Annotated in this window: 76 protein-coding genes and 1 tRNA gene; 28 read left to right on the top strand and 49 right to left on the bottom strand. The window is 51.3% G+C overall.

Features of this window, described 5'->3' with window-relative positions; genetic code table 11:
• Nucleotides 1-208 precede the first annotated feature (208 nt).
• The 5 genes from H6F91_RS13670 to murF all read right to left on the bottom strand — a co-directional run bounded on the left by H6F91_RS13670 (nucleotide 209) and on the right by murF (nucleotide 6,346).
• Complete coding sequence (locus H6F91_RS13670) at nucleotides 209-1,012, bottom strand: RMD1 family protein (protein ID WP_190775602.1); 804 nt, start codon at nucleotides 1,010-1,012, stop codon at nucleotides 209-211.
• 392 nt (nucleotides 1,013-1,404) lie between these two features.
• Nucleotides 1,405-1,593, bottom strand: a complete 189-nt coding sequence (locus H6F91_RS13665) for a hypothetical protein (RefSeq protein ID WP_190775603.1) — start codon at nucleotides 1,591-1,593, stop codon at nucleotides 1,405-1,407.
• A gap of 232 nt (nucleotides 1,594-1,825) precedes the next feature.
• Nucleotides 1,826-3,328, bottom strand: coding sequence for a family 10 glycosylhydrolase (locus H6F91_RS13660; RefSeq protein ID WP_190775604.1), 1,503 nt, complete (start codon nucleotides 3,326-3,328; stop codon nucleotides 1,826-1,828).
• Nucleotides 3,329-3,762: 434 nt separating this feature from the next.
• Nucleotides 3,763-4,959, bottom strand: coding sequence for a lipid-A-disaccharide synthase-related protein (locus H6F91_RS13655; protein ID WP_190775605.1), 1,197 nt, complete (start codon nucleotides 4,957-4,959; stop codon nucleotides 3,763-3,765).
• Between the two features lie 19 nt (nucleotides 4,960-4,978).
• A complete protein-coding gene (murF, locus tag H6F91_RS13650) occupies nucleotides 4,979-6,346 on the bottom strand; it encodes a UDP-N-acetylmuramoyl-tripeptide--D-alanyl-D-alanine ligase (RefSeq protein WP_190775606.1) in 1,368 nt (455 codons plus the stop codon).
• A gap of 1,209 nt (nucleotides 6,347-7,555) precedes the next feature.
• Between murF and H6F91_RS13645 the strand changes: the two genes are divergently transcribed.
• The 4 genes from H6F91_RS13645 (at nucleotide 7,556) to H6F91_RS13630 (ending at nucleotide 11,910) form a co-directional block, all read left to right on the top strand.
• Nucleotides 7,556-8,845, top strand: a complete 1,290-nt coding sequence (locus H6F91_RS13645; RefSeq protein WP_190775607.1) for a hypothetical protein — start codon at nucleotides 7,556-7,558, stop codon at nucleotides 8,843-8,845.
• Between the two features lie 406 nt (nucleotides 8,846-9,251).
• A complete protein-coding gene (gene rpsU / locus H6F91_RS13640) occupies nucleotides 9,252-9,431 on the top strand; it encodes a 30S ribosomal protein S21 (protein WP_190775608.1) in 180 nt (59 codons plus the stop codon).
• Between the two features lie 480 nt (nucleotides 9,432-9,911).
• The gene (locus H6F91_RS13635) at nucleotides 9,912-11,432 is read left to right on the top strand and encodes a DUF697 domain-containing protein (protein WP_190775619.1); all 1,521 of its coding nucleotides are present in this window, start codon (nucleotides 9,912-9,914) and stop codon (nucleotides 11,430-11,432) included.
• 13 nt (nucleotides 11,433-11,445) lie between these two features.
• Complete coding sequence (locus tag H6F91_RS13630) at nucleotides 11,446-11,910, top strand: SRPBCC family protein (protein ID WP_190775609.1); 465 nt, start codon at nucleotides 11,446-11,448, stop codon at nucleotides 11,908-11,910.
• Between the two features lie 88 nt (nucleotides 11,911-11,998).
• On the opposite strand, the gene map is transcribed toward H6F91_RS13630, so the two are convergent.
• Both map and H6F91_RS13620 read right to left on the bottom strand, forming a co-directional pair.
• Nucleotides 11,999-12,826 (bottom strand): type I methionyl aminopeptidase, encoded by an 828-nt coding sequence (gene map, locus H6F91_RS13625; RefSeq protein ID WP_190789384.1) that lies wholly within the window; start codon nucleotides 12,824-12,826, stop codon nucleotides 11,999-12,001.
• A 168-nt stretch (nucleotides 12,827-12,994) separates the two neighbouring features.
• Nucleotides 12,995-13,459, bottom strand: coding sequence for a cupredoxin domain-containing protein (locus H6F91_RS13620; protein ID WP_190775611.1), 465 nt, complete (start codon nucleotides 13,457-13,459; stop codon nucleotides 12,995-12,997).
• A 272-nt stretch (nucleotides 13,460-13,731) separates the two neighbouring features.
• Here H6F91_RS13620 and H6F91_RS13615 point away from each other — a divergent pair, with 272 nt between their 5' ends.
• The 4 genes from H6F91_RS13615 (at nucleotide 13,732) to H6F91_RS13600 (ending at nucleotide 17,254) form a co-directional block, all read left to right on the top strand.
• The gene (locus tag H6F91_RS13615) at nucleotides 13,732-14,163 is read left to right on the top strand and encodes a DUF309 domain-containing protein (protein ID WP_190775612.1); all 432 of its coding nucleotides are present in this window, start codon (nucleotides 13,732-13,734) and stop codon (nucleotides 14,161-14,163) included.
• Between the two features lie 463 nt (nucleotides 14,164-14,626).
• On the top strand, nucleotides 14,627-15,172 hold the full coding sequence (locus H6F91_RS13610) for an LptA/OstA family protein (protein ID WP_242035779.1): 546 nt from the start codon (nucleotides 14,627-14,629) through the stop codon (nucleotides 15,170-15,172).
• A gap of 144 nt (nucleotides 15,173-15,316) precedes the next feature.
• A complete protein-coding gene (lptB, locus tag H6F91_RS13605) occupies nucleotides 15,317-16,045 on the top strand; it encodes an LPS export ABC transporter ATP-binding protein (RefSeq protein ID WP_190774704.1) in 729 nt (242 codons plus the stop codon).
• A 27-nt stretch (nucleotides 16,046-16,072) separates the two neighbouring features.
• Entirely contained in the window at nucleotides 16,073-17,254 is a 1,182-nt protein-coding gene (locus H6F91_RS13600) for an LptF/LptG family permease (RefSeq protein ID WP_190774703.1), read from the top strand.
• A 165-nt stretch (nucleotides 17,255-17,419) separates the two neighbouring features.
• Here H6F91_RS13600 and H6F91_RS13595 read toward each other — a convergent pair whose 3' ends face one another.
• The 3 genes from H6F91_RS13595 to H6F91_RS13585 all read right to left on the bottom strand — a co-directional run bounded on the left by H6F91_RS13595 (nucleotide 17,420) and on the right by H6F91_RS13585 (nucleotide 20,907).
• Nucleotides 17,420-18,598: an endo-1,4-beta-xylanase gene (locus tag H6F91_RS13595; RefSeq protein ID WP_190774702.1), complete on the bottom strand. Its 1,179-nt coding sequence runs from the start codon at nucleotides 18,596-18,598 to the stop codon at nucleotides 17,420-17,422.
• Nucleotides 18,599-18,759: 161 nt separating this feature from the next.
• Entirely contained in the window at nucleotides 18,760-19,125 is a 366-nt protein-coding gene (locus tag H6F91_RS13590; protein ID WP_190774701.1) for a hypothetical protein, read from the bottom strand.
• 360 nt (nucleotides 19,126-19,485) lie between these two features.
• Entirely contained in the window at nucleotides 19,486-20,907 is a 1,422-nt protein-coding gene (locus H6F91_RS13585; protein WP_190774700.1) for an NADP-dependent isocitrate dehydrogenase, read from the bottom strand.
• Between the two features lie 719 nt (nucleotides 20,908-21,626).
• On the opposite strand from H6F91_RS13585, the gene H6F91_RS13580 reads away from it, so the two are divergent.
• Together H6F91_RS13580 and H6F91_RS13575 are read left to right on the top strand one after the other, a co-directional pair.
• Nucleotides 21,627-22,301 (top strand): response regulator transcription factor, encoded by a 675-nt coding sequence (locus H6F91_RS13580; protein ID WP_190774699.1) that lies wholly within the window; start codon nucleotides 21,627-21,629, stop codon nucleotides 22,299-22,301.
• Nucleotides 22,302-22,546: 245 nt separating this feature from the next.
• Nucleotides 22,547-23,221 (top strand): GUN4 domain-containing protein, encoded by a 675-nt coding sequence (locus tag H6F91_RS13575; protein WP_190774705.1) that lies wholly within the window; start codon nucleotides 22,547-22,549, stop codon nucleotides 23,219-23,221.
• A gap of 329 nt (nucleotides 23,222-23,550) precedes the next feature.
• Here the strand turns inward: H6F91_RS13575 and H6F91_RS13570 are convergent, their stop codons facing one another.
• The 5 genes from H6F91_RS13570 to rpaB all read right to left on the bottom strand — a co-directional run bounded on the left by H6F91_RS13570 (nucleotide 23,551) and on the right by rpaB (nucleotide 28,291).
• On the bottom strand, nucleotides 23,551-24,225 hold the full coding sequence (locus H6F91_RS13570; protein ID WP_190772472.1) for a lysophospholipid acyltransferase family protein: 675 nt from the start codon (nucleotides 24,223-24,225) through the stop codon (nucleotides 23,551-23,553).
• A 32-nt stretch (nucleotides 24,226-24,257) separates the two neighbouring features.
• The gene (fabD, locus tag H6F91_RS13565) at nucleotides 24,258-25,148 is read right to left on the bottom strand and encodes an ACP S-malonyltransferase (protein WP_190772471.1); all 891 of its coding nucleotides are present in this window, start codon (nucleotides 25,146-25,148) and stop codon (nucleotides 24,258-24,260) included.
• 238 nt (nucleotides 25,149-25,386) lie between these two features.
• On the bottom strand, nucleotides 25,387-26,391 hold the full coding sequence (locus H6F91_RS13560; RefSeq protein WP_190772470.1) for a beta-ketoacyl-ACP synthase 3: 1,005 nt from the start codon (nucleotides 26,389-26,391) through the stop codon (nucleotides 25,387-25,389).
• On the bottom strand, nucleotides 26,391-27,461 hold the full coding sequence (gene plsX / locus H6F91_RS13555; protein WP_190772469.1) for a phosphate acyltransferase PlsX: 1,071 nt from the start codon (nucleotides 27,459-27,461) through the stop codon (nucleotides 26,391-26,393). Before plsX ends, H6F91_RS13560 begins: the two co-directional genes overlap by 1 nt.
• Nucleotides 27,462-27,538: 77 nt before the next feature.
• Nucleotides 27,539-28,291: a response regulator transcription factor RpaB gene (gene rpaB, locus H6F91_RS13550; protein ID WP_190772468.1), complete on the bottom strand. Its 753-nt coding sequence runs from the start codon at nucleotides 28,289-28,291 to the stop codon at nucleotides 27,539-27,541.
• A 236-nt stretch (nucleotides 28,292-28,527) separates the two neighbouring features.
• Here rpaB and radA point away from each other — a divergent pair, with 236 nt between their 5' ends.
• Nucleotides 28,528-30,039 carry a DNA repair protein RadA gene (gene radA, locus H6F91_RS13545; protein WP_190772467.1) on the top strand — a complete coding sequence of 504 codons (1,512 nt, stop codon included), beginning with the start codon at nucleotides 28,528-28,530 and terminating at the stop codon, nucleotides 30,037-30,039.
• A gap of 542 nt (nucleotides 30,040-30,581) precedes the next feature.
• On the opposite strand, the gene H6F91_RS13540 is transcribed toward radA, so the two are convergent.
• Both H6F91_RS13540 and H6F91_RS13535 read right to left on the bottom strand, forming a co-directional pair.
• Complete coding sequence (locus tag H6F91_RS13540; RefSeq protein WP_190772466.1) at nucleotides 30,582-31,553, bottom strand: glycoside hydrolase family 19 protein; 972 nt, start codon at nucleotides 31,551-31,553, stop codon at nucleotides 30,582-30,584.
• Between the two features lie 538 nt (nucleotides 31,554-32,091).
• On the bottom strand, nucleotides 32,092-32,592 hold the full coding sequence (locus H6F91_RS13535) for a GNAT family N-acetyltransferase (RefSeq protein ID WP_190772465.1): 501 nt from the start codon (nucleotides 32,590-32,592) through the stop codon (nucleotides 32,092-32,094).
• A 538-nt stretch (nucleotides 32,593-33,130) separates the two neighbouring features.
• On the opposite strand from H6F91_RS13535, the gene H6F91_RS13530 reads away from it, so the two are divergent.
• Nucleotides 33,131-33,643 carry a cytochrome C gene (locus H6F91_RS13530; protein WP_190789383.1) on the top strand — a complete coding sequence of 171 codons (513 nt, stop codon included), beginning with the start codon at nucleotides 33,131-33,133 and terminating at the stop codon, nucleotides 33,641-33,643.
• A 167-nt stretch (nucleotides 33,644-33,810) separates the two neighbouring features.
• On the opposite strand, the gene rppB is transcribed toward H6F91_RS13530, so the two are convergent.
• The 3 genes from rppB to rfbG form a co-directional block, all read right to left on the bottom strand.
• Nucleotides 33,811-35,181, bottom strand: a complete 1,371-nt coding sequence (rppB, locus tag H6F91_RS13525) for a two-component system sensor histidine kinase RppB (RefSeq protein ID WP_190772463.1) — start codon at nucleotides 35,179-35,181, stop codon at nucleotides 33,811-33,813.
• A complete protein-coding gene (gene rppA / locus H6F91_RS13520) occupies nucleotides 35,171-35,875 on the bottom strand; it encodes a two-component system response regulator RppA (protein WP_190772462.1) in 705 nt (234 codons plus the stop codon). The genes rppB and rppA overlap by 11 nt, the downstream gene beginning before the upstream one ends.
• A 496-nt stretch (nucleotides 35,876-36,371) precedes the next feature.
• On the bottom strand, nucleotides 36,372-37,550 hold the full coding sequence (rfbG, locus tag H6F91_RS13515) for a CDP-glucose 4,6-dehydratase (protein ID WP_199307810.1): 1,179 nt from the start codon (nucleotides 37,548-37,550) through the stop codon (nucleotides 36,372-36,374).
• Between the two features lie 684 nt (nucleotides 37,551-38,234).
• Here rfbG and H6F91_RS13510 point away from each other — a divergent pair.
• From H6F91_RS13510 to H6F91_RS13500, 3 genes are all read left to right on the top strand, one after another.
• On the top strand, nucleotides 38,235-38,939 hold the full coding sequence (locus H6F91_RS13510) for a cytochrome b/b6 domain-containing protein (RefSeq protein ID WP_190772461.1): 705 nt from the start codon (nucleotides 38,235-38,237) through the stop codon (nucleotides 38,937-38,939).
• 578 nt (nucleotides 38,940-39,517) lie between these two features.
• Complete coding sequence (secA, locus tag H6F91_RS13505) at nucleotides 39,518-42,313, top strand: preprotein translocase subunit SecA (RefSeq protein ID WP_190772478.1); 2,796 nt, start codon at nucleotides 39,518-39,520, stop codon at nucleotides 42,311-42,313.
• A 309-nt stretch (nucleotides 42,314-42,622) separates the two neighbouring features.
• Complete coding sequence (locus H6F91_RS13500) at nucleotides 42,623-43,231, top strand: nucleoside triphosphate pyrophosphatase (protein WP_190772477.1); 609 nt, start codon at nucleotides 42,623-42,625, stop codon at nucleotides 43,229-43,231.
• A 175-nt stretch (nucleotides 43,232-43,406) separates the two neighbouring features.
• Here H6F91_RS13500 and H6F91_RS13495 read toward each other — a convergent pair whose 3' ends face one another.
• The gene (locus H6F91_RS13495) at nucleotides 43,407-43,604 is read right to left on the bottom strand and encodes a hypothetical protein (protein WP_190772460.1); all 198 of its coding nucleotides are present in this window, start codon (nucleotides 43,602-43,604) and stop codon (nucleotides 43,407-43,409) included.
• Between H6F91_RS13495 and H6F91_RS13490 the strand changes: the two genes are divergently transcribed.
• Complete coding sequence (locus H6F91_RS13490; RefSeq protein WP_190772459.1) at nucleotides 43,585-44,682, top strand: serine/threonine-protein kinase; 1,098 nt, start codon at nucleotides 43,585-43,587, stop codon at nucleotides 44,680-44,682. The two genes, H6F91_RS13495 and H6F91_RS13490, sit on opposite strands and share 20 nt — an antisense overlap.
• A gap of 404 nt (nucleotides 44,683-45,086) precedes the next feature.
• On the opposite strand, the gene psbP is transcribed toward H6F91_RS13490, so the two are convergent.
• The 4 genes from psbP to rpmF all read right to left on the bottom strand — a co-directional run bounded on the left by psbP (nucleotide 45,087) and on the right by rpmF (nucleotide 47,393).
• Nucleotides 45,087-45,623, bottom strand: a complete 537-nt coding sequence (gene psbP, locus H6F91_RS13485; RefSeq protein ID WP_190772458.1) for a photosystem II reaction center PsbP — start codon at nucleotides 45,621-45,623, stop codon at nucleotides 45,087-45,089.
• A gap of 223 nt (nucleotides 45,624-45,846) precedes the next feature.
• Nucleotides 45,847-46,125 carry a hypothetical protein gene (locus H6F91_RS13480; RefSeq protein WP_199307809.1) on the bottom strand — a complete coding sequence of 93 codons (279 nt, stop codon included), beginning with the start codon at nucleotides 46,123-46,125 and terminating at the stop codon, nucleotides 45,847-45,849.
• Between the two features lie 435 nt (nucleotides 46,126-46,560).
• The gene (locus H6F91_RS13475) at nucleotides 46,561-47,154 is read right to left on the bottom strand and encodes a sulfite oxidase-like oxidoreductase (RefSeq protein ID WP_190772457.1); all 594 of its coding nucleotides are present in this window, start codon (nucleotides 47,152-47,154) and stop codon (nucleotides 46,561-46,563) included.
• A 65-nt stretch (nucleotides 47,155-47,219) separates the two neighbouring features.
• The gene (gene rpmF / locus H6F91_RS13470) at nucleotides 47,220-47,393 is read right to left on the bottom strand and encodes a 50S ribosomal protein L32 (protein ID WP_190772456.1); all 174 of its coding nucleotides are present in this window, start codon (nucleotides 47,391-47,393) and stop codon (nucleotides 47,220-47,222) included.
• Nucleotides 47,394-47,666: 273 nt separating this feature from the next.
• Between rpmF and H6F91_RS13465 the strand changes: the two genes are divergently transcribed.
• Nucleotides 47,667-49,406 carry a caspase family protein gene (locus H6F91_RS13465; RefSeq protein ID WP_190772455.1) on the top strand — a complete coding sequence of 580 codons (1,740 nt, stop codon included), beginning with the start codon at nucleotides 47,667-47,669 and terminating at the stop codon, nucleotides 49,404-49,406.
• Nucleotides 49,407-49,492: 86 nt separating this feature from the next.
• On the opposite strand, the gene H6F91_RS13460 is transcribed toward H6F91_RS13465, so the two are convergent.
• Both H6F91_RS13460 and H6F91_RS13455 read right to left on the bottom strand, forming a co-directional pair.
• The gene (locus H6F91_RS13460) at nucleotides 49,493-50,656 is read right to left on the bottom strand and encodes an ABC transporter permease (protein ID WP_190772454.1); all 1,164 of its coding nucleotides are present in this window, start codon (nucleotides 50,654-50,656) and stop codon (nucleotides 49,493-49,495) included.
• Between the two features lie 7 nt (nucleotides 50,657-50,663).
• Nucleotides 50,664-51,041 (bottom strand): DUF1823 family protein, encoded by a 378-nt coding sequence (locus tag H6F91_RS13455; RefSeq protein WP_190772453.1) that lies wholly within the window; start codon nucleotides 51,039-51,041, stop codon nucleotides 50,664-50,666.
• Between the two features lie 185 nt (nucleotides 51,042-51,226).
• Here H6F91_RS13455 and H6F91_RS13450 point away from each other — a divergent pair, with 185 nt between their 5' ends.
• Complete coding sequence (locus H6F91_RS13450; protein WP_190789382.1) at nucleotides 51,227-51,691, top strand: hypothetical protein; 465 nt, start codon at nucleotides 51,227-51,229, stop codon at nucleotides 51,689-51,691.
• Between the two features lie 64 nt (nucleotides 51,692-51,755).
• Here H6F91_RS13450 and H6F91_RS13445 read toward each other — a convergent pair whose 3' ends face one another.
• From H6F91_RS13445 to H6F91_RS13400, 10 genes are all read right to left on the bottom strand, one after another.
• Nucleotides 51,756-52,979, bottom strand: coding sequence for a glycosyltransferase (locus H6F91_RS13445; protein ID WP_199307807.1), 1,224 nt, complete (start codon nucleotides 52,977-52,979; stop codon nucleotides 51,756-51,758).
• A gap of 217 nt (nucleotides 52,980-53,196) precedes the next feature.
• Nucleotides 53,197-54,288 (bottom strand): dTDP-glucose 4,6-dehydratase, encoded by a 1,092-nt coding sequence (rfbB, locus tag H6F91_RS13440; RefSeq protein ID WP_190772451.1) that lies wholly within the window; start codon nucleotides 54,286-54,288, stop codon nucleotides 53,197-53,199.
• Between the two features lie 94 nt (nucleotides 54,289-54,382).
• Complete coding sequence (locus H6F91_RS13435; protein ID WP_190772450.1) at nucleotides 54,383-55,456, bottom strand: glucose-1-phosphate thymidylyltransferase; 1,074 nt, start codon at nucleotides 55,454-55,456, stop codon at nucleotides 54,383-54,385.
• Nucleotides 55,457-55,574: 118 nt separating this feature from the next.
• Nucleotides 55,575-56,615: a glycosyltransferase family 61 protein gene (locus H6F91_RS13430; protein WP_190772449.1), complete on the bottom strand. Its 1,041-nt coding sequence runs from the start codon at nucleotides 56,613-56,615 to the stop codon at nucleotides 55,575-55,577.
• Nucleotides 56,616-57,026: 411 nt separating this feature from the next.
• A complete protein-coding gene (locus H6F91_RS13425; RefSeq protein ID WP_190772448.1) occupies nucleotides 57,027-59,219 on the bottom strand; it encodes a hypothetical protein in 2,193 nt (730 codons plus the stop codon).
• Between the two features lie 1,162 nt (nucleotides 59,220-60,381).
• Complete coding sequence (rfbD, locus tag H6F91_RS13420; protein ID WP_190772447.1) at nucleotides 60,382-61,266, bottom strand: dTDP-4-dehydrorhamnose reductase; 885 nt, start codon at nucleotides 61,264-61,266, stop codon at nucleotides 60,382-60,384.
• A complete protein-coding gene (gene rfbC, locus H6F91_RS13415; protein ID WP_190772446.1) occupies nucleotides 61,263-61,808 on the bottom strand; it encodes a dTDP-4-dehydrorhamnose 3,5-epimerase in 546 nt (181 codons plus the stop codon). Before rfbC ends, rfbD begins: the two co-directional genes overlap by 4 nt.
• Before the next feature lie 342 nt (nucleotides 61,809-62,150).
• Nucleotides 62,151-62,678: a hypothetical protein gene (locus H6F91_RS13410; RefSeq protein WP_199307806.1), complete on the bottom strand. Its 528-nt coding sequence runs from the start codon at nucleotides 62,676-62,678 to the stop codon at nucleotides 62,151-62,153.
• Between the two features lie 285 nt (nucleotides 62,679-62,963).
• Complete coding sequence (locus H6F91_RS13405; RefSeq protein WP_190772445.1) at nucleotides 62,964-63,518, bottom strand: serine O-acetyltransferase; 555 nt, start codon at nucleotides 63,516-63,518, stop codon at nucleotides 62,964-62,966.
• A gap of 189 nt (nucleotides 63,519-63,707) precedes the next feature.
• The gene (locus H6F91_RS13400; RefSeq protein ID WP_190772444.1) at nucleotides 63,708-64,718 is read right to left on the bottom strand and encodes a glycosyltransferase family 2 protein; all 1,011 of its coding nucleotides are present in this window, start codon (nucleotides 64,716-64,718) and stop codon (nucleotides 63,708-63,710) included.
• Nucleotides 64,719-65,508: 790 nt separating this feature from the next.
• On the opposite strand from H6F91_RS13400, the gene H6F91_RS13395 reads away from it, so the two are divergent.
• Nucleotides 65,509-66,345 (top strand): slipin family protein, encoded by an 837-nt coding sequence (locus H6F91_RS13395; RefSeq protein ID WP_190772443.1) that lies wholly within the window; start codon nucleotides 65,509-65,511, stop codon nucleotides 66,343-66,345.
• Between the two features lie 109 nt (nucleotides 66,346-66,454).
• On the opposite strand, the gene H6F91_RS13390 is transcribed toward H6F91_RS13395, so the two are convergent.
• The 5 genes from H6F91_RS13390 to H6F91_RS13370 form a co-directional block, all read right to left on the bottom strand.
• The gene (locus H6F91_RS13390; protein ID WP_190772442.1) at nucleotides 66,455-67,240 is read right to left on the bottom strand and encodes an ATP-binding cassette domain-containing protein; all 786 of its coding nucleotides are present in this window, start codon (nucleotides 67,238-67,240) and stop codon (nucleotides 66,455-66,457) included.
• 128 nt (nucleotides 67,241-67,368) lie between these two features.
• Complete coding sequence (gene cbiQ / locus H6F91_RS13385; RefSeq protein ID WP_190772441.1) at nucleotides 67,369-68,157, bottom strand: cobalt ECF transporter T component CbiQ; 789 nt, start codon at nucleotides 68,155-68,157, stop codon at nucleotides 67,369-67,371.
• Nucleotides 68,158-68,166: 9 nt separating this feature from the next.
• Entirely contained in the window at nucleotides 68,167-68,511 is a 345-nt protein-coding gene (locus tag H6F91_RS13380) for a PDGLE domain-containing protein (RefSeq protein ID WP_190772440.1), read from the bottom strand.
• 68 nt (nucleotides 68,512-68,579) lie between these two features.
• The gene (gene cbiM / locus H6F91_RS13375; RefSeq protein ID WP_190789381.1) at nucleotides 68,580-69,326 is read right to left on the bottom strand and encodes a cobalt transporter CbiM; all 747 of its coding nucleotides are present in this window, start codon (nucleotides 69,324-69,326) and stop codon (nucleotides 68,580-68,582) included.
• Nucleotides 69,327-70,212: 886 nt separating this feature from the next.
• Nucleotides 70,213-70,989 carry a peptidoglycan-binding domain-containing protein gene (locus H6F91_RS13370; protein ID WP_190772438.1) on the bottom strand — a complete coding sequence of 259 codons (777 nt, stop codon included), beginning with the start codon at nucleotides 70,987-70,989 and terminating at the stop codon, nucleotides 70,213-70,215.
• A gap of 248 nt (nucleotides 70,990-71,237) precedes the next feature.
• On the opposite strand from H6F91_RS13370, the gene H6F91_RS13365 reads away from it, so the two are divergent.
• Both H6F91_RS13365 and cofG read left to right on the top strand, forming a co-directional pair.
• The gene (locus H6F91_RS13365; RefSeq protein WP_190772437.1) at nucleotides 71,238-73,178 is read left to right on the top strand and encodes an FAD-dependent oxidoreductase; all 1,941 of its coding nucleotides are present in this window, start codon (nucleotides 71,238-71,240) and stop codon (nucleotides 73,176-73,178) included.
• A gap of 160 nt (nucleotides 73,179-73,338) precedes the next feature.
• Nucleotides 73,339-74,307 carry a 7,8-didemethyl-8-hydroxy-5-deazariboflavin synthase subunit CofG gene (gene cofG / locus H6F91_RS13360; RefSeq protein WP_190772436.1) on the top strand — a complete coding sequence of 323 codons (969 nt, stop codon included), beginning with the start codon at nucleotides 73,339-73,341 and terminating at the stop codon, nucleotides 74,305-74,307.
• A 171-nt stretch (nucleotides 74,308-74,478) separates the two neighbouring features.
• Here cofG and H6F91_RS13355 read toward each other — a convergent pair whose 3' ends face one another.
• On the bottom strand, nucleotides 74,479-75,576 hold the full coding sequence (locus H6F91_RS13355; protein ID WP_190772435.1) for a calcium/sodium antiporter: 1,098 nt from the start codon (nucleotides 75,574-75,576) through the stop codon (nucleotides 74,479-74,481).
• 319 nt (nucleotides 75,577-75,895) lie between these two features.
• On the opposite strand from H6F91_RS13355, the gene H6F91_RS13350 reads away from it, so the two are divergent.
• Together H6F91_RS13350 and H6F91_RS13345 are read left to right on the top strand one after the other, a co-directional pair.
• Nucleotides 75,896-76,243, top strand: a complete 348-nt coding sequence (locus H6F91_RS13350) for a hypothetical protein (protein WP_190772434.1) — start codon at nucleotides 75,896-75,898, stop codon at nucleotides 76,241-76,243.
• 243 nt (nucleotides 76,244-76,486) lie between these two features.
• A complete protein-coding gene (locus H6F91_RS13345; protein WP_190772433.1) occupies nucleotides 76,487-76,864 on the top strand; it encodes a hypothetical protein in 378 nt (125 codons plus the stop codon).
• A 50-nt stretch (nucleotides 76,865-76,914) separates the two neighbouring features.
• On the opposite strand, the gene H6F91_RS13340 is transcribed toward H6F91_RS13345, so the two are convergent.
• Nucleotides 76,915-77,136, bottom strand: a complete 222-nt coding sequence (locus H6F91_RS13340) for a DUF4327 family protein (RefSeq protein ID WP_190772432.1) — start codon at nucleotides 77,134-77,136, stop codon at nucleotides 76,915-76,917.
• A 191-nt stretch (nucleotides 77,137-77,327) separates the two neighbouring features.
• Nucleotides 77,328-78,443, bottom strand: a complete 1,116-nt coding sequence (pdxA, locus tag H6F91_RS13335; RefSeq protein ID WP_190772431.1) for a 4-hydroxythreonine-4-phosphate dehydrogenase PdxA — start codon at nucleotides 78,441-78,443, stop codon at nucleotides 77,328-77,330.
• A gap of 119 nt (nucleotides 78,444-78,562) precedes the next feature.
• On the opposite strand from pdxA, the gene H6F91_RS13330 reads away from it, so the two are divergent.
• Nucleotides 78,563-78,664, top strand: a complete 102-nt coding sequence (locus H6F91_RS13330) for a PetM family cytochrome b6-f complex subunit 7 (RefSeq protein WP_190772473.1) — start codon at nucleotides 78,563-78,565, stop codon at nucleotides 78,662-78,664.
• A 405-nt stretch (nucleotides 78,665-79,069) separates the two neighbouring features.
• The gene (locus H6F91_RS13325; RefSeq protein WP_190772430.1) at nucleotides 79,070-80,056 is read left to right on the top strand and encodes an SDR family oxidoreductase; all 987 of its coding nucleotides are present in this window, start codon (nucleotides 79,070-79,072) and stop codon (nucleotides 80,054-80,056) included.
• Nucleotides 80,057-80,247: 191 nt separating this feature from the next.
• On the opposite strand, the gene H6F91_RS13320 is transcribed toward H6F91_RS13325, so the two are convergent.
• Both H6F91_RS13320 and H6F91_RS13315 read right to left on the bottom strand, forming a co-directional pair.
• On the bottom strand, nucleotides 80,248-80,496 hold the full coding sequence (locus H6F91_RS13320) for a hypothetical protein (protein ID WP_190772429.1): 249 nt from the start codon (nucleotides 80,494-80,496) through the stop codon (nucleotides 80,248-80,250).
• A 463-nt stretch (nucleotides 80,497-80,959) separates the two neighbouring features.
• Nucleotides 80,960-81,032, bottom strand: a tRNA-His gene (locus tag H6F91_RS13315).
• A 138-nt stretch (nucleotides 81,033-81,170) separates the two neighbouring features.
• Between H6F91_RS13315 and H6F91_RS13310 the strand changes: the two genes are divergently transcribed.
• Entirely contained in the window at nucleotides 81,171-81,593 is a 423-nt protein-coding gene (locus tag H6F91_RS13310) for a DUF4359 domain-containing protein (RefSeq protein WP_190772428.1), read from the top strand.
• A 317-nt stretch (nucleotides 81,594-81,910) separates the two neighbouring features.
• Here the strand turns inward: H6F91_RS13310 and lnt are convergent, their stop codons facing one another.
• Nucleotides 81,911-83,518, bottom strand: a complete 1,608-nt coding sequence (gene lnt, locus H6F91_RS13305; RefSeq protein WP_190772427.1) for an apolipoprotein N-acyltransferase — start codon at nucleotides 83,516-83,518, stop codon at nucleotides 81,911-81,913.
• 300 nt (nucleotides 83,519-83,818) lie between these two features.
• Between lnt and H6F91_RS13300 the strand changes: the two genes are divergently transcribed.
• Together H6F91_RS13300 and H6F91_RS13295 are read left to right on the top strand one after the other, a co-directional pair.
• Nucleotides 83,819-84,985 carry a HAMP domain-containing sensor histidine kinase gene (locus H6F91_RS13300; protein ID WP_206754938.1) on the top strand — a complete coding sequence of 389 codons (1,167 nt, stop codon included), beginning with the start codon at nucleotides 83,819-83,821 and terminating at the stop codon, nucleotides 84,983-84,985.
• 774 nt (nucleotides 84,986-85,759) lie between these two features.
• Entirely contained in the window at nucleotides 85,760-87,976 is a 2,217-nt protein-coding gene (locus tag H6F91_RS13295; RefSeq protein ID WP_190772425.1) for a GAF domain-containing sensor histidine kinase, read from the top strand.
• Between the two features lie 457 nt (nucleotides 87,977-88,433).
• On the opposite strand, the gene H6F91_RS13290 is transcribed toward H6F91_RS13295, so the two are convergent.
• A complete protein-coding gene (locus H6F91_RS13290) occupies nucleotides 88,434-89,627 on the bottom strand; it encodes a glycosyltransferase family 2 protein (RefSeq protein ID WP_190789379.1) in 1,194 nt (397 codons plus the stop codon).
• Between the last annotated feature and the right edge of the window lie 480 nt (nucleotides 89,628-90,107).

Raw genomic sequence — 90,107 nt, 5'->3', positions numbered from 1 at the left:
TCAGATCACGCAGGGGATGTTTTTGGCGACGGGTCATAGCAGGGCACCCAAGGGTTCCCTACTATCTTGACAGCCGCCTATAAAAAATGGCGATATTCGAGTCAAATGACCCACTAGTAGGCTGCGGCCTAAGTTCGCAACCTATGTTTTGTGTGGGGTGCGAAGCACCCCACACAAAACATAGGTGATGGATTTCCGCCTCAGCGTACTAGGAAACTTGAAGGAATAGATCAAATAGCGACAGCATAATTTCAATCACGATGAGGGTTACGACATACCACTCAACACGTAGGCTGCTGTTGTGTTGCAGGAGGTCTAGCACGGTTTCAGCAGTGGTTGAAATGAGTTGGAGTTTCCGCTCCAAAGTCGTATGTCGTTCACGGATTTCATACTCATCTTCCAAACGGCGGTGTAACCGATCTAGCTCAGGAGAATCCCAGAGGAGATCGGGTTTATCGATAATCTCAACACGGCCTACAATCTTGTGTTGAATGGCAAGGGTAGTTCCCAATTGCCGCAAGAGTTCTTTGCCCCAACGCTCTGTTTTAGTAGAGAAGGCAAGTTCGTTCGCAACAGGCTCAACTTTGTCGAAGACTTTGGCAGTACCTTCTTCGTATTGGGCTAAAACGACGCTTTTGGCTAGCACATCTGCCACAATTTGTAGAGATTCAATGGAAAGACTCTGCAGGTAAATGACGCCGTTGTCAGCCTGTCCTGCTCCAGCAGCCACTAACTTCAATGTAACTTCTTCCGTTTCAGGCGTCTTAAACGGGCTTACAATTAAGGGCCGTAAATGGGTAAGGAATGAGGCTTCCTGAATGGGTTCAAGCCCAAACATAACCACAGCCCCGTAGTCAAAAAGAACGGCATATCCCTGTTGCCCAGCAGATACAACTAACGGCTTTTTGGCTAGATATTCCGTTTGCGCTAGGGAATGAAGATCAAGCTTTTCCCCAAGAAAAATTGCTTGAGCGCGAATAGTCTCGCGGTCTTCGAATAATAACTTTTCCATACCATCCGCCTAAATTTTTGCTGATAAAACAGGAGCTTATGAAGCAGATAACCTTTAAGATTTGGGCCATTTTCTATTAACAGCTTCGAGCGCCCAACATCTTCATTAACAGGTATTAAAACCGCTTCACTACTCGCTCTCCTGCTTCTGGGCTAGCAAAAACCACTGGTTATTCAGCAGAACTACGAATTTTTGCAATTCTGATATGGAACATGTAGGGATCATAAACGGTTAAGGCGGCGATCGCTTCTCAGGAAACAATGCCGTGTCCTAAATGAACGACTGATCAATAGACGTTTTCTTATATAAAGTTTACCGCGCCCTCGCCTCTAGTTCTGGCTTAGGGATTACAGTAAATTTCGCCAACGAATAACTGGCTTTGCTTTCAGAATTTAGAGAGCCGTATTACCAGTTCCTTTATTGATACAACCGTTTTTTTGAGTATGGCGACAAACCCGTTGCCACAATACATCCCGCGTACTGGGCGCCCCGAAGGCAAACTCAACGCGATCGCCCATGACACCGCAGGGCACGATTTTAACTTGGCACACCGGGCACGTTTGAGTGACTGTTTCTGCCATACGCAATCTCTCCCTTCGAAACCAATGAAGCGCAATACCTATCTAAGGTAGGGTGTTTAGAGGAAATGCTCCTAAATTCTCCACCCAGAGACGGACCTTTGCTCTTCAGTTTAGGTCGCAACTTGGGGTTCAGCATCCTCCTTTTGGCGGCACCAGCCTCGGCCATACAGAATCCTCCTGAGAAACGAGTTAATTAACTCTTTTTAGAGATGCTGAAGTTAATTCTAGAAACTCAGCGTAGCTGACAGAATTTCCGTTCCCGATCCAGTTGGGGTTCTTGCCAGGAAAAAGCGAAGTGGCTGACAGTTTGGATCTGAGGAGCCGCCTGGCGAATAGCTAGCATTTGTGCTTCCAAAGACGGCCGGCCGCTCATGGATTGTCCCCAGTTTCCAGCGAGGACAGGCTTGACCTGAGACGAGCTAGATGCCTGGGCAACAACCCGTTGCACCTGGCTCACAATGCAGGTTGTATTGCCACAGGTGGCATAGGACATGGGATGCAATTCTAGGGATTGTGGAAACCGATCCCAGGGTTGGAGCCTTGAATCCAGGCCGTTTTGTCCTACAACTTGATTGCCTTCCGGGAAAAATACCGCACCGGCTGGAATACCCCGTTGTTGGGCTGGAGCAGCAGCTTGCGTGAGAAAGTCGATCACACCTTGATAGGCGTGGGCGATCGCCAACCGCCACAAACCCTGTTGTAAGTAAGGACTCCGCTCCTCAGGAGAAGCCAGAGCAAAGGCGGGATCGGGGTTAAGACTTTGCCATAGGGGCTGAGGTTCTTGGGGATAAATAGCTTGCAGATCGATAGCATCCTGCAAGGTAATGTAACCCTGCTGAAGAAATCGGCGCATAGCATCCTGGCCACTCTGGTTCATCGCTCGCTGCAAGAAGGATTGCTGGGCGGATGGGCCATAAATCCACAAATCCTGTACTCGGCTGGCTACGGACGACGCTCCGGATCCTCGTAAGTAGCGAATGTAATCGAACAAGATACCGTCGGGCTGGCGGCGTAGGACAGCTTGCACGAGTGTTGCGTAATCTGTTCGAGCTTGAGCACTGTAAGGGTCGACAAAAACTTCTTCGCTATGGATGCTGCCATCCGTGTTGACACCGGCTGAGCGAGCAGCTTCCAAACTCGTCTGGCCGTAGCCGTTATAAGCTAAAGCCTGGGATGCGCCTGGCCGTTGCAAGTAGGAATAACCAAAATTCATGCTGAACATCCAGGCGTAAACCTTGAGCCCTCGTTCATGACCTTTGGCGATCGCCTCTGCCATCAAATCCCGCCGCTCATAGCCTGATTCGCGTAATACCGCAGGCCACACGGTTGGATTATCGCCGCTTGGCAACAACACTTGTCCAGATCCGAAGACTTCAATGTAAACCTGGTTATAGCCTTTGCTCACAATACGATCCAGAACGCGTTCCATCTCCCCAGGACGAGCATCGCAGGGGTAGAGCCGCAACCACACCGCTTGGTTTTGGGGCCAGGTTTCGTCTCGACAATCTTCCAATTGTTCGGCATGTTGGCGAACAAGACGTCGGTATTGGTTAAGACTGTCGCGATCGCCCTCTAGACCTCGTTGTCGTAGCTGATCCTTCTGGGTTACTTGTTGGCTTGTGAGCTGGCAGAAGGAGGTACGTTGGGCCTGGGCCTTGGGCGGTGAAACAACCCATCCCAGTAGGGTCAGGGTTAACGCCAGGCTTAAGCTGTGAAAACGCTGGATTACGTGCATGGGTGTTGGCAGTACAGGGGTAGCGAATGATGATTTTGCAGGGTTGAAGCCGCTAGAGGCGTTCGACGCCCAATGTTAACTCAAGTGTTTTTTTCTATTACCAAAAATGTGGCTTTGGGGGTTTGTTTTGAGCATTTCAGGTGTGCTTGCAGCGAGTGTTAAGCGTTAGCGGAGATTTAGTTAGAGAGCAAATTATCCTACTTCCAGTTGGGGCGATCGCCACCAACTCGCCTTGACCCAGGAATTTTGTAGCAGCCATATTGGGCTACTCCGCGTCTACGGGGTTTGAAGTAGATTGAAGTACTGCTAAAGGTTAGATTTTCAGATTGTTAGCCAGATTGGACAGTTCTTCTTTCATTCTCAAGTTCTGCGATCCGGGTATTGCTTGACCAACTGGACAGGGGCATAGCTTTTCCACGCCCTTCTTGAACTGGTTAGAGCAAGTCGAGTAAGCAAGCAGCAATGCGGGCAGCGGCTCCCGGAGTACCCATACGGCGACGGCCATTTAAGGCAATTTGGTGACGATAGTTCTTGTCGTGCCGTAGGGTGCGAATGGTTTCTGTCAGGGATGTAGAACCCTGTAAATAAAGGATGGAGGAACCCAGGAGGCGAGTCTGGGCTTCTGCAAAGGCAGGAGTGAATTGCGGACCTTGGCCCGGAAAAGTAATCACAGGTTTTCCAAGACCAACAGCTTGTTCAGTGGCGGTACCGGCCATTGCGATCGCCAGGTGTGCCCGCTGTAAGGTGTCTGCAAATTCGGTCTGGGTTAATCGTAGGGAGTGGTGTTTCTGGGTAAAGGTTTGGGGAGCAGTCTTCTGCCAGCCTTGCTGGAGTAGAGCCATAACCAGGGGTTCGAGCGAAAGACTGGGGGCGATCGCTCCCACGAACTCTATCGGCTCCGCTTCCTCCACCAAGCTCTGGATCTTCTGAAGTATCAGCTTCCAGTTTTCATAGGCTTCGGGATGGCGGGATCCAGGCAATAACGCAATCGTGATCGGCTCCGTTTCCCAGGATGGCTGAGGGCTATCGGTGTCCAGACCATCCATCATTGGGTTGCCTAAATCAAATACGGGCATGGACCAGCGTTTTAGGGTATCGGCAGTCAGATGATCGCGAGGGAAAACAGCCCGACACCGAGAATGGGCCATAAACCATCGATCCCAAGGTAAATAGACAGATCCTGACCAGCTTTCCATCTGCTCAAACCAGGTGCGCCGCGTTAGCACTCCCGATTCATCCCGGAGATAATATTCCGACTTTGCCGTGCCTATAAAGCTATAAGATGCCCCACTGGCCCAGGCAAACATGAGAGGGACAATATCGCCCACCGCCAAAATATGCCCCCCATCGGCAGCCCATTGGCGCACAGTACGGATTTGGGCCAGAGTCAATTGTACGAGTCCACCCCTTAGATCTCGGGCTAGTTGCCGCCCATCCATATAAACAAAGCCACCAGAGGGCATTGCTTTGACGGTCCCGACAATCGGAATACCAGCTCGCTCGTAGGTACTTCCCTCCCCTACGATCGGCAGCGCTACGAGTTCCTTTTGCCCAAGAGCCTGAAGAGCTTGCAAGACTCGCACGGCGATCGCATCCTCGCCATGGCCATTACTCAAACACAGTAGTCTCATTCCAGGAGCATCCTTTACATCAGGCTGGGGCATCCCCCAAGCGAGCCACAACCTGAGACACCACCTTATCCAATTCCATCGAACGGGATGCCTTAAAAAGGAGGCGATCACCAGGCTGCACCAACGCGCTGAGCCGTTGTGCCAGAGTTTCATGACTTTCAAATGCTTCTGCAGGCACTGGAGCGGCCCCAGACATTAAAGCTTCCTGCTCAGCGGGGTCAGCCAGGACCAGCAAACGATCGAGCTTCAGCTGGCGTACAGCAGCACCGACGCGGTGGTGGAGTTCGGGCGATCGCTCTCCCAGTTCTTTCATCGTGCCCAATACTGCAATGCGTCGCTGACCTGGCGTTTCTGCCAGCAAATGGAGAGCAGCCAACATGGATTCCACTCCCGCGTTGTAGGTTTCATCCAAAATCACCACATCCCCGGGAAGACTGTATCGCTGAGCACGCCCTTTCGGTAATTCCACGGTTATTCCCTGGGTAAGAGGTTCCCAATCAATGCCCACAATGCGAGCTACGGTTAGGCCTGCCAGGAAGTTAAGCGCATTATGTCGCCCGGGCAGAGGCAAAGGAAACGTCAAGCCTTCAACTTGAAGGGTTTGAGCATTGAGCAGGTGGCCCTGAATGTCACCGCCTTCCAAGCCATAGGTAAGGGTTTTTCCGCTCCAAACCTTGGCTGCCGTACTGATCAACCGGGCATTGTCATGGTTCAAAACCGCAATCCCTGTTTCAGGAAGCTGCTCCAGCAGTTCGCACTTGGCCTGAGCGATCGCCTGCTCTGAGCCCAGACGGCCAATATGGGCCGTACCGACATTGGTAATGACCGCAATGTCAGGACGGGCAATCTGGGTCAAGAGAGCAATTTCTCCACTGGCCCGCATTCCCATTTCCACCACAGCAAATTGATGAACCTCAGGATCTAGCTCCAGCAAGGTTTTGGGAACACCAATTTCGTTGTTGAAATTGGCCTGTGTTTTAAGGACAGAGCCGCAAGTTCCCAAAACTGCCGCAATCATTTCCTTGGTCGTGGTTTTGCCAACAGAACCTGTAACTGCAATCACAGGGCCGGGAAATTGCTCCCGCCACCAACGCCCCAGAGTTTGATAAGCCACCAGAGTATCGGGAACCTGCAGGACAGGCAGATCTTCAATGCCCGGAACGGGTTCTGAAACAACAGCAGCGATCGCTCCTTGCTCTAGAGCCGTCCGAACAAAGGCATGGCCGTCAAAGCGATCGCCCCGCAATGCCACGAACAGTGACCCAGGAGGTACAACACGACTATCCGTTGTCACCCCCTGAATAGTTTGTTCGCGGGGCAATCCCCCCTCGCTCACCCGTGCCGCCAGAACATTCACGACTTGCGAAAGCAAACACCGACAACCCATGTTCAAGATTCGCCCATTAGATCAGCAGTCATCATACCGTTTTGCATGGCGCTCCTGTGCTCTCTACCTAAATTGGCAGCAATTCTCATTTTGATATCCAACCCGAAAATAGCCCGTCGAAGGCGGGCTATTTTCGGGTTTCAAAGCTAAGAGTTCGTGCCCGACGGGCACGAACTCTTAGCTTTGAAACCCATACTGAGAATTGCTGCTCAATTGAGTTCATTGGCGAGGAATGGAAAGCGCATCTTCCTCGAAAACATTTTTAGTCGGGATAACCGACTGCAAGTTTGAGGAAATATTGCATTCCTGTGCAGCTCTTAAAATGTTTTTGAAGGTTGAAATGAGTACGGTTTATTTCAACTTTCAAAAACATTCAGGGTTACTATCAATAGCCCAACTCATTAATCATAAAATCCCTAGAAGCTGTGCCGTCTGCCAACTGAGTAGCAAAGCTTTTGGGGATTTTATGATTAATTAAACCTACCATTTTAATAGGCTTTCTAAATGTTCAACCTCTATCGTTGCATCACGTTTCAACCCAGATTTTGCTGCCCCTTCCATCCTTCTCAAGCCTTATACAGGGGAGTTATGAGTATGTTCAGTTTTGCTGTGCCGCAGGAACGCAAAGGGTTGAGCCCTAACTCCCTGAAGTGGCAACAAAACTGAATGAACTACCAAGATAGAGGGTTTCGCCCATCACGCCTAATTTCAATTCACCCGGCATAGTAGATTGGCATCAGCCCTGTTCCTTACAAAATGATTGAGGTATCTACCTGAGTTTCAGTGTAGGTACGGGGTATGCAAAGGGTGCCGAAAGTCAGCAGAATTACCGGATACAACCGTAGGGGAACGATGTAGGTTTAAGTCGTTGCTCCACAACGGTTATTTTGCCAACTTCATCAAAAATTTAAGGGCCTGGTGACTTTGATCACATGGGCTTGATCGGAGCTCACGTACTATTGGATACATAACAGATTCAGCAATGTGCCCTACCATCACAGTTGTGTGTTGGCGGTGGCTCCTTTATTCATTTTCGGTGTCACAAAAAGCCTTGTGTAAAGAGGTGAACTATGAGATGGTGTGAAGTCGAAATTGAATTTAGGAGCGATCGCGAGGAAAACCACACGGCATAGAGCAAGGTTGATGTGATCTATCAGTTGGTTAACGGATAAAGAAGGTTACTCATTTAGGACAGAGGGGAGTGCTGAGGTGACAGCAGCAGTAAGTGGAAGACTACATCGACACATAACTCCCGATGAGCAGCGGATCTACGACCATCTGCTCCACTGGATTGATAAGGAAACGCCCGAGGAAATGCTGGAGCGATTCCGCTCTCTCTTCATTGAGGGAACAAACTATCCTGATCCTGAGATCATGGCGTCTCTGGAACGGGTTGTAGGATCGCGTGCAGCCGCCGACGAGTTTCGCTTCGTACTCAATCGTTGCTGCCACATTTTAGTGAACCGTTGGCAGGCCAATCACTCGCACCAGATGGCCATTCCTAAGCTAATGGAACTGTTTGAGGTGAGTTCTACCTCAGCTTATGTCAGCACCCGGACTCGCGCCAGATCCTTTAAACGTCAGCGCGATTTAATTCGACAATTCACCGAAACTGAACAGTATCATACGCTCCATCGTCTAGCCGAGGTGCTCTCTCAGGCTGCCGAAGCAACCCCTACGAATCGTACCCTGGGTACTCTGATTCGCCGCTACCCTTACCTCTATGAGCACTGTCTGCTCAGCGAGGATGCCACCTCTGAGCATCAGAGTACAGTGCGGCAAATTCAGGTTGAGATGCAGCGGAAATTCGAAATTGACTTGTCCCAATACGTCACTTATCAGGTGCGCCGGGCTCAGTCTGAAGCCGTTTCTCGCGTTCTAACCACTCCTTCTCCCCGGATCATTCAGCCAGTCGCAAACCCGACATTACTGAGTGAGCAAGAGTTTAAGCAGGCTATCAAGCATTATGTAGGCCGGGTAGACGGTTCCCGCTCCTACAAAGACATTGCCCATAGTTTCCTGGTGCAGAGTACGCACAATCAGACCTTCCGCAACTTCAAAGATGATTTGTACGACTACATCACTGTTTCGGTGGGAGGGGATTACGGGCGCCGCAAGTTTAACAAGCAACTGAGCACACATCTGGATTCCATTCTGCCCGACAGCAATAACCAGAAGCTGAATGATTTCCTCATGGTGCGAACCTGTAGTCAGCTTTTTAACTTCCTGGTGGTAGAAAGCTTCCAGTCCCCTAATCACTTTGTGTTTGTGGATTTGCTGACAAACCTTGGCCCTATCCTTACCACAGGAATTCTGCTCAAGATCGTCCTGCTGTGCCGCAAGGTGAAGCCCGTTTTAGAGCGGCGTTTCTCGATTCTATTCTCCCATTACGAAGAGCACACGCGGGATATGGTGCAGTGGCTCGTGATGGCTATGGAGAATTTGCATCTCGCTCTAAGTGCAAACTTTGGTTCCATCGATTTGTCTTTTATTCGTTAAGTATTGAAAGCTTGTTTACTGAGAAATCCGAGGAAGGCTTTGTGCTTTTCTCGGATTTTTATTAGTACTCTGTCAAGGAATTTTTGAGAGGCCTACAACCCCCCAAAAACTCCTTAAATTTCCTAAATTTAATGTTGAAGTGAGGGGTAACCTCACACTTAAACATTGACAGATCACTAGGCAGGCTGAACTTATAAAGACCTACAGCAAAATCTATTGCAGGCGCGACATTCAGGGTCGTTTGAACCGGATGAGATCCGGTAAAATGTGTAAGGTTATTCTGGTTCGATGTGTTTCTGTCGATAGAGCAGCGGGGTGTTGACGGAAAATCGTTATTTTAGGTTTTGTATCCGCTATTCTGAAAAAAGTCCACAATCTTAGAGTCCATTGTCAAGGAGTGTTTCGCATGACCCAAGTGGTCTTAGGAGAAAACGAGGGGATCGAATCTGCATTGCGTCGGTTTAAGCGTCAGGTTTCCAAGGCTGGAATCCTGGCCGATGTAAAGAGCCATCGTCATTTTGAAACGCCGCTCGAAAAGCGTAAGCGTAAAGCGGTAATGGCTCGTCGCAAGCGTCGTTATCGTTAATCTCTAGCTGCTTGTTCTCGGTGCCCCTCATCAGCCCATGGTCTACCTGGATGAGATCTGCTTTTAGGCGATCGCACTCCTCCGTAGCCCTCCAGATTGATGGGGGGCATTGTCTTATTACTAGAGGCTGTTTTAAAGTCATTTTTCGTGCGCTTGGCGCACAAAAAATGACCCTTTTAGTCAGTTTTAAAACATGCTCTAGTGTCGCATTTAGTTAGGAAATTTGGGGAGCAAGTGAGAGCAGTTCTCCCACTTGCCCCTAATGCCCTAATTAAATGCGACAAAGGCTAGATATAGGGACCGGATGATCGGCGTTTCTCTGCTTTACAACCTAATTCTGTACGGGTTCTACGACCCCAGAAGCAATGCATTAGACGATAGGCTTAAAGAGTGGGTTCTACGGTTAATGTGTGCTGATAGAAACCACTCTTTGAGTGTTCACGTCGCCGGGAGGATAGGGTTGTGAGTTTTTCGGCATCGATACCCGAGCCAGAGAAGCAGACTGGGCGCTTTAACTCTCCCCCTGATGCCACAGCGATCGATCGGGACCTGGAGTCGATCCTTGGCGATTTCCGCGATATTCAATCGAACCTGCACTACGAACGCGCTCGTAATGCTCTACGAGATCTGGTCAATAATTTAGATTTGACGGCACGCGAGCGTAGCGGCCTGGAGCCAGACATCCATAGCCTACAAAACCTGTTGGAGAAACTAGAACACCAGGTTGTGAATATTGCCGTCTTTGGGATGGTAGGGCGGGGTAAATCCTCCCTGCTCAACGCCTTGATTGGACAGCCCGTCTTTAGAACAGGGCCAATTCATGGAGTAACCCAAGGCGTAGAAACGGCGAACTGGACGGTGCAGAAGGAAGCGCTTGCAGGAAGCGATCGCCCCATCGTGCGTGTCTCTTTAACGGGTGCAGGCGGCTCTCAGATCCAGGTTATCGACACCCCCGGTATTGATGAGGTGGATGGAGAGACCCGAGAGTTTTTGGCCCATCAGGTAGCCCGTCAAGCCGATCTCATTCTGTTTGTGGTGTCGGGCGATATGACCCGAGTGGAATACGAGGCACTGTCACAGTTACGGCAGGCTAGTAAACCGATGCTATTGGTATTCAACAAAATTGACCAGTACCCCGATGCCGATCGGCTGGCGATTTACGAGAAGATTCGGGATGAGCGGGTGCGAGAACTGCTGTCTCCTGATGAGATCGTCATGGCCTCGGCGGCCCCCATGGTCGCGACAGGCGTACGTCGGCCCGACGGCACCCTGGCAATGCAGATGCAGCGGGGAGAGGCTCAAGTAGATACCGTCAAGCTCAAAATTTTGGAGGTTCTCCATCGAGAAGGAAAATCCCTGGTAGCGTTGAACTCGATGTTGTTTGCAAACGATGTGAACGACCGTCTGGTACAGCGCAAATTGGAGATTCGCGATCGCAGTGCTAACCAGGTGATCTGGAACAGCGTTATGGCAAAGGCGGTAGCGATCGCCCTCAACCCCATCATGCTGGTTGATGTCGTGAGTAGTGCCGTTATCGACGTAGCGATGATTCTGGCACTATCGAACCTCTATGGGTTACCCATGACTCAAAGAGGTGCCACTTCGCTGTTGAAAACCATCGCCATTGGCCTGGGGGGTGTCACATTCAGTGAACTGTTCGTTACCCTGGGATTAGGATCCCTGAAGAGTTTACTGGGAGCAGCAGCTCCTGCCACAGGCGGGCTGTCTCTAGCTCCCTATGTCTCAGTGGCCTTAACGCAGGCCGCAGTAGCTGGGGTTTCGACCTACGCTATTGGCCAAGTAGCCAAGGTTTACCTGGGAAACGGTGCATCTTGGGGACCTGAAGGCCCTAAAACGGTGGTCAAGACCATCCTGGATTCTCTGGACGAAGCCTCCATTCTCAGTCGGATTAAAGATGAACTACGGACAAAGCTGGATTTACAACGTCGGCATCCCTCGGACGCGCCGCTGGAAAACGAGCCGCGCCAAGGTCGGCAGTAGGAGTCGTAAGCGGATGGCCAGCTATCAGGTGTTTGAGCAGTCCATTCAAGTCAATGCGAGTGCGACGTCAGTGGAGCAGTGCTTTACCGATCTGACATTGATGCACCGCTGGTTAAATCCTGCGCTGCGGTGTGAAGCTCTGGGAACCTGGTCTACCGAACTGGACAGCAAAAGCCGCTTTGTGATTCAGGTGCCGCTAGTGCATCCGGCACTGATCAGCACGGTGGTGGAACGGGAACCAGGTCTGGTGGTGTGGCAGTTTTCAGGATTCTTTGAAGGGCGCGATCGCTGGGAGTGTCAGCCTAATGAGCAGGGAACTCGGCTGGTCAACCGCTTCGAGTTCAAAATTCCGAACCCCGTTGTTCGCTTCGGTTTCAATACCTTTGCAGCTCGATGGACACAGCAAGATATGCACGCGCAATTGCGGCGCTTAAAGCGAGTCGCTGAAGAGGTGTATCGGCTGACAGGCCGACTGTAAGAGAACTTACATATTTGTGCCGGGTGTGGTGTACTTCGTACACCACACCCGGCACAAATGCTCTCAGTATTTTGTATGAATAGAACGACTATAGCTGAGTGCGATCGGTCAGAATTTCATAACCCGTTGCGGTCACCAGAACCGTATGTTCAAACTGGGCTGAGAGGGAGCGATCGACCGTTACCACGGTCCAGCGATCGCTCAAGGTCTTGGTAAACTTACTGCCCACATTGACAATCGGCTCAATCGCCAGAGTCATGCCCGGTTTCAGCTTCACATTGGGCAGCTCCTTGGTGCGGTAATTGAACACCGAAGGTTCTTCGTGCAGATTGCGCCCAACACCATGTCCGGTGTAGTCCTCCACGATATGGAGACCTGTGGGTTTGACATAATCCTCGATCGCCCCAGCAATATCCATCAGGGTATTACCGGGCTTCACCTGCTCAATGCCTTTGTATAAGGCTTCTTCCGCTACCTTAATCAGTTCTGCCGCTGGCTTTGAAACTTCACCGACTGCAATCGTGATGCAAGAATCACCATGAAAGCCCTGGAAGTAAGCGCCGGTATCGACCTTGAGCACATCCCCTTTGCGAATTACCTTGCGGCGGTTGGGAATACCATGCACGACTTCATTGTTAATACTGGAACAAATAGACCCCGGAAAGCCATGATATCCCTTGAAACTTGGGGTTGCTCCCATCTCGCGAATGCGATGCTCAGCATGAGCATCCAGATCTGCTGTGGTCATACCCGGCTCCACCATCGCCGCGATCTCGTTTAACACAGTCGCAACGATGCGGCCTGACTGCCGCATGATAGCGATTTCCTCAGCATTTTTAATTTCGATACGGCGGCCCTGGTTGGTAACACGGGGCGGTGGTGTGGGCAGGGAAAGCAGATTGGTGAGGAAATTCATGGGTAATAGCAGACAGGGGGTGGAGTGTCAGTACAGGTAGGGTGGGCAATTTTTGGTGGGATGGCAAAGTTAAACCGGCCCATTTTTAAAGTAACGCAAGTTATTCCGAATCCGCTGACGATCAGCAAGAGTGGCGCTACGCAGCGTACAGAACCACCCCTTGCAAGATTAGGGGGCGATCGCAAGCTCGCCCACCATGCCACCTTCAGCGTGTCCTGCAACGGTACACTTCAGCTGATAGGTGCCAGCTTTCAAGGGCACAAACACCCATTCTGCCACGGCACCTGGCTTCAGTTCCAGTTCATGGATTGCCCCTTTCACTTCTACGTTGCCTGCTTCGACTTTCTGGGTCCAGATACCGTCAGCAAAGTCCTTCGAGGTGAAATAGTGCTTCAGAGAACTGGGGTTATCGAGGGTCAGGCGATAACGCTTACCTGCTGAAAACTCCAGGTGGTCGGGTACAAATTTGAGGTCTCCAGCTTCAGTACCCAGGTGAACGGTTACATCAGTCACCATGTTCTGGTTAGCGGGGCTGGCGAGCGCCACTGCCGCTTCAGGTAGGACTCCCCCAATCCATACCAGGGCAACCAACCCCACCAAAAGAATGTTCCAGATCCATTGTGTTTGTCGCATTACGAACCTCCTGGGATAGGGGGAGTAGACCCCATTCTTTTACCGTTAAGATGTTGGAAGCAAACCGATAAAGCACTTCCAGGCTCAAACCTAACCAATTGTCTTTACTCTACATTTCATTGGGGTAGTGTTCTAGAGCTGTGGATAGGGTGTGGTGAAGGGAGCCGTTATGCCCCTTTCACCACACCCTATCCACAGGTTTGAACCATGACACTTTAGATGAACTGAGATAATTGGAAAGCAGAGGTCCATAGTTCTGGAGACATCGCAGCATGGATGACCCCATCCCAGTCGAATTTTGGCAAGGTATCGACGAGTTCAATCAGGGCGAGTATTACGCCTGCCACGATACCCTTGAGGCTATTTGGATGGAAGCGTCAGAACCACACCGCACTTTCTACCAGGGCATTCTACAAATGGCTGTAGCTCTGTATCACCTGGGCAATGGCAATGGCCGGGGGGCAGCCATTCTTCTCGGGGAGGGCATGAAGAGGCTGAGACCCTATCAACCCGATTATGCTGATGTGGATGTAGAAAGCCTTTTGGAGACGGGCTATGGCTTGCTTGTGGTGCTGCAATCCCTGCCGCCGGAGAGCCTACCAGAGTTCTGGCAGAGCCTGCTTGCAGGGAAGCATTCTGAGGTTTCTCTGCCCAGGGTTACCCGAGCAGCTCAGGGTGACACCTCACCTGCCCTAGAACACTAAGGAGATTTCCAGATAAGAACTTCCCCATTATTTGGAAAAAAGGCGCGGCGAAGCCGCGCCTTTTTTCCAAATAATGGGGAAATTGTTTCTCAGAAATCTCCTAAATTCCTTTCAGTCTGTTTCAAACGTATGGATGGGGTGTGGAAGGGACATTTCGTGCCCCTTCCACATCCCATCCACCGTCTAGAACACTTCCCTCCCTTCCGATTTAATTGAAACTCACTTTGGGATAAGCCTAAGTACACATCGAAAAAGCCTTTCACCCAAACTTCGGTTAAAAAGGTTTTTGAGATTTGATATGAGGCCGTGAGCTTCCCTGGAACCCAAGGCCATTGTCTAACGTCCGGGATCTCACCTGTCCGCCTCGTAAAGAGAATCAGTGTATGATGAAAACGCGATTCTGACGGATTCAGAACGCATTTCATCGTCCAATATTCGGTCTGGCTTCTCTTCGAGTTCTTCTATGAAGTCTCCGTTCCCTATGGCTCAACTATTTCGTCGTCGCTGCGCTGCCGGGCTCGCGATAGCTACGCTGACTACCGTTGTGGGAGTTGGGTTCATGCCCGCGAAATTGTCGGAGGCGATCGCCCAGACTGCCCCGGCCGTTGATCCCGAAGCTCGTCAACCCCTGCGCCTGGAATCTGACATCCAGGAAGCGAACTCCATCACAGGGGTCGTCACAGCTCGAGGTAATGTGCGCATCTTCTATCCTGCCCGCCAAATGCAAGCTACCGCTGTGCAGGCACAATACTTCAGCCGAGAGCGTCGCATTGTACTCACAGGCGATGTTTATGTGCTGCAAGCAGGCAACAGTATGCGCGGAGAAGCCATTACATACCTGCTAGATGAAGGGCGATTTGTGGCCTTCCCCGACCAGGGTGAACAGGTCGAAACCATTTACCTGGTGCCAGATAACACCCTGCCGGAGACGGTTCCAGGTGCCGCTGCTCCCCCGGCCGATGGCTTCAATCCAAAACCAGATTTTAAGGGGCCGACGAGCAATCCCTAGCTTCTTTAAAAATCTTGAGAGGTCTTCGGCCCCTCAATATTTTTGAAGTCTAGCGATTGACAAAACACCTGTTCAGGTCGCCGGGGCCAACCTGCTGGTAAAATCACAAAGACAGTCTTGGCACCGTATGACTGGGGTACGCCCTTGAAGATCCAGCTGGAAAATATCCATAAATCCTACGGCAAGCGAGCAGTCGTGAGCCGGGTCAATCTGTCGGTCGCGCAGGGAGAAATCGTTGGGCTATTGGGGCCAAACGGAGCCGGAAAGACCACCACTTTCTATATGGTGACGGGTATCGAAAGGCCGGATACCGGGCGTGTTTCCCTCAACAATCAAGATATTACCTCGCTGCCAATGCCTGAACGGGCTCGTCTAGGCATCGGCTATTTAGCACAAGAACCCAGTGTCTTTCGCAACTTGACCGTGCGAGACAATATCCTACTGGTGTTGCAGCAAACTCAAGTTCCCCGAGATGAGCAGGGCGATCGCCTGTACAAATTGCTCAAAGAATTTCGTTTAGAAAAGGTGGCCGATACCCTCAGTAGCCGTGTTTCCGGTGGAGAGCGTCGCCGTACCGAAATTGCCCGGGCTTTGGCCTCGGGTCCTGACGGTCCCAAATTTTTGCTGCTGGATGAGCCCTTTGCTGGAGTTGATCCGATTGCCGTTGCCGAGATTCAAACGATCATCGCCCGGTTACGCGATCGCCAAATGGGCATTTTGATTACCGACCACAATGTCCGGGAAACCCTGGCGATTACCGATCGTGCTTATATCATGCGCGACGGCCAAATTCTTGCCTACGGTACCACCCAGGAACTCTATCGCAACCCCCTGGTACGACAGTATTACCTGGGAGAGGCGTTTCAAGTTTAACGGTTCGCACATTCAAAACTTTTTGTTATGGCTACCAGCATTTCTAACTCGCCGCAACCGTTGTCCTGGAGCGATCGCCTCTTCCGCATCTCCGTGATGGATCGCTATTTATTTAGCGAATTGCTGGTTCCCTTTCTGTTTGGAGTCGGCATCTTTACTGCTCTTGGAGTCTCCCTCGGTAACCTGTTTTACCTGGTTAACCAGGTCATTGATAAGGGGTTGCCGATTACAGACGCGATGCAGGTAATGTTGCTGAACATTCCCCAGTTCATCGCCTATTCCTTCCCCACATCAGCGCTGCTCTCGGCTCTACTCACCTTCAGCCGCCTCTCCAGCGATAGCGAATTAGTCGCACTTAAAAGCTGTGGTGTAACGGTCTACCGCATGATCATCCCGGTCATGGTGTTTTGCGTGCTGCTGACGGGTCTGTTATTCCTCTTCAACGAAAACCTGGTACCTGCTGCGAATTACCGGGCGAAAACGACCCTCAACCGAGCTTTAGATCGCGCTGATCGCAATTTTCGCGAAGAAGATATTCTTTATCAAGAATTTGATAAAGTGCTGCGTCCCAATGGTCGAGAGGGCGAAATGATGTCTCGCCTCTTTTACGCCAAAGAGTTCGACGGCCAACAGATGAGGGGACTGACAATCCTGGATTTCTCCCGAGGTGAACTCAGCCAGATTATCAGTGCGAAAACGGCCGTTTGGGACCCTGAGACCAGTGTTTGGAATTTTCAGGATGGGACGATCTATGCCGTTTCTCCAGACGGTTCGTTCCGAAACATCATCAAATTTAAGCAGCAAACGCTTCAAATTCCTCGAGGCCCCTTGGATCTGGCGACAGAATCCCGTGATTACGGCGAGATGAACATTGCCCAATCCTTGGATTACCTTGACGTAATGAAACAGAGCGGTGACGTTGACAAAATCCGGGAATTAGAGGTCCGCATCCAACAAAAGTACGCCTTGCCCTTCACCTGCATCGCCTTTGGGCTTGTCGGAGCGGCCCTTGGGGCACAACTGCGTCGTACGGGCCGGGCAACAGCTTTTGCAGTCAGTATTGTGCTGCTCTTCGCCTATTATTTAATTGCATTCTTGACGGGGGCGATCGCCCAGGTTGGAGTCATTCCGCCAAGCTTTGGAGCCTGGTTCCCCAACCTTTTCGCTTTCAGTGCAGGGCTTTTCCTGCTGTACCGTGCATCTCGATAAATGAGGACTGATGCAATGTTGCGTGTGGTGTGCAAATACACCACACGCAACATTGCATCAGTCCTGAAGATATAGCAATGTGCAAGTGCGTTAAGTACAGCAACGGTGGTGTGGGGCACGAAGTGCCCCACACCACCGCACTTAATCAACGTGCACAGCGCTATATTACGACTGGGAGACCTGGCGAGGGGGGGCCTGGGCGATCGCCCGCGCAATGGCATTCCAGGCAAGTTTTGGCCGATGGTTCTGGTCGTAGGGAAGGGGCCGTACCGGGAGACCGTCTCGGCGAGGTTTTTCCCCAGACAACCAGGTGTAGCGATCGCTTAATCCCCAGGTAATCACCCCAATAACAGCTGCTTCCTGTAGCAGGATCGTCAAATAGTCTTCATAGGTAGCCGCGACGTAGCGATCGCGTAAATCAATATCTCGGGGTAACTGCTGGTCAATTACATCCAGCTCTGTCACCATAACTTTCAAGCCTAAACGAGCAATGCGGCCAAAATACTGCCGTAGCTTGCCAGCATGAATTTGCTGCAACTTGGCTGCATTCAAGTGAGCCTGGGTCCCCAAACCATGGATAGGAACTCCCTTATCCAACAAACGTTCGATTAATTGCAGGACTGCAACCCGCTTTTTCTCATCCTTGGGGTTAGCAAAATCTAGATTGAAGTCGTTGTAGAACAGCAAGGCTTTTGGATCAGCCTCATGGGCTAGCCGAAATGCTTTTTCGATATAGCTTTCACCCATTAACCGGAGCCAGGGTGTATTGCGAAGTCCCCGCGCTTGCCCCTGCCCCGGAGCGATCGCCTCATTCACCACATCCCACGAATGCATTTGCCCGGCATATCGTGATACCACGGTCTGGATATGGTCTGCCATAAACCGCTCAGCATTATTGGCATGAACAGTGTCCTTAAACCAGGGCGGTAAACCCTGGTGCCACACCAGGGTATGACCGCGCAGCATCATGTTGTGTTTCTGGGCAAAGTGAATCAGGCGATCGCCCCGCTCATAGTTATAAGTTGTGGGGGTTGGACGTAAAGCCTGCCACTTCAGCTCATTGGCAGGCACCAGCATGGCGCACTCCTGGGCAAACCGCTGGGCATAGACCGCATCTTCCCGGATGGGACGAGCGGTAGTGGATGCACCAAAGATGAGATTCTTGTCCCGAGCTCGGGCCTGAAGTGACTGAGAACCTTCAACGCTAAAATCGCGATCGCGAAGAGAACGTTCCAACCCTGAGGTTGCATCGATAATCTGATCCGTAGAGGCTGTGGCGAGCGCTCCCACCACGACTCCAGCCCCAAACTTCAAAAAACCGCGCCTGTCGAGGTGGTCACCCATGTGTCTTAATCCCTTCTAAAGACCCAAACAGATTGTGCGCGGTACGACGCACCACGCACAATCTGTATTGATCAGTTTTAGTGCTAAGGCGTACTTGAAAGCTACTCAGAAGGGTTGTTTTTCGTACAATTCACGCACGCAAAACAACTCTTGAGGCGGTCCTAATGCTTGCTTGGCATAGGCCTCACTAGATTGGGCAATTTTTGGGGAGGAATAGGAGCATACAGCCCTGGTGTCAGAATTGATGTGTGGCTCTGGGGTGGAATGCCCTGGGCAATACTGCCCTCTGGCAAAATCGAGACATGAGGCACATCCGAGCGGGAGGGGGCAGATGGGGGAAGAAAGGTTGGCAGGGGGGTCTGATGATCGTTGGTGTGAAAGACGGAGCTTCCCAAAATGGTTGTATGGGTTTGAGGTTTGATGCTCGATAACGAGGAATCAATCAGGAGAGATTCCTGCGGCGGCGATAGAAAAGCTTCGACGGGGTTGCTACCTCGAGGGGGAATAATTGAGCCGCTATATTCCATAGTTCTTAGCTCCAGATAAAGGGTGAATCAGGCCCAAATGATGAAGCGCGCGGGCCATGTTTCACTATATCGGCTTTAGTCTTCGTGGGATATGAATAAATACAGCAGACAGCAATTCTCAGTATGGGCATCAAAGCCAAGAGTTCACGCCCTACGGGCGTGAACTCTTGGCTTTGATGCCCGAGAACCGCGCGCCTTTGGCGCGCGGTTCTCGGGCCTGATTTCAAAATGAGAATTGCTGTACAGCAGAAGAGATAGAGTGCTAACCCTTGTCAGGGGAAAGCATTCAGTAGACCATTCCAGCTTCCCGGTAAATTCTACTGAATGCTTCGCGCCTACCCTCCTGGGAAAACGAATGCCCTAGAAGTGACGGATAATAGCTTCAGCGAACTCCGAGCACTTCAATGGTGGCTCAACCGGAGGCTCCATCAGGCGTGCCAGGTCATAGGTGACTTCCCGATTGGAAATAGCTGCGGCAATCCCTTTTTTAATCAGGTCTGCGGCTTCCTGCCAGCCCATGTACTCCAGCATCATTACGCCCGAAAGGATGACCGAACCGGGGTTAATCCGATCTAACCCAGCATGCTTGGGAGCGGTACCGTGGGTCGCCTCGAAAATGGCAGCTTCGTCCCCAATGTTTGCCCCAGGCCCCATACCCAATCCGCCAACGATCGCCGCTGCCGCATCGGACAGGTAGTCCCCATTCAGGTTCATCGTTGCCAGAATGGAGTACTCATCGGGGCGGGTTTGAATTTGCTGGAAGATACTATCGGCGATGCGATCGTTCACCATCACCTTGTTCTTCCACTGGCCATTGCCATGGGTTTCCCAGATGGCATCCAGCACAGATTGCACCTCATCACAGGCCTGGGCTTTCTTCTCAGCAGTCAGGTTGTCATACCCCGGCTCAATCATCCGGGCGTTATCTTCCAGACTGATGTCGGGATTCTTCTCCTTATTGCTGAGAATCCAGGATTCCCGTTCCGTCACACACTCGTTGCGGAATTCCGTCTGGGCTAGCTCATAGCCCCAATCTCGGAACGCCCCCTCCGTGTATTTCATAATGTTGCCCTTGTGCACCAGGGTGACCTGCTGCTTCTCTTGAGGCAACCGCAGGGCATGCATAATGGCACGGCGCACCAGGCGCTGCGACCCTTTTTTACTAATGGGCTTAATACCAATACCAGAATCCAGGGGAATGCGCTTCTTACCGTGTTCCGGAGTGGCAGGGATAAGGTCTTCGTTAAGCAGTTTGATGAGGCGATCGCCCACCTCACTTCCCTGTTTCCACTCAATCCCCAAGTAGATGTCTTCCGTGTTCTCCCGATAAACAATAACATCCAGCTTTTCAGGAGTTTTGTGGGGTGAGGGAGTACCGTCGTAATACTTGCAGGGGCGGACGCAAGCATACAGGTCAAAGATTTGTCTCAGAGCTACATTGAGGGAGCGAATGCCTCCACCAATGGGGGTCGTTAGCGGTCCTTTAATGGCCACTTTAAACTCACGGATGGCCTCTAACGTATCTTCGGGGAGATATTGATAGGTGCCGTAGAGGTCGCAGGCTTCGTCGCCGGCATAGACCTTAAACCAGACGATGTGGCGTTCGCCCCCGTAGGCTTTTTCTACCGCTGCATCAAAGACCCGCTGTGCCGCAGGCCAAATATCTACCCCCGTCCCATCCCCACGAATGAACGGAATAATGGGGTCGTTCGGCACTACAGGTTCATTATTTTCAAAGGTAATGCGAGAGCCCTGCGTGGGAGGCGTAATTTTTTCGTACATAAGCCGAGACGGGAAGAGGTATTAGGATCGTCGAACATGAGGCATGATAGCCCCAAAGGGGTGCCGATTGCAGATGTTCTGCCCTCAATTTAGAGAACCTATCCAATGCAAGCTGTTCATTAACAACAGTCATGAATAGATAACTCGCCGCTAATCTATACCCCTTTTCGAACTGAGCGGGATGCCAGACTTCGTCCCACGCCCCTCAGTTCGAAAAATGCTGTAAGACTGCGTTCAGAAAGATTCCTCTTATAGAGTAGCTGCCACACAGCCTGTACTCCTAGTAGGCTGCGGCCTAACACGACCTATGTTTTTGTGTGGGGTGCTTCGCACCCCACACAAAAACATAGGCAATGGATTTCCAACTCAGCGTACCAGTCAGAAGTGGGAGCCTTACTTCACTCCTTATCATGAGTACAGGCTCTATGGTTATGGGTTAACAGGAAAATGAACGATTGTTCAGCCATTGCGTTATGCTTATGGTTTCAAACAATAACCTGCCTGCGGGGTATGTATTCCAATCGGGTTAGGCATTGTATATCCTTCCCTTTGAAAATATTTAACCTTGAAACCACCCATAGCCATTCCAGACCAACACAATGAAATGTAGGGATAGATGGACATGAGGACGGTTCGCAAGGCGAATCATATTTTTCAAGCCGATTTAACACCCCTTTGTTTTAACTACAGAGTGCGGCAGGAGCCATGCTGATACTCGAATGAAACGGATATTGATTGTTGATGATGACGCAACATTGCGAACAGCCTTAACCCGCTATCTGCAAAATCGTGGATATGTGGTGCAAGAGGCGCGGTCGGGGTTAGAAGCGCTCACAATCTTTGAAAGCGACCCCGCCGATGTAGTCGTGTCAGACGTCATGATGCCTGAAATGGATGGGCTAGAATTCTGCCGCCGCCTTCGAGCTACACGAATGGGGCAATTGGTGCCCTTCATCTTTCTCTCCAGCCGTAAGGAACTGGAAGACCGGGTAGAAGGCCATCAAACTGGAGCGGATGATTATCTGGTCAAGCCTTTCGAGTTAAAGGAACTGGTGGCCAAAATTGAAGCCCAGTTAGAGCGATCGCGCCGGGTCAACTCAGAGATCGTACGGCTGATGCAGCAAAACGCTCTGGTTACTCCTAGCCCTGCACCACCTACAGCCCTACGACCTCTTCCACTAACGCCAGCAGAGGAAAAGGTGTTTTGGGAAGTGATCAAGGGCTATACCAATAAGCAGATTGGCGATCGCCTCTTTGTCAGCCCTCGTACCGTACAAACGCACCTCAGCAATATTCTCAGCAAGCTGGGGCTCGAAAACCGTCTACAGCTGATTCGGTATGCTTTTGAGCATGGCTATCAACCCCCCGAATCCCTTGATGAATCGGAGTTGTAGTCCCTGGTTCCTGGCCTCTATCTATCTAAAAAACAACGTTTCAAGCATCTTCTAGGCAGAAATCCTTCCTGAAAGCCTTGAAACGTTCCCCTTTCCCGCTAAAGTGAAGAATGGCAGGTTGCTAACCTGTCGTTCATTCGCGCGTTACTAAGGTATCCACAGTCATCATGGTTGAGGGGCAAATTGGGCAAAACTATCCCACCACATCTCAGGATGATGCCGCTGAACCAAATCCTACCGAATTTATGAATGAGTTTTTAACCCGGCTACGGTCGGAATCTGAGAAAAACCAACTGCGCTTGGTTCAGGATCTGGCCGATAAGGGCGAGGCAGGTCTGGATGCTCTGATGGAGTGGTGCCTAGAACGGCAGGGTATGCCCGCAGCTCCTACAGATGGGAAAGTGCATCAATTACTGGTGGCCGCTAAAACCCCAAAAACTGAGGCATTTGTAGGCAAGCACTTGGTAGAAGGGGTTGTGGAGCTCCGTTCTCAAGCCTCTGTTGATTACCGTCCCATTGCTCAGCTGTTAGCCCAACGAGATTTCGAAGAGGCCGACCGTACCACGCTGGCAAAGCTGTGTGAGTTGGCAGGTGATACGGCCGTAAAACGTGGCTGGCTCTACTTTACTGAGGTCGAACAATTTCCCAGCGAAGACCTGCAGACCCTCGATCGCCTCTGGCGCGTTTACTCTGAAGGCAAATTCGGCTTTTCAGTACAGCGGGAATTATGGCTCGGTACAGGTAAAAATTGGGACAAGCTATGGCCGATGATTGGCTGGAAGAGCGGCAACACATGGACGCGTTATCCTAAAGAATTTATCTGGGATCTATCAGCTCCCCGGGGGCATCTACCTCTCTCAAATCAACTCCGAGGTGTCCGCGTCATGGCCTCACTACTCACCCACCCAGCCTGGTCATAACACTTTTACCTTTTTAGTACTTCACCCTATCCCACCTGTCTTGAATAGCTGCAGCCATTCAAGACAGGTGGGGCGGAGCGTTGTGCTTCACCACTCTTCTTGTCCCAATAAAATGGTCAGAACTTACGCATTTGTGTCGGGTGTGGTGTACAAAGCACACCCGACACAAATGCTCTCAATATACTGAACTTGCGTAAGCCCTGATGGTTTTGCTGCATGATCTCAGCAGTTCTCAGTATGGGCCTCAAAGCCAAGAGTTCGCGCCCTACGGGCGCGAACTCTTGGCTTTGAGGCCCATACTGAGAACTGCTGGCATGATCTACAGCCTCTCAGCGCTGTAGATCATGCAGCCCGTGAATCGTTTCCACGCATTTTTGGGTTACCGCTTCCAGGACTTCTCGTTCGCCTGAAACGGGAGGAGGAATGACTTCGCCAATGCGAATGGTTAGGGGAACGGGTTGGGGAAACCTGGCTCCTTTGGGGATGATGTTCTGAGTTCCCCAAAGGCTGACCGGGAGCAAAGGGGTCTGAGTTTTGGCAGCAATCATGGCGGCCCCTAGCTTGGCTGCAGAAATACGGCCATCGGGAGTGCGCGTACCCGAGAGAAACACACCAACCGCCCAGCCTGCTTCAAGTTGTGCGATCGCAGCCCGAATTGCGCTCCGATCTGCAGACCCCCGCTTCACCGGGTAAGCTCCGTACAGCCGGATCGCCTGCTTCAATATCGGCACCTTGAACAGTTCCTCCTTTGCCATGTAGGACACTGGGCGACGCACACTACAGGAGAGCAGCGGCGGGTCAAAGTCGCTGGCATGGTTTGCCACAATCAACAGTGGCCCGTTGCGAGGCACATTCTCAGCGCCGTAAACCTTTCCCCGAAAATAAATACCCAGCGTGGGAGCGACCACCGACCATTTGAACAGGTGGTAAAGGGCAAGACTGGGCCAGGGTTCGCGATCGCGGCTCACGGTAACTCTACAATTAAGTACAACAAGAAATGCCATGAACGCAGGCGCTACCCACGCTCATTTAGGGTTTAAACGCTCAGGCGCTCGAGGTCAGCGATCGACCCCACATTCTCTAAAGCTAAATCAGGACTGGTACGCTTCACCAAACCAGTCAGCACCTTACCAGGGCCAATCTCGATCACCTGCTCCACCCCTTCTTGAGGAAGTTGCAGGGAAATTTCGCGCCACCGTACCGAACCCGTCATTTGTTGGGAGAGACGATCCTTGAGCACCGACGCGTCGGTTGCAGGTGTTGGATCTACATTAGACAGTACAGGTACGGACGCATCTTGGAACGAGATGCTATCCAAAATTTGCTGAAATTCGCTCGCGGCATCTGCCATCAGTGGCGAGTGAAACGCACCACTAACATTTAGTTTTACGGCCCGCTTTGATTTCACGTTAGCCATTACAGCATCGACAGCCTGAGGGGTTCCCGAAATCACAACCTGAGCGGAGTTGTTGTCGTTGGCAAGTACGACATCGGGGGTCTGGGCGATTTGCTGCTCCAATTGCTCTCGATCGAAGCCAATGAGGGCAGCCATTGCCCCCTCAGAGGCAGTGTCCATCAGTTCAGCCCGACGCTTGACCAATTGCAGACCCGCTTCAAAACTGAGCACACCAGCCGCGTAAAGGGCCACGTATTCGCCCAAGCTGTGGCCTGCCACAACAGTAGGCCGATGACCTCGTTGGCGCATCAGATCAACCAAAACAGCCTCAATGACATACAAGCAGGGTTGGGTGTAGAGGGTCTTGGAAACCTTGTCATCCTCGCTCTGGCAAATCTCGGGAACCGACCAACCCAGAATGGCCTCAGCTTGCTCAAAACGCGCCTTACCCTCTGGCAGGTCAATCAAATCAGCACCCATGCCAATTGCCTGTGATCCCTGTCCGGGAAACACCCACGCTGCATTCGTCATTTCTCTAACCTGAATCTAAACAAATTCTTAAGGGATGAAAGCCAGAGGCTCCCCCAAAAATCCTACCGGAATGGGTAACACTTGAGAGGTTTCCGTTCGAAAAGTTATCCGCTCAGAGCAAAGGCTCAGGCTTTCATGCGCTGAAACAAAAGTCTTTCGTGCGCATTACACACGAAAGATGAGGCCTCGGCGGCCTGCTCAAAATGTATTTTTTCAAACGTTACCTATAAAACAGGCTTTAGCGGCCCCAGCGGAAAATAGATGAGCCCCAGGTTAGACCTGCTCCGAATCCTGCCGTTACAATCACCTGACCCGGTTGCACTTTACCCGATCGCACCCATGTATCCAGAGCCAAAGGGATTGAGGCAGCCGAGGTGTTACCATACTCAGCCATATTGCTCATGACCCGCTCTGCTGGGATGCCCAAACGATCAGCAACCGCATCAAGAATGCGCTGGTTAGCCTGATGTAGCAACAGCCAATCTACCTGATCGACGGTCAGATTGGCCCGGAACAAAGCTTTTTCAATGACTTCAGGAACACGCCGCACAGCAAAGCGATAGACTTCCTGACCATTCATCGTAATGGGGTGGAAGGTACCCTTACGGACTTCGACTTCATCTCTAAGGACATGGGCTTCGCTCTGATACGCCAGATTCAGGCAACCATTAAGGGTGCCATCGCTGCGCAATTCAAATCCTAGAAGATTGTCCTGAGTATCGCTTGCTTGTAGAACGACAGCTCCAGCACCATCCCCAAAGAGGACACAGGTACGGCGATCGCCCCAATCCACCCAACGAGATAGCACATCCGCCCCAATCAACAACACAGTCCGATAGGCACCAGTGCGAATGTATTGCGAAGCCGTCACCATGCCAAAAACAAAGCCTGAGCAGGCCGCTGTCAGATCAAAAGCAACGGCCTGGGGGGCCCCCAGCTCGTGCTGAATCTGACAGGCAGTGCCAAACAGGTCATCCGGTGTAGAGGTCGCTAATAGAATCAGATCCAGAGATTCTGGAGCAACCCCAGCCATTTCGAGGGCTTGGCGACCTGCGGTAGCAGCAAGCGATCGCAGCGAATCCTCAGGGCCAGCAATACGCCGTCGGCGGATGCCTGTGCGGCTTGAGATCCACTCGTCAGAGGTCTCTACGACCCGGCTAAGGGCGTCGTTATCCAAAACTGTAGCGGGGGCACTGGAACCACATCCTGTGACCATTACCCCTGCACCGAACCGTTCCAGCATTACTCGTTAACCTCTGGTTGATCAGTGCTCCGGGAGAGAGCTTGGCCCTCAGCCGCTACTGATTCAGATTGTTCAAATTGGGCACGAATCCGCTCCAGGACACGGTGATCAACCGCTTCCTTTGCCATACGGATAGCATTGAAAATGGAGGGAGCCTGGGAGCTGCCATGGCTAATAATACAAACCCCAGCGACCCCAAGTAACAAGCCACCGCCATGCTCGGCATGGTCAATGCGTTGTTTAATGCGACGCAGGTTTGGCTTGAGCAGCATGGTTCCAAGTTTCCCATTGAGGCCCTGAGGCAGCTCCTCCCGAATGGTTTGAAGCATCACCTCACCAATGGCTTCAGCGAACTTCAGCAACACATTCCCGACAAAGCCATCACAGACCACCACATCGAAATGCCCCGACAGAACATCTCGGCCTTCAGCATTTCCAACGAAGGAGATACGGGGGTTGTCTTGCAGCATCTGATGAGCTCGGACGGCCAAATCATTTCCCTTGGTGGATTCCTCCCCAATATTGATCAGGCCAACCTTTGGCTCGGCAGTACCCAGCACATACTTGGAATACACCTGACCCATCAGGGCAAATTGCTCTAGAAACTTAGGTCGGCAGTCAACGTTGGCCCCAACATCCAGCACCAACACGGGCTTGGAAACCATCGTCGGTAGTACCGCTCCAATAGCAGGGCGATCGATGCCTGGTAGACGCCCCAGGCGCAGTAGAGCAGAAGCCATCGCTGCTCCAGAGTGCCCCGCTGACACGACCGCATCAGCTTGCCCCTGCTTCACCAAATCCATTGCGACATTAATGGAGGCACGAGGCTTACGACGGATACCAGTAAGCGGTTCCTCGTGCATCTCGATGACGCCCTCTGCCGGAATAATTTCCATATTTGCTGAAGCATTGTGTTGCTCCAGGGATGCTTTGACCTGCTGAGGGTCTCCGACTAGCAGAACGTCGGCATCCAATTCTTCCTGTGCCCTCAGTGCCCCAGCGACAATCTCTGAAGGGGCATAGTCTCCGCCCATCGCATCAACGGCGATCCGTGCTCGAGTTAAACCCATTCGCTCGAAGTGATAGAAACCTCAAAAATTCTATCAGATGGACGATCTCCCCTAACGGCTTTGAAGGAAGAAATCGCTCATCCAAGTACTTTTTCTTCCCCAGGTGGGACAATTCGCTGGAAGAGATAGCCAGTACCACGGGCTGTCAAGATTAGTTCAGGGTTGCTGGGGTCATCCTCCAGCTTGGCCCGCAGACGGGAGATGTGTACATCCACGACTCGGGTATCTACATGACGCTCAGGAGTGTAGCCCCAAACTTCCTGGAGGATTTCGGAGCGGGAGAAGGGCTCGCCGGACTTACCAACTAGCAGTTCTAGCAGGCTAAATTCCATACCTGTGAGCCGAATGCGCTCGTCACCTTTGTAAACTTGACGCTTGTTAGTATCGATACGAATTGTATTGATCTGGATAACGCCAGAGCTGGGAATACCCGTGGTACCCGTCTTTTCGACGCGGCGCAGAACGGAGCGGATGCGGGCTTCCAGTTCTTTTGGGGAGAAAGGCTTGACGACATAGTCATCGGCCCCTAATTCAAGGCCGGTGATCCGGTCGGCAACGTCTCCTAAGGCCGTTAACATAATAATAGGGACGTCAGATTCTTTACGCAGCTCTTGACAAACCCCGTACCCGTCTAGCTTTGGCATCATCACATCGAGCACAACGAGATCGGGGTCAGCGTGCCGGAAGGTATCCAGCGCTTCTTCCCCATCGGCGGCGGTGACAACGTCGTATCCAATCATGGAGAGACGGGTTTCAAGGATACGACGGATGCTGGCTTCGTCATCGACTACCAGAATTTTTTCTTTGTGGTTCTCCAATTTACTCAACACTCCTTGAAACGAATCTTTTGGATGTTAATTTCTTTCACCCTTTCACTAAAGATAGTAGCTTAATTGACTTTTCATAGATTGTCGAAAATGTGGTGAACCATACATTTCAGCCTTTTTTAATATTTGTACAAAGTTTAGCGGCTGCAATAAGTTTTGTTCTGGTTGTTTTGATTAAGTATTGTCAACCAATTTGCGTTGATCCCCTTCATAGCCCCTGACATCTTTCGTTTTAATCTATGCCAAAATCCCGCTCGGTTTACGTTTGTAATGAATGTGGAGCAACATCAGCCCAATACTTCGGTCGTTGCTCCTTCTGCGGCAGCTGGAATACCTTAATTGAACAGGCTGCTCCTGCGACAACAGCAAGTACGACTCGGAAGGGAACAGCAGTACGGCCCGGACGTGGGGGCGCGGTGGGGGTCGTAGGGCAATCGCAACCCCTAGCCTCTCTCACCCTCAACCAAATCACCGACCATCCCCAAATTCGCCTTTCTTCAGGCTATGGCGAACTCGATCGCGTTCTCGGTGGCGGGATTGTTCCTGGTTCTCTCGTTTTGATTGGTGGCGATCCGGGTATTGGAAAATCGACTCTCTTGCTTCAGGCGGCAAATCGCCTAGCCCAGAGCTACCAAGTCCTTTATGTCTGTGCAGAAGAGTCCGGTCAGCAGGTGAAACTGCGAGCTCAGCGGTTGGGAGTTGGTGTGGGAGCCGAGGAGCCGAAGAGCAGGCGAGCCGAGGAGCCGAATGAAAAGACAGATGAAGTACAGTCCGATTCTCAGCTTTACTTGTTGCCAGAAACCGATCTAGACACGATTTTGGCGGAGTTGGAGGCGCTTCGACCTCAAGTGGCAGTCATCGACAGTATTCAGGCGTTGTACTTCGCTCAGTTAACCTCGGCACCGGGGTCGGTGGCGCAGGTACGGGAGTGTACGTCAGCACTGATGCAGTTGGCAAAGCGGAATCATATTTCGCTGTTTATTGTGGGGCATGTGACGAAGGAAGGGGCGATCGCCGGTCCCAAAGTGCTCGAACACCTCGTGGATACGGTGCTGTATTTTGAGGGCGATCGCTTCGCCAGTCATCGTCTTCTCCGCTCGGTCAAAAACCGCTTTGGTGCCACCCAGGAATTGGGAGTATTCGAGATGGTAAATCGGGGTTTGGCAGAGGTTTTGAACCCCTCAGCGTTGTTCTTGGGGACGCGGGATGAGGAAACTCCCGGTACGGCTACCATTGTTGCTTGCGAGGGCACACGGCCTCTTCTGGTGGAGTTGCAGGCGTTGGTGAGTCCCACCAGTTATCCCTCGCCTCGGCGTTCTACAACGGGGATTGAGTACAACCGCTTTCTGCAAATTCTAGCGGTGTTGGAGAAGCGGGTGGGGATTCCCCTGTCAAAGTTGGATGCCTATGTGTCGTCGTCAGGGGGAATTAGTGTAGGGGAACCGGCAGCGGATTTGGGAGTGGCGATCGCCGTAGCCGCTAGTTTTCGCGATCGCATTGTTGACCCAGAAACCGTCATTATTGGTGAGGTTGGGTTGGGAGGACAGGTGCGGCCAGTGTCTCAGCTGGAGTTGCGGTTGCGGGAGGCAATGAAGCTGGGGTTTAAGCGGGCGATCGTACCGGCGGGGCAGGCGAATATTCCGGGGTTGCAGATGGAGATTTTCCCGGCGGCGCGGGTGGTGGATGCGTTGACGACGGCATTGGTGGTGCGATCGGTGGCGGCTCCACAGGAATCGGCTGTTGCGGATTAAGCAATGGGGTATATTGCAATCATCCCAAAAGCTTATCGGTGATGGGGAAGGGTAATAGCGAAGGATTGTGAATTAACCTCAGTTCGGGTTAAGGGCTTTTTCGAGTGCCGCGCGAAGCGCGGCACTCGAAAAAGCCCATTATTGCGTGCGCGTCGCGCACGCAATAATGGGCGGTCCGGCTTATCCCGAACTGACGTTGAATTAGTTGCAGAGATCTAGCTTGAAGGCGCGTCGCCCTTCAAACCTCCCGACTGGTGGACGGGGTGCCCCTCCCCCAGCCCCCCTAGGCAAGGAGGTTTTGCAAAGGTGGTGTTAGGTCGCTTCACATCTGTGGGGTTTGGATCAGGCTGGGGTGATGTTGTAGGTCAACAGTAGTGGGTTACAGCGCTTTTCAAGCGCTGAAAATTTGGTTGTTTTTGTGAGAGCTGCGCTCCGCGTAGCTCTCACAAAAACAACCGTAGCGGATTCAGGCGCAAAGCGCTGTAAACAGTGAGGGGTGGCACGTTGTGCCACCCCTCACTGTTTTCTCGTGCAGTTGTTGCTTAACAGCCGAGAACCTGTTTGGCGCGTTTCAGGTATTTTTCTCGGTCGGCGAGGCCGTTTTTGCCGCCGTTGACTTGACGGGTTACTTTTAGCAGGTCATCCTGATCCGCAGCTTTATTGATGTTGCGGGTATCCCAGAACCAGCCAGCGGCGGTGACAGCGTATTGGGGGGATGCGACAAGGTCCGGATTTGATAGAAAATCAACACCCATGGCTTTAGAGAACTGCGCATAGTTGGCACGTCCAGTCAGCTGGATTACTCCGCGCCCCATATAGCGCTTGCCATCTCCGGCTTGGGTATTGCCAAGATTTTGGGCTAGCCGGGAGGGAGGTTCGTAGCGGGTTTGAGCATCGGTTGGCCCCCAGAGTTCCCGGAGCCAGCGGAAACCGCCACTTTCGTGCAAAATTTGGCCGAAAAAGTGGGCCATTCGTAGCGGAGTATTGATGTTGAAGCGCTTCAGGGTCACGTTAATGCCAGGCATCATAGCATTGACGCGATCGCTATGCTGGGTCGACCCGATGATTTTGAACATCTGGTCGGAGGTTACATAAATTTTGGAGGGCGTTGCGATCGCCGGGCCTGTGATAGATGGAACGTCAGGAGTGTCTTCCCGGAGAACAAAGAGCCGTACGTAAGGGTCACTACCCGTTGGCCGTTCGGGTAAGTCTGACAGCTTCCGAATCCAGCTGTCGACTTCACCATCAAGGGAATTGAGAGCGGGCAACTTGAGCATCAGATCTTCCAGCCGATCAGTTGCACCATCCCGATATTGCTCAAAGGTGAAGGCAGCACTGTAGATGCCCTGATAGGGAGGAGCTCCGGTTGGGGCGGGAGGTAACCCGGAGAGTTGGCGAATCGCTTTATCGACAAAGCGATCGGCGTCGTTGGCTTGGGCGGGCAATTGAAGCAAGAGTTGTTCCAACCGATCCAACCCGAGTTGGCGGTAGGATTTGAGTTGAGTAGCGTCCATGGAATGACCCCTTGATTTACAAGTGGGCAGCTAAATTTTGAGGGTTGTGGGTAGATTCACCACAGGCCCCAATGATTTCCAAAAAGTTCCCATTTTTTCGCTGTTACTCTTTAATCAACCCCAAAAAGTTAATGTAGCGATACAGCACTAGCACTCAAAACAACGAAGTACAGGGTGCGATCGCCCTGTATTTCGTTGTTTCGAGTGAGTAGCGGTTCACACCCCCCTGAAATAAAAGGGAATAATTTGTGAAGGAGTATTTCATCTCTCACTATCCAACCCATCATTGGTAGGACTTACGTAAGTACACTATACCTAGAGCATTTAAGTTGTAGGTGGTGTGCAAAGCACACCACCTACAACTTAAATGCGTAAGTCCTGATTGATCTAAGCAGTCTGAGTTCGGGTTAAGGGCTTTTTCGAGAGGTGCGCTTTGCACGCCTCTCGAAAAAGCCCTTTTCTGTGTACGCAATGTGTACGCAGAAAAGGGCTCTTGGGCTGATCCCGAATTGAGGTTAAAAAGGTTGGGAATGCTACCTCAACGGGCCAGCTCGTTTACCGCTGACCAGTCTTGTTGAGCTACAGTCACAGGTTTGTTAAACAATACCATTGTCGTTGTTTGGTTTTCCTCGAAGCCAATGCGCTCGTAGAAATGCTGCTGATTGGTTGTCATCAGATAAACTCGCTCGGCCCGGTTGACGTGCGGGTGCATCAGCACCGTCTCAACCAATTTGCGCCCCAGCCCAGCCCCCTGATAGTCAGGATGAATAACGACATCCCAGATAGTAGCTCGGTACACCCCATCGGAAGTGGCACGGGCAAAGCCGATCTGGCGATCGCCATTCCACGCGGTCACGACAGGCTTACTGTTAGTAATGGCGATCGTCAAATCTTCCAGAGTCCGCTCTGCTGCCCAGAAAGCCGCCACTCGAAACAATTCCTGAAGCTGATGTAAATCCACCGAGCGAGAACCTGTCCCAGGATTCAGCCCTTCGTGGAGATGAAACTGTACGTGGCGAAAATCCGTAGCTTTTTCCATTTCCGATTCCCATTCCTGTGTATCGTGGTAGGACTTGATCAAACACTGTTCTTGAAGGCTGCTGTAGGGGTCTAAAGGGGCAGGTAAAGAACAATACAGCAGAGGCCGAAGCCATAGTGCGAGAGAACTCTGTTAATTGATGTGAAATATTATGACTGAAATTACATCAATCGCTTAGGCGTCTTCCTCACTCCACCGGGTTATCCTGATGGCGATTTCTCTACGACTTTTTCCGCAACATTTTGGCGGTGACCGCCGTCTTGCTCCTTTCAGACACCTGTGTCCGACGAAGATAGAGTGAAGACTGGATACAGAGTTAGTGATTCAAGGGGCAGCGATTTGATCCAAAAGAATAGCGGTTTCCTCGAGAGTTGCGTTGAGAAAGGCAAAGATTATAGTTAGGAATTGCTGACTTTTTCAGTTTGAGCGTTATCCGTTTTACGTTGGTTGAGGTGTGGTTTTGCGCAGGTATTCATTGCTCAGTTGGCTTCGCGTCCGGATTTTCGAGCTTACAGGTCGTCTATCTTTTCCAAAAAAGATGCGACCATTTCTCCCGTCTTCCCTGGGAGTTGCTCTGATAGTTGCTCTGTGGAGTCTAGGGTTGGGGTGGGGGTTAGCTCAGGCCAGCGAGCCCACCCGCCCGCCCGAATTTACTGTGGCGTCGCTAGACGTCGTCCCAGAACGCTTTCAGTTGGGTGAACAGGTTTATCTGCGGGAATGTTCCTCCTGTCACATTGCACCATCTCCAGCCGTGATGCCAACTCAATCCTGGGGTCGCATCCTCGTGCAAGAACAGCATTATGGAACACAGATTACGCCTCTCCGATCCCCTGTACTGGATCTGGTATGGAACTACTTGCAATTTTCTTCCCGGCCCCTTCGAGCCAATGAGGAAGTACCTCAACGCATTGATGATTCCCGCTTCTTCCGGGCCCTACACCCCGATGTGGACGTCCCCCGTGCTTCTTTAGCCAGTTGTGTCTCCTGCCATCCGGGAGCCACTAACTACAACTATCGGGAGTTGAGCCCCGAGTGGCAGTCCACCCCTTAACGCTTTTAATACAGCCTTTGGAACTGCAACAGGACTTACGCAAGCCCGCTATCTGTAGTGTATTTGTGTAGTGGGTGGGGTGCTTCGCACTCCACCCACTACACAAATGCGTAAGTCTTGTACAAAATAGCTCCGATAGGGCCGTTTTGCAGTTCCAAAGGCTGTATCTACAGCACCAGCAAGACGGGGAGTCGAATTGTAAATACACTGCCTCGACCGGGCTCACTCTCAACGTGGACTGTACCCTTATGGGCGTGGACAATGGCCTGCACAATGGCTAACCCTAGACCGGCTCCCCCCGAGTGGCGCGATCGCTCCTTATCCACGCGGTAGAAGCGGTCAAAAATTTTGCTCTGAGCTTCGGGTGATATTCCGACTCCGGTATCTTTGACACGAATTGTCGCTTCATAGGTTGCCTCATTGAGCAACTGCACAGTTACCTGGCCACCCGCAGGAGTGTATTGAATTCCATTGCTCACTAAATTAGCCACAGCCCGGTGCAGTTGCTCAGGCTGCCCAAGCACATGCACAGGCCCAGCAGTTTGCAGTTCCAGGCGTAGCTGTAACTGAGCGTTGATGGCAATTCCCTGGAACTCATCGATTACATCCTTGAGTAAAAGGCTGAGGTCGCAGATTTTTCGAGTGTGGGTTTCCTTATCCTGCTCCAGTTGCGAGAGTACGAGGAGGTCTTGCATCAACCGAGAAAGCCGTTGGCTCTGGCGATCCACGGTTTGCAGCGTCGCATTCACCTCTTCGGGCGATAACTCTGATGAGCGGAGGGCAGCTTGTACCATGGCTCGAATCGCCGCTACCGGGGTTCGGAGTTCATGGGCCGCATCAGCGGTGAATTGCTGCATTCGCTCATAGGATTGCTGCACCGGTTGCATGGCCATCCCGGCTAGCCACCAACTGGCATAGCCCACCAGGGCGATCGCCAGCAGTAACAGCCCCAGCAACGTTAACTCCACTCCTAATAGGTAAATATCCAACGTGTTGAGGGAGCGAGCAATTTGCAATGTGCCCCATTCATCATGGTTCAGGGTATGGAGGGGATAGCGCTTTTGATGATAGTGCTCGCGATCGCCATCGCGCAGCCATTTCCAAAATTTCTTCGACGTGCAAGATGTGTTGGTTTGAGGGATGCTAAGGGTCGCGACTGGGTTTCCTGCCAAATCTAGAAATCGGATGCAGTATCTATCCTTCGCCAGAGATGACATGTCATCCAGTTCGGTTTGAAGTTGCGTAATGAAGGGCTCAGGGCGAGCAGAGGAAAAACAGGGCATATCCTTCACACATAGGCCCGGTAGTTGCTCTCCCTGGCTCAAATCAATCTGGCCAGGTTGTTCCAGCATGGGCTGAAGACGGCGTTCCAGGACGATCGCCATCTGCTGCATTCCCCGTTCCAGGTGCATCCAACGGGCATGCACCACCAGGCGATAAATGGCATAGCTTCCGGCAATCAGGATCAGGGACATGACCCCGGTATACCAGGCAGCGAGGCGGCGGCGGCTCAGGCGAAACGGTGGGCTACTGGACATAGGTGGGATTAATGCGATAGCCCATGCTGGGCACAGTTTCGATCAGGTCAGCGTAGCCATATTGGGCCAATTTACGCCGCAGCAAACGCATCTGGGCAGCGACTACATTACTGGCAACTTCGGTTTCCATTTCCCAGAGTTGGGCCAGGAGTTGCTCGCTGCTAACAAGGTGATGGGGATGACTCATAAAGTACTCCAAAAGCTGAAATTCTTTATTAGTCAGAACAATGGGTTGCGGGTTCTCAGACGCTTCGGCCTGGTAAAACACTAGGCGGCTCGTGTAGTCAAGCAGGAGGTTACCGATGCGGACCTGCTGCACGGGGTGGTGGGGCGATCGCCGCTGTAAAGCCCGTACCCGTGCTAATAACTCTTCCATATCAAAAGGCTTGATAAGATAGTCGTCGGCTCCGGCATCCAGACCAGCCACTTTGTCCGCAAGGCGATCGCGTGCCGTCAGCATCAGTACGGGCAGAGGGTTTTGCCGTTGCCGCAACCGTTGGCAAAGCTCAATACCCAACATTCCCGGTAAGAGCCAATCCAAAATGGCAACTACATAGTGGGATGTAGGGTTGTCCAGATACTCCCAACCCTCCGGCCCCGTTTGAGCCCAATCCACTACATACTTTTCCTGCTTGAGAGCCCATTTAATAGCCAGGCCCAAATCGGGCTCATCTTCTACCAGAAGAATTCGCATATGCCTCTTATGTCACTGCTGTGCTCAACTACTGGAGTCCCCCAGAGCTAAGGATTAACCCTTAATGGGTTTCCCATAGATGCTGGAGGAAATTAACTCAGAACTGCACGTTTATAACCCTATCCACCACCCTAGTAGGCTGCGGCCTAAGTTCGTAACCTATGTTTTTGTGTAGGGTGCGAAGCACCCTACACAAAAACATAGGTGATGGATTTCCGCCTCAGCGTACTAGGGATTAACCCAGGGAGGGCGGTATTGAATACAAGATCCTTTGGGAGCAACCTCATTTTTGTCAGAACTAAATTGATACTACAGGAGCAAAATCGGTCTTCACAAAGGAGCGGTTTTACCCTCGACCTCATGAAGGCAGTTTTTGCGCTTGTAGCCATGGCTTCCAGGCAAGTACACCCAAATTTGCTCAACAATTTGAGCCCAAACTTTGGCAGACTCTCTGCGGCAACGACTCGTCCTAAACGCTCTAGCCCTGAATATTAGGTCAGCAACAGGACCACAGGCGCTTCATCGTTTCGGGATCACGGGCAGCATCAGCCAACGTACGCGAACTGCTACGGCTCTGAGCAATAGACATAAATTGGCGAATCTGACCCAGGCTGAGCGATCGCACATCCTCACCGACCTGATAGGCTTTCGTCCAATCCACAACCCAGCGAAGCGCTGTCTTCAAATCCAGAACAATGTGCCATCCCAGGCGACTGCGAGCCTTTGTAGAATCCAGCTTGAGGAAAGCGCGTTCGTACAGGTCAGATATCTCAGCCTCTGGCTGCCAGTTGTTAGGGCTGCCCCACAGGATGTAGAGTTGGTCGGCGATCGCCCCTGCCATCTCACAATGGCGTTCATCCGGGCCAAAGTTCCAGGGTTCCGCAAAGATAATCCCTTCCTGGTAAAGCCGTTCTGCCAGTAACAGGTAACCTTGCAGGGGTTCTAGAACATGCTGCCAGGGGCGGGTTGCTCGGGGGTTGCGGACGACCACTGATTTACCTGCTAACAATGCTTTCATCACATCCGGCACCAGGCGATCCGTCGCCCAGTCCCCACCACCGATAACGTTACTGCTGCGAGCCGTCGCAACAGCTACCCCATGGTCACCGTAGGACAGAGGGTTGAAGAAGGTGTTGCGATAGGTTGCTGTCACCATCTCCGCACAGGCTTTGCTATTGCTGTGGGGGTCATAGCCACCCAGAGGGTCGGTTTCTCGATAGCCGTTCTGCCATCCCCGGTTTTCATAACAGGCGTTAGAGGTTACATTCACGACCGCCCGTACACTGGGGGTTTGCCGCACGGCTTCTAACACATTCACGGCACCCATCACATTGGCCTGGTAGGCCATCGCTGGTGCACTATAGGACGATCGCACCAAGGCTTGGGCCGCCAAATGAAACACAATTTCAGGCTGGCTATCTGTCATCGCCTGCTTTAGCGCTACTGGGTCACAGACGTCGCCGTGAATCGACACCATGCCGGTTCCCACTTGCCCCAGCTCAAACAGATTGGAAGAGGTAGGCGGGGCGATCGCATATCCGGTAACCTGTGCCCCCAAATATTGAAGCCAAAGGCAAAGCCAGCTTCCTTTAAAGCCCGTGTGCCCTGTCACAAAAACCCGCTTACCGCGCCAAAATTCTGGGTCGATCTGGTTCCACTGGTTCGTTGGATACATATGCAGAGTGCTTCTCAACGGAAAGGGGTAGACAGTTTTACAGCATGCCAAGGAAGCGTGAAATCCCTATGAAATGCCTGAGACCTACAGGTAACTCGCTCAAAACGTTAGGGACTTAACATTAACCGGGCTCTACAGAAGGGTGGCCCGGCGAATGAAGAAAACCAATATTAAAGATGCAACCGAACTCTGTTGTGTAGCTATATATTTCAACCTTCAAATACATCTTTGAAACCCATCCAAAGGGTGAAATAAATGCTTCAACAGCCCGTATCAGCCACAGAACAGCTGTGAAGATTTGGATCAAAAGGATACGATGCCTGTCTAGCAAAGCATTGCAGTTTCCCACTACAAATTTTTCTTAATTTACCAGGTACCCCCCTAATTTCCTTCGTACTTTCAGTTACAAAGTCAAAGCTTTCTAAAACTTCTTCCAAGAAAATTTTCTACAATCATCCAATTTTTCATAGATATTTCACTAAGGTCATAAACAATTTATTGGGTAAGACCAGGAACATCGTTGTAGCCATTTCTGGTTCGACGCTCCAGATATTCCGGTAGGGCTTTTGTGGCGATTGCCCTTGAGCGCGACTGCCTCTGAGCACTCTATCGGTTCTAGCTTTTGCTGTTAAACTCCCAACTTCCCTCCCGTATCGCCAAACTATCCTCCCGTATCGCCAAACTATGCCTGCCTCCCGTCCTTACCAACCCCTATTACTTCGGTTGCTGCATGGTCTAACCGGGGGGTGTGCGATCGCTGCCATCCTCACGGCCTACTGGACTTACACGACCTATGACAATCGTTGGGGTGGCTTGCCGCTTCCCCTATGGCGAGCCGTTGAAGGTATTCATGGCACCTTCGGGCTGTGGACGTTGTTGCTCTTTCCTGCGCTAACTATTTACGCCTTGCGACGCGGTCAGAACCGCCTACTACAAACCAACACAGCCGATCACCTGCAACAGATCGGTCAGCCTATCTGGTGGTACACCCTACACCGGGCCACCAATAGCCTCATGCTACTGGCCCTCACGACAGCCTTGTTCACCGGAAAGATGATGGATTCTACCTGGTTACCTCAGGGAGAACTCACCCACGCTTGGTACTATGCCCATTTAACGGCCTGGGTCGGTCTGGTTATGGCGCTGGCGCTGCACCTGCTCATGAGTGCCAAAATTGGTGGTCGGCCCTTGCTCCTATCCATCTGGGACTGGCGCTTCCGTCCCCAAGATCATCCTCGCCACTGGTGGCCCCAAATCCTCCAAAGCCACAAAACCTGGAGTTTGGATGCGATCGCCCTCTGGGTTCAAACCCTCACAGCCTACAAGGTGGCAGAAATAAGTATTCTGCTGAGTCTGGCGATCGCGTGGATCGCTCCCTTGTTCAAATAGCCAGTTCAGAGTCAGGACTACTTTGATAGTCACGTAATGTGCCGCTATTAAAGCAGTCCTTACCCCGAACTTAGGAGGTTTCTGCATAAGAATTTACCCAGAATGTTGGTGCTTTGCCCGCGAAGCGGGCAAGGCACCAACATTCTGGGGGTAATTTCATTACTGGAAATCTCCTTAGAATTAACACGGCTTACACAAGCCACCTATATAAGGAAGAGCACGCTTGAACCGGGATCTTTCCTCTACCTCCTAACTTTCTCCTAACTTTCCTGATTGAGCTATTACCGGTTGGGTTAAAAAGAGAGGGTATGCTTCATTCCCCTCTCCCTTTAACCCAATCGGTAACGATAAGTTATGCTCGTGACAGGTGCGGGCATCCGCAATTCCGGTTTTGTGGCCAGGTGGTAGGATGAATCTACGTGGCTATAACTGTTCTGGCGATCGGCTTCGCCGTCTCCACAGGAATCGTTCGCAAGCGGTTTCAGCAGTTTCAGGCTACTGCCGGAGGGTCGACTAGACCCTTTGCCCTCCGCTCCAATCCCCATCAAACGCAGCATACTTTACACTTTTGCTTTGCTATGTTGAAAACTCTGTTAGGTGATCCCAACGCCCGCAAGCTCAAGAAATATCAACCGGATATCGCGTTGGTGAACTCCCTCGAACCCGACATGCAAGCACTGTCGGACGAAGAATTACGAGGCAAAACCGCAGAGTTCAAACAGCGGCTTGAAAAAGGCGAAACCCTGGATGACCTGCTGCCTGAAGCTTTTGCAGTTGTTCGAGAAGCGGGGCGTCGGGTACTGGGCCTGCGCCACTTCGATGTACAGCTCCTCGGCGGTATGGTCCTTCATGATGGCCAAATCGCTGAAATGAAAACTGGGGAAGGTAAAACCCTGGTATCGACTTTACCGGCTTACCTGAACGCACTCTCCGGAAAAGGCGTTCACGTTGTGACTGTGAACGACTACCTGGCCCGCCGGGACGCCGAGTGGATGGGACAGGTGCACCGTTTTCTTGGCCTGACGGTTGGTTTGATCCAGCAATCCATGTCGCCCCCCGATCGCCGTCGTAACTACGGCTGCGACATCACTTACGCCACCAACAGCGAGTTAGGGTTTGACTACCTGCGCGACAACATGGCCACCACGATGGACGAGGTGGTGCAGCGCCCCTTTAACTACTGTGTCATCGACGAAGTAGACTCTGTACTCATTGATGAGGCCCGGACACCGCTGATCATTTCGGGTCAGGTCGATCGCCCCAGCGAGAAATACCTGCGAGCCGCTGAAGTCGCTGCTCAACTCAACAACGAAGAGCACTACGAAGTCGATGAGAAGCAGCGCAACGTACTGCTGACAGACGAAGGTTTCATCCGCGCTGAGCAATTGCTGGGCGTGAAGGACCTGTTTGACCCTGCCGATCCCTGGGCGCACTACATCTTTAGCGCCATTAAGGGCAAAGAACTGTTCATCAAGGACGTAAACTACATCGTTCGAGATGGCGAAGTGGTGATCGTGGACGAATTTACCGGACGGGTTATGCCGGGTCGTCGCTGGAGTGATGGTCTACACCAGGCTGTGGAAGCCAAAGAGCATGTAGAGATTCAGCCAGAGACTCAGACTATGGCGACGATCACCTACCAGAACTTCTTCCGAATCTATCCAAAACTGGCGGGGATGACCGGTACCGCTAAGACAGAAGAGGCGGAATTCGAAAAGATCTACAACCTGGAAGTCACTATCATCCCCACTAACCGCACTAACGTGCGGCAAGATTTGTCGGATGTGGTTTACAAGACGGAAGAAGCGAAATGGAAAGCCGTCGCCCAGGAGTGTGCTGAGATGCACGAAATGGGCCGCCCAGTACTGGTAGGAACAACCAGTGTGGAGAAGTCTGAAGTTCTCTCCAACCTGCTGTCCCAATTACAGGTGCCCCACAACCTGCTGAACGCAAAGCCAGAGAACGTAGAGCGAGAATCTGAGATTATCGCTCAGGCAGGCCGTAAGGGGGCTGTAACCATTGCCACCAACATGGCAGGCCGGGGAACCGACATTATCCTTGGGGGTAACGCCGAGTACATGGCTCGTCTTAAAGTACGGGAATACTTCATGCCCCGTATTGTGCAACCAGAAGACGACGGGTTCGGTGTCGTTCGTCCTATGTCGGGAAATGCTCGCCGTAGTGGTGGGCAGGGCTTTGCCAACGGCCCCAAAAAGGTCAAAACCTGGAAGGCATCGCCACAAATCTATCCCGCCCAACTGACAGCCGAAGCGGAGAAGATGTTGAAGGAAGCGGTAGATTTCGCGGTGCAGCAGTATGGCGAACAGTCTATTCCTGAACTGAAAGCGGAAGATATGGTGGCGACGGCTTCTGAAAAAGCCCCGATTAACGACCAGGTCATCCTGCAGTTACGAGAAGCCTACAACCTGATCAAGTACGAATACGAGCAGTACACCAAACGGGAACACGAAGAAGTCGTAACTCTGGGTGGTCTGCATGTCATTGGTACAGAGCGTCACGAGTCTCGCCGGATTGATAACCAATTGCGGGGCCGTGCGGGTCGCCAGGGCGACCCCGGTTCTACCCGATTCTTCCTGAGCTTGCAAGATAACCTGCTGCGGATCTTCGGGGGCGATCGCGTTGCCGGCTTGATGAACGCCTTCCGCGTTGAAGAAGATATGCCGATTGAATCGGGTATCCTTACCCGCTCCCTGGAAGGGGCTCAGAAGAAAGTGGAAACCCACTACTACGACATCCGGAAACAGGTGTTTGAGTATGACGAGGTGATGAACAACCAGCGTCGTGCTATCTACGCTGAGCGTCGCCGGGTTCTAGAAGGTCAAGACCTGAAGGAACAGGTGGTGAAGTATGCCGAGTTGACCATGGATGACATCGTCAACGCCTACGTCAACCCCGACCTACCACCCGAAGAGTGGGAACTGGACAAGATGGTGGGCAAGGTTAAAGAGTTTGTTTATCTACTGGCGGATCTAGAATCCTCCCAGTTGGAAGACCTCTCTCCCGGCGAAATCAAGACCTTCCTCCATGAGCAGGTACGCATCGCCTATGACCTTAAGGAGGCCCAGGTAGACACCATCAAACCCGGCCTGATGCGGGATGCTGAGCGATTCTTCATCCTTCAACAAATCGACACCCTGTGGCGGGAACACCTGCAACAAATGGATGCTCTGCGAGAGTCAGTTGGCCTGCGGGGTTACGGCCAGAAAGACCCACTCATTGAGTACAAGAGCGAAGGTTACGAGTTGTTCTTGAACATGATGACGGATATCCGTCGGAACGTGGTTTACTCTCTGTTCCAGTTCCAACCCCAGCCCCAACCTGCTGTTCAGGTTCAGGCAACGGAATCAGTCTAAACTGAGGCTCAAATACAAAAAGCAGGAGTGCCTTTGTCACTCCTGCTTTTTATTGGATTTCTATAGCCTTTGTCACTTTAGTTAACTTCAGTTCGGGATAAGCTGAAGTGCTTATTTTGGCGTGCGCAAAACGCACGCCAAAATAAGCGTTTTCGAGTGCCGCGCGTTGCGCGGCACTCGAAAACGCCCTTAACCCGAACTCAGGTTAAATATTAGGCTAAGAGGAAAAATTCGGCCGAATTGGCGATCGTCCCCACTTCTGTTAATCTCAGCGTTGGAATGCACGCAACTATCCTCACAACTGCTGCCATGACTTCCCAGGCTCCTTTGTTTGTATTAGCATCCGCTTCTCCAGCCCGTCGTCGCCTCTTACAAACGGCAGGTATCGAACCCACAGTTCAGGCCAGTGATTTTGATGAAAGCCAAATTCAAAGCAGCAACCCTGTAGAGCTGGTACAGCAGTTGGCTCTGGGTAAGGCAGAAGTAGTAGCTCAGCAGTTTTCTAAAGCGCTGGTGTTGGGCTGCGACTCTGTACTGGCGATCGATGGAGAAATTCATGGCAAGCCTGCGGATGCAGAGGAAGCGATCGCCCGATGGAAACAAATGCGGGGCCAGATGGGTCAACTTTATACAGGGCATGCGTTGGTAGATACGGACAACTCGCAAACCTTGGTTCGCTACCGGATGACCGAGGTTCACTTTGCAGAGGTGAGCGATCGCCAAATTGCAGCCTACGTCGCTACAGGGGAACCCTTAAGCTGTGCTGGGTGCTTTGCCTTGGAAGGCAAGGGGGGACTGTTTGTCGAGAAATTGGTCGGGTGCCATACCAATGTCATCGGCCTCAGTCTGCCACTGCTTCGGGAAATGCTAGAGGAATTGGGGTATGATGCTGTGGATTTCTGGCCGAAGTGTCCGTAGAATCCAGGATTTTCCGTAGGAGTGCGTAACCCTTAGTTAGGCCTCATAGGTCTTCCTCAGTCCCTGAGTGCCGCTTCTATCCCTGATTTCACCAGATTTACGGAAGTATCTACCCCGGGAATTTGTGACAATCTTTATAAACCCTTTATTTCCTTAAAGTCTTTGTGCAGCTAGCTCATGAGATTTCTAAGCTCTCTATAGCTTCTGTTAATCTTTGTCTAATGGGGATGGTAGCGGCTTCTCTGTAAGCTTTTCCGAAGATTTTCCCTGATTCTTTGGCATTCATTAAGTTTCGTTCTAAAATTTCTACAATCAAAGCTACTCTGTCCAGGTCTGCTACCCCTGCGAGGTCTATGGATTTTTCTACAGCCATACTGAACTCTCGTCGCTCCAATCCCCAGGGATCTACGGACTTGAACGGAGCTTGCGGTACAGAACAACGGTTTCGCGATCGCTACCAAGTCATTAAAGCCTTAGGAAGAGGGGGCTTTGGGGTAACGTTCCTGGCCCAGGATATGCTACTTCCTGGAAATCCCTATTGCGTTATCAAACAGTTGTGCCCCAAGGTAAACAACGATGTTGCCATCAAGCGAGCCTGCGAACGATTTGAGCGAGAAGCAAAAATTCTCAGCCAACTGGGTAGCCATGCCCAAATTCCACGCTTGCTGGATTATTTTCAGGTAGATGGAGAGTTTTACCTTGTACAGGAATATGTACCAGGTAACACCCTAGCCAAGGAAATTAAAAAGAACGGCCCTCAATCCGAAAGCTACGTTAAACGCTTTCTACGAGAGATTCTTCCGATTCTTGATTATGTCCATAAGCAGCAGGTTATTCACCGGGATATCAAACCCCCTAACATCATTCGCTGCGATGATGACGGTCGCCTCGTTTTAATTGACTTTGGTGCTGTTAAAGAAGAGATTGTTGAAAATGACCGTACAGGCGGCGGCATGACCACACAATTTGTGGGTACTCTGGGCTTTGCTCCACCCGAGCAGTTGGCAATGCGGCCCACCTTCTCCAGCGACATTTATGCGGTCGGTGTCACTTGCCTCTATCTCCTCACAGGCAAGCCTCCCATGGAGTTTGACTACGACCCCTTGACCGGCGAATTGCGCTGGGAACAGGAAGTCTATGTTAGTGATTTCCTGGCCCGCATCCTTGACAAGATGCTGAAAGTGTCGGTGAGCGAGCGTTACCACACGGTTGAGCAAGTCCAGCGAGCCCTCGAACTGGAATCCTACATGGACAACCTGGCGGATTGCATGACAACTAAACGCCAGTTGACTGACAGTGTAGAAGAAGACTCCTCCTCTTCGAGCTATTCCCCCTTCTCAAGAACTGCAGAACAAATTCGGCAGTGGCGCTCCCGACTACGCCAACATCAAAAAAAACAACGGAAAGATCTGCTCGGCTCTGAGTACAACTCTCGCCGGTATCCCTCTTAGAGAGTTTTTGCCTAAGAATTTACCCAGGATGTTGGTGCTTTGCCCGTTTTGCGGGCAAAGCACCAACATCCTGGGTAAATTCATTGCTGAAAATCTCCTTAACTGCAAACTTATTTCTTCTTGGATGATCTAAAGTACCGGCTGAGCAGGTACTTTACAGAAAATACCCTTGTTTTTGAGCAATCCTATAAGCTGAAGTGCCCATTTTTGCGTACACTAAGCGCACGCAAAAATCGGAGTTTTATAGGGCTTACGCATTCTTGTTGTGTGATGAAAGCACACAGTACATAACAAGAATGCGTAAGCCCTGTTTTGTTTAGGGACGCCTAGTTTAGGGCAAAAAGAGAAGGCAGGTATTTTACCCTGCCCTCTCTTCTTACTCAGAGCTAGATGGCTATCAGTGGTTAGTAAACAGAGAAGGAATTTACAACCTTACGAAACTGGTCTTGAACTTTTTCCCATCGACGCTGGGTGGTTGAGAGATTGAAGGTGAAGAGCTGACCCCGACGCACAATGACACTCGCAAGGTTGTGTCGAATTTGATTCGGGAGTTTGACTTCGTACTCCAATAAGTAATAAGTTTTCCCGTCAACGTCTTTGCGATCGGCACTAATGAGTTCTGCTTGCCGCCCAGAATCGGCAGGGGCGATCGCCTGTTTCTGTAAGCGATACCCAACTTCGCTGGGAGTACCCAGATCTTCCAGAGTTTTGCCATCGGGTACGGGGTTAATGATGACACTCACGTTTTCTGTTTCTTCAATCAGGTCATGCAGCACCACATCGGGACCACCGGGTACTTTGACTGTTACCCAACCATTGGGATACAAAAACTCGTATCCATCATAGTTATCTGCATAGCTCTGCAACGTTGTTCCGACCGAACACCCCTGCAAGATAACCACCAAACTGACTAGCAGGAGAACGGCAATTCGTTTCAGCATGACCCTTGCTCTCGACAAAACTGCTTCTATTCTCCCATCTTCAGTAACTTACAAAACATTACAGATTAACGTACGTTGTACATCAATCTGTAATGCCTGATTTGGGGCGTGTTTTTCGTGCGCTTCGCGCACAAAAAACACGCGCTCATAACGAGTTTGGGTGGGTATGCCTTGGGTTTGAAACCTGGTTTCATACTCCAGAACATAGTTAAACTAATCTTCTTTAGGCTGGGCCGCACCATTCTGGGCACAGGTCTCCGTCCCAACCAAGAGGATAGAAGCCGCAGATGAGCATCGCTCGATTTTCCCCACATCCATAGGCAATGCCGTGGTAGTGAATGCAATCCTGGCATACAAGTGGACGGGTGTTTTCCGCTTCGCGAAAACCGAGTTGCGATCGCAGAATATGAAGTTTACTTTGTTGTCGATGCCAACGAGCGTGAGCTGCTTTACGAAAACAATCGTTGGCCATTTGAAAACCGGCTCGTCGGGACGCGTTCATAGGCAGTAGCACAGACTTGATCCGTGAAGAGACAGTGCGTTCAATGCGACCGAAACGTGTGGTGAAGCGTCGGTCGGCGGCCCCTGGCTATGAAATTCCTACGTATTCGCGACAGGCTCGACTGATGTGCAGTAGCCGAGACGCTCACCCCAGGAGACGTTATAGGGTTAACTACCCCTCATCTCCATGATAAACCTGAAAATTAGACAACAAAATATGGCTATGGGCTGCAAAGGGCTATAGCTACGTCAAAATTACGAAAAACTCTCTTCGGATAGAGTCTCCCACGATTTGCTATAGGAAGAAGTCGAACATAAAACTATAGTTTTATGTTCGACTTCTTCCTATAGCAAGTCTTTTTCTATGAGTAGTTTACTGAGAGCTTAGGAGGCGTTGCGATAGTGAAGGAAACGCAACATCAGCTTACTAATAAGCCTAAACACTATAGCGCTCTTCTTCCCACGGGTCACCCCGATGATGGTAGCCATTACGCTCCCAAAAGCCTGCCTCATCGTGATCGAGGAACTCTAGCCCGCGAATCCACTTCGCACTCTTCCAGGCATAGAGATGGGGAACAACTGTACGCATTGGCCCACCATGGGGCACAGGAAGGGGTTCGCCAAACAGGGTGTGGGCAAAAAAGTTTTCGTCTCGCACAAAATCTTCGAGAGGAAGATTTGTGGTGTACCCTCCATAGCAATGCTGCAACACATGGGTTGCAGTGGGAGGCACCTCAATGTGCTTCATAAAATCGGTAACTTTCACCCCAGTCCATTGCACATCCAGCTTTGACCAGGTTGTGACGCAATGAAAATCAGCGGTGAAGTCGCTCTGCGGCATCGCCATAAAATCATTCCAGTGGAATGTGGCGGGTGTGGCGAGCCCCCAAACGTGAAACTCCCAGGCGCTTTGATCTACCGATGGCGTTTCACCATAGGTGAGAACTGGGAAACCGCTCGCGAGGTGTTGGCCTGGCGGAACGCGATCGCCTAGTTCAGGATCAGGCTTGCGAAAGAACTTGCCCAGCATAGGAACTTACCCTAAAAGAGCTGCCATTACCGCCAGCATACCGGATTCGTAACTGTATGACGAATTTACTCTTCGTCTTCTTCCTCGTCAGTGGGATATACGAAGCTAGAGGAACGCCCAGTCAGAACCGACTTACCCAAAGAAAGGGCACGCTTGGCCTGAAGCTCAGCTTTCCGACGCCACGTCGCACGACGCTGATCTCGCTTAGATTTCGAGGTTTTCTTCTTAGGAACCGCCATGATGACTGCGCCTATCAAAATGTTCACAACCTTTCAAGGTTAGTGCAATGAGAGTAAAAAAACAAGGGGTAATAGAAACAGCAAGTTGTTCCTGTTACCCCTTAGCTGAAAATCCCCGAATGCCGTCATTTCATGCATTCACTTTTGGGAAGTTGCGCTATGTTTGACTGTTAGGAAATCAGCTCATCTGGCTTTGAAGTATGGATCGATCCAGCGGGCTCAGGTGGGAATCCTGTAGGCAGTTATAGGCGCGAGGGGTAGGGCATCAAAATTATGGTGAATTACTGGGCGATCGCCATTGGAATCAACCAATACGAGAACTTTCAACCGCTGACCTATGCAGAGCGGGACGCCCAGGCCATGCAACATGTTTGGGCGATGGAAGGGGGAATCCCTATTGAGCAATGTTTTCTGTTAAGTGATAACGCGACACCGGATGGGAGCAGTCAGCCTGCGCCAAACCGAGACACAATTCTGGATTTGCTAACGGATGTGTGCCAGCACCGTCTATGCCCTGATGATGTGTTGTGGTTGTTTTTTAGCGGATACGGAGCTCAATATCAGAACAAAGACTACCTCTTGCCCATGGATGCCGAGCCGACTCGGATTCCGGCCACGGCGATTGCAGTTGAAGATTTATTCGGTATCTTGCAAGCAGCTCCAACCCGTAACATTCTGACGTTGCTGGACATGAACCGTAGCCAGGGCACGCTAGGAGGTGAGGGGGCAGGGGCACAGACTCTTGAGTTAGCTCAGCATTTACAACTGCCCGTTATTCTGTCGTGTCGCCCTGAGCAGTTTTCCCATGAAACACTGCTATTACGGCAGGGTCTGTTTACCAGTGTTTTGTTAGAAGGGTTGCGAAGCTACGGCTGCCTGACACCGGAGCAGTTAGCTCAATTTTTGCGCAATCGCCTTCCTGAACTGAGTGAACACCACTGGCGGCCACGTCAAGATCCGGCCGTCGTCATTCCGGATCAGCAACGCTATCAACTGTTGCTTCCCGGCAAATCGCGCCCATCGGAGGCTCACTCATCTGCTGACGAGGATGGAGTTTTGCAATCCCCTGAACCACCCGTGGCCCCACTGCCACCACCACCGCCACCAGATATGGGCAACGGGACGGCTCCCTCCGAGGAGCAGGTGCCCGTAGAAGATGAGAAAACCTGGCAGAAGTTACTTCTGTTTGGAGGATTAACACTCCTAGCATTGTTGGCTCTGGTGGTGGTGAGAAATGGAGAAATAGTAACCCGTCCAACCACGACCCGACCGTCTCCCGGAACACAGGAGACGTTACCACCCTCTCCTAGCGTACCCCTTGGCGAATCGGGAACAGAAGCAGCTCCACAGCCATCACCCACTGATTCAGGCACACCGTCACCTACCGTTCAACCTGAACCGATCCCTGCCGCACCTCAAAATCCTGAGTTACCCCCTGTGGGCTCTGGAGGAGATGACTCATCAGGTAAAAATGATTTGGCTGCAACGGATCGTGATCGCCAGATCCTCGATAGTGCCCGAGCAACCCTTACCCGTTTCCGTAGCGACGCACCGACTAATCAGGTATCCGAGATTGGTGAAGCAATTCGTCAACTCCGACAAATTCCTCCTGGCAACCCAGTGTATGCAGAGGCACAGCAATCTCTCGATCGCTGGAGCGCCATGATTTTTGACATTGCCATTGGCCGAGCCGCTCGGCAAAATGGTGGAGATAGTGTAATTGCGGCCCAAAACTACCAGGCAGCGATCTCCGCCGCTCAACTGGTGCCGAGCGATCGCCCCGAAACTTACCGGGCAGCTATGCGCTCGATTACGGTTTGGAGCCAGAAAACCATGGATTTGGCTAATCTCAATGCATCTCAGGGAGCATTAGGTTTGGCCATTCAAGTGGCCAACTATGTACCGCCCAATACTCCCGCCTATGCAGAGGCACAACGGGCGATCGCTACCTGGCAAGCCCAGGTACAACCTCTTCCCGGAACTCAGCAAACGGCAGAGGTGCCTCCTCAATAATGTCTGGCAAACCGGACGGACGGTAGCCGTAGGAAGCAGAAATTTCTTTGGATGAAGAGGGGGGAGCCAGGCTCCCCCCTCTTCATTTATTGTTCTCCAGGAGTGAGTTCAGAACTTGACTGTAAATTGCGGGGATCAAGGGCATCTCGCAAGCCATCCCCCAGGATGTTAAAGGCCAGCACAGTTAGCACAATCAGAATTGCAGGCGACCAGACGAGCCAGGGTTGAAGAACCAGGATAGAAGCATTGGTAGCAAGGGATAGCATGTTCCCCCAGGACGGATCGGGCTGCTGAATCCCCAGCCCAATCAGGCTTAACACAGCCTCCGATACGATGAAGCTGGGAATCGTCAGAGTAGCTGAAATAATGACATACGTGGCCGTTTGGGGCAGCACATGGCGCAGGATAATGTAGAGGGAGCGGCCTCCCATCGCTTTGGCAGCCTGAACAAATGGTCTTTCCCGAATCGATAAAACTTCTCCTCGAATGACCCGAGCAATCCCAGCCCAGCTCACAAACGAGGTAATCAGCACAATCAGCAGAAAGCGTTGCGCACTGCTCAGGCCGGGAGGCAAGACGGCAGCAAGAGCGACTAATAGATAGATCGCTGGGAGAGTCATGAGAACTTCTACAATGCGCATCAAACCCGCATCGATCAAGCCTCCGAAGTAGCCTGAAATACCTCCCACTAATAATCCCAGTGGAAAGGAGATGAGAATCCCCACAATGCCAATGCTGAGGCTGATGCGACCACCGTAAACTAAACGACTGAACTGATCACGCCCCTGCTCATCTGTGCCCAATAGATTTAGCTTGCCCGGCCCCGTCGTACCAAACAGATGAAGATTACTAGGAATGCCGGGCAATAGATCGATTTCTTCAAACTTGGGTTGAGTGAGGGAAAACTGCGTGGGTAGTGGCAGACGAAGCTGCAGCCATCGGTAGGAATCTCCCTGCACGAACAGACGAATGGGGGAGGGTTGGCTGAAGTCTTGCTCAAGAGTGCGATCGCCCGTCTCCAGCTCTACCGGCCCCTGAATAGTGGGATAGACATGCGGCCCTAAGAATTGCCCATCCTGGGTGCGCCAGTGGATTTGGGTTGGTGGTAGGAGCGAACCATCCGACTGAGCAACGTAGGGATCGTAGGGTGCAACGAACTCAGCGGCGATCGCTGCCAGGTAAAAAATCAATAACACTATTGCCCCTAGCCGAGCCAGAGGATTCTTCTTCAGCTTGTGCCACCACTTCATAGGTCGTTCAGGAAAGGTCTAAGCCGGTTTGCTGCATGTAACTGAGGAGCCAATTTGCCATCGTCGCCCGCCGAGTCAGCCGGGGTACGAGTTCGCCCACCTTATAGCCTGAAAACCCCAGTTCCTCCTTTAAGAGTTGCTTGTTTTGGGCCGGAATGGCGCGTGTTAGCTTAACCGTGGCAGGACGGCTCTCGATAAAGTTGGGAGGTTCAGGATAGGCTTCACGCCACTCTGGCGAAACCTCCGAGGTTTCCCACCTTCCGAGGGTTTCGTCGTACCGATATCCTAAACCATTCCACACCAAACGATTGACGGTATCATCATCCAGTTCGTTATTGAGAATGGCCCAGATAGTTTGGCGGGTCAGGGGTGGAAGATTAGTCACAGAAATTATGAAATGGAAAGCAACACAGAGATTTATAGTACTGCTAGAGACTGCTTTAAGCGTTGTTTCTTGTGCACTTCGTACACGATAAAGCAAGCCTTTCAGCCGGCCAACCCTACTCCAGAGGCCGTCTGAGTACCGAAGAGATTTGTCTGCTGTTTGCCTTCAATTACCAGGAGTTTGATATGACATCATTTCAACCGATTCCACCGCCGCGTGGCTGGTCTCCTCCCGTCGAACCTGTTACCCCTTCCTATCACTCTACTTCGTCAGCAGAGCCCTACATTCCACCTCCGATTGGCAGTGCTCCGGCTAATCTAGTGGCCAGCCAACCTTTAACACCTGCGATTGGAGGGGCATCCTTACCACCTATCCCACCTCCCATCGGCGGCTATCCAGCTTACGCCGCCCTCCAACCGGGCTCAATTCCACCACCAATTGGCTCCAAACCCCCAGTGGCTCCCTATGCACCACCTCTAGGGGCCGACCCAGAAACACTGCTGGCTAGCCAACCCATTTCCCCACCGATTGGGTCAGCTCCAGCGGCCATGTTAGGCGGAACCATGCCACCACCGGTAGGCTGGGCTCCTTCAACACGACCGGAACATCAGATGATCCGTCCACCCATTGGTGGGCCACCAGCACCCTAACAGCAGGGGTTTCAGCAAAAAAATGACGGGAGCTTTCCCCCGTCATTTTTTGCTGAAGATTAAACTATTTTAATTGGGTCACGCGCCAGTTGAGCTTGAGGTTAATCCAGAAGTTCCAAACAGTGACAGCGGCGATCGCCAACAAGTTTGCCAGATAAGCATTTATCCCAAACACGTTAAACAGAAGATTCAGCAGCAGCACCTTTAACACCAGGCCCATCAGACAGACGATGTTGAATTTGAGGAAGCGTTTGGCGATCTGCCGCCAAGCTTGCTGTTCACGCGCGATGTCACCAAACGTCCAGCGATCGTTCCAGATAAAGTTATTGATGATGGCAAATTCAGCAGCGATAATCGCGCTGCGAGTCAACCTCAGCTCAAATACGTCGTATAGCAAGTAGAGGATACCCATATCCACAAAAACGCCGCTCGCGCCTACCATCCCAAAGCGCAAAAAGCGCCCCATGGGGAACTGAAGGTGACGGCGAATGCGCCCCAGTCTACCCAGAGCTACACGCAATCGTAATAGATGATGGAGGTAATCCAAGTACTGCCGCCAGGTCACTTTGCTTTCCCCTTCCTGACGCTCCTGGAAGACGTAGCCAACCTCCGCTACCTCGTCAATATTGCCTCGGCCTAGCACCTCAATCAGGATCTTGTAACCCAGCGGGCTGAGGGGACGTTCGGCGATCGCCTCCCGCCGCACCATAAAATAGCCACTCATGGGGTCAGAGACGCGACTTACGACATCCGGCAGGAGCACTAGTCCCACGAGCTGTGCCCCTCGCGATAAAATCCGCCGTGTCAAGCTCCAGGTGCTGACCCCACCCCCAGAAACATGGCGACTGGCCACTGCCAAATCTACCCCCGCTTGTACGGCCTTTAAAAGTTGCAGCAGGGTTTCTGGCGGATGCTGAAGATCCCCATCGATCACCCCCAAAATCTCGCCTTGGGCCACCTGCCAACCCCGAATCACCGCCGTAGATAGCCCCTTTTCTCCCTGCCGCCGCATAACCCGCAAATGTGGATACTGAGCCCTGAGGGATTCTGCGATTGCCCAGGTCTGGTCAGGGCTATCATCATCTACCACGATCAGTTCATAGCGATCGCCCAAGGTTCCTTCCAAGAGCTGGCTGAGAATCGTGACCAGGGAAGTGATGTTCTGGCTCTCGTTATAAGTAGGAATAACCAGCGAAAAGAAAACCTCCCCCGACCCCGGAGAAAAGCTCCCTGGAGTAACCGGAGGGGCAGCTGGTATAACAAGAGGGCCAGTTGGAACAGTCAGCAAAGCAATATCCGTTGGGTTTTATGGGAATAGGTGTTTCCTTTAAAGAGATTACCCAGGCCCAAACAACGGACACTACTCTAGCACCTCTGCCAGCAAAAGCAATTGCACAGCCATGAATCATCTAGGCTCAGTGCAAGGCATGGTCTAGATAATTTATGGCTGTGCAGTTTGATGCTTACTTTATAAGTGCTAGCGGCTTTGAAAAGTAAATAAGGTTCTAAGCGTAGACCTGCCGATAATAATCCTGGTATTCCTCGGAAAGCAGGGGTTGCCACCAGTCACGATTTTCCAGGTACCACTGCACAGTCTTACGGAGACCGCTTTCGACCGTTTCCTGGGGTACCCAACCCAGTTCTGTGCGGATCTTAGTGGCGTCAATGGCATATCTGCGATCGTGGCCCGGGCGATCCTTCACAAAGGTAATTAACTGTCGGGCCGGGCGAACCGGGAGGTCTTCCGCCATTTCATCCATCAGGTCACAGAGCATGCCAACCAGATCGATATTTTTCGCCTCGTTATTGCCGCCGACGTTGTAGGTTTCACCGGGCACAGCATTGTGAATGACACAGTCTAGAGCACGGCAGTGGTCACGCACATACAGCCAATCCCGTACATTTTGCCCATCCCCGTAAACAGGCAGCGGCTTGCCCAGCAGGATGTTGATACACATCAACGGAATCAACTTCTCAGGGAAGTGATAAGGGCCGTAGTTATTAGAACAGTTGGTGATCAGCGTCGGCATCCCATAAGTATGGAAGTAAGCCCGAGCCAGGTGATCACTTCCTGCTTTAGAGGCAGAATAGGGACTGTTAGGGGTATAGGGCGTAGTTTCCGTGAAGGCAGGGTCATTAGGACCCAAGCTGCCATAAACCTCGTCCGTAGACACGTGCAGAAAGCGGAATTCCTCGGGTTTGCCCTGAGCTTCCCAGTAATGGCGGAAGGCTTCTAAGAGCGTGAAGGTACCAACGACGTTGGTACGAACAAACGCATCCGGACCGAGAATAGAGCGATCCACATGGGATTCTGCGGCGAAATGGGCGATGGTGTCGATCGCCTCTTCTTGTAACAGGGCATCGATCACGGGGCGATCGCAAATATCACCATGCACAAATCGCAGGTTTGCTGTCCCTTCCAGAGGGGCCAGGGTGCTGCGATTACCAGCATAGGTGAGGGCATCCAGCACGATGACGCGATCGCCCGGATAAGTTTCACACCAGTGATGAACAAAATTGGAACCGATAAATCCGGCTCCTCCAGTGATGAGAATTGTGCGGGGGCGGCGGGCTACCTGGAGGGATTCAGTCGTCATCGTTTACCTCGTCAAGACGGTTGGGCAGTGGAACGGAAAGGAGGGCAGGGAAAAGGGTGTGAGGGGCGATCGATAGAGCCAGAAGAAATCTAACCTAGATGAGCTCGACCTGAGAATCATCGCCAACCATAAACCGCAGCGCTTTAGGCCTGCGCGGTGCTTCCACAACCTTGGCTCGCTGGCCAATTAAGCTATCAACGATGCGCTGGTGCACGTTACAAACCTGAGCACCCTGGAGCAGTACGCTGTGTTCCAGGTCAGCATGCAACAGCTTCACATCACTGGCGATGCTGCTGTAAGGGCCGATAAAGCAGTTCTCGATGTGGCAATTGTCACCAATGATGACTGGCCCTCGGACCGTGGAGTTGATGATTTGAGTACCTTTGCCAATGGTGACGCGACCGATCACCTGGCTGTTCTCATCCACAAACCCCTGGTTTACGGTCTCCACATAGCTATCCAAAATGACGCGGTTCGCTTCCAGCAAGTCATCCTTCTTCCCGGTATCCAGCCACCATCCCTGGAGCTGGTGGGCAGCAACGCCTTGGCCGCGGTTAATCAATTCCTGAATGGCGTCCGTAATCTCCAACTCACCCCGAGCGGAGGGCTGAATGCTGGCGATCGCCTCATGAATCAGGGGAGAAAACAAATAAACCCCAACCAGAGCCAGGTTTGATGGAGGTACCTTGGGCTTCTCAACCAGTTGAAGCACCCGACCTTGCTCGTCCACCTTTGCCACCCCGAAGGCTGTGGGATTCGCTACGGAGCACAGCAAAATCAGGGCATCTAGAGGTTGGGACTTGAACTTGTCCACCAGAGCCCCCAGACCGCCCTGCACCAGGTTATCTCCCAGGTACATGACGAAGGGTGCATCCCCCAGGAACGACTGGGAAATTTTAACGGCGTGAGCGAGGCCAGCAGGTTGCTCTTGCAGGATGTAAGTAATATTGACACCGAAGCGCTCACCGTTGCCTGTTTTGGCTTTCACCTCTTCCCCGGTTTCGGGGCTGATGACGATGCCAATATCTGTAATGCCAGATGCTGCGATCGCCTCCAGGCCATACCAGAGAATGGGTTTGTTAGCAACCGGAACCAACTGTTTCGCGCCCGTATAGGTCAAAGGGCGCAACCGAGTACCTTTACCACCCGACAGGATGAGTGCTTTCATAACGCTGACTCAGAGTATCTCCCTATCATTAATCCCTATCCAGCCACTTACGTACCAGTCGTTCTCTGATCTTCAAAATGAGGACATAAGCCCAAGGATTTTATGAAGCTTTGACAAATCAATCCGGAATTATATCCAGAGTCTTTTTCAAGTCTTCTACAGAGACGATAAAACCATTGGGGACTTCTTCGCCCACAACAAAGCTATAGTTCACATCCAGGCAATCAGCATAATCTTTGTAGGTGTTGTTGAAGCGATAGGGTGGTTGTAATGCCAGAAATGTTCCACCCTCAGCAATACCATAGATGCCATGGGCCATGTGGCTGCCTTCAACACTAGCAACCACCTTTGCCCCCAGAATTTTTTGCATCACTTCGGCCGCACTCAAGTTTTCCTGGTCAACGATAGTAAAGCCAACAGATTGAAAGAACTCTTCAATCGCGCTTTCATTCACCAGAGTCCGGCTCGCACCCGACTTACCTCTTCGGATAAAAACCCCGGGATGTTTTGCTTGCCCAGCCTCACCCTGCTTTAAAGAAGAACGGAAATATTCATATCGCTTTTGCTTGAAGCTATTCTGACTGTAATCATCAAACACGATCAACTCACGGCAGCGAGCCAAGCCGACAGATTTTGAATGGATTTGAAATAACTCTCGATAGCCTGCTTCATGCAAGTAGGGAGATCGGTGAACTGAAAGCTTTTGAAAGGGGCTGAAATCAATAATTGATGCCGTTACTTCATCACGTATCCAGTGACCAAAAAAGCGATTACCATACCAACCGGCAACCAATTGCGCTTCAGAGAGTTCTTCAAAGGAGCCATTTAGCCAAAGTTTATCTCGTCCTTCTTTGATGGAGTATTTCATGGCTCCTTTGTAGAAATGCCCATCAATAATTTCAATATTTCGAATCAGGTAGGCCATGGTTGGAGCATATTCTCGTTCCCCACCCTGGATCAGTTTCAATTCCCTTTCTCGATTGGTAAACTCACAAACTTCTGTGACTCTGTCCAGCATTTGTTCGAGATAAATGGATGGGCGTTTAACCTTACTCTCAGAAGGCCAGAGAACCCAACTTTTGTCACTTATTTCGGGGAGTTTCTTACGCCCCGTAAAGGAGCGAATCATGGCATTTTTCAACAAAGCTTGATTGATCATTACGGTAGATTCCATCTAGTTGAGCAGTTTGTTTAGGCTTGAAAGAATACTTTTAAAACAGACTCTAAAGTTTAAGAGGTGCCGCATAGAGCGGAATGATCTTCAAGCATCGCCACAATGGGCAATCGAAGCATACTTAGAATGCCCATTCCTGCCGCAAGCATAACCTTATTTAACCTGACGGATTAAGGGCTTTTTCAAGAGGCGCGCTTTGCGCACCCCTCGGAAAAGCCCTTTTTGGGTTATCCCAAATTGAAGTATTTAAAGAGCCTAATGTAACAGCATGCTGTGTTAAATGTTTATAAAAAAAGTGGTGCAACGCAAAGGCTACACCACTTCTTTTGGGGAGGGGGGAAACCCTCCTAACATTGTTGCCGTAAAGTTCCCCTTAGGCTTTGAGAGCTAGCCGTATTAGTTGCCGGCAGGCTCTACAGTGGTATCGTCTGTATCCAGATCTGAACCATCTGGACTAACCGTCGCATCGGTCTCTACCGTTATCGTTACTGTATCGGAAGCTGTATCATCGACCTCCACTGTTGTATCCTCTGCAGCATCCAGAGTTGCATCATCTCCGGCATCTAGACTTGCACCATCATCGATGGAATCATCTTGTGTATCATCGTCAACCGTGCTGTCTGTGTCGATGGTTGTGCCGTCGTCGACTACACTATCTTCTGTATCAACCGTTGTGCCGTCGTCGACCACATCATCTTCCGTATCAACAGTTGCACCATCATCGAGCACATCATCTTCTGTATCAACGGTTGTATCATCGTCGGTTACATCATCTTCCGTATCAACCGTCGTACCATCGTCGACCGTGTCTTCATCCGTATCAACCGTTGTACCATCGTCAACCGTGTCTTCATCCGTATCAACATCGGTGTCGTCGGTTTGGGAATCGACAGTGGTATCAGGCGAGAGTTGACGCAAGCCCACCAGGCTCGGGAAGATACGGCTTGAGGGACCAATTAAGCGATAGGCTGTAACAACGGTCGTATCATCAGTCTCAAACTCGTCGTCGTCAACCTCAAGCTCATCATCAACCTCATTGCTTCCTCGGGGCACGATCACGTAGTAGCGACCGCCCCCAATTTCCTGATAGCGAATCTCATACCGTTGCCGTCTGTTCGTTCTGCCAAACTCAACATTTTCAGAGCTACTAAGAAGAATCAACTGCTGCGAGAAGGCCGAAACATCAAAGCTCGACAATGTCAGCAGGCTAGTATTGAGGGTTGTGTTCGACGTGTAATTTGCAGAGTCAAGCCGATTAATGGCGATCGTGTAATTGTTGGTTGTGGTATTGTTATCGCCACCCGTTACTTGAATCGGTTGCCCAGGATAGAAGACGGTGACATAAGGGCCAACCTGAATAGGATTCGTGATATTGATGGTCGTGCCACACACGTTGCAGGTAGAGGTTGCTCCCTGCCCACCATCATCATCAGAGCCACTGTTGAAGCTTTCGTCAAAATTGTAGCCGTCGCTTGTGTCAGTATCAATACTGCTGATGTCACCCAAACCTGGGAAGGCAGTAAATTGAATCTCTGAAGCTTCACCCTCAGAACGCGTACCGCCCTGCTCAAAGTTATAGCGGATTTGGCCACGGGTACCCGTGCTGCTGAACGCGACCCCATCCGTACCATAAGCGCCAAAGGTTGCCAATACCCCTTCAACTCGGCCATTGCCGCGAATCTGGAATCGGTCTAATGGCAGCGAACCATCAATCTGAGCAGCAGCTCCTGTCAGAGTTGCATCAACGATGCCCCCCTCGCCACGAATTCTAAAGGTACTTGTGCTACGGCCAGGTGCAGGAGCACTCTGCGCGTTGATTTCAAAGCGCTGATTGGCTTCTCCAACAAACCGAATCCCGTCGCTGGTGGTATTGAACAGATAAGAGCCTGCCGCTAAATCTTCTCCCTCAAATCGGAAGTTGAGACGCTGAAGAATAGGGACTGAAGTGGGGGGGTTGCTGCCACCGCCTGAGGGTGAGAATGAAAGGGTCGAAGGCAAATTGATCAGACCATCATTCAAGGTTGTGTCTAGATCGCCAACCTGTAGTTCGCCTTCTGTCGCCGTGAACTCACTTCCCTCTACCGTCGCATTTTCCAGACCAGGCAGGAAAATCAGGGGCGCGCTTCCTAGCACACTGGGGCTAATCAGGGTTCCATTGAAGTTTAAGGAGGACGCAAACGAGTCTACCTCAAAGGACAGGATCGTTTCCCGTTGAGTGAAGGGTAACAAGTTTCCATTTTGTGTCAGGGCCACCCCGGAAAGATAGCCTTGCAGGATACCTGTATCCCCTGCGTCTACAGCTTGGTTTCCACGATCATCGAATGTTGCGCTGGTTGGCACAAATATGGAGGTGGTTGAGGTTCCATTCTCACTTTCGATGCGGAGCTCTTGAACCGAGAGATCAAACAGGCTGGTACCAGGAGTCGTTTGACCAGGAGCGATATTTTGACCGGGGACAAAGAATGCTGCATTACCACTGAGTTGCCCACCAGTTACGCGAATTTGAGCATTACCCGCGGTTGGGAACAGTAATGCTAGACCACTGGCGATCGCAAGTCCTGCAGCTAACCGGGTTGACTTAAAAATCATGAACAGGCCTCCTAGGTGAATCAAATGCTGAATACAGCACATTAAAACTTTTTGCAAACGTAGCTCGACCAGTAGAGACAGTCTGTTAGGCCATGTCTTTCAGGTAACGTCTTATCAGTTTATCAGCGGTATTCCTGGAAACCCGGGAGCAGTAGGGTAATGGACAGTACACCAATCAGAATCACACCTTAGAGAGATGTTTGATAAGTACCTGGGCAATCTCGGACTGTCTAACACCCCTAGTCAAATGGACATTTTAAGCCAGACTGACTTTATGAGTGCGGGGGCTAATCGAGAAAACTTACTGCGAGGGAAAGGAGCAGAAACAGCAGGGCATAAAGCCAACCTCGATTCCCAGTTAAATCTAGCAAGGTAAGAATTCATACAGTGTATTCATTTTCATATCGTTACTGAAAGTAGGAGTTTTATAAATTTATTATCAAGACGCGTGAAGCTTGGGAACCTATTAGAAGCATTTATTTTCTCCTAGCAGCATTCTCGGTTTGTTGATCCACTGTGGAGCATAACAAGAAATTTGCGCTGCAACCCTAATCTTTAAAGCGAATACGGACGATGTATGGCTCAACGCACTCTGCATCATCGGTACCTGGAGCACAGACATACGTGTTGAGGTTTCGAGATGGATAAAACTTACCAACGGCACCATCAAGCAGCTTGAGTTTGATGCTTAGCTCTCTAACTGACAGATGAGCTTTTTCAAAGGTACACGAGGCGTAATGCCATTCTCTTGGGGGATGGGCATGCGCGTGCAGAGGCAGGCAACATGCCTATTGCCAGCAGGATAACAGCTTCATATTGATATGAGAGTTGCGCCCTGCTGTGAAGGATAAAATCCCAGCATGCACCTTTCTAAGACTGAACCTCAGAAGTCCTATTTTTCGTGTGCGTCGCGCACTAAAAATAACCTCAGGCTGCAGTGCTTATTTTGGCGTGCGCAAAGCGCACGCCAAAATAAGCGTTTTCGAGTGCCGCGCAATGCGCGGCACTCGAAAACGCCCTTAACCCGAACTCAGGTTAAAAATAGGGCTTCTGAGGTTCAGTGCAAGACCTGAGTCAAGAAAACGGTTAGATCTGGCAAACCTATACCGTAGGCATGCCAGATCTAACCGTTTTCCTTGCCCTCAAAAGTACCGGCGTTCGCTTAATGAGGAATATTCGCTAACATTTGCCGGAGCCCCTGCCGCCAGTGAGGCTGGGGTTTGCCAAGCAGTGCAGCTGTTTTTTGCTGTGATAGGACAGAGTAGGCAGGGCGTTTAGCAGGTGTCGGATACTCAGCGGTCGTAATCGGCAGAACGCGTTGAATACGGAGCGGAAACCCTAAATGAGCTGCCTCCTCGAAAATAGCGGTGGCAAAGTCGTACCAACTAATGGCCCCACTATTTGTAACGTGGTAGGTACCTGCAATCTGGGCAACGCGATCGCCCTCCATCGCCCCAACAAACTGTAAAATAGCCTGGCCCAAATCCCCTGTCCAGGTAGGTGAGCCCACCTGATCGACCACAACTTTCAGTTCTTCCCGCTCCTGGCCCAGACGAAGCATCGTTTTGACAAAGTTGCCTTTACCCCCATTGCCGTAAACCCAGGCGGTACGGAGGATGAGATGGCGATCGCACTGCTCTCGAATCCCCTCTTCCCCTGCCAGCTTAGATGTTCCGTAAGCTCCTAAAGGACTGGTTGGATCGCTTTCCAGGTAAGGGGTATTCTTTTGCCCGTCAAATACATAGTCCGTAGAGATATGCATCAGAGTGGCTCCAAGCGACTGGGCCTCTTCTGCCATTACAGTGGGAGCCGTACCATTAATAGCTTGAGCCAGTTCTAGTTCGCTCTCAGCTTTGTCAACTGCTGTGTATGCAGCGGCATTAATGATCAAGCTGGGTTCCACATCTCGGATCAGTTGACGGATGGCATCCGGCTGAGTCAAATCTAGTTCTGCTCGACCGACAGCTTTGACCATACCGACTGCCGGTAATAGCGCCTGTAGCTCTTCCCCCAACTGCCCATCTTTGCCTGTTAGCAAAATTCTCATGCAAATACCTCTGCATCCCGAAAGAATGTTCCATCTTTGTCTTTTGCAGAGAGGCTTGGTTCCCCATTCAGGGGCCAAGCAATATCCAAATCTGGGTCACTCCACAAAATGCTGCGCTCATGCTGAGGAGCATAGTAATCCGTCGTTTTGTACAACACTTCCGCTACATCGGAAGTGACAACAAAGCCATGGGCAAATCCTTCGGGGACCCAGAGTTGTCGCTTATTTTCAGCACTCAGCACACAACTGACCCACATACCAAAGGTAGGCGAAGAGCGCCGAATGTCGACCGCCACATCAAAGATTTCCCCGGCAACAACCCGCACTAATTTACCCTGAGTTTGCTGAATCTGATAATGCAAACCCCGTAGAACATTTCGGGCGGAACGCGAGTGGTTATCCTGCACAAAGCGGGCTGAGATGCCTGTTTTATCTTGAAATGCCTGCTCGTTAAAGCTCTCAAAGAAAAAACCTCGTTCATCGCCAAAAACGCGAGGCTCCAGAATCAAAACATCAGGAATTTCAGTCGGAATGAGGTTCATAGAAGGGTTTGGATGGAATAACAATAGCCGTTCAGAATATCGGGCGATCGCCTCTATCAGCCAGAGAAGCTATCAGTGGAAACACGCCTAGAATGCCCATCCTCCGTACAACCGTAACTCTACTCATAGCTTCTAGTGATAAACTTTAGAAACGTAAAGTCTTCATCAACCCTTGAGAAATTTTTTCTGAAGTCCTTGATTTTGTGTGCGCTTCACGCACACAAAATCAAGGACTTCAGAAAGAGCTATAGGAATTGAGAACGGCGTATCACACCGTCCTCAATTCCTATAGCTTTATTCCTGTGTACGGAAAGCCTATAGCAATGACCTCCGGACTCGCTCTTAGCTAGGCTTATTAGACCCTTCAGTAATATGAGCTGGCATACCCACTGCTGTTCTATACGCGGGAACATCGTTCAGCACTACAGCGTTCGCCCCAATGCGCGCATGTTCACCAATCGAAACAGGGCGGATAATTTTTGCACCCGCACCGATATCCACATGGCCCTTCAGATGAACCCCTCCAACAATGGTGACTTGCTGCAAAACAAGACAGTTGGGGCCAATATAGGCATTGGGATGAATCACGACGCCATTGGGGTGAGGCATCAACAAACCGCCCGCGATCTGACAGTTGAGAGGAATATCTGCCCCACTCACAGCGCTCCAAAACCGATGCCAGAGAACATACCAGCGGCATATCACCCATCCCAATGGGGAGCCTTTTTTCTTCCAAAACTGGTATCTACGGATGCACTTTAGCAGCTGACGGCTCGGATCCCACCACCGCTGACACTCTTCTCGGCTCCAATCCGGCTCGGACGCAGAAATCGATATATCCATAACAGTTGCTGCAACAGTTGCTGTCATTGAAGGCTCCTCTGGAACGTGGCTCGTTCAGGCCGTTTCCGGACTGTGGATAAGAAGTCTAAGAGCAGAAGTTTCACCCAACGGTTTTATCTGTCAACGGGTGTTTGAAAAGCCTCAACAAGATTGTTTTCCGAATTCATAGTGCCCGAAAAAAACACCTTGCAAACACCCCTTAAACTTTGGAGAATCAAGTTTTTTTTAATAAGGATAAAAAGCAATTTATAGTACAAGGGATAGATTTTTCGTGCGTGACATACACGAAAAATCTAGTAGTTCGCAACACCCTTAAGCTATAATTTTCGCTGGGATACCAACAGCAGTTCTACCTGTAGGGATGTCTTTGAGAACAACAGCATTGGCACCGACGTTAACATCATTGCCAAGGGTAATTCCTCCCAGCACCTTAGCACCCGCACCAATATTGACGCGATCGCCCAACTTTGGGGCATCCAATGGCTTTTCCAAATAGCGGTTGCCCAGCGTTACTCCCTGACGAATGACACAATCATCGCCAATTTCGCAATAGCCGTGCACAACAATACCATGTTGATGTTCAATGACTAAGCGACGCCCAATTTTCGCGGTGTAGGGCAACTCAATACCATAGGTATTGCGAACTTTGCGATAGAGCATGCGGTACAAAATACTAAAGGGTGCCCGCAAGAACTTAGGTTGGAGTTCCATACGCCAAACTCCAAAACGGTAGACGGCAAGCGCTCGAAACCCTGGTTTTGTCCAATCCCGTCCATTAGCAACCCAATCCTCTTGAATCAGTTGCCATAGAGTTAGAGATTCTGGTTCTGAAGGATGTGCAACAAGCGTGTGCCCTAATGTAACCATAAACTGTTCCTGGGTTTTATTCGTTTGCGGACTTCTGAAAGTTGAGCGAATTGAGATTTTCTATCGAAACGTAGAATTGAGGGCTTAGATCGAAAGTAGCCAGGGAGCACAGCCTTTCACATCCTCCTTTTGAGGCATCCACAGGGTGATTCCCTCCTCCTTCGGAACTGCCAGTGCTCCAAGGCGACTTCAAACCGTTTTAGCTGGATCGATAGCGCGACCTCTCATGAAGACACTGTTGCGCCAAAAATCCCCGAGCATTTGGGGAGGATCAAGGTCAGGTTTTTGCTGCAATACCCGCCGTGCACGCCAGGAAGCAAATCCTGCCGCCCACAACGCATCTGCAACAGCTCCATAAACCCAGCCATAGTTTTTGATGAAGTAGCGATGGCGGGAGTCAAACCAGTACTGGGGGAGACGCTTGGGGGGACGCTTTTGATCGGTAACCCCAGATGCTTGCCCAACGAGATGAACAACGTGACTTTCAGGTACATACCAGCAGGGCCAACCCGCTCGATGAGCTTGCAGGCAATAATCCATCTCCTCGTAGTACATGAAGTAGCCTTCGTCCATCAATCCAATATCTTGAATGACTTCGCGACGAACCATCATGCTGGCTCCCGCAACCCAATCTGTGAGGCAGGCCTCCTCCGATACAGGCGGAGCCACTACCCAAGGTTGCAATAGGCGAGACAACACTCCCAGACGCACCCCAGAATCCATTTCACTAAACAAGGTATGGAAGCGAAACGCCGAGCGTTGGGGTGTCCCATCGGGATCTTCCAGGCGGCTTCCCGCTATACCAACCTTGGTATTCGCTTCCATAAACTGCCACAGAGTACGAATGCCCCCCGGCCGGACGACGGTATCTGGGTTGAGCAGCATCACGTAGGGCGGCAAGGTGCCGCTCTCGTAATAAGGCCGAATGGCGGCGTTGTTGCCATAGGCGAACCCGCCATTCTTGGGCAGGGGCATCAGGTCAGCCCATGTTCCCCAACCACCTGCCTCAATAGCAGCCTGAATTTGCTCAACGGAACCATCCCCCGAGAGATTGTCAGTGACAACCACCCGTGTCGGTGGCAGAGTTGGAATTTCATCAACGAGCGATCGCAAACAATCAATGGTTAAAGCAGGGGTCCGGTAATTGAGAACCACGATTAACAGGGTTAAGCCTTCCGTTGACTGTTGGAAATCCAGCATAAAGAATGTCCGTTCGACTTATACCTGTTTCAGGAATCTGTGTTCAGTGACGTTATCCATCGATTTGCGCGATTTACTGCCGCACATCTATCGCCTGATCTTTAAGATGCCTGACTCAGTATGATTTGCACATAGTATTTTCTACGTATATCCCGCTTTTGTTATTGGACAGGAACCGTATAAACCGCAAATACAAACCAATTTGTCCTGAGTACTTTCCCCTGATTGATTTAGCTACTCAAAGCAATAAAAGCTAGCACCCACAGCTTTCTCTATGCATTTTCTCCACAGCATAGAGGAAGCCTCCGGAAAATAACCAGTTTTGCTCTATCAGCTCTATCATTTGAACATTCTAGAAAATAATCGTGTATCACGACTCACATTTTGTAAGTTGTTTAGAGGCAACTCACAGTACGGGACAAAAATTAAAACTATCTCTAGAACCCGGATTTTGGATTGGAGGGGCCTTCGCTCCTCCAATCCAAAATCCGGGTTCTAGAAGTTTTGTCCTGTATTAAAGAGGCAAGTATTACAGCGCTTTGTACTTAAATCAGCCCTGGTTGTTTTTGTGAGAATCGCGCAGAGCATGGCTCTCACAAAAATAACCAGATTTTAAGCGATTGAAAAGCCCTTAAACTTTGGCTGAATAGCAGACGTCATTAGTTGCCCTGTTTAGAATAGAGAGGAACAATGGATCGCTGTCTTTAGGGGTCAGGGTACCTATGCAAACGCCCTTCTGCCCCTGAATTGAGCGACCAAACATGTGAACACTGATTTAGGTTTTAGAACCATGGGCAGCCTTTTGGGCACAGTGTTAGGGTTTCTCATTCTTATGAGCCTTTCGGGTTTTAAGTTAGACCGAGAGTATCAGCGGGGCGTGATCTTTCGCTTAGGGCGTTCTAAGGGCGTGATGGGGCCGGGGCTCTATTGGATCGTTCCATTTATTGATCAAAAAGTGCAGCTAGATGTACGGACTCGAACCACCAATATCGAACCGCAAGAGACAGTTACAGCAGACAGTGTAACCATTCGTGTGAACGCCGTTTTGTATTACCGAATTATCGACCCAGTGAACGCAATTAACCGGGTTGAGAATTATGAAATGGCAGTATATCAGGCAGCTTTAACAACACTTCGGAACGTTGTAGGTCAACATATTCTGGATGATGTGTTGCAGAACCGAGACAAGATCAACACTCGAGTTCAAGAAATTGTGGATGAGATTACTGAGCCCTGGGGTGTTGTGATTGAGCGTGTCGAAATGAAGGATGTAGAAATTCCTACAGGTATGCAACGGGCTATGGCGAAAGAAGCGGAAGCTATTCGCGAAAAGCGTGCCCGCATTATCAAAGCGGCCGCGGAACAGGAGGCTTCAATCAAATTGGCAGAAGCCTCTAACAACATTAGCCAGAACCCAGCAGCCCTGGAACTGCGACGGTTGCAAATGTTGACAGAAGTCGGTGCCGAAAACAATACAACAACTATCGTGATGATGCCTTCAGACTTTATCAATCTGGCACGTCGCTGGTCAGGTAGCCCAATGGATGCAACTTCTGTCCAGTCACAGCAGCCGTTTAACCCTGAAGTTGTCTTGACCGATCATCATCCTGAAGCAGCCGAATCCTAATTTTGCTCATTTGCCAAGAAACGCCCTATAGAGGGCGTTTCTTGGCAAATGGACTTTCTGGTTGCAAGCTAAAAAGATTGCAAAATCCATTCAATCTACTGGAGTAATGCTAGTGAGCAACCCGTTGGGACACGGGGGCGTGTTCCAGTAAACAGTAAGGGCGGCTGTAGCTGAGGGGCAATTCTAGATGGTGTTCTTCCAGGAAAGGGCGATCGCTCAAAATCTGCTCTGTCGGCCCATCACGTACGACTCGACCGTGGCTGAGTACCACCGTTCGGTTGCATAGCTCAAGCGCCAGATCGAGGTCGTGAGTCGCGATCAGTTGGGTCATGGGCAACCCCTTCAGTAGATGAATGAGCTGTCGCCGTGAGCGAGGGTCGAGGCGGGCTGTAGGTTCATCAAACACCAGAATTTGGGGGCGCATAGCCAGGACTCCGGCGATCGCCACCCGCTGTTTCTCCCCACCAGAGAGGTTGCTCGTGTTGCGATTGCCATAATGCTGAGGGTCTAACCCCACTGCATAGAGACAGTGGTGGCAACGGTGGGCCAGCTCCTCCCCTTGTACTCCCTGGTTCATAGGGCCAAAGGTAATGTCTTCCCAGACCGTTGGCATAAACAGTTGGTCATCAGGATTTTGAAAGACCAGCCCCACAAAATTGCGGATCTGCTTCAGATTCTGGGGCTCCATTGGGTACTCGCCAACGGTGACCGTCCCTGTCTGAGGTATTAGAATGCCGTTGAGATGAAGTAGCAAGGTTGATTTGCCCGAACCATTTGCCCCAACCAGCGCGACCCGTTCAGTCGCCGCAATGGATAGATCAATATAGCTAAGAGCCTGAGTACCATCAGGGTAGGTGTGGCTTAACTGTTCGATGGCAATGGGATTATGATGCATATCAGCCCTGGAAATGGAAAGTGAGCAATTCCGTCAGCTTTTGTCGTGCAGGTTTAGGGCGTACTTTAAAGCCGGTTAAAGGGTTGTTTTTATGCGGAAAGCAACAAAAACAACCCTTAAAACAGACCCTAGCGATGGGTACCGTACCAATGGAGAGCCTGCCCCACAATTAGAACAGTCAAGGTGAGAGCGATCGCCACCCCATCCCACCAACGGCTTTGAGGTACTGTCTGAAGCGGGGGAAGCCCTGTATAACCACGCGCCAGCATGGCTTGATGGATGCGATCGCCCCGCTCATATGTCCGGATAAAAAGCGCACCTATCATATTCCCAATCACCAAGCGTTGATAGCGCTGGCGATTCATTAGATTGCGGGACGCCGCCGCCCGCCGCATGGTGGCAAATTCTCCAACAAGCAGTGCCGTATAGCGGTACATAGCAGCCAGGGTCGACACCAGCAAAGGGGGCATTTTGAGGGTGACCAGCGCCTGCAGCAGGTCAGGAACAGGGGTCGTTAGCACTAACAGGTTGAGCATCATAAGACTCAGCAGAGATTTGAGCCCGACGCTACCGAGTACCATCAAACCTTCCGAGGTAATGCGTAGCCAACCCCACTGCCAAAGTACTGTCCCCCCATCCCGAAACAGTGTCCCTAAAAGGACGGCTCCCAGAAACACCGATTCGACGCCAACCCGACGCAACAACCGCCCCAAGTTCACTCGGCTGAGGAGCAACAGCAACAGTAACCCTAATCCATAAACCCCCCAAACTGCCCAGTATCCGTTTGGAGTTAGGGAAGTGGCAAAGACAAACAACAGCGCACAGAGCACTCGGCTGGGTGCAACCAATCGATGCCAGGGCGAAGCGAGCTGACTATCCTGATCTAAATGAAATACGCCTGTGTGAAATAAGGCCATGCCAGTCCTTTAAGATTCTGACTCAGACGAATGAGAGCCTTTGACCAGTAGCTTTCCTGCCCCCCAGGCGAGGCCAAAGGTGGCTAGAGTACCGAGCAAACCCGCTAGCGGCGTTGCGACACCTTCGGGAACCCCCCGTAGGGCATATTCATCGAAGACAGCATGAAAGGGAAGCTTTTTGGCTGGAGCATCTTCCACAGCCCGGTCGGCAAAGCCGTGATCCTGAGACACGCGATCTAAGCCATCGGGATGGGAACTGGCAAACGGTGATAGTACTACTGCAATCAATAATGCAATGCCAAGGCCGCTCGTTATGAACACTTTGTTTCGCTTAGACAATGGGCGATCGCTCATGGCACAACCTCCACGAAAGAACGTTAAATCTGAATGAGGTAAAAACAAACAATATTTAGCCAGGTGGATTAATGGTGCGTCAAAATGCGGCGCACATCCGATTTTGGCTGGGGTGGATCAAACAACAAGTCAGGGCGGGTCCGCCAGATATAACTGATAGCGACCAGGGTGATCAGTGCTTCTCCAACCCCAATGAGTGCATGCCAGGACAGCATTGCTGTCAGCGCCAGGGTCAGCGGCACCGTACCCGAAAGCGCAAGCTGAATGCCACAGAGGAGCGATCCGGCCATTACACTGGCCCAGGCCGTAATGGCTGTGGCGATCGCCATCCCGCGCCAGCGGTTGTATCCCAAGACAGATCGCAGCACTTTGTAGAGGTAGTAGCCACCAAACGTACCCACCAGTCCCATATTAAAAATATTGGCTCCTAAAACCGTCAGGCCACCATCTTGAAACAGTACGGCCTGCACGATAAACACCACAGTCATCACAAGGGAACCAGCCCAGGGACCTAGTAGAACACCTGCCAGTGTTCCCCCCAGCAAATGCCCTGAGGTTCCTCCGGGAATCGGAAAGTTAATCATTTGAGCAGCAAAAATAAAGGCGGCACAAACCCCCATCAGGGGTACAGCGCGTTCCTGGTAGTTTTTCTTGACGCGGTTCAGGGAGAGGGCGAGGAGGGCGATCGCCAACACCCACGTCACTAAACTCACGGGTAGATTCAGAAACCCGTCAGGAATATGCATCGCCAACTGGGGGCTGACATTCCCAAAGCGAACATCACCGAGCAACGCAATAGGCAAGGAGAAGTGCATGAATATACTCCATACTCCATAAAAATGGGCAACGTAGCCAGACCGAAATATGTTGGGGGTCAGAGGGCCTGGGCTAACTCCGATATGCTCTTATTAGAGACAAAACTATCGGGTGCTGGAACCACCCATCAGTAGATAATCCCTCGGCCAGAAATGCAATACCGGGGAGGGGCATTTGAAGCCATAAACGCTATATCTTAAGAAAGAATTTGGAAAATAAGCCAAGAATGGCTCATTTGCTTTGAAATCCTAAGAACCACAAATTTTTGTGCATCCAATCTCTCAAAATCTCTGCTTTATTCAGGCTTGCTTGTGTTTGTTGTAAGCGTAAAGCACTTACAACAAACACAAGCAAGCCTGAATAATGGAATCAACCTGCTTCAGGCACCGATGATTTATCGTACTTTTGGGGCTGATCGCTCATTTTAACCCGTGAGATGTAGCGGGCATCTCACCCTCAAAAATCAGCAGTTCTCATTATGACCTTCAAAGCCAAGATTGCGCGCCCGTCGGGCGCGCAATCTTGGCTTTGAAGCCCGAAAACCGCTTGCCTTCGGCAAGCAGTTTTCGGGCCTAATTCCATACTGAGAATTGCTGCTCAAAAATACGACTACTTGCTTTATAAAAAAATTCTGCGTCATGGGTACTGCCTGGGCTTTACGTGCGTACAAAAACGCCTGGTTTTATGAACCAGGCGATCGCTATCACAATGACCCTTTGAGCTAAAAAACTGCCTTTAGAGAGGTATTTTCTACAGAATCAATCCTCGTATAGCCCTCTAGTACGCTGAGGCGGAAATCCATCACCTATGTTTTTGTGTGGGATGCGAAGCACCCCACACAAAAACATAGTATGCAAACTTAGGCCGCAGCCTACTAGTCATTTTCTAACGGAATCGTCGGTAGGAGAGCCGGGCATCAATTCCACGATCCCGTAAGTCATCTACGATGTCCTCGGCAACTGAACGACTTGGGTAATTACCCGCATTGATAAAAGATCCCTGGCTGGAATCATCATAAAACGCCGTTGGAACTCGCCTCCGCACAACCCGTAGATCATCAGGATCGTTTCCAGGTATAGCAACAACATAAGGGCCAGCCCCCGGCGTATAGTCGCCAGGACCACCGGTTCCTGTGAACGAAAGGAAATTTCTGGCCACCCACCCCCCAACTGATAACTCTGCCCAGGTTAAGCCTCCAGCAAACTCTTCATCTCCTGTTAAGACAACAGGGGTGCCATTCGCCAAGGAGCTAATCACCTCACCATTTGGCCAACTCCGCACATTCAAAACATCACCCGATGTGCGAACAACAGCACTGCTAGAGCCTTGCCCATATTCATCATCCGTTGGGCCGCCAACATTGGTTAAATATCCCAAATCTAATGCGTCCAGGGTTGCAGGACCAACGACGCCATCTGCTTCCAGGCCATAACGGGACTGAAAATCAATCACGGCTTGCTCTGTTTCAGAGCCAAAGTCTCCATCTGGATAAACACCGAGCCGTTGTTGAATGGCCGTGACAGCAGAGCCGTTATCCCCATACTGGAAAACGACCTGAGCCAGAGCATTTCCTGCCGAAACGATTAGGGTAGAGGCGATCGCTCCCATTAACCCCCAACTCAGTCGATGGAATGCCTTGAAGGAAATTACAGGTGAGGCCATGATCCATTCCCCCGATTTATGACTACAATTCTTGGTCAGAACTCGGCTCTACCGAAGGGTGCAGATTTTTGGAATTCTAGGGAATTCTGAAACTGGCGCTTGGTAGCCGAGCGGGCAATCAAAAAAAGCAACGTTGCTCATTGCTCGTTTGGCTGACGACCTGCTTCAATGCAGGGCATGCATAGAGAGCGATCGCAGTCATCTGTTTATTTTCTTTCCTCAGCATATCATCCGCAATTTGGAGGTCAATGCAACTAAGGAATGTGCGTTTTCTGCCGTGGCTCGTACCTTTAGGTGCATTGCTTGCAGGCGCGAGTTCAGCCATCCTGCTGACCAGCCTGACCCGACGTCCTGATCTCCCTAAAACGAACGTGCCCGACGGCACCGAAGTTAGCCAGGCGGAGACCGTGATGGAGGGTATTTCCATGCCCAGCTCGCTGCCCAATGGTCGGCCGCTACTTTCCTCGTTACCTGAACCGGAAGAGGTGTGGGAATGTGAAGTGGCTGTGGTAGGCGGTTCCCTGGGTGGGGTAGCGGCGGCGGCCTATGCGATGGCGGGAGGTGCTGAAACTTGTTTGATTGAACTCACTCCCTGGATGGGTGGGCAAATTAGTTCCCAAGGTATTTCTGCCGTTGATGAGTCAGAAGCCATGCTGAGGGCGCAGAACTTCACCGATGGCTGGCAAAGCTTCAAAAATCGCATTCTTAACGAACCCGTTAACCTGCCTCAATGGACGGGAGTGTCGGGCGTACCCGCCTCTAGCATTAATAGCTGTTGGGTAGGACGGCTATGCTTTCCCCCCGAAGCTGGGGCCAATGCCTCCATGAAATTATTGGAGGAGGCCAAATCCTATTCGCCTAACAGCCGATGGGCTACCTCAACAGCCTTTAAGGGGGCTGAGTTTGATGAGTCGGGGCGAATTATTAAGGCCATCTATGGGGTCCGGCGGGTGCCGCGCGATCGCAACTATATTCCCCAGGGGCGCTTCTCCATCGAGCTCAATGCCTGGTATAGCTGGGAAGACGACACCACCTTCGACAAGATCCCCATCCGCCTGCAGCCGCCTCCCGGTAAAAATATGGTGGTGATCGATGCCACCGATACGGGCGAATTTGTAGGGTGGGCTCGTATCCCTTATCGTCTCGGCTCCGAATCATGGGCGACTTTTGGGGAAACCCACGCTTCAGATTGGGACAATCCCGAATGCACTCAAGCCTTCACCGCCCCCTTTGCCCTAGGCCTTTACGACGACGGGGGGAAGAGCAAAGAGGTCCTTAAAGATGTCGACACCTTCTACAGCGAAGAAGAGCATCACGATGTCTACAGCCTTGCGGGGACGGCCATGTTCACAGGGCGTAGCTTTTTCAATTACCGCCGCATGGTCAGCACGACCTTAAATGATCCGTTTACCAACAGCCCCGCCCCTGGGGACATTGCTTTGGTGAACTGGACTCAGGGCAACGACTGGAACTGGATGAACCCCCCTCTCATCCTGACCAAGGAGAAGCTGGTTAACACGGGCCACTACCAGAACTGGATGGGCGGCATCTCAGCCCTGGCTCTGCGTCATGGGGAAAACCATGCCCTGATGTTTGCTAAATGGTTGCTGGATAACCATAGTGAACCCGGCTACCCCCTCACATTCCTGCATGGAGCGAATAGCCCCATGAAAACGGCTTCGGGGTTGGCAATGGTGCCTTACATTCGGGAGGGACGGCGGATTCTGGGACGCGCAGCCTATGGGCAGCCGGAATTCATGATCCGTGAGCAGGACATTCGCAATGACATGGAGGGACGTGATTTTCGAGGAACGGTGGTGGCGGTCACCCACTACGACATCGACATCCATGGCTGCCGCTACCGCAATTGGGAAGCCACGGGAGAAGCCGTTCGGGCCTCGGTAAAGGAAGAACTGGTACGTCCTATCTACATCCCCCTAGAAGCCCTAATCCCCCAGGGAGTGGATAACATGCTCATCGGTGGCAAAGCTCTAGCCGCTAGCCATATCGCCACGGCGGCCATTCGAGTTCACCATGGGGAATGGCATGTGGGTGCCGCCTCAGGGGTGACAGCCGCTTGGCTTGTACGCCAACACCCAACAGAAACTCCCTCTAGCATTGTGCCCAAGGGACTTATGCCAGCACTACAGCAGCACCTGGAGAGCCAAGGGTTGCGCCCAGAGTGGTGAAGTTTCGCAGGAGAAGCAGAAGAGGGAAGCTCAGTTCCCCATTTCATGACTCCATTCAGCAACCCCACAAAGCCGCGAGCTGATTGTATGAAGTCCTTGAATTCAGTACGGTGGTGTGTAGCATTTTGTGCCACATACCACCGTACTGAAGTAGTGACTCATGAATACGGGCAAATGTATCAGCTTTAGTCCGGCGGGAACGCTGGTTCCTACCTACGAATGTTTTAACCAGTGCAGCTACTGTAATTTTCGGGTTAACCCTGGAACGGATACCTGGCTTTCCCTGGAGCAGGCTGAGAAGCAGTTGCAGAGTTGGCGCGATCGCCACATCATTGAGGCTCTCATCCTGAGTGGTGAAGTTCATCCTCGCAGCCCTCGACGAACGGCCTGGTTTCAACATATCGTCGATTTATGCCAGCTAGCCCTGGATATGGGTCTCTTGCCCCACACCAATGCGGGACCCTTGAGCTATGACGAAATGGCCCAGCTCCGAGACGTGAACGTGTCTATGGGATTGATGCTGGAGCAGGTAACTCCCGCTCTGACGGAGACGGTCCATCGCCATGCTCCTAGCAAAGTGCCAGAAGTACGCTTGCAACAATTGGAATGGGCCGGCGAACTGCGAATTCCCTTTACTACCGGGCTATTGTTGGGAATTGGGGAGAGTCAGGCGGATTGGCAGAATACGTTGGAGGCGATCGCTCAAATTCATCACCGCTGGGGGCACATTCAGGAGGTTATTCTACAACCCCACAGCCCAGGCCAAAATCAGCCATGGCCGGGAGAGCCCTTAGCACATGAAGCCCTGGTAGAGGCTGTGCGTCTAGCTCGCCACGTCTTACCCAACGACATTACACTGCAGATTCCCCCGAATCTGGTGGCTAGCCCCGAGCATCTCTTCGCCTGTCTGGAAGCCGGAGCATCCGATCTGGGAGGCGTCAGTCCCAAAGATGAAGTCAACCCTGACTATCCCCATCCCCAACACATAGCACTGGAACAAATGCTGGCTCAGGCTGGTTGGTCCCTACAGCCTCGCCTGCCCATTTACCCCCAATTTGATGGCTGGCTACCCTTGTCCTTACAGCGGGTTGTGCAGAGTTGGCGCCAACAGCTAGAGAACTGGGCTTAGCCCCCAGTTAGCCTCCTATGAGTTGCGCGTCGTGCTAAGCACGACGCGCAACTCATAGGAGGCTTATAAACTGACGCAATCTGGTTAGGACAGTCTATTTTCGAAAAGCCGCGCTCCGTGTAGCTTTTCAAAAATAGACACCCTGGTTCTGAGCGCGTAGCACTCACGAGACTACCGATTCGCAGTTCGTTTACGCCAAAGGGAGTTGAGCGTCACCACCGCCAGCGTGATGAGTGTAATGGGAATGACAAAGCTCTGCATGACCTGACTGTAGCCGGGTAACTGTTCGTGTTCTGTAGATTTGAGAATTAGATAAACGGTATAGGCAACGTAATATGCCAGAAAAAGAATTCCTTCAAGCCGGGCAATGCGGTTGCCCGTGAAGAAAATGGGAAGACAGGCGAGCGCCACCGCAATCATGAAGGGAATATCAAAGTTAAGGGCTGCTGACGACACATTGATACCCGTACTCGAAGCAGCTGCACTCAAGCCCAACACTGCCAGGATATTGAAAATATTGCTACCCACCACATTACCGACTGCAATATCCTGCTCTCCCTTGATACTAGCCACAACAGAAGAGGCCAGTTCTGGCAGAGATGTTCCTGCGGCAACTAAGGTCAGGCCAATGACCAGCTCACTGAGACCAAAAGAGCGGGCGATCGCCACCGATGAGCTGGTTAGCCACTGCGACCCCACCACAAGCAATCCCAAACCCACGACAATCAGCAGAACATTGATGATCCAAGTTTTGCCGTTACTCGGTTGGGTACCTCCAAATTCCTGCTCATATTCTGCCTGCACATCCGCATTCTGCTCTTTACGGCTCTGATAAATCAGAAAGACTGTATAGGCGATAGCTCCCAAAAACAGGATGACACCTTCGAAGCGATTGACATTACCATCCAGACCAAATAACAGCAATAACACCGAAACGCCAATCATGATTGGCACGTCCAGGCGAATTAATTGCTGAGCCACAGGCAATGGCGAAATTAATGAGGCGATTCCCAAGATTGCCAGCACATTAAAGATATTGCTGCCCACCACGTTCCCGAGAGAAATATCAGCCTGCCCTGCCAGACTTGCCTGCACGCTGACTGTCATCTCCGGTGAACTGGTGCCATAAGCAACGATGGTCAGCCCAATCACCAGAGGAGAAAGACCTGCAACTAAAGCAATTTTCGATGCCCCGCGAACCAGTAGTTCTGCACCGACAACCAAGAGTACTAATCCACCCAGAAGCAATAAAACATTCGTTACAGTCATCGGTTTTTAGCTCTACTTTGCTACTACTCCTAAGCGGATATTGGGAAAAATCCTGGGAAGGTTGTTTTTCTTCTAATGGCACGGAAAAATCAACATTTCCAACATCAGTTAAGCAAACGTACTTTATACCAAATCCTGTTCGTCATGTTTCAAACATATGGATGGGGTGTGGTGAAAAGGGTACTTCGTGTCCCTTTCACCACACCCCATTTACGTCATGACGGATCATGCTGTAGCACGTTACGCCGCGCTACAACTCATCACAGTTATTCAGCCGGATTTGATATATAACAAGATAGTTATACAGGGAGTACATTCGGTGAGCGCATCCCAATTTCGACTAAATCTGGTGGAAGGCTCAGTGGCATTCAGCTTTTCACCTGAAGCCGCGAGAGACCTGCAGGGTTCCCTTCAGGAACTGATGACACGCCTAAAAACTGTCGCATCACCAGGCACCCCATCCAGCAGGCCCGCTCCACAGGCTCCCCTGGAATATCGCCACACAGGAGATGTCTTTTTAGAAATTTTCTGTAATCCCAATATTTGGCCCACACCCTTTGCCGCTAAGGTCCTGGTCACAGTGCGTGACGATCGCATTCGTTTAACAACCGAAGCAGAGCTAACCCGCTTAGTAGAAGACCTTAACCTCTACCTAGAAAACTTCTAATCACGCTCTTACAGGATGGCTGGGCATTCAACCGAGCATCTTGTATACTTTTCGCCACCTTGGTTAGGACATGAGAAGAGAGTGAGGGCTTCGCCCTCACTCTCTTCTCATGTCCTAACCAAGGTGGCGATTGCTCCAAGAACAAAAGCGACTCTGCCAGCCTCGATCATCCTCCAGCAGTGGAAGATCGAGGTTCAGATCTGATAAGCTCTGGCTGACATCGTTCAACCAAGGCCTATGGACATGAACCCCGACGCTATTTTTCAGACGGTTCAGAAGGGATTCCGGGTCTCCATTGGAGCTGCTGGAACATTGATTGAGAGTTTACAGAACCCCAGCGTAGGCGAAGATGCCTTAAACAAGCTCCGCACCAACCCAACGGAATTAGCAGATGAGCTGGCAAGCCGAGGCGAAGTAACCGAGCGTGAAGCCCGCACCTTTGTAGATAGCCTGATCAATCAGGCCCGCACCTCAGGCTCAGCAACAGGAGGGGAATACACCGCTCCCACCGCGGGCCCTTCTGCCCCTGCAGATGTTGAGGCAGACTTGCAAGACCTCATTACGCAAATCACCGCCTTGCGTAACGAGCTCGCAGACCTGAGGTCATCTGATAACCCTTAGAAACCAGGGTTCGAATGAAGCGAGGGTATCCCTCGCTTCATTCGAACAACTTAGTCATTTTCCCAATCTTCTCGCCCCAGCAAATCGCCAATGCGATCGCGCAACAGGAAGTCGCAACGCTCAAGCTCACATTCCACATGAGCCCACTCCCGAGCGGGAATGTATTTGCAGAGGACATAAATAGGTTGTTGGCGGCTTACAATGCCCTGGTGTACCAGGTGGCGCGCCTCGTCTTGTAAGAGTTCCATAGAATACTGGATAGATTTCAGCATGATGACCCTCTGCTAACGCAATGAATGGGTGTAAAAAATTGAAATACTTCGTAACAAGACTCAATTAAATCTTACAAATTGTTTACCGTTTGTGGAGATTTGGTATTTCCCTATACGGATCACTGTCCATTGTCACGCCAAGTACCGAGTTTTGCCATTACGTTCTGTTAAAATGTCAGGAAAAACTGACATTAGTGTGGTTTTGCTTGTACTCCCTGAGACAGATATTTTTGACAACGAGCCTGGACAAGCTCTGCTGCCAGATGGATAGATGCTTTTAGGCTGCTTGGGTCAGCAATTCCTCGACCTGCAATATCAAATGCCGTTCCATGGTCTGGGGAGGTGCGGATGAACGGTAGCCCGATGGTGGTATTGACAGCACGGTCAAATGCCATTAATTTCACCGGGATCAAACCCTGGTCGTGATATAACGCCAGATAAGCATCATGAGTCTGGACATCTCCATGCCCAAACCAGGCTTGACCGGGTTTTACCCAAAGGGTATCGGGAGGAATGGGACCATCGAGTTGAATCTGGGGATAGCGATCGCTCATTTCCCGTATCCAGGGAATAAGCCACTTCTGTTCCTCATGGCCCAGTTGCCCCTCCTCGCCGCTGTGGGGATTGAGGCCGGCTACAGCAATGCGAGGCGTCGGTAATCCAAAGTCTAATTGCAGTGTTTGCACCAGCAAATCCAGCTTTCGGGTCAGCCCATCCGGGTGAAGTGCCTCAGGGACCTGGCGCAGGGGAATATGAGTTGTAGCAAGTAGGGCTCGCAATGTCCAGCCGGTATGGGGCGATCGCCCTACAAACATCATGCCGAAGCGTTCTACCCCTGCTTTTTCAGCCAGTAGCTCAGTTTGGCCAGGATAATGGTGACCCGCTGCTTTCCAGGCTGATTTGGCAATAGGGGCAGTAACGATGCCTTGAAAGTGACCCTGCAAAGTGTTGGCGATCGCAACCTCCAGGGCCCGAAAGCTCGCTTCTCCACTGGCAGCATTCCCTCGGCCAACTTCAACATCTTGAATTAATGCAGATTCTAGAGAGACATCTAGATAATTCAATTCACAGGGATCTGCGACAGCATCCGCAGGTAAGATATCTCGAAGCTGTTCATAAGTGTGTTGCAGAAGACCCGCATTACCCACCAGCGTTAAGTCAAAGTTTTGACGAAAGATTGGATCAGCCAGGGCTTTGAGCACAACTTCAGGGCCAATCCCAGCGGGGTCTCCAGTGGCGATCGCCAGTTTGGGCCGCCCATTGTTGAACGGATTTGCTACAAACCCCGGATGTATCAAAGAATCCATAACCGAACTGCCGTAAAATCTAAAGGATATTGGAATCTGGCGATCGCTTCCAACTTGGAAACAACGTTGCTATTCCTCATTTTGCAAAACTGCTCAACAAACGGGAGACACGAAAAACCATGGGTGAAATGGGTACTGCCGCAATTCTGCCCCCACTGCTGATCATGATTGGGCTGGGAGTTGGCTTCCTGCTGCTCAAGTTGCAGGGTGGCGAAGAGTAGATCTGAATCAGATCAGTTGAATTTGCGTAGGGAGGGCAGACAGATCGACGAGGCGTCGAGGTTTGCCCTCTTTAATCTTTATTAGAAAAAGGGACAAGTGTGTCACGTCGCCCCTTCTTGAGAAAAGTAAGTTTTATAAGCTGTCCTCCCGGCACCGTCTTTTCAGCTAGTGAAGCAGAGGAAGCCCTCGAGGAACAAAATGCCCTCCTAAGCAATGACTACAGCTTAAATGGCAGAGCCAGCCTCAAGTGTGGGCAAAATAACGAGGAAATATAACAAAAACACATCAGTCCGTGAATGGCAGGGATTTTGGGTAAAGTTTAGATATTGATAGCGGTTGCCCCCATTTCTGAGAGAATGTAGGGTATATCTTATAAAAAGTTAACGATTGAAGACGAATCCTGGATGACTTTACTCATTGTGGGGGCAACCGGCACCCTGGGCCGACAGATTGCAAAGCGCGCACTAGATGAGGGCCATACGGTTCGATGCTTAGTGCGAAGCCTTCGTAGAGCTAGCTTCCTGAAAGAATGGGGAGCCGAACTCATTCCAGGGGATCTGTGTGAGCCTGAATCGCTAGCGAACGCTTTGCAAGGGGTTACCGCAGTCATCGATGCTGCCACCACACGTCCGACGGATTCTCACAGCATTAAAGAAGTAGACTGGGACGGCAAAGTTACCCTGATTCAGGCCGCCAAACTGGCTGGGGTAGAGCGCTATATCTTCTTCTCTATCCTGAATTCTGACCAATATGCCCATGTTCCCCTAATGCAGATCAAGCGCTGCACAGAGCTATTCTTAGCCGAGTCAGGGTTAAACTACACCGTGCTACAAACCGCTGGTTTCTTGCAGGGGTTGATCGGGCAGTACGCTATTCCCGTATTGGAGCGGCAAGCAGTCTGGGTCATGGGAGATACCTCACCCATTGCCTATATGGATACTCAAGATCTAGCGAAGTTTGCTGTACAGGCACTATCTGTACCCGAAACGGTCAATCGCACCTTTCCGGTCGTGGGCACTCGGGCTTGGGGCGCTTACGAGATTATTCGTCTCTGTGAACGGTTATCGGGCCAGGAAGCTAGAATTTGGCGGATGCCCCGAGGTTTGTTGCGTGGAGTTGAATCGACGGCTCGCTTCTTCCAATGGGGTTGGAACTTGGCCGACCGGCTGGCCTTTACGGATGTGATTGCGTCGGGCAAACCTCTAACGGCTTCAATGGAGGAAACCTATCGGGTATTCGGCATTAACCCTGCCGAGTTGACAACCCTGGAGTCATATCTTCAAGAATATTTCAGCCGCATCATGAAGAAGATGAAAGAGGTGGAGTCGGAGCGGCAGAAGGCTAAGGAAAAAGCGATCGCCAAACGCAAAAAACAATCTATTTTCAAATAACAAAAACAGAAGCTGCATACATCTAGCGGATGCAGCTTCTGTCTAAATAGATCAAAAACCTGTGCGCTAAGAGCTGTCTATAAACATTTCCGATCTAGCGAGATGGATGTAGGACGAAGTCCTACATCCATCTCGCTAGATCGGAAAATGCTGCATTGAGGCAGAACAGTTCTCAACGCATAGGTTCTTGTTTAATGGGATGCGCTCTGGCTTGACGGCGATTGTAGGCAAGCAAAATGAGCTAGTTCGCAGACATCGGTCTGAGCAGCGGTTGTTGGCAGGAGTAGGGTCGTTCCATGAAGTTGCTCCAGAGCCGTCAGCGCCTCCATTAACCCTGCATAGGCGTGATTCAGGTAGGGCCGGGTTTGCGGTGTGTCACTTCCAGTGGTGACGACACGACCCAGAATGGCCCGAAGTTGGCGAATGTCTTCTTCAAGCATGGTGATTGCTGAATGCTCCTAGCTGATCTATTTTAATCTTCAGCAGATCGGGCCATTTTTCTGTCAGTCAAATTACGGGAGGAAAACACAGCAGTTTGAATACTCACCGTAATTTTTCATAGTCTTTATTAACCTGAGTTCGGGTTAAGGGCGTTTTCGAGTGCCACGCGTTGTGCGGCACTCGAAAACGCTCATTTTGGTGTGCGCAAAGCGCACGCCAAAATGAGCACTGCAGCTTAACCCGAACTGAGGTTTATTAATCTGAGTTCGGGTTAACGGCTTTGCGAGGGGCATGCTTTGCGCGCCCTTCGAAAACGCCCTTTTTGACATGCACCCTGCACACACAAAGGGCACTTTGGTTTATCCCAAATTGAAGTTTATTAGAAGCCAAGCCTTATTTTTGGTTTCCAAAGCAAAACTCCCTGAGCTAGAAAGCTACAGGGAGTTTTTTAGAAGTTGGAAGGGCGAACGAAGGGACTCGAACCCTCGAATGGCGGAACCACAATCCACTGCCTTAACCACTTGGCTACGCTCGCCGCGTATAAACTCATTATAGCATTGGTGGCACTTTTTGATCTATCACAGCCCCCTTCTTGGAAAATTTTGCTGGCCTGCTACGCTGAGGAAAGTTTGGGGTTCTTGAATTCCACCAGAGGTGGGGGGTAATAGGCAACATGAAAGGTTGGAAAGTCGGAGTTTTTGGGGGGGCGATCGCCCTGGGTGTTGTGGGGGCCATCCTGGTGGCAACCAATCCTCAGCAGTCACGCTACAACGAGTACGCTACGGCAAAGCTCGTGACTTACCTCAACGACAGCTTCTGCGCTGATCTCCCTAACCTGTTTGGCAATGACCTCCAGGAGCAATGCGTTGAACTAGTCGCCGAAAACCACTCCGAATTGCAAGAGATCGTGGCCGAGAATACCCAACGGCAGAACTTTGGTGTTGTCAGCCTGTATCGCACCCAATTAAGAACTGAGGAACTGCTTCCCGAAGATGTAAAATCCTTCGTACCCGCCAGTATGCTACCCACTTATGAAGTCGAATCAATTGGAGGCTTGCAGCAATTCTGGACGTACCGAGCCGAGCAACAACGGTAGGGTTTAGAAGATTTCTGCATCAGAATAGGACTTATGCAAGCCCGCTATATGCAGTGCGTCTGTGTTGTGGGTGGGGTGCAAAGCACCCCACCCACAACACAGACGCGTAAGTCCTGAAGAACTCATCAAGTGATGTGGATCGGGTGTGGTGAAGGGACATTCCTGCCCTTTTCATCACACCCCATTCACTCGTCTAGAACATTACCTGTAAGGAGATTTCCAGATAAGAACTTCCCCCTTATTTGGAAAAAAGGCGCGGCTTCGCCGCGCCTTTTTTCCAAATAAGGGGATATTGTTTCTCAGAAATCTCCTAAGTTTTACCGTTTTACTCGAAGCCACCCGATCAGAGCGACCCCAAGCAGGAATGGCGTCAACCAATTCCCCCATTGCACATAAAGGGTGCGAGTTTGCTGTTTATAAATTGTGGCAAGATGCGCCTCATAGGTCCGAAAGCCTGATTTCCAGAGGGTTCTACCGTGGGGGGTGACGACGCCAGAGAAGCCCGTGTTCGTGGCACGCAAAGTATAACGGCTGGTTTCGATCGCCCGCATCACGTCCTGAGCATGGTGCTGGTTCATCATGGCGGACCCATAGGGGTCATTGTTGGAGGCCGTAAGGATAAATTCGCCGCCTGTCGCCGCCTGGTTGCGAAAAATTTGCGGGAAAGCGGAGTCGTAACAGATAGCGGCGATCGCCCGGCCCACTGGGCTATCCACCACTTGATGTAACGACCCCGGCCGCATGGAGTCAGCTAAGGTGGAGAGCCGCTGAATCACTTCTCCCAGTAACGACTCAAACGGGATGTATTCTCCTAGCGGCACCAGTTTCACCTTGTTGTAGCGGCTGTAGACTTCCCCATCGCCGCTTATGGTGAAAAGGGTCTGCCTATAGTGACCGTCCTCCAGCCCAAAGGAGCCGACCCAGGCGGGAATCCCTCGACTAACAATGGTTTGGTAGAAGGCATTTTGCTGACGTTTCGGCGTATCTACCCACGCCCAGGGAAAGCTTCCTTCCGGCGTCAGCACTGCATCCGCACCCTGATCGACCAGAGCCTCGTAGCCATCGATATAGGCATCAAAGGAACGTTGGACACCGTCTTCAAAGAGTTTGACCCGAGTGGGAATATTGCCCTGGATGATGCCAATTTTTAGTTCCGATTCGGGAGCCTGAGGCACCGGTTGTAGAAATAATGCCAGCCCTACTAAATGAGATACCAGCAAAATGCCCAAACCCAGATTGACTAAAGGCTTCCGGACCCCAGCTTGGGGGTGTAACCAGGCCTCTGCCACTAAACCATTGATAGCAACCAGGCAAGCTGAAACGGCTGTTGGCCCGGAGAGCTGCCCCAGATGCAAAATCCATAGATCATGGGGGCTTTGGGTAATAGCAAGGGTCGTCCAGTCAAGGGGAGTGTAACTCCAGAGAACCTCTAGTGCACACCAGAGAGCGATCGCCCCTAACCATCGGTTCAAAATGCAGCCCAGGGATTCTGTTCCCGTTGCGTGCCAGCCCCAGAGCAATGCCACCAGTAGCCCCCAGCACGTTACCCGTACCACCCCCCAAAATACGATCGCAGTCCAGGCAAACGCTGTCACGCCCAGGCTCACGGAGTTAGTCAGTCCCATCCAGGTGAGCGGGTGCAGGTCGACAATCCAGGAAATTGCCAATCCGTTGTAGCCCACACCCCAGGCAGCACAGAGTGGAATGACGGCCCAAATTCGGCGGGGCGTACGACGTAGAAGTGCCCAGAGAGGGGCCAGGGCTACCCAACCTAAGACCCAGAAGCCAGCAGGTGCTAAGGTTAGCGCCATCAGGAGACCACTCAGGAAGGCGATCGCCATGCTGGGAATCTCACGAATCCGTTGCGTTATTTCCTGGGGATGGGAATTGGTTGCTGAAGAATACGGCACTGGGCGATCGACCATAAGAGCAATAAAGATTCAGTTGAAGGACAGCGATCAAGCGATTTAATGGCTGTAAAACAGGGCAGTCTAAGTAGGGTACTTAAAACGTTGGCTTTTCGTACTGACCACGAGAAATTGATGCTTAGCGGGACGGATAAAACGCCCTCTAAATGGTAAATCGAGCCAGAGTGCGCTGGGGGTTGACATACCCGTCTGGAAATACGGGTTAGCCAGGTCCCTTCGCCTTAGCAAGATTTCATTCCGTACTCACTTTGACATGCGAGCGTTATAGAGCACATCCTCTAAAGGAGTTTTGTCTGGATGAGGGAATTTGAGTCGGATTCTGAATTGAACCCGATGACTGTGTCTGAGCTGGACTGGCTGTTGGATGGTATTGAAACGGCAGTAGGCCGCTTTGACGCCAACGGTCATCTGGTGCAGCGCAACGCAGCCTTCTCTCATATGTGGCCCTGGCTTGATGAGCTTAGGATTGATTTGCTCTATTCAAGCCTGTTAGCAGAGCTGGCAATACGACACCCAGAGGCCAAAACCGAATGGCAGTACATCCAAACGTGGATGAACAACCCTCAGGCAACGGTATCGCTCCAACTCACCCTAACAGATAAAACCTTGCAGGAATGGCGGATGCGCCCTGCTACCACCGGGGGGTTTTGGTGCCTTATTCAACCACTACCCAGCAAAAAAGAACCCGAAGAACTCGAAGATTGGGGATCTCTACCACACACATACGACTTGCAAGCTCGGGCTGCCCAGGAAGTGGTTAAAACGTTGAACCATGCCCGCGAGTTAAGTGCCCTGAAGTCACGCATCATCACGATGCTCTCCCATGAGCTTCGTACGCCGTTAACCCAGATCCAATCGGCGGTAGAACTGCTGCGCTACCTGGAGTTGGAAGGCTCAGAGAAAGAAGAAATCTTTGAGCAGGTTTATCAAGGTATCCGTACCATCACAAACCGTATGGATGACGTATTGCAGGTGCGCCGCCAGCAGGATGAACCAGCGATGCACCCGCAAAAAGCCTCCGTTGATATTGTTGCTCTCTGTCAGAAGGCCTTAGGGACTATCAGCCGGGAAAGCGATCGCCCCATTCAGTTCAAATCCCATCTCGCTATTCAAGAACAGCACATGCTCCTGGACAGCGAAATGATGCAGCAAATTTTGCACCATCTCCTCTCAAATGCAATTAAATACTCGACGGCTGATTCTCCCATTTGGGTCGAGGTGGAGCGGGAGGGCGATCGCCTGATTCTGCACGTTCGCGATCAGGGTATCGGCATCTTGGCTGAAGATTCCCCTCGCCTCTTCGATTTCTTTTACCGGGGCGGAAATATTGGAAACATCCCTGGCACTGGATTGGGGTTATCCATCCTGCGCTATTACTTACACTTGCTTACCGGGGATGTGACATTCGAAAGTCAACCTGGGAAAGGAAGCTGTTTCACCATTAGCTTGCCAATTTTGCCCTAAAACTCAATTTCTTCTACAGCGTTTTTCAAGCGCTTAAAACCTGGTTGTTTTTGTGAGAGCCGTGCTCCGCACAGCTCTCACAAAAACAACCGTGGCTGATTCAAGCGCAAAGGGCTGTAATACCGTTTTTATATCAGGCTACATTTGAGCCTATATGGATTGAACAGTGTATTGCGTACACAATGCACCATCCAATTTAGATACAACATCTTCATTTCCTAATACAAAACCTATATAAATCTCTGCTGGACAGGGTGGTATGTTACGTATGGTGGGAGAGACTTACCACACATACTGTCAATACTCAGGATCTAATAGAACGCTCACCCATGTTTTGCAAATGGCGAGAGAGCGTACGGATCTCCTCTTCATGCTCGTTCGTCACAGCATTTGGGATCCCTTCTATACAACCGTAGAGAAGCGTACTAAAGACACAAGTGGAATTGGGCTCGATGTATGTCCACCTCATTGAGTTACATCCAAATTTACTCGAATCTGCTTTAGAGGCTATTTTTGCGTACACTTTGCGCACGCAAAAATGACCCTCTCAGCGAGTTTTAGAGCACGTCCTGGAGTTTGTTTGGATGCAAGCGTTTAAAGGTCGACACGTCTGACTGACCTCTAAACGCCGACCTTTGCGTATGCGATATGTACGCAAGTACAGGTTATTTGTTACCCGGAGCATTATTGTGGAGTGGGTCAGTCACCATACTCAACAATAGTGTGCAAGCCCTGTTGTACTGGCGTTGAAATTGTTGGGGATACAAGAAAACAATGAAGCGAGGACCCTCTCAAGTCCGTCTGCGAGTGTTGGCTCTGGTGCTGTATGGCCTGGTTTTAGGAAATGCCATGCTATCTGGGTTAGTTCCGAGAGGGGCGATCGCGCTCATACTGCTGCTAGAGCTGGGGTTTCAGCCATGGGTTCGACGTTGGATACAGGAAATCTTGAAACTGGTTGAGGCAGTAACTCACGGCAATTTCGATATTCGGTTAAAAGAATGCTCTGGATTGCAAGAACTGGAATCTCTGAATGAAGCCGTCAACCAGATGCTATCGGCTATTGTGGCGCATCAAGAGCAGGCGTGTCAGCCGGCCTTCATCCTGCCAGCCGAGCAGTCACAACACATCCAGAATTTGCAGCAGCACCGACAAGCAGCCTTCGAAATGGCTCTACAGAAGCAAATTGCACGGGAAACGCTGATCCATAAAGTAAGCCAACGAATTCGCCGCAGTCTTAACTTACCCGTTATTCTACAAACCACTGTTGAGGAAGTGCAGCAGTTCCTTGATGCAGATCGTGTGCTGATTTTGCAGTATGAGTCTCCGTGCCGCAGCCGGGTGCTGGTGGAACAGGTGCGGGAGGGTTACTCCAGCTTGAGTGATACGCTCCTGTATGCCCCCTTGTTGAGTTTAAGCACAGCATCTTCGGGGGCTGTGCAAGCGATCGCCGATCTAGAGCAGGCAGACTTGCCCGAGAACCATGTGCTGCTACTACTGCAATTTGAGATTAAGGCTTATGTAACCGTACCTATCTGGCTGGGCGATCATCCCTGGGGTTTGGTGATGGCGCATCAGTGTCGCCAAGCTCGCCAGTGGCAAGCCTGGGAAATTGAATTTTTGCAAGAGCTTTCTACGTCAGTAGCGATCGCCATCCATCAGGCCAACCTGTATGACCAGGTGCAACAACTCAACTCGGAGCTGGCCCAACAGGTACAAGCCCACACGGCCCAACTTCAAGAAGCATTAGACTTTGAAGCTTTACTGAAGCGTATTACAGATCGAGTCCGAGATAGCTTGGACGAATCCCAGATCTTGCAAAGCGTAGTACAGGAGCTGGCTCAGGGACTAGGGGTCGGCTCATGCCTGACCGCTACCTATGATCTGGCAACCCATACAGTTATTCCTCAATACGAGTACACGACTTTCTTTTCTTCTATCAGCCATCGGGTCATGCCGTTGGCTCAAAGCAGCTCTCCCTATCAGCAATTATTGTGCGAGCAGTATCTGCACTACTGCGAATACCACCCCATCTGGGGGCGCATTTCGCTGCTGGTCTGCCCCATCCTGGACGACCAGGGGGTGCTTGGGGAATTGAGGTTGGCTACGTTTGCCAATCGCACCTTTGATGAGTTGCAGATTCGAGTCGCACAGCAGGTTGCCAACCAGTGTGCGATCGCCATCCGGCAGGCCCGGCTCTACCAGTCGGCCCAGCGCCAGGTGCAGGAGTTGGAACGTCTGAATCAGTTGAAGGATGATTTTCTTAGCACGGTATCCCACGAGTTGCGCACGCCCATGGCGAATATTCGTATGGCGATGCAAATGATGGACCTGCTGCTCAAGCAAGCCGAGCTTCCCGAGCATATTAGCCTGGCGCTGCAACAGTATCTGGGAGTACTGGAGATGGAAGGCGATCGCGAGATGGCCTTGATTAATGACCTGCTGGAATTTTCGTGCCTGGACGCGAAGACAGAACCTATCTTGCCTACATGCATTGAACTTAAAACCTGGCTTTCCCATCTGTCTGAAGCGTTTACAGCCCGTCTTCAAGCACAAAACCAAACTCTGACAATTCAGGTGGCCGATTCGGTCGGCACGGTGGCCATTGATCTATCCCATCTGGAACATATCTTGATGGAACTATTCAATAATGCCTGCAAGTACACACCACCAGGAGAGGGAATTGCGATCGCAGCTCACGCCGATACTTCAACCCTTCATATCAGCGTAATAAACGCGGGGGTAGAAATTCAGACAACCGAGTTCGAGCGCGTTTTTGAGAAGTTTTACCGCATTCCCAACGGCGACCCCTGGAAGCACGGGGGAACAGGCCTGGGGCTAGCTCTAGTCAAGAAACGTGTCACTTATTTAGGCGGGGCGATTGAGGTTACCTCAACTCATGAACGCACGATTTTTACCATCCATCTTCCCCTTAACCCAGCAGCCTGCTGCAACACATTTTTTCCTATCACTCAAGATGTGCCATCTCTCTAGCGCTCCGCGCGACTTTTCAACACCTCAATTCGGGATAAACTGAATCGCTTATTTTGCGTGCGCGACGCACACAAAATAGGGTCTTTTCGAGGGACGCACTGCGCTCCTCGAAAAGACCCTTAATCCACCTCAGTTCGGGATAGGCTGAAGTGCTCATTTTGGCGTATGCTTCGCGCACGCCAAAATGAGCGTTTTCAAGTGCCGCGCGTTGCGCGGCACTTGAAAACGCCCTTAACCCGAACTCAGGTTAATCCGAACTGAGGTTTCAAAATCCCGTCCTAATAGATTGTGTGAGGCTATCTAGCCTCACACAAAAAGAAATAACGTTGCTATTTAACGTCAGTTCGGGATAAGCCGAACCGCCCATTATTGCGTGCGCGACGCGCACGCAATAATGGGCTTTTTCGAGTGCCGCGCGAAGCGCGGCACTCGAAAAAGCCCTTAACCCGAACTGAGGTTATTTACTAACCGCATCCCGTTCAGTGCGGACCCAACGGGTTTGACGCTTGAGCAGAAAGGCCATGTAGAGGGGCACTTTCCACAGCAGATAAAGGGGAATGCTGAGAAGAGTGGAACCGGGAATGGATTTGCGGGCGAATACCCACCAGGACACAACAATCGTTGCCGTCATAATGACACCGCTGAGGCCGAGGGCGATCGCTGGTCCCACCGAAGCTCCTAAAAGGGTAGCCGCAACCAACACCACCATTGCGCCAATCCATGCCATGACCAGCAGCGAGAGGGGGGGCACTAGCATATCCAATGCCAGAGCGATGAGGTCAAAGCGCATCTGGCGTAGACCTTCTGCGGTGAGGCGGGGCACCTGAGTGAGGAGAGTTTGCAAATGACCATGTTCCCAGCGAGTGCGCTGGCTTCGGGCAGCGGTATCCTGTTGCGGCAGGATACCAGTTACGCGGGCACTGCGGCAGAGGAGGGGAGCATGCCCAGCGATCGCCAGATCTAGACCCAATTGCATGTCTTCCACAATGTTGCCACTAGCCAGGGGAGAGTTTGCAATGCGTTCCCAGGGGAAAGCCATACCCGTTCCCGTCAGCAAACAGGGGAGCCCCAGCCCATCCATACCACGCGGCCGTACCAAATTCTTCACTGTAAAAGCCAGAGCAGAGATGGCACTACTGGGCTTGAACTCGGGTGGAAGTTCCATCAAATAAATAGCCTGAACGGGACGGCCCGTTTTTTGAGCCATCCGAGAAATCTGCTCAATGGCATCACCCTCAACCCGACAGTCGGCATCAACGATAACGACGACGTCTGGGGGTTGGGGCATCAGGTGTTGCATTCCAAAATCCAGGGCATAACCTTTCCCTCGGTTTTGGGCGTCGAAGCGCTCGATAACAGTGGCCCCCGCTTGGCGGGCGATCGCGGCTGTATTATCAGTGCAATTATCCGCCACCACCACCAACCGATCCTCGGATTTCAGGTGGGGCAGCAGGGTTTTTAGGGTGGTGTCGATTACGGCGGCTTCGTCGTGGGCAGGCATTAACACGGCAATGGAGGGAGCCGCTCCAGAGAGCTGATTACGACGGGGATTGGGTAACAGTGCGGCCAGACACTCCACCACAAATATGCCAATGGGGATGATCAGCAGGAGGGCGATCGCCATCAGCAAACCGTTGACCAGTGAAATCATCAGGCAGGCTCCAAGGGGTAAACGAGTGTCATCAATAGATCAGGGGTTATCTACAGCGTAGAAAATACCTAACCTGGTGCAGGTAAAGCTTTGAAGAAGCCCCATAAAATTTTGTGGGCATCTTTTAGGAGAATGCCCAAAATGGTCGTGGGAATACCCGGTCGTGTTTCAAATCTGAGAGGGCACTTAGAGCCTCTCTGCCAACACCCTATCCACACATCTGTAGAAATAGTTCAAGTGCGTTGAGTAAGTACGGTGGTATAGGGCGCTTCGTGTCCCATACCACCGTACTTAACGTCAGTTCGGGATAAGCCGAACCGCCCATTATTGCGTGCGCGACGCGCACGCAATAATGGGCTTTTTCGAGCAGCAATTCTCATTATGAGCTTCAAAGCCGAGAGTTCGCGCCCGACGGGCGCGAACTCTCGGCTTTGAAGCCTGAAAATAGCCCGCCTTCGGCGGGCTATTTTCAGGCTTCAA

This window comes from Leptolyngbya sp. FACHB-8 (assembly GCF_014695575.1).
GTDB lineage: Bacteria > Cyanobacteriota > Cyanobacteriia > Elainellales > Elainellaceae > Vacuolonema.
The sequence above is the reverse complement of the archived record's forward strand: the minus strand, read 5'-3'. Positions and strand labels throughout refer to the sequence as shown.

What these genes read in the sequence shown, in the direction of transcription:
- H6F91_RS13670 (WP_190775602.1), bottom strand. Translation starts at nt 1,012, where the DNA reads ATGGAAAAGTTATTATTCGAAGACCGCGAGACTATTCGCGCTCAAGCA.
- H6F91_RS13665 (WP_190775603.1), bottom strand. Translation starts at nt 1,593, where the DNA reads ATGGCAGAAACAGTCACTCAAACGTGCCCGGTGTGCCAAGTTAAAATC.
- H6F91_RS13660 (WP_190775604.1), bottom strand. Translation starts at nt 3,328, where the DNA reads ATGCACGTAATCCAGCGTTTTCACAGCTTAAGCCTGGCGTTAACCCTG.
- H6F91_RS13655 (WP_190775605.1), bottom strand. Translation starts at nt 4,959, where the DNA reads ATGAGACTACTGTGTTTGAGTAATGGCCATGGCGAGGATGCGATCGCC.
- murF (WP_190775606.1), bottom strand. Translation starts at nt 6,346, where the DNA reads ATGGGTTGTCGGTGTTTGCTTTCGCAAGTCGTGAATGTTCTGGCGGCA.
- rpsU (WP_190775608.1), top strand. Translation starts at nt 9,252, where the DNA reads ATGACCCAAGTGGTCTTAGGAGAAAACGAGGGGATCGAATCTGCATTG.
- H6F91_RS13630 (WP_190775609.1), top strand. Translation starts at nt 11,446, where the DNA reads ATGGCCAGCTATCAGGTGTTTGAGCAGTCCATTCAAGTCAATGCGAGT.
- map (WP_190789384.1), bottom strand. Translation starts at nt 12,826, where the DNA reads ATGAATTTCCTCACCAATCTGCTTTCCCTGCCCACACCACCGCCCCGT.
- H6F91_RS13620 (WP_190775611.1), bottom strand. Translation starts at nt 13,459, where the DNA reads ATGCGACAAACACAATGGATCTGGAACATTCTTTTGGTGGGGTTGGTT.
- H6F91_RS13615 (WP_190775612.1), top strand. Translation starts at nt 13,732, where the DNA reads ATGGATGACCCCATCCCAGTCGAATTTTGGCAAGGTATCGACGAGTTC.
- H6F91_RS13610 (WP_242035779.1), top strand. Translation starts at nt 14,627, where the DNA reads ATGAAGTCTCCGTTCCCTATGGCTCAACTATTTCGTCGTCGCTGCGCT.
- H6F91_RS13600 (WP_190774703.1), top strand. Translation starts at nt 16,073, where the DNA reads ATGGCTACCAGCATTTCTAACTCGCCGCAACCGTTGTCCTGGAGCGAT.
- H6F91_RS13595 (WP_190774702.1), bottom strand. Translation starts at nt 18,598, where the DNA reads ATGGGTGACCACCTCGACAGGCGCGGTTTTTTGAAGTTTGGGGCTGGA.
- H6F91_RS13590 (WP_190774701.1), bottom strand. Translation starts at nt 19,125, where the DNA reads ATGGAATATAGCGGCTCAATTATTCCCCCTCGAGGTAGCAACCCCGTC.
- H6F91_RS13585 (WP_190774700.1), bottom strand. Translation starts at nt 20,907, where the DNA reads ATGTACGAAAAAATTACGCCTCCCACGCAGGGCTCTCGCATTACCTTT.
- H6F91_RS13580 (WP_190774699.1), top strand. Translation starts at nt 21,627, where the DNA reads ATGAAACGGATATTGATTGTTGATGATGACGCAACATTGCGAACAGCC.
- H6F91_RS13575 (WP_190774705.1), top strand. Translation starts at nt 22,547, where the DNA reads ATGAATGAGTTTTTAACCCGGCTACGGTCGGAATCTGAGAAAAACCAA.
- H6F91_RS13570 (WP_190772472.1), bottom strand. Translation starts at nt 24,225, where the DNA reads ATGGCATTTCTTGTTGTACTTAATTGTAGAGTTACCGTGAGCCGCGAT.
- fabD (WP_190772471.1), bottom strand. Translation starts at nt 25,148, where the DNA reads ATGACGAATGCAGCGTGGGTGTTTCCCGGACAGGGATCACAGGCAATT.
- H6F91_RS13560 (WP_190772470.1), bottom strand. Translation starts at nt 26,391, where the DNA reads ATGCTGGAACGGTTCGGTGCAGGGGTAATGGTCACAGGATGTGGTTCC.
- plsX (WP_190772469.1), bottom strand. Translation starts at nt 27,461, where the DNA reads ATGGGTTTAACTCGAGCACGGATCGCCGTTGATGCGATGGGCGGAGAC.
- radA (WP_190772467.1), top strand. Translation starts at nt 28,528, where the DNA reads ATGCCAAAATCCCGCTCGGTTTACGTTTGTAATGAATGTGGAGCAACA.
- H6F91_RS13540 (WP_190772466.1), bottom strand. Translation starts at nt 31,553, where the DNA reads ATGGACGCTACTCAACTCAAATCCTACCGCCAACTCGGGTTGGATCGG.
- H6F91_RS13535 (WP_190772465.1), bottom strand. Translation starts at nt 32,592, where the DNA reads ATGGAAAAAGCTACGGATTTTCGCCACGTACAGTTTCATCTCCACGAA.
- H6F91_RS13530 (WP_190789383.1), top strand. Translation starts at nt 33,131, where the DNA reads ATGCGACCATTTCTCCCGTCTTCCCTGGGAGTTGCTCTGATAGTTGCT.
- rppB (WP_190772463.1), bottom strand. Translation starts at nt 35,181, where the DNA reads ATGTCCAGTAGCCCACCGTTTCGCCTGAGCCGCCGCCGCCTCGCTGCC.
- rppA (WP_190772462.1), bottom strand. Translation starts at nt 35,875, where the DNA reads ATGCGAATTCTTCTGGTAGAAGATGAGCCCGATTTGGGCCTGGCTATT.
- rfbG (WP_199307810.1), bottom strand. Translation starts at nt 37,550, where the DNA reads ATGTATCCAACGAACCAGTGGAACCAGATCGACCCAGAATTTTGGCGC.
- H6F91_RS13510 (WP_190772461.1), top strand. Translation starts at nt 38,235, where the DNA reads ATGCCTGCCTCCCGTCCTTACCAACCCCTATTACTTCGGTTGCTGCAT.
- secA (WP_190772478.1), top strand. Translation starts at nt 39,518, where the DNA reads ATGTTGAAAACTCTGTTAGGTGATCCCAACGCCCGCAAGCTCAAGAAA.
- H6F91_RS13500 (WP_190772477.1), top strand. Translation starts at nt 42,623, where the DNA reads ATGACTTCCCAGGCTCCTTTGTTTGTATTAGCATCCGCTTCTCCAGCC.
- H6F91_RS13490 (WP_190772459.1), top strand. Translation starts at nt 43,585, where the DNA reads ATGGATTTTTCTACAGCCATACTGAACTCTCGTCGCTCCAATCCCCAG.
- H6F91_RS13495 (WP_190772460.1), bottom strand. Translation starts at nt 43,604, where the DNA reads ATGGCTGTAGAAAAATCCATAGACCTCGCAGGGGTAGCAGACCTGGAC.
- psbP (WP_190772458.1), bottom strand. Translation starts at nt 45,623, where the DNA reads ATGCTGAAACGAATTGCCGTTCTCCTGCTAGTCAGTTTGGTGGTTATC.
- H6F91_RS13480 (WP_199307809.1), bottom strand. Translation starts at nt 46,125, where the DNA reads ATGAACGCGTCCCGACGAGCCGGTTTTCAAATGGCCAACGATTGTTTT.
- H6F91_RS13475 (WP_190772457.1), bottom strand. Translation starts at nt 47,154, where the DNA reads ATGCTGGGCAAGTTCTTTCGCAAGCCTGATCCTGAACTAGGCGATCGC.
- rpmF (WP_190772456.1), bottom strand. Translation starts at nt 47,393, where the DNA reads ATGGCGGTTCCTAAGAAGAAAACCTCGAAATCTAAGCGAGATCAGCGT.
- H6F91_RS13465 (WP_190772455.1), top strand. Translation starts at nt 47,667, where the DNA reads ATGGTGAATTACTGGGCGATCGCCATTGGAATCAACCAATACGAGAAC.
- H6F91_RS13460 (WP_190772454.1), bottom strand. Translation starts at nt 50,656, where the DNA reads ATGAAGTGGTGGCACAAGCTGAAGAAGAATCCTCTGGCTCGGCTAGGG.
- H6F91_RS13450 (WP_190789382.1), top strand. Translation starts at nt 51,227, where the DNA reads ATGACATCATTTCAACCGATTCCACCGCCGCGTGGCTGGTCTCCTCCC.
- rfbB (WP_190772451.1), bottom strand. Translation starts at nt 54,288, where the DNA reads ATGACGACTGAATCCCTCCAGGTAGCCCGCCGCCCCCGCACAATTCTC.
- H6F91_RS13435 (WP_190772450.1), bottom strand. Translation starts at nt 55,456, where the DNA reads ATGAAAGCACTCATCCTGTCGGGTGGTAAAGGTACTCGGTTGCGCCCT.
- H6F91_RS13430 (WP_190772449.1), bottom strand. Translation starts at nt 56,615, where the DNA reads ATGATCAATCAAGCTTTGTTGAAAAATGCCATGATTCGCTCCTTTACG.
- H6F91_RS13425 (WP_190772448.1), bottom strand. Translation starts at nt 59,219, where the DNA reads ATGATTTTTAAGTCAACCCGGTTAGCTGCAGGACTTGCGATCGCCAGT.
- rfbD (WP_190772447.1), bottom strand. Translation starts at nt 61,266, where the DNA reads ATGAGAATTTTGCTAACAGGCAAAGATGGGCAGTTGGGGGAAGAGCTA.
- rfbC (WP_190772446.1), bottom strand. Translation starts at nt 61,808, where the DNA reads ATGAACCTCATTCCGACTGAAATTCCTGATGTTTTGATTCTGGAGCCT.
- H6F91_RS13410 (WP_199307806.1), bottom strand. Translation starts at nt 62,678, where the DNA reads ATGACAGCAACTGTTGCAGCAACTGTTATGGATATATCGATTTCTGCG.
- H6F91_RS13405 (WP_190772445.1), bottom strand. Translation starts at nt 63,518, where the DNA reads ATGGTTACATTAGGGCACACGCTTGTTGCACATCCTTCAGAACCAGAA.
- H6F91_RS13400 (WP_190772444.1), bottom strand. Translation starts at nt 64,718, where the DNA reads ATGCTGGATTTCCAACAGTCAACGGAAGGCTTAACCCTGTTAATCGTG.
- H6F91_RS13395 (WP_190772443.1), top strand. Translation starts at nt 65,509, where the DNA reads ATGGGCAGCCTTTTGGGCACAGTGTTAGGGTTTCTCATTCTTATGAGC.
- H6F91_RS13390 (WP_190772442.1), bottom strand. Translation starts at nt 67,240, where the DNA reads ATGCATCATAATCCCATTGCCATCGAACAGTTAAGCCACACCTACCCT.
- cbiQ (WP_190772441.1), bottom strand. Translation starts at nt 68,157, where the DNA reads ATGGCCTTATTTCACACAGGCGTATTTCATTTAGATCAGGATAGTCAG.
- H6F91_RS13380 (WP_190772440.1), bottom strand. Translation starts at nt 68,511, where the DNA reads ATGAGCGATCGCCCATTGTCTAAGCGAAACAAAGTGTTCATAACGAGC.
- cbiM (WP_190789381.1), bottom strand. Translation starts at nt 69,326, where the DNA reads ATGCACTTCTCCTTGCCTATTGCGTTGCTCGGTGATGTTCGCTTTGGG.
- H6F91_RS13370 (WP_190772438.1), bottom strand. Translation starts at nt 70,989, where the DNA reads ATGGCCTCACCTGTAATTTCCTTCAAGGCATTCCATCGACTGAGTTGG.
- H6F91_RS13365 (WP_190772437.1), top strand. Translation starts at nt 71,238, where the DNA reads ATGCAACTAAGGAATGTGCGTTTTCTGCCGTGGCTCGTACCTTTAGGT.
- cofG (WP_190772436.1), top strand. Translation starts at nt 73,339, where the DNA reads ATGAATACGGGCAAATGTATCAGCTTTAGTCCGGCGGGAACGCTGGTT.
- H6F91_RS13355 (WP_190772435.1), bottom strand. Translation starts at nt 75,576, where the DNA reads ATGACTGTAACGAATGTTTTATTGCTTCTGGGTGGATTAGTACTCTTG.
- H6F91_RS13345 (WP_190772433.1), top strand. Translation starts at nt 76,487, where the DNA reads ATGAACCCCGACGCTATTTTTCAGACGGTTCAGAAGGGATTCCGGGTC.
- H6F91_RS13340 (WP_190772432.1), bottom strand. Translation starts at nt 77,136, where the DNA reads ATGCTGAAATCTATCCAGTATTCTATGGAACTCTTACAAGACGAGGCG.
- pdxA (WP_190772431.1), bottom strand. Translation starts at nt 78,443, where the DNA reads ATGGATTCTTTGATACATCCGGGGTTTGTAGCAAATCCGTTCAACAAT.
- H6F91_RS13330 (WP_190772473.1), top strand. Translation starts at nt 78,563, where the DNA reads ATGGGTGAAATGGGTACTGCCGCAATTCTGCCCCCACTGCTGATCATG.
- H6F91_RS13325 (WP_190772430.1), top strand. Translation starts at nt 79,070, where the DNA reads ATGACTTTACTCATTGTGGGGGCAACCGGCACCCTGGGCCGACAGATT.
- H6F91_RS13320 (WP_190772429.1), bottom strand. Translation starts at nt 80,496, where the DNA reads ATGCTTGAAGAAGACATTCGCCAACTTCGGGCCATTCTGGGTCGTGTC.
- H6F91_RS13310 (WP_190772428.1), top strand. Translation starts at nt 81,171, where the DNA reads ATGAAAGGTTGGAAAGTCGGAGTTTTTGGGGGGGCGATCGCCCTGGGT.
- lnt (WP_190772427.1), bottom strand. Translation starts at nt 83,518, where the DNA reads ATGGTCGATCGCCCAGTGCCGTATTCTTCAGCAACCAATTCCCATCCC.
- H6F91_RS13300 (WP_206754938.1), top strand. Translation starts at nt 83,819, where the DNA reads ATGAGGGAATTTGAGTCGGATTCTGAATTGAACCCGATGACTGTGTCT.
- H6F91_RS13295 (WP_190772425.1), top strand. Translation starts at nt 85,760, where the DNA reads ATGAAGCGAGGACCCTCTCAAGTCCGTCTGCGAGTGTTGGCTCTGGTG.
- H6F91_RS13290 (WP_190789379.1), bottom strand. Translation starts at nt 89,627, where the DNA reads ATGATTTCACTGGTCAACGGTTTGCTGATGGCGATCGCCCTCCTGCTG.